The sequence below is a fragment of the Lactococcus sp. KTH0-1S genome (assembly GCF_052544945.1).
The window spans coordinates 1,211,100-1,326,442 of sequence record NZ_CP195165.1; the positions used below are offsets into that span (position 1 = coordinate 1,211,100).

At 33.9% G+C, this 115,343-nt stretch carries 102 protein-coding genes, 1 tRNA gene, 1 pseudogene, 3 riboswitches and 1 other annotated feature (2 of these 108 cut by a window edge); of the genes and pseudogenes, 12 read left to right on the forward strand and 92 right to left on the reverse strand.

Going from position 1 to position 115,343, the window contains the following annotated elements; all coding sequences use genetic code 11:
• The 11 genes from arsB to ACRYLU_RS06005 form a co-directional block, all read right to left on the reverse strand.
• On the reverse strand, nucleotides 1-993 hold the 5' portion of the coding sequence (arsB, locus tag ACRYLU_RS05955) for an ACR3 family arsenite efflux transporter (RefSeq protein WP_445080762.1). 60 nt of this gene lie to the left of the window's left edge; 993 of the gene's 1,053 nt are visible here — the first part of the coding sequence; its start codon is at nucleotides 991-993; its stop codon lies beyond the left edge, outside the window.
• Nucleotides 994-1,008: 15 nt separating this feature from the next.
• On the reverse strand, nucleotides 1,009-2,670 hold the full coding sequence (locus ACRYLU_RS05960) for an FAD-dependent oxidoreductase (protein ID WP_195228616.1): 1,662 nt from the start codon (nucleotides 2,668-2,670) through the stop codon (nucleotides 1,009-1,011).
• A 16-nt stretch (nucleotides 2,671-2,686) separates the two neighbouring features.
• Nucleotides 2,687-4,402 carry an arsenical pump-driving ATPase gene (arsA, locus tag ACRYLU_RS05965; protein WP_242327513.1) on the reverse strand — a complete coding sequence of 572 codons (1,716 nt, stop codon included), beginning with the start codon at nucleotides 4,400-4,402 and terminating at the stop codon, nucleotides 2,687-2,689.
• Between the two features lie 12 nt (nucleotides 4,403-4,414).
• Complete coding sequence (gene arsD / locus ACRYLU_RS05970; protein WP_023189248.1) at nucleotides 4,415-4,810, reverse strand: arsenite efflux transporter metallochaperone ArsD; 396 nt, start codon at nucleotides 4,808-4,810, stop codon at nucleotides 4,415-4,417.
• A gap of 14 nt (nucleotides 4,811-4,824) precedes the next feature.
• The gene (locus ACRYLU_RS05975; protein ID WP_021723433.1) at nucleotides 4,825-5,148 is read right to left on the reverse strand and encodes an ArsR/SmtB family transcription factor; all 324 of its coding nucleotides are present in this window, start codon (nucleotides 5,146-5,148) and stop codon (nucleotides 4,825-4,827) included.
• A gap of 866 nt (nucleotides 5,149-6,014) precedes the next feature.
• Entirely contained in the window at nucleotides 6,015-6,215 is a 201-nt protein-coding gene (locus ACRYLU_RS05980) for a cold-shock protein (protein WP_011835124.1), read from the reverse strand.
• Between the two features lie 278 nt (nucleotides 6,216-6,493).
• Complete coding sequence (locus tag ACRYLU_RS05985) at nucleotides 6,494-6,694, reverse strand: cold-shock protein (protein WP_012897093.1); 201 nt, start codon at nucleotides 6,692-6,694, stop codon at nucleotides 6,494-6,496.
• A gap of 130 nt (nucleotides 6,695-6,824) precedes the next feature.
• Nucleotides 6,825-7,025, reverse strand: a complete 201-nt coding sequence (locus tag ACRYLU_RS05990) for a hypothetical protein (RefSeq protein WP_029343959.1) — start codon at nucleotides 7,023-7,025, stop codon at nucleotides 6,825-6,827.
• A gap of 104 nt (nucleotides 7,026-7,129) precedes the next feature.
• Nucleotides 7,130-7,203 (reverse strand) — tRNA-Met (locus ACRYLU_RS05995).
• A gap of 571 nt (nucleotides 7,204-7,774) precedes the next feature.
• Complete coding sequence (locus tag ACRYLU_RS06000; RefSeq protein ID WP_195228612.1) at nucleotides 7,775-8,632, reverse strand: aldo/keto reductase; 858 nt, start codon at nucleotides 8,630-8,632, stop codon at nucleotides 7,775-7,777.
• A gap of 16 nt (nucleotides 8,633-8,648) precedes the next feature.
• Nucleotides 8,649-9,122, reverse strand: a complete 474-nt coding sequence (locus ACRYLU_RS06005; RefSeq protein ID WP_029343960.1) for a flavodoxin family protein — start codon at nucleotides 9,120-9,122, stop codon at nucleotides 8,649-8,651.
• A gap of 215 nt (nucleotides 9,123-9,337) precedes the next feature.
• Between ACRYLU_RS06005 and ACRYLU_RS06010 the strand changes: the two genes are divergently transcribed.
• On the forward strand, nucleotides 9,338-9,739 hold the full coding sequence (locus ACRYLU_RS06010; RefSeq protein WP_023189244.1) for a MerR family transcriptional regulator: 402 nt from the start codon (nucleotides 9,338-9,340) through the stop codon (nucleotides 9,737-9,739).
• 472 nt (nucleotides 9,740-10,211) lie between these two features.
• Here ACRYLU_RS06010 and ACRYLU_RS06015 read toward each other — a convergent pair whose 3' ends face one another.
• From ACRYLU_RS06015 to ACRYLU_RS06045, 7 genes are all read right to left on the reverse strand, one after another.
• A complete protein-coding gene (locus ACRYLU_RS06015) occupies nucleotides 10,212-11,141 on the reverse strand; it encodes a N(5)-(carboxyethyl)ornithine synthase (protein ID WP_445080763.1) in 930 nt (309 codons plus the stop codon).
• A gap of 38 nt (nucleotides 11,142-11,179) precedes the next feature.
• Nucleotides 11,180-11,578 carry a CorA family divalent cation transporter gene (locus tag ACRYLU_RS06020; protein ID WP_445080764.1) on the reverse strand — a complete coding sequence of 133 codons (399 nt, stop codon included), beginning with the start codon at nucleotides 11,576-11,578 and terminating at the stop codon, nucleotides 11,180-11,182.
• An 18-nt stretch (nucleotides 11,579-11,596) separates the two neighbouring features.
• Nucleotides 11,597-12,130: a hypothetical protein gene (locus tag ACRYLU_RS06025; RefSeq protein ID WP_445080765.1), complete on the reverse strand. Its 534-nt coding sequence runs from the start codon at nucleotides 12,128-12,130 to the stop codon at nucleotides 11,597-11,599.
• A 124-nt stretch (nucleotides 12,131-12,254) separates the two neighbouring features.
• On the reverse strand, nucleotides 12,255-12,806 hold the full coding sequence (locus ACRYLU_RS06030; protein WP_038600901.1) for an Asp23/Gls24 family envelope stress response protein: 552 nt from the start codon (nucleotides 12,804-12,806) through the stop codon (nucleotides 12,255-12,257).
• Between the two features lie 20 nt (nucleotides 12,807-12,826).
• Complete coding sequence (locus ACRYLU_RS06035; RefSeq protein WP_011835142.1) at nucleotides 12,827-13,015, reverse strand: DUF2273 domain-containing protein; 189 nt, start codon at nucleotides 13,013-13,015, stop codon at nucleotides 12,827-12,829.
• A 9-nt stretch (nucleotides 13,016-13,024) separates the two neighbouring features.
• Complete coding sequence (gene amaP / locus ACRYLU_RS06040) at nucleotides 13,025-13,585, reverse strand: alkaline shock response membrane anchor protein AmaP (protein WP_118263369.1); 561 nt, start codon at nucleotides 13,583-13,585, stop codon at nucleotides 13,025-13,027.
• 34 nt (nucleotides 13,586-13,619) lie between these two features.
• A complete protein-coding gene (locus ACRYLU_RS06045) occupies nucleotides 13,620-13,862 on the reverse strand; it encodes a GlsB/YeaQ/YmgE family stress response membrane protein (RefSeq protein ID WP_038600893.1) in 243 nt (80 codons plus the stop codon).
• Nucleotides 13,863-14,353: 491 nt separating this feature from the next.
• On the opposite strand from ACRYLU_RS06045, the gene ACRYLU_RS06050 reads away from it, so the two are divergent.
• The gene (locus tag ACRYLU_RS06050) at nucleotides 14,354-15,196 is read left to right on the forward strand and encodes an aldo/keto reductase (protein WP_038600890.1); all 843 of its coding nucleotides are present in this window, start codon (nucleotides 14,354-14,356) and stop codon (nucleotides 15,194-15,196) included.
• Nucleotides 15,197-15,668: 472 nt separating this feature from the next.
• Here ACRYLU_RS06050 and ACRYLU_RS06055 read toward each other — a convergent pair whose 3' ends face one another.
• The 7 genes from ACRYLU_RS06055 to ACRYLU_RS06085 form a co-directional block, all read right to left on the reverse strand.
• Nucleotides 15,669-16,406, reverse strand: coding sequence for an MIP/aquaporin family protein (locus ACRYLU_RS06055; RefSeq protein ID WP_038600887.1), 738 nt, complete (start codon nucleotides 16,404-16,406; stop codon nucleotides 15,669-15,671).
• 52 nt (nucleotides 16,407-16,458) lie between these two features.
• Nucleotides 16,459-18,288 carry a type 1 glycerol-3-phosphate oxidase gene (glpO, locus tag ACRYLU_RS06060; RefSeq protein ID WP_038600884.1) on the reverse strand — a complete coding sequence of 610 codons (1,830 nt, stop codon included), beginning with the start codon at nucleotides 18,286-18,288 and terminating at the stop codon, nucleotides 16,459-16,461.
• A gap of 35 nt (nucleotides 18,289-18,323) precedes the next feature.
• A complete protein-coding gene (gene glpK / locus ACRYLU_RS06065) occupies nucleotides 18,324-19,820 on the reverse strand; it encodes a glycerol kinase GlpK (protein WP_038600881.1) in 1,497 nt (498 codons plus the stop codon).
• 367 nt (nucleotides 19,821-20,187) lie between these two features.
• Complete coding sequence (locus tag ACRYLU_RS06070) at nucleotides 20,188-21,654, reverse strand: helix-turn-helix domain-containing protein (RefSeq protein WP_118263368.1); 1,467 nt, start codon at nucleotides 21,652-21,654, stop codon at nucleotides 20,188-20,190.
• Between the two features lie 269 nt (nucleotides 21,655-21,923).
• A complete protein-coding gene (locus ACRYLU_RS06075) occupies nucleotides 21,924-22,631 on the reverse strand; it encodes a hypothetical protein (RefSeq protein ID WP_038600875.1) in 708 nt (235 codons plus the stop codon).
• A gap of 329 nt (nucleotides 22,632-22,960) precedes the next feature.
• Nucleotides 22,961-24,910, reverse strand: a complete 1,950-nt coding sequence (locus ACRYLU_RS06080; RefSeq protein ID WP_038600873.1) for a cation:proton antiporter — start codon at nucleotides 24,908-24,910, stop codon at nucleotides 22,961-22,963.
• 215 nt (nucleotides 24,911-25,125) lie between these two features.
• Nucleotides 25,126-26,028 (reverse strand): hypothetical protein, encoded by a 903-nt coding sequence (locus tag ACRYLU_RS06085; RefSeq protein ID WP_058203089.1) that lies wholly within the window; start codon nucleotides 26,026-26,028, stop codon nucleotides 25,126-25,128.
• A gap of 237 nt (nucleotides 26,029-26,265) precedes the next feature.
• Between ACRYLU_RS06085 and ACRYLU_RS06090 the strand changes: the two genes are divergently transcribed.
• Nucleotides 26,266-27,741, forward strand: a complete 1,476-nt coding sequence (locus ACRYLU_RS06090; protein ID WP_038600867.1) for an alpha-amylase — start codon at nucleotides 26,266-26,268, stop codon at nucleotides 27,739-27,741.
• 60 nt (nucleotides 27,742-27,801) lie between these two features.
• Here the strand turns inward: ACRYLU_RS06090 and ACRYLU_RS06095 are convergent, their stop codons facing one another.
• The 16 genes from ACRYLU_RS06095 to wecB form a co-directional block, all read right to left on the reverse strand.
• The gene (locus tag ACRYLU_RS06095; RefSeq protein ID WP_181022848.1) at nucleotides 27,802-28,902 is read right to left on the reverse strand and encodes a lactate oxidase; all 1,101 of its coding nucleotides are present in this window, start codon (nucleotides 28,900-28,902) and stop codon (nucleotides 27,802-27,804) included.
• 285 nt (nucleotides 28,903-29,187) lie between these two features.
• Entirely contained in the window at nucleotides 29,188-30,210 is a 1,023-nt protein-coding gene (locus ACRYLU_RS06100; RefSeq protein ID WP_104141885.1) for a 3-deoxy-7-phosphoheptulonate synthase, read from the reverse strand.
• Nucleotides 30,211-30,568: 358 nt separating this feature from the next.
• The gene (metF, locus tag ACRYLU_RS06105) at nucleotides 30,569-31,420 is read right to left on the reverse strand and encodes a methylenetetrahydrofolate reductase [NAD(P)H] (protein WP_260310337.1); all 852 of its coding nucleotides are present in this window, start codon (nucleotides 31,418-31,420) and stop codon (nucleotides 30,569-30,571) included.
• 1 nt (nucleotide 31,421) lies between these two features.
• Complete coding sequence (gene metE, locus ACRYLU_RS06110; protein WP_445080766.1) at nucleotides 31,422-33,683, reverse strand: 5-methyltetrahydropteroyltriglutamate--homocysteine S-methyltransferase; 2,262 nt, start codon at nucleotides 33,681-33,683, stop codon at nucleotides 31,422-31,424.
• 154 nt (nucleotides 33,684-33,837) lie between these two features.
• Entirely contained in the window at nucleotides 33,838-34,491 is a 654-nt protein-coding gene (locus ACRYLU_RS06115) for a metal-dependent transcriptional regulator (protein ID WP_058205705.1), read from the reverse strand.
• A gap of 93 nt (nucleotides 34,492-34,584) precedes the next feature.
• Nucleotides 34,585-37,317 carry a magnesium-translocating P-type ATPase gene (gene mgtA / locus ACRYLU_RS06120; RefSeq protein WP_195927455.1) on the reverse strand — a complete coding sequence of 911 codons (2,733 nt, stop codon included), beginning with the start codon at nucleotides 37,315-37,317 and terminating at the stop codon, nucleotides 34,585-34,587.
• Between the two features lie 257 nt (nucleotides 37,318-37,574).
• Nucleotides 37,575-37,736, reverse strand: a riboswitch (M-box (ykoK) riboswitch).
• 61 nt (nucleotides 37,737-37,797) lie between these two features.
• Complete coding sequence (gene dltD, locus ACRYLU_RS06125; protein WP_260310339.1) at nucleotides 37,798-39,084, reverse strand: D-alanyl-lipoteichoic acid biosynthesis protein DltD; 1,287 nt, start codon at nucleotides 39,082-39,084, stop codon at nucleotides 37,798-37,800.
• Entirely contained in the window at nucleotides 39,074-39,313 is a 240-nt protein-coding gene (gene dltC, locus ACRYLU_RS06130) for a D-alanine--poly(phosphoribitol) ligase subunit DltC (RefSeq protein WP_003130226.1), read from the reverse strand. Before dltC ends, dltD begins: the two co-directional genes overlap by 11 nt.
• Nucleotides 39,314-39,355: 42 nt before the next feature.
• Nucleotides 39,356-40,579: a D-alanyl-lipoteichoic acid biosynthesis protein DltB gene (dltB, locus tag ACRYLU_RS06135; protein WP_038600841.1), complete on the reverse strand. Its 1,224-nt coding sequence runs from the start codon at nucleotides 40,577-40,579 to the stop codon at nucleotides 39,356-39,358.
• Complete coding sequence (gene dltA / locus ACRYLU_RS06140) at nucleotides 40,579-42,078, reverse strand: D-alanine--poly(phosphoribitol) ligase subunit DltA (protein WP_058205708.1); 1,500 nt, start codon at nucleotides 42,076-42,078, stop codon at nucleotides 40,579-40,581. The genes dltB and dltA overlap by 1 nt, the downstream gene beginning before the upstream one ends.
• Nucleotides 42,079-42,102: 24 nt before the next feature.
• Entirely contained in the window at nucleotides 42,103-42,234 is a 132-nt protein-coding gene (gene dltX / locus ACRYLU_RS06145; protein ID WP_003130223.1) for a teichoic acid D-Ala incorporation-associated protein DltX, read from the reverse strand.
• A 180-nt stretch (nucleotides 42,235-42,414) separates the two neighbouring features.
• Entirely contained in the window at nucleotides 42,415-43,071 is a 657-nt protein-coding gene (gene thiE, locus ACRYLU_RS06150) for a thiamine phosphate synthase (protein WP_311867163.1), read from the reverse strand.
• Nucleotides 43,061-43,864 carry a bifunctional hydroxymethylpyrimidine kinase/phosphomethylpyrimidine kinase gene (gene thiD / locus ACRYLU_RS06155; RefSeq protein ID WP_260310341.1) on the reverse strand — a complete coding sequence of 268 codons (804 nt, stop codon included), beginning with the start codon at nucleotides 43,862-43,864 and terminating at the stop codon, nucleotides 43,061-43,063. The genes thiE and thiD overlap by 11 nt, the downstream gene beginning before the upstream one ends.
• A 13-nt stretch (nucleotides 43,865-43,877) precedes the next feature.
• Entirely contained in the window at nucleotides 43,878-44,630 is a 753-nt protein-coding gene (gene thiM, locus ACRYLU_RS06160; protein ID WP_038600829.1) for a hydroxyethylthiazole kinase, read from the reverse strand.
• 80 nt (nucleotides 44,631-44,710) lie between these two features.
• Nucleotides 44,711-44,813: riboswitch (TPP riboswitch) on the reverse strand.
• A 101-nt stretch (nucleotides 44,814-44,914) separates the two neighbouring features.
• The gene (locus ACRYLU_RS06165) at nucleotides 44,915-47,389 is read right to left on the reverse strand and encodes a glycosyltransferase family protein (protein ID WP_445080767.1); all 2,475 of its coding nucleotides are present in this window, start codon (nucleotides 47,387-47,389) and stop codon (nucleotides 44,915-44,917) included.
• Entirely contained in the window at nucleotides 47,379-48,467 is a 1,089-nt protein-coding gene (wecB, locus tag ACRYLU_RS06170) for a non-hydrolyzing UDP-N-acetylglucosamine 2-epimerase (RefSeq protein WP_260310344.1), read from the reverse strand. Before wecB ends, ACRYLU_RS06165 begins: the two co-directional genes overlap by 11 nt.
• Before the next feature lie 525 nt (nucleotides 48,468-48,992).
• Between wecB and ACRYLU_RS06175 the strand changes: the two genes are divergently transcribed.
• Nucleotides 48,993-49,670, forward strand: coding sequence for a hypothetical protein (locus ACRYLU_RS06175; RefSeq protein WP_230315047.1), 678 nt, complete (start codon nucleotides 48,993-48,995; stop codon nucleotides 49,668-49,670).
• 112 nt (nucleotides 49,671-49,782) lie between these two features.
• On the opposite strand, the gene rplL is transcribed toward ACRYLU_RS06175, so the two are convergent.
• The 19 genes from rplL to gltB form a co-directional block, all read right to left on the reverse strand.
• The gene (gene rplL / locus ACRYLU_RS06180; RefSeq protein ID WP_003130214.1) at nucleotides 49,783-50,148 is read right to left on the reverse strand and encodes a 50S ribosomal protein L7/L12; all 366 of its coding nucleotides are present in this window, start codon (nucleotides 50,146-50,148) and stop codon (nucleotides 49,783-49,785) included.
• A gap of 69 nt (nucleotides 50,149-50,217) precedes the next feature.
• The gene (gene rplJ / locus ACRYLU_RS06185; RefSeq protein ID WP_003130213.1) at nucleotides 50,218-50,733 is read right to left on the reverse strand and encodes a 50S ribosomal protein L10; all 516 of its coding nucleotides are present in this window, start codon (nucleotides 50,731-50,733) and stop codon (nucleotides 50,218-50,220) included.
• Nucleotides 50,734-50,758: 25 nt separating this feature from the next.
• Nucleotides 50,759-50,884, reverse strand: a sequence feature (ribosomal protein L10 leader region).
• A 70-nt stretch (nucleotides 50,885-50,954) separates the two neighbouring features.
• Nucleotides 50,955-51,143: a hypothetical protein gene (locus tag ACRYLU_RS06190; protein ID WP_445080768.1), complete on the reverse strand. Its 189-nt coding sequence runs from the start codon at nucleotides 51,141-51,143 to the stop codon at nucleotides 50,955-50,957.
• 15 nt (nucleotides 51,144-51,158) lie between these two features.
• On the reverse strand, nucleotides 51,159-51,917 hold the full coding sequence (locus ACRYLU_RS06195; protein WP_038600812.1) for a helix-turn-helix domain-containing protein: 759 nt from the start codon (nucleotides 51,915-51,917) through the stop codon (nucleotides 51,159-51,161).
• A gap of 118 nt (nucleotides 51,918-52,035) precedes the next feature.
• Nucleotides 52,036-53,862 carry an ABC transporter ATP-binding protein gene (locus ACRYLU_RS06200; RefSeq protein ID WP_260310346.1) on the reverse strand — a complete coding sequence of 609 codons (1,827 nt, stop codon included), beginning with the start codon at nucleotides 53,860-53,862 and terminating at the stop codon, nucleotides 52,036-52,038.
• Entirely contained in the window at nucleotides 53,846-55,663 is a 1,818-nt protein-coding gene (locus ACRYLU_RS06205) for an ABC transporter ATP-binding protein (protein ID WP_445080769.1), read from the reverse strand. Before ACRYLU_RS06205 ends, ACRYLU_RS06200 begins: the two co-directional genes overlap by 17 nt.
• 148 nt (nucleotides 55,664-55,811) lie before the next feature.
• Nucleotides 55,812-56,432: an ECF transporter S component gene (locus tag ACRYLU_RS06210; protein ID WP_445080770.1), complete on the reverse strand. Its 621-nt coding sequence runs from the start codon at nucleotides 56,430-56,432 to the stop codon at nucleotides 55,812-55,814.
• 114 nt (nucleotides 56,433-56,546) lie between these two features.
• Nucleotides 56,547-56,683: riboswitch (FMN riboswitch) on the reverse strand.
• A gap of 97 nt (nucleotides 56,684-56,780) precedes the next feature.
• Nucleotides 56,781-57,500, reverse strand: a complete 720-nt coding sequence (locus ACRYLU_RS06215; RefSeq protein ID WP_003130202.1) for a pseudouridine synthase — start codon at nucleotides 57,498-57,500, stop codon at nucleotides 56,781-56,783.
• The gene (gene scpB, locus ACRYLU_RS06220; protein WP_445080771.1) at nucleotides 57,487-58,053 is read right to left on the reverse strand and encodes an SMC-Scp complex subunit ScpB; all 567 of its coding nucleotides are present in this window, start codon (nucleotides 58,051-58,053) and stop codon (nucleotides 57,487-57,489) included. The genes ACRYLU_RS06215 and scpB overlap by 14 nt, the downstream gene beginning before the upstream one ends.
• A complete protein-coding gene (locus ACRYLU_RS06225) occupies nucleotides 58,046-58,774 on the reverse strand; it encodes a segregation/condensation protein A (RefSeq protein ID WP_445080772.1) in 729 nt (242 codons plus the stop codon). Before ACRYLU_RS06225 ends, scpB begins: the two co-directional genes overlap by 8 nt.
• A 29-nt stretch (nucleotides 58,775-58,803) precedes the next feature.
• Nucleotides 58,804-59,520 (reverse strand): site-specific tyrosine recombinase XerD, encoded by a 717-nt coding sequence (gene xerD, locus ACRYLU_RS06230; RefSeq protein ID WP_038600794.1) that lies wholly within the window; start codon nucleotides 59,518-59,520, stop codon nucleotides 58,804-58,806.
• Complete coding sequence (gene cbpB / locus ACRYLU_RS06235) at nucleotides 59,498-59,959, reverse strand: cyclic-di-AMP-binding protein CbpB (protein ID WP_038600790.1); 462 nt, start codon at nucleotides 59,957-59,959, stop codon at nucleotides 59,498-59,500. Before cbpB ends, xerD begins: the two co-directional genes overlap by 23 nt.
• Before the next feature lie 30 nt (nucleotides 59,960-59,989).
• Complete coding sequence (locus tag ACRYLU_RS06240) at nucleotides 59,990-60,493, reverse strand: metallophosphoesterase (RefSeq protein WP_256293833.1); 504 nt, start codon at nucleotides 60,491-60,493, stop codon at nucleotides 59,990-59,992.
• 47 nt (nucleotides 60,494-60,540) lie between these two features.
• Nucleotides 60,541-61,146, reverse strand: coding sequence for a nucleoside-triphosphate diphosphatase (locus ACRYLU_RS06245; protein WP_038600785.1), 606 nt, complete (start codon nucleotides 61,144-61,146; stop codon nucleotides 60,541-60,543).
• Entirely contained in the window at nucleotides 61,147-61,962 is an 816-nt protein-coding gene (racE, locus tag ACRYLU_RS06250; protein ID WP_038600782.1) for a glutamate racemase, read from the reverse strand.
• A gap of 154 nt (nucleotides 61,963-62,116) precedes the next feature.
• Nucleotides 62,117-62,356 carry a YneF family protein gene (locus ACRYLU_RS06255; protein ID WP_003130191.1) on the reverse strand — a complete coding sequence of 80 codons (240 nt, stop codon included), beginning with the start codon at nucleotides 62,354-62,356 and terminating at the stop codon, nucleotides 62,117-62,119.
• A gap of 151 nt (nucleotides 62,357-62,507) precedes the next feature.
• The gene (lysA, locus tag ACRYLU_RS06260; RefSeq protein ID WP_260310352.1) at nucleotides 62,508-63,767 is read right to left on the reverse strand and encodes a diaminopimelate decarboxylase; all 1,260 of its coding nucleotides are present in this window, start codon (nucleotides 63,765-63,767) and stop codon (nucleotides 62,508-62,510) included.
• Nucleotides 63,768-63,882: 115 nt separating this feature from the next.
• Nucleotides 63,883-65,322 (reverse strand): glutamate synthase subunit beta, encoded by a 1,440-nt coding sequence (locus ACRYLU_RS06265; protein ID WP_260310353.1) that lies wholly within the window; start codon nucleotides 65,320-65,322, stop codon nucleotides 63,883-63,885.
• On the reverse strand, nucleotides 65,322-69,782 hold the full coding sequence (gltB, locus tag ACRYLU_RS06270) for a glutamate synthase large subunit (protein WP_311867181.1): 4,461 nt from the start codon (nucleotides 69,780-69,782) through the stop codon (nucleotides 65,322-65,324). Before gltB ends, ACRYLU_RS06265 begins: the two co-directional genes overlap by 1 nt.
• Before the next feature lie 168 nt (nucleotides 69,783-69,950).
• Between gltB and ACRYLU_RS06275 the strand changes: the two genes are divergently transcribed.
• On the forward strand, nucleotides 69,951-70,562 hold the full coding sequence (locus tag ACRYLU_RS06275; RefSeq protein WP_098393745.1) for a sugar O-acetyltransferase: 612 nt from the start codon (nucleotides 69,951-69,953) through the stop codon (nucleotides 70,560-70,562).
• Nucleotides 70,563-70,594: 32 nt separating this feature from the next.
• Here the strand turns inward: ACRYLU_RS06275 and ACRYLU_RS06280 are convergent, their stop codons facing one another.
• Nucleotides 70,595-71,617, reverse strand: coding sequence for a branched-chain amino acid aminotransferase (locus ACRYLU_RS06280; protein WP_058205724.1), 1,023 nt, complete (start codon nucleotides 71,615-71,617; stop codon nucleotides 70,595-70,597).
• 160 nt (nucleotides 71,618-71,777) lie between these two features.
• Between ACRYLU_RS06280 and ACRYLU_RS06285 the strand changes: the two genes are divergently transcribed.
• Entirely contained in the window at nucleotides 71,778-72,524 is a 747-nt protein-coding gene (locus ACRYLU_RS06285) for a mechanosensitive ion channel family protein (protein WP_038600768.1), read from the forward strand.
• A gap of 112 nt (nucleotides 72,525-72,636) precedes the next feature.
• Here ACRYLU_RS06285 and ACRYLU_RS06290 read toward each other — a convergent pair whose 3' ends face one another.
• The 4 genes from ACRYLU_RS06290 to ACRYLU_RS06305 form a co-directional block, all read right to left on the reverse strand.
• A complete protein-coding gene (locus ACRYLU_RS06290; RefSeq protein WP_260310357.1) occupies nucleotides 72,637-74,037 on the reverse strand; it encodes a glutamate decarboxylase in 1,401 nt (466 codons plus the stop codon).
• A gap of 19 nt (nucleotides 74,038-74,056) precedes the next feature.
• On the reverse strand, nucleotides 74,057-75,568 hold the full coding sequence (gene gadC / locus ACRYLU_RS06295) for a glutamate:gamma-aminobutyrate antiporter (RefSeq protein ID WP_260310358.1): 1,512 nt from the start codon (nucleotides 75,566-75,568) through the stop codon (nucleotides 74,057-74,059).
• A gap of 143 nt (nucleotides 75,569-75,711) precedes the next feature.
• Entirely contained in the window at nucleotides 75,712-76,542 is an 831-nt protein-coding gene (locus ACRYLU_RS06300) for an XRE/MutR family transcriptional regulator (RefSeq protein WP_038600759.1), read from the reverse strand.
• A 552-nt stretch (nucleotides 76,543-77,094) separates the two neighbouring features.
• A complete protein-coding gene (locus ACRYLU_RS06305; protein ID WP_445080773.1) occupies nucleotides 77,095-77,871 on the reverse strand; it encodes a ribonuclease HII in 777 nt (258 codons plus the stop codon).
• Here ACRYLU_RS06305 and ACRYLU_RS06310 point away from each other — a divergent pair.
• Entirely contained in the window at nucleotides 77,858-77,980 is a 123-nt protein-coding gene (locus tag ACRYLU_RS06310) for a hypothetical protein (protein WP_023189198.1), read from the forward strand. The genes ACRYLU_RS06305 and ACRYLU_RS06310 overlap by 14 nt on opposite strands.
• Nucleotides 77,981-77,982: 2 nt before the next feature.
• Here ACRYLU_RS06310 and ylqF read toward each other — a convergent pair whose 3' ends face one another.
• From ylqF to ACRYLU_RS06325, 3 genes are all read right to left on the reverse strand, one after another.
• Nucleotides 77,983-78,831, reverse strand: a complete 849-nt coding sequence (ylqF, locus tag ACRYLU_RS06315; protein WP_081037474.1) for a ribosome biogenesis GTPase YlqF — start codon at nucleotides 78,829-78,831, stop codon at nucleotides 77,983-77,985.
• Nucleotides 78,832-79,053: 222 nt separating this feature from the next.
• The gene (locus ACRYLU_RS06320) at nucleotides 79,054-79,599 is read right to left on the reverse strand and encodes a GNAT family N-acetyltransferase (protein ID WP_260310361.1); all 546 of its coding nucleotides are present in this window, start codon (nucleotides 79,597-79,599) and stop codon (nucleotides 79,054-79,056) included.
• A gap of 92 nt (nucleotides 79,600-79,691) precedes the next feature.
• A complete protein-coding gene (locus ACRYLU_RS06325) occupies nucleotides 79,692-80,423 on the reverse strand; it encodes an alpha/beta hydrolase (protein WP_445080774.1) in 732 nt (243 codons plus the stop codon).
• 195 nt (nucleotides 80,424-80,618) lie between these two features.
• Between ACRYLU_RS06325 and ACRYLU_RS06330 the strand changes: the two genes are divergently transcribed.
• Complete coding sequence (locus ACRYLU_RS06330; protein ID WP_058205728.1) at nucleotides 80,619-81,380, forward strand: DeoR/GlpR family DNA-binding transcription regulator; 762 nt, start codon at nucleotides 80,619-80,621, stop codon at nucleotides 81,378-81,380.
• Nucleotides 81,373-82,758 carry a M24 family metallopeptidase gene (locus tag ACRYLU_RS06335; protein ID WP_311866594.1) on the forward strand — a complete coding sequence of 462 codons (1,386 nt, stop codon included), beginning with the start codon at nucleotides 81,373-81,375 and terminating at the stop codon, nucleotides 82,756-82,758. The genes ACRYLU_RS06330 and ACRYLU_RS06335 overlap by 8 nt, the downstream gene beginning before the upstream one ends.
• 65 nt (nucleotides 82,759-82,823) lie before the next feature.
• Here ACRYLU_RS06335 and ACRYLU_RS06340 read toward each other — a convergent pair whose 3' ends face one another.
• The 12 genes from ACRYLU_RS06340 to ACRYLU_RS06395 form a co-directional block, all read right to left on the reverse strand.
• Complete coding sequence (locus tag ACRYLU_RS06340) at nucleotides 82,824-83,351, reverse strand: DUF805 domain-containing protein (protein ID WP_260310364.1); 528 nt, start codon at nucleotides 83,349-83,351, stop codon at nucleotides 82,824-82,826.
• 74 nt (nucleotides 83,352-83,425) lie between these two features.
• Entirely contained in the window at nucleotides 83,426-85,387 is a 1,962-nt protein-coding gene (locus ACRYLU_RS06345) for a MucBP domain-containing protein (protein WP_445080775.1), read from the reverse strand.
• A 299-nt stretch (nucleotides 85,388-85,686) separates the two neighbouring features.
• A complete protein-coding gene (locus tag ACRYLU_RS06350) occupies nucleotides 85,687-87,261 on the reverse strand; it encodes a metal ABC transporter solute-binding protein, Zn/Mn family (protein WP_445080776.1) in 1,575 nt (524 codons plus the stop codon).
• Between the two features lie 239 nt (nucleotides 87,262-87,500).
• On the reverse strand, nucleotides 87,501-87,899 hold the full coding sequence (locus ACRYLU_RS06355) for a hypothetical protein (protein WP_445080777.1): 399 nt from the start codon (nucleotides 87,897-87,899) through the stop codon (nucleotides 87,501-87,503).
• A gap of 22 nt (nucleotides 87,900-87,921) precedes the next feature.
• Nucleotides 87,922-89,670, reverse strand: a complete 1,749-nt coding sequence (locus tag ACRYLU_RS06360; protein WP_445080778.1) for a metallophosphoesterase — start codon at nucleotides 89,668-89,670, stop codon at nucleotides 87,922-87,924.
• Between the two features lie 204 nt (nucleotides 89,671-89,874).
• Nucleotides 89,875-91,869, reverse strand: a complete 1,995-nt coding sequence (locus tag ACRYLU_RS06365; protein WP_445080779.1) for an alpha-glucuronidase — start codon at nucleotides 91,867-91,869, stop codon at nucleotides 89,875-89,877.
• Nucleotides 91,870-91,896: 27 nt separating this feature from the next.
• Entirely contained in the window at nucleotides 91,897-92,523 is a 627-nt protein-coding gene (locus ACRYLU_RS06370; RefSeq protein ID WP_445080780.1) for a polysaccharide deacetylase family protein, read from the reverse strand.
• Between the two features lie 12 nt (nucleotides 92,524-92,535).
• A complete protein-coding gene (locus ACRYLU_RS06375) occupies nucleotides 92,536-93,669 on the reverse strand; it encodes a glycosyl hydrolase family 8 (protein WP_445080781.1) in 1,134 nt (377 codons plus the stop codon).
• A gap of 1 nt (nucleotide 93,670) precedes the next feature.
• Nucleotides 93,671-94,513, reverse strand: a complete 843-nt coding sequence (locus ACRYLU_RS06380) for a carbohydrate ABC transporter permease (RefSeq protein WP_445081378.1) — start codon at nucleotides 94,511-94,513, stop codon at nucleotides 93,671-93,673.
• A 14-nt stretch (nucleotides 94,514-94,527) separates the two neighbouring features.
• Nucleotides 94,528-95,472 (reverse strand): carbohydrate ABC transporter permease, encoded by a 945-nt coding sequence (locus ACRYLU_RS06385; protein ID WP_445080782.1) that lies wholly within the window; start codon nucleotides 95,470-95,472, stop codon nucleotides 94,528-94,530.
• A gap of 67 nt (nucleotides 95,473-95,539) precedes the next feature.
• Complete coding sequence (locus ACRYLU_RS06390; protein ID WP_445080783.1) at nucleotides 95,540-96,847, reverse strand: ABC transporter substrate-binding protein; 1,308 nt, start codon at nucleotides 96,845-96,847, stop codon at nucleotides 95,540-95,542.
• Nucleotides 96,848-96,873: 26 nt separating this feature from the next.
• Nucleotides 96,874-98,721, reverse strand: a complete 1,848-nt coding sequence (locus ACRYLU_RS06395; RefSeq protein WP_445080784.1) for a sialate O-acetylesterase — start codon at nucleotides 98,719-98,721, stop codon at nucleotides 96,874-96,876.
• A gap of 267 nt (nucleotides 98,722-98,988) precedes the next feature.
• On the opposite strand from ACRYLU_RS06395, the gene ACRYLU_RS06400 reads away from it, so the two are divergent.
• A complete protein-coding gene (locus ACRYLU_RS06400; RefSeq protein WP_445081379.1) occupies nucleotides 98,989-100,176 on the forward strand; it encodes a restriction endonuclease subunit S in 1,188 nt (395 codons plus the stop codon).
• Between the two features lie 27 nt (nucleotides 100,177-100,203).
• On the opposite strand, the gene ACRYLU_RS06405 is transcribed toward ACRYLU_RS06400, so the two are convergent.
• The 7 genes from ACRYLU_RS06405 to ACRYLU_RS06435 form a co-directional block, all read right to left on the reverse strand.
• The gene (locus ACRYLU_RS06405; protein WP_445080785.1) at nucleotides 100,204-101,133 is read right to left on the reverse strand and encodes a tyrosine-type recombinase/integrase; all 930 of its coding nucleotides are present in this window, start codon (nucleotides 101,131-101,133) and stop codon (nucleotides 100,204-100,206) included.
• An 86-nt stretch (nucleotides 101,134-101,219) separates the two neighbouring features.
• Nucleotides 101,220-102,503 (reverse strand): restriction endonuclease subunit S, encoded by a 1,284-nt coding sequence (locus ACRYLU_RS06410; RefSeq protein ID WP_445080786.1) that lies wholly within the window; start codon nucleotides 102,501-102,503, stop codon nucleotides 101,220-101,222.
• 1 nt (nucleotide 102,504) lies between these two features.
• Nucleotides 102,505-104,088, reverse strand: a complete 1,584-nt coding sequence (locus ACRYLU_RS06415; RefSeq protein ID WP_445080787.1) for a type I restriction-modification system subunit M — start codon at nucleotides 104,086-104,088, stop codon at nucleotides 102,505-102,507.
• A 149-nt stretch (nucleotides 104,089-104,237) separates the two neighbouring features.
• Entirely contained in the window at nucleotides 104,238-104,642 is a 405-nt protein-coding gene (locus tag ACRYLU_RS06420; protein ID WP_445080788.1) for a type II toxin-antitoxin system PemK/MazF family toxin, read from the reverse strand.
• A complete protein-coding gene (locus ACRYLU_RS06425; RefSeq protein ID WP_445080789.1) occupies nucleotides 104,639-105,232 on the reverse strand; it encodes a restriction endonuclease subunit S in 594 nt (197 codons plus the stop codon). Before ACRYLU_RS06425 ends, ACRYLU_RS06420 begins: the two co-directional genes overlap by 4 nt.
• 112 nt (nucleotides 105,233-105,344) lie before the next feature.
• The gene (locus ACRYLU_RS06430; protein WP_445080790.1) at nucleotides 105,345-108,416 is read right to left on the reverse strand and encodes a type I restriction endonuclease subunit R; all 3,072 of its coding nucleotides are present in this window, start codon (nucleotides 108,414-108,416) and stop codon (nucleotides 105,345-105,347) included.
• Nucleotides 108,417-108,587: 171 nt separating this feature from the next.
• Entirely contained in the window at nucleotides 108,588-109,010 is a 423-nt protein-coding gene (locus ACRYLU_RS06435) for a DUF3883 domain-containing protein (RefSeq protein ID WP_445081380.1), read from the reverse strand.
• A gap of 79 nt (nucleotides 109,011-109,089) precedes the next feature.
• Here ACRYLU_RS06435 and ACRYLU_RS06440 point away from each other — a divergent pair.
• A pseudogene (locus ACRYLU_RS06440) lies at nucleotides 109,090-110,247 on the forward strand (IS3 family transposase).
• Here the strand turns inward: ACRYLU_RS06440 and ACRYLU_RS06445 are convergent.
• On the reverse strand, nucleotides 110,244-110,855 hold the full coding sequence (locus ACRYLU_RS06445) for a hypothetical protein (RefSeq protein ID WP_445080791.1): 612 nt from the start codon (nucleotides 110,853-110,855) through the stop codon (nucleotides 110,244-110,246). The pseudogene ACRYLU_RS06440 and the gene ACRYLU_RS06445 sit on opposite strands and share 4 nt — an antisense overlap.
• Nucleotides 110,856-111,067: 212 nt before the next feature.
• Here ACRYLU_RS06445 and ACRYLU_RS06450 point away from each other — a divergent pair, with 212 nt between their 5' ends.
• Nucleotides 111,068-112,171: an SLC13 family permease gene (locus ACRYLU_RS06450; protein ID WP_260310368.1), complete on the forward strand. Its 1,104-nt coding sequence runs from the start codon at nucleotides 111,068-111,070 to the stop codon at nucleotides 112,169-112,171.
• Nucleotides 112,172-112,216: 45 nt separating this feature from the next.
• Here the strand turns inward: ACRYLU_RS06450 and ACRYLU_RS06455 are convergent, their stop codons facing one another.
• The 4 genes from ACRYLU_RS06455 to ACRYLU_RS06470 all read right to left on the reverse strand — a co-directional run.
• Entirely contained in the window at nucleotides 112,217-112,813 is a 597-nt protein-coding gene (locus tag ACRYLU_RS06455; RefSeq protein WP_260310369.1) for a histidine phosphatase family protein, read from the reverse strand.
• Nucleotides 112,814-113,013: 200 nt separating this feature from the next.
• Nucleotides 113,014-113,817, reverse strand: coding sequence for an HAD family hydrolase (locus tag ACRYLU_RS06460; protein WP_311866590.1), 804 nt, complete (start codon nucleotides 113,815-113,817; stop codon nucleotides 113,014-113,016).
• Between the two features lie 270 nt (nucleotides 113,818-114,087).
• Entirely contained in the window at nucleotides 114,088-114,894 is an 807-nt protein-coding gene (locus tag ACRYLU_RS06465) for a Cof-type HAD-IIB family hydrolase (protein WP_445080792.1), read from the reverse strand.
• Between the two features lie 37 nt (nucleotides 114,895-114,931).
• Nucleotides 114,932-115,343 carry the 3' portion of a sugar O-acetyltransferase gene (locus tag ACRYLU_RS06470; protein WP_032948019.1) on the reverse strand. Its footprint extends 188 nt past the window's final position, so the window shows 412 of its 600 coding nt (coding positions 189-600); its start codon lies beyond the right edge, outside the window; it ends in the stop codon at nucleotides 114,932-114,934.

A 115,343-nucleotide genomic window follows, 5' to 3' on the forward strand; every position in this document is an offset into this window, starting at 1 on the left:
AATCATAACAGGAACTTCCACTAACGGACCAATAACTGCCGCAAAGGCTTCTCCTGAATTAAATCCAAATACACCTACCGCAACTGCTATCGCAAGCTCAAAGTTATTGCTTCCTGCTGTAAATGATAAAGATGCTGTAACAGGATAACTTGTTCCTAATTTTTTAGAGAGAAAGAAGGAAACAAAGAACATCAATACGAAGTACAGAAGCAATGGAATTGCTATTCTAACTACGTCAAATGGAAGCTCTACTACCTTTTCACCCTTAACCGCAAACATGATAATGATTGTAAACAAGAGAGCGACCAATGTTATACGACTAATTTTTGGAATGAATTTTTCTTCAAACCATTCTTTACCTTTTAATTTAATCAAACCAAAATGAGAGATAATCCCTGCAATAAATGGAATTCCCAAATAGATGAATACTGAGGTAGCAATCTCACCAATTGTTATATGCACTGCAAAATTTCCTAAGCCTAACCATTTTGGAAGCAAGGTTACAAAGAAATAAGCAAAGATTGAGTAAAAGAATACTTGGAAAAGTGAGTTGAAGGCTACAAGTCCTGCTGTATACTCACTATCACCATGTGCTAAATCAGTCCAAACAATAACCATTGCAATACAACGTGCAAGCCCAATCATGATAAGCCCAATCATATAGCTTGGATAACCTTGTAAAAATACGACTGCAAGAATAAACATTAGTATCGGACCAATAATCCAGTTTTGAACTAATGAAAGCAACAAGACTTTCCAATCCTTAAATACTTTTCCCATTTCTCCATATTTTACTTTTGCTAATGGAGGATACATCATGAGAATTAGTCCAATGGCAATTGGAATTGATGTTGTTCCTACTGATAAGTCATTAATAGCGGTTGCAACACTAGGAACGAAGTACCCCAAAGCGACTCCAATTCCCATTGCTACAAATATCCAAAGCGTCAGATAACGGTCTAAAAACGACAGTTTCTTTGTGACTTGATTCATAATTGAGTTTTTCCCCTAATTTTTTTCTTGTTTTGCAATTTCTTGATAATTTTTATTTCCGCCTGATAAATTGTATACTTCTCTAAATCCTTCATTTCTCAAGACATTTTGAGAAGCATTACCAGTGACTCCCTTATTGCAGTAAACGATTGTCAATCTATCCTTATCAAGGATAGATGATTTTTCACGAAGTTCTGCCAGCGGAATATTAATTGCATTTGGTATATGTTTCTTTTCATAACTTGCTTTTGCACGTGTGTCAATAATTGTTATATCTGCACTATTTTTTTGAAGTTCCATCAAATCATGAGGCGTTATTAATGGCGCAGTAGTTAAGGCATTGGTTAGTGCCATTCCTGTATATGCGACAGGGTCTTTAGTTGTTGAAAATGGTGGGGCATAAGCTAAATCCATATGGAATAAATCTTCTGCAGTAACCCCTAATGTTATTGTTGAGGCAAAAACATCTATTCTTTTATCAACGCCTTGAGGACCAATAATTTGAACTCCAAGAATTCGATGTGATAACTTATCTGCGACTGCCTTGATAACCATTTCTTTACCATGCATGTAATCAGGTTTGTCTGGTTTAATATTGAATAATACTGCTATTTCGTAACCTTCTTCAATCGCTTCTTTTTCAGTTAATCCTGTTTGAGCAATGGTTAAATCAAAGAAGCGTAAGATTCCAGTCCCAAGCACACCTTGAAAACGAAGTGGTCCACCAGTCATTGCATCTCCTGCAATTCTCCCCATCTTGTTTGCAGTTGATGCCAAAGGTCGGTATGTCGCTTTCCCAGTAATCACATGGAAACTTTCCGCGACATCCCCAACGGCATAGACACCTTCAATATTAGTTTCCATCGTTGTATCTGTAGCAATCGCTCCAGTTTCACCTAGTTTCACACCGATTGATTCTGCGAGTTGAGTATTTGGTCGAACACCAGTAGCCAATATATACAAATCAGCGCTAAGGACATTGCCTTTACTTGTTGTGACACTTTTTAGTGTTTGTTCTCCCTTTGTTTCAGTGATTACTTCCTCAGATAGAAAATGAACATTTTGCTTTTCCATTTCATCTTCAATGCGAATAGACATATCCCAATCTAGGTGTGCCATTGGGTGTTTTCCACGTTGAAGCACAGTAACATCAAGTCCTCGTTCTTTGAGTTGTTCGGCAACTTCAAGACCAATATAGCCTGCTCCTACAACAATTGCTGTTTTTGGTTTTTTATCATCCAAGAAAGATTTAATGTTTTTACCACTATTAATATTTCTTACTTGAAATACATTATCGAATGATTTACCTTGAAAAACTTCGGGTCTATGATAAGTTGCTCCAGTTGCAAAAACAAGGATATCATAAGAATCATCAAATATTTCACCAGTCAAAAGGTTCTTAACTTTGAGAGATTTTGTTGAATGATTAATATCTAAAACTTCATGAGAAGTATGAATATCAACATTGTAACGTTTTTTAAACCATCGAGCATCACGAGGAGTTAACTCATCAAAATCATCAATTTCCCCACCAATAGCATATGGAATACCACATACTGCGTAAGAAATATCAGTGTCTTTATCATAAAGAGTAATCTCTGCACTCTCTGTATTTCTACGTGCCTTAGCAGCAACACTTGTTCCTGAAGCGACAGAACCAATTATAATAATTTTCATAGGATAATCATTTCCTTTATTTTTCAAAGTCAGCTTGCCATTTAGCTACTGCATAGTGTTGATTAGAAAGTTTGGCAACTTTATTAATCCATTCTACTTCATTTGATGCACGTGCTTTCAAAACTTCGTTCGAGGTATGAGTTGCACTCATACTTTGGTTTACTAACCACCAAGTATGTACAATATTTGCTCTATCTAAATCATCTGCTAATCGCATTGATTCATAAACTGGAGTGGTTTCTGGTAGAGTCACCATCAAAACTTCTGTTTCATCAGAGTTTTGTAATCTTGGTAAAAGTTTTTGAATTGATTTTGGAACTTCACCACTTGTCCGTTCAACTTCTTTCGCATAGCTTTGAGTTGATTCAAGTAATAAGAGGGTATGACCAGTTGGCGCAGTATCAATTACTACAATCTCATCATCTGCTTTTTCAACAATTTCAGCGAAAGCACGAAAGACTGCAATTTCTTGCGTACATGGTGATTCCAAGTCTTCTTTAACATAGTCAAAATCATCGCCTGACATAGTTTCTCTTGCTTTGCTTAAAACTTCTTCTTTATATTCTCGAAGTTCCTTTTCTTCATCAATATGACTTAATGAGAGCCCAGAAGTATCTCCCAAGTAGAAATTAAGATGGTCCGCAGGGTCTGTGGTAGCCAGATGAACTTTTTTACCTTGCTTTTGCAAAGCTTGAGCAACTTTAATCGCTACAGTAGTTTTTCCAACTCCACCTTTACCCATTGTAAAGACAATTTTTTTACCTGTTTTGACAAAATTATCAATCACAGTTGAGAGTTCTGGATATTCTCTCATTTCTGAATCAATCTCAGGTAATTCGGGTTGAACTGTATCTAAAAGGATGCGAAGTTTATCTAACCCAGTCACATTATAGGGTCTGAGTGGAATAAAGAATAGTTCATACTTACTGAGAGAGTTAGGCAAATGCTCTAAATCATCTTCTTGTTGATTGGCAATAATCTTTGATACTTCATCATCAGCTTGAGTTAAAAGTCCATTAATAATTAATTTTTGATTATTTATTCCAAGTTCCGCAAGTTCACCAGAAGCTCTATTGGCTTCCTCAATTGATGCTTTTTGAGGACGTGTTACTAACATAAGCGTTGTTAATTCACCGTTAGCTAATGTTTCTACTGCTCGTTCGTAACTTTCCTTTTTATCTCCCAGTCCTGAAAGTTGACCTAAGCACGAAACACCAGTATCATTTTCATCCAGGTAGTTAGACCATGCGGAAGGAAGAGCAAGCATTCTGAGGGTATGTCCAGTTGGTGCGGTATCAAAAATGACATAGTCAAATTCATTTTCAACATCCTTATTTGTTAGGAAACCTGCAAATTCATTAAAAGAAGCAATTTCAACGGTACACGAACCTGAAAGTTGTTCTTCCATATTTTCTACAGCTGAGTCTGGCAGAATTCCTCGATATGGACCAACAATGCTTTCTTTATAATCATTTGCCGCAGATACTGGGTCAAAATTTGCGACTTTTAAATTAGGAATTTCTGGAATTTCTTTTGGTTTATTGGTTAATTCTGTTTGAAATACATCTTGTAAATTAGAAGCAGGGTCAGTACTGACAAGAATCACTTTATGACCTGAATCCGCAAGACTTACTGCAGTTGCACAAGCAGAGGTTGTTTTGCCAACCCCACCTTTTCCTGTAAAGAACAGGTATTTAGTCAATTCTAATTTTTTTGGATCGTAAGCTTTCATCATTTCTCCCTATTAACAACAACCAGTATTCCCACCACAACATGAAGCATTTGCCTCTACTTTGACTTCTTCTTGAGAATTTGAGCAACAAGCTCCTTTTTCAGAATTAATATTGCTTAGTCCGAGTTCTTCAGAAGTTGGATAGCTTTCGGTTTTGAGAATTTCTCCATCAATTAATGTGATTGGCAAAATATCATTTCCTTGATTTTGTATGAGATTCAGAACTTTTTCGTTAACCACAAACGCTTGAGGATTACTTGTAAGATTATAACGATAAGCTTTCACCTCCTCGTTCTCTTTCAACGTATCAAATAGGTTTGTAATACGAAGTAACTCTGAATCAACTGATGGACCACAAACTCCAGTAGAGCAACACATCGCAGCTTCAAAAATTTCAATTTTTTTCATTATAGTTCCCTTTCTTAATTAGAACAATTACATTTTTTATCAGTACCACAAACACAAGTTTCTTCATTATGTGAGAATAGAGTCATACACATGCTTTGGAATTCTTTAGCAAAATCATCACTTAAAGTGTAATAATTCCAAGTCCCTTTTTTCTCAACAGTGATAATTTCTGCTTTTTCTAAAACCTTCATGTGATGGGACAATGCAGGTTGTGAAAAATCAAAATGCTCTAATAGGTCGCAAGCACATTTTGTTCCACATGACAGCAGGTCGACAATTTTTAAACGATTTGGCTCAGCTAATGCCTTCAAACTCATTGCAATTTTTTCGTAATTCATAAAATCCTTTCTCAAACATAAACATACGTTTATATATAATATAAACAAATGCTTATGTATTGTCAAACATAAACGACTATTTATGTTTTGATTTTTATTGTAAATTATAGTTTATGTGTCAACAGAAGCCTTTAATCAGATAAAAAGAAGTTGTAGGTTAAGACAACTTCTTTTTTATCTTTAATTATAATTAAAAAATTGGAGTGACTTTCTAGTTAAAGTTTTTAGTGTTTCAAAGATGGTTTGGTGTTTTTTCTACAGGCAAGTAAGGCTAATTAACGATATGAGAGTAATAGTACTGACAATTTTTTAGCTTCTTCATGTTACATAAAAATAGTCTTGGAGGATAAATTAATGATAAAAGCAATACTTATATCTGGTACTTAAAACGCAGGAAAAACAACAGCAATTAATAATCTTTATGATTACTATACATCAAAAGAGGGGCGAAAAGCTTACGATATAAAATATATAATTTATTGATAAAATTAAAAAGCCAGCAAACGCTGGCACTTATGTTTAAGGTATTCCATTATAACATATCTCTCTATTTTTGACCTTAAGACTATCTATATGATATTATTAATTTGTATGTTTTAAATATTAACTTCTTAATCTATGAACATGCATCAAAAAACTACCTATCATTATGTGCTGTGATAGGTGTTTTTTTATAAATCTTTTAAATATTAATTTTAATTAACAGATATTGAAAAAACCACTCTATATTAGAGTGGTCCTAATTTATGCATGGGAAGTGTGAGTTTCCTCTTGCTGGCTAAGTATATCATACCCTCTCATAATTGCAACTGAATATAAAAAAACTGAAGTAATGACTCCAGTTTTTGCACGATTTTCAGATATAATTATGCTTTTGTGATGTTAACTGCTTGAGGTCCACGTTGACCTTCTTCAACATCAAATTCAACTTTTTGACCTTCGTCAAGTGATTTGAATCCATCAGATTGGATTGCTGAGAAGTGAGCGAACAAATCTTGACCATCTTCAGAGGTAATAAAACCAAATCCTTTAGTAGCGTTAAACCATTTTACTGTTCCATTTGCCATAATATATTTATTTCCTTTCGACAAAATTGTAAATCTTATTTTGCGAAAAGTGAATCTATAAAACATTTTACTCATGACAAAATCTACTTCTTCATAGTAACACTAATTATACTCAATGTCAAACTACTCTCTCATTAATAAAATCCATATCGTAATGACATGGATTTTATGAACTGTAGGGAAAGCAACTAATCTTTCCCTCACTCAGTATAACATTTTAATTCATTTTTGCAATAGCAATAAATAAAAAGCACAGGACATCCCATGCTTTAAATCATTTATCTTTTATGTACGTTTGAAGCATAACGCCCACGAGACGTCATTTTGATATCAAAGGTAACCTTTTGACCTTCATCGTATTTTTTAAAATCATTTCCTTGAATAGACAAGAGGTAAGCAAACACATCTTGCCTATCATCTGCCATAATAAAACCATAGCCTTTGTCAGCGTTAAACCAATTTATTGTTCCTTTATTCATATAATACATCCTTTCGCATCATCTGTAAATCCTATTTTGCGAAAAAGTGCATTCCTAAAACATTTAAACTCGAGACAAAACCTACCTTTTAATAGTAACACCTATCTATACTAAAGTCAAATTGGTCTATTTAAAACTTTTTAATTTTCTTATGATTCCCCAGATTTTCATGCGGATTTGCTTTAGCAAGTGTCAATGTTTCTCTATCCACAACCCTGACATCATGGTTTTCTAATTCTACAATTAGTGCATTCTTATAGAGATTAATGTCTCCAGAAACGACGATTGCTTGTTCCCCATTTGATAATGTAATTTTATCTCCTGTTTTCATTTTTCACTTCCATTCTAGGCGCTGCCTATTTCACGAAAAAATTTTACTACTTAAGGGTGAGATCTATATAAGAAAAATAAGGGCTCCCTAAAGCCCTTAAAATATTGCGGGAATAGGATTTGAACCTATGACCTTCGGGTTATGAGCCCGACGAGCTACCTAACTGCTCCATCCCGCTTCGCAAGTATAACACTAATATCAGTTAAAGTCAATTTAACCCTTAAACTTCGATAATTATTTAACTAAAAAGTGTTTTTGTGAACATAACTCAAAATTTTTCTCACATCAGAAAACTTATTACTAGATATATAACTAATATACTTACTACAAACCCAAAAAATAGTAAGCTTATAATCGCTTTTTTCTCTTTATTCTTATTCGTTAGACGTTCCTCGCTCCTTATTACCGACTTAATTCATTATCACTGCACATTATTTTAAAAAAGCTACTCACAATTGAGCAGCTAATGATGAAGGTGTGGTGCTTTCGCTAAACCACCCATGAGCTAAGTATATCACTTTAATTCGAAATTACAATAGTAATCAAAAATAGAAACCAATTTTGGTTTCTATTCTACAACAGAGACTGTGATCTCATAAAATTAAGTATAGCACCATATAAAAGTTAATACTAACTATTAGTTTATTAATGAGTACAACTACAAGACTAACTCCTGCAATAATATTGGAGACAATGCTTCCAATAAGTTCGATGAGTGTAAAAAATATATTTTTATATTGATTTATATATCAAATTTCTCGTTCTTTAACAAGTTTTTCAAAAAAGTCTACAGTCTTGGGATCATCATGATCAAAGAACTGGCTACCAGATGTTTGTAAAGTACCAATTTGTTCCTTATCTTCTGATGTTAAGCTGAAATTAAAGATATCAATATTTTGTTTCATGCGATCTTTCTTTACTGATTTAGCAAGACTGACAATCCCTCGTTCATATAACCAACGTAAAATGACTTGTGCGGGACTTTTGCCGTATTTTTTGCCAACAGCTAATAAAATTTCATTTTTAAAAATGCCATTTTTCCCCTCTGCAAATGGTGCCCATGCCTCTAATTGTACATTCCCACGTGATAAAGCGTTTTGCAAATCCTCCTCTCTTTGATGAAACGGATTGATTTCAATTTGATTTATCTGTGGTACAGTATCTTGAAAAGCAATAATATCTGCTAAACGTAGTTCATTAAAATTAGATACACCAATAGCTCGTATTTTACCTTCTTTTTGCAAATCTACAAGTGCTTTATAGCTCACAAATACATCCCCAAAAGGTTGATGAAGTAATACTAAATCAAGATAATCAAGTTTCATTTTTTCTAGTGATATTTTAATAGAAGTTTTCGTATTCTCATATCCATAGTTACTGAGCCATACTTTAGTGGTGATAAATAAGTCTTCTCGAGGAACAATGGTTTCGGCAATAGCATCACCAACTTCTTCTTCATTAAAATAAGATTGAGCTGTATCAATGTGTCTATAACCTACCTCAATTGCATCTAATACAGCTTGTTTCGTTTGTTCCTGTGGAATTTGGAAGACTCCAAAACCCAATACAGGAATTTCTACCCCATTGTTTAATTTAAATGTTTTCATTTTTTATCTCACTTTCTTAAATTCTGTTATTTTTTTCAAATTTGACTTTTAATAGATGCAATTCTCTCTCATTAGTAGCTGCACCTTCCCAAATCATTTCTGTTTGAGTTGCAAATCTTCCCATAGTGTAGAGGATTAATTCCTTTGAAAGTTCAGTCGGAGCTGAACCTTGGAGGAAAAAGTATAGATGTTTCCCTTTGAAGGGATTTTCCAGACTGCTTTCAGAACTTCTATCTATGAACGTTTTTAATGCACCACTCATATAGTGCCAATAAACTGGAGTTCCAATGATTAGTACTTTACTATTTTTAATTTCAGTAAATATCTTGTCTAACTCATCATTATTATCACTTTGCCCTAAAAATCCGACTTTATAATTTATTAAGCTCAAAGTTTTGTAATCATATTTTTTTAGAAGTCTCATCCCCATCTGGACTGTATTTCCGTTCAGGTGCTGACTTGAATTAATAAACAATATTTGATTATTCACATCGCCCTCCGTTCATTTTGATTGACCTAATATAGCAAGCCACTTTACTTAATGTACCCAAGCTGATGAGGTCATTATAATTAAAATACCTAATAATATAAATAAGTGTATATCACATCTCCTTGTTTATATTATTAATTTCTGGTACTATTTAAGTATACTACTCGTGTGTAACACCCGGTCAAGTAATAAATATTATTTTAGGAGATTTTTTTATGTATACTATGAAAGAAGTTTGTGATTTATGTGATATGACATATGATACACTCAAATTTTATTGCAACAAAGGATTGATTCCTAATGTTAAAAGAGATAAAAATAATTATAGAGTTTTTAGTAAGCATGATGTAGATTGGATTAATAGTCTTTCATGTTTAAAACAGTGCGGAATGTCAATTATAGAAATGCAACAATACTTGGAATACTGCCTTAAGGGACAAGATACAATTAATGAACGAAAAATTATGTTGGCTAAGAAAAAACAAGAGCTTTTGGCTAAACTTAAAACAGTTGAGGATTCAATAGAATATATTGATAATAAGCAAAAGTTCTATAATGATGTACTTAATGGTACTATAAGATATGAGAGCAATCTCATAGCCGAAAGTAAAGAGTAAAAAATTATATTTAAAAAAATGACTACAATTATGCAGTCATTTTTTAGTATTTTAAATTATTTAGATTTGTTGAATTTAATAAAAAATATAAATAGATTTTCTCTAAGTAGTTCTTTAAAGTACCAAAGATAGATTGGGACTTTCCGAGTACTTCCTTGATACGAAAGATTCTTATCTTATTTTTAACGATTAAAATAATAACGCTCTCTCATTTTTTGGTATATCTTTCCGAAAAAGTTTGCTTTTTCTTATTGAACGACCAATGAATGGCTAATAATTTTTTTAAATACAATACTGACCTCAATACCAGATTTTAATACTTAAAAAAGCCATTATAATAGTGGATTTTTTAAGTTAAGTTCAAGCTAAAATAGTTGAAAGACCATTCTCTGATAGTATTAGCTAGTATATTTTTTGCTACTATTACTGCTGCGGCAATGGAATTCTTACTCATAAAAATATAATTGTTTCTTCAAGATTTAATACTTAAAAATCGTGAGCAATCTTCACTAAAGATATTCTCACTCAAAATCTTACTTAATTCTTGACTCACATTTCGATAGATGAGTGATGGAGTATTAGGAACAACATAATAGTATTTTCCATCATTTTCATAGATGGGGTCATCCATACTAGTAAAATGCGTTCCTTCAATTGTATTTCCGGCATCAGCTGCTACATCAATAATAAATGTCCCTTTTTTCAATGATTTTTGTTCTGATAAACTTAAAATTGGGTCATCATCTTTCCCAATTTCAATTCCATTGATAATGATGTCGTACTTTGTATAATTTTCTTTGAAAATTGACATTGTTTTTCGATAATACATTCGGATGTTTGAGGAATATTTTGAAATACTACTAAAGGCACCCTGCGCAATATTTCCAGAACCTAAAATAGCTATTTTTGTCTCTTCAGTTGGAATAAATCCATATTGCAACAAAGCGTCTATAACCCCTGCATAGCCTGCGTAAAAACTATTTTTATATAATAGACCCTTCGGAATACCTGATTCAAATATCTCATTTTCATAATAAATGCAAGGTGAGTTACTATCTAAGTCTACTACAATTAATTTTTTAGGCAGAGCTTGGTCTTTCATGAACGATTGCCCTGAACCAAAAGGGTGTGTCCAGCCTATAATCATCTGTCCCTCTCTAAGATAGGAATAATCAGTAGGCTGGATGAGTTTTAGCGAGAAGATTGCTTCTGATTCCGCAAAAACTTCAGCTCTTGATAAAATATGACAGCCTTTATCAATGTAATCTTGATCATCAATATCTAAAAATTTACCAAACCCCTCCTCTACCAATATTTCATTTTTAAAATCTTTAATGTCTTTTGGTAAGAGTGGAACTCGTCTTTCTCCAGGGAAGTTTGCTTTTACTAGGCCAATTTTCATAGTTTTTCCTTCTTTTCTTTATAATTTTATAAATTTTTCTAAAGAGATTTTTTCTTTTTTAACCAGTACCAAACTAATACACTGATTAGAAGTGAAATAACAATTACAAGTAACGAACCATAAGGGACGCCTTGAAAAGGCAACTTGAGATTTATTCCCCAAAACCCATAAGTAATTGTTGGTATTGTTAAGACAACTGTAAGCTCAGTTAACGTTTTCATGATATTGTTCAACTGAAAGGAACTATTATTATTTATAATTGTATCCAAGCTAGAAAGGTACTTATTATAAGCTCTTACCAAAGAGTCTAAGGTGTCCATCCTCTCTTCAAGAAGAGTTACTTCAGTTTGCATATTAATTTCTTTAATATTTTCCATTTGTTCTCTTTTTATAAAGCTTAATATTTTTCTATCGGAATCAATGATAAAATCTAACAAGATAAGATATTTTTTCAGTCACAAAATTTCATTAAATATTGTCTCTGAAGGTCCTAAACTTTGTATTTGTGTTTCCAACAAACTAATTTCTTCTCTTTTCTCTTTAACATCTTCAATCACTTTTTGGATGCTCACATTCAAAAGCTGGATAAAATTCACCTCACTTCTTTCAACACCTTCTCCTGTATTTTTAAAAAAATCAGAAATGAAATCTTCTTTCTTACTCGTTACAATAATGAGCTTTTTCTCTAGTTTTAAGATAATTAAAGCCTTTATTTTCCGATTCAAATCATTTTTCAAGTTTTGGTGAGGTAAAATAAAAAGTATCTTTAATTCTTTTTTACCTGTCTTTGTATCAGATATCTCGTGTATCACTTCCTCCTCTTCATACAAAAGGTTTTCCAAATCAAGCTGATACTCTTCTTTAAAAAAATCGTAGATTTTATCTTTAGGGTTAAAAAGATATACCACTGAGTGTAAAGAATTACTGTTTGAACAGTTAAGCTCCTTTAAATTACTATTTTCCCCGTCCACTTCAATATAATCTATCATGAAAGATCTCCTTATACTTATTTGACTCGATACTTCTATCTAAATAAAAAACTATATAATTGAAGTCACTTACTAAAAAAGCCTCATAATAGAGGCTTTTATTTCTCACGATTTATCTAGAAATTTATTTAACTCTAGCTTCTTTATCTGTATTGTCTTCTACTTTGTCTTTTACTTTATCAACTTGATCAGAGGTGAATTTTCCAGTTGTTTGAGCCGCACTAGTCACTCGATCTTGAATACTTACATCATCTTCTTTTTGTTGTTCTTTCGTTTTAATATCTGTGACTGTTACGTTAACTTCAACAACTTCTAATTCTGTCATTGCCGCAACCTCTTTACGAATGACTTCTTTAATTTTTTCATAAATATCAGGCACATTCTTACGATATTCTGTAACTACTTTCAAGTCTACTGCAACTTGTGTTTTCCCAACTTCTACGTCAACACCTGTTGTAACATCATCAGTATTAATAAGTTTTCCTGTTAGATTTGAGAAGAATCCGCCTTCTACGGAAAGAAGTCCATCCACTGATTCTAATGCTAGTCCTACAATCTTTTGCACAACTTTATCTTCATAAGTTAAAGCACCCTTAATTTCTGGTTGGGTTTCCTTTGTTTTAGGAGTTTCTTTTTCTGCCATTGTTCCAAATGCTTTCATGTTTTCTTGTACCATAATATTCTCCTTTTATAATGTTATTTACGATCTATAAATTGATCAATGATTCCTGATTTTTTTAAGAATAGACCAATATAAATTCCTAATCCTATTAAAAATAAAACCAAAATCATTTTCCAAAATCCAATAGTGAAGATACACACAGCAATGAGTGCACCTACGATTCCCCCTATAATCGGGTATCGATTTTTTTCGAAATAATCCATTGATCCCTCCTACATAACACGTTGTCGTTTAGGGTTATCGTCTTTACTTAATGTGTTGACTTTTACTTTAAGTTTAACCGTATGTTCCAACCCAAAGAAGTTTTTTAACCCTTCAATGATTTCCTGTTCCAGAACTTGGGCTTTTTGGGCCACTTCAACTCGAGGAACAATCTCACCTTTTATATCAATTTTTATCTTATTTTTAAAAAGTGAAACAGTAATTTTTGAGTTTTTAAGGTAATCATTTTCTTCTACTTTTTCACCTACAAAACCCTCAATGGCAGACTTTTTTAAAGTTAAATCTCCATTATTTGAAGTGAGTTGTACATCCATATAGGTTCGAGGGTAAAAAAGAATTACAATCAAGGCGAGAATTAATATGACTGTTAAAACGATGTTCCCCCAAAACAAATAGTCTGTCATATATTTTCCTATGAACGGAATGTTACTAGAGGTCGTTGTCATCCAATCATATTCCATGAAATTGTAATAATCCCAAGTCATTGGTAAAACAAGCGTAAGTAAAACGAGATCAAGGATAATTAATATTATTTTCTTTCCAGTTGCCAAAATTCCTCCTTTCTTGATCTTAAGATATTAAGACCTACTGATTCATTCTAGATAAGAAGAAAGAAACTACAGCAACCACAATTACTGCACCAACAATTGATGGTATTAATGCCATGCCAGCAAGCGATGGCCCCCAGGTCCCAAGTAAAGCTTGACCTACGAAAGACCCAACTAACCCTGCTAAGATATTAGCAATCCATCCCATTGAACTTCCCTTATTTGTAATCGCACCAGCGATTAATCCGATTAATGCACCAACAATTAATGACCAAATCATATGTCACCTCTTTCTTTAGAATACAATTTATGATCTAAACCTAATCTAACACAATTAGAAAGCGCATTCAAATGATATGACTCATTTTATAATTTATTAATACTATATGTACCTTCAACTATCTCAGAAAGACTATTAAAGAACTAAATAATGTCCTTTACTTAACCCAATTTTTATTATATCTCTCATTTTTTGAGCACAATAATATTATATGCTACCATCAAATTGCATGTTTTAAAGATCATTTTTTAATATCTAAATTTGCATCCAAGATTTGCTCCTGGTATGATAAAACTTATACAATAGAGGTAAAGCCTATTGGAAAAACAATTATAAACATATTATTTCACAATTGAGTATAGTTACGTTAAACTTTGTACTATACAGTTAATGGTTAGATATTCTGTTAACTTGAAAGCCTGCAAAGGTTTAGTATTATTGACATAATATTCATAAACTTAAACGACCAGAAAGGAAAATAGAACAAGAAAATGATTGAACAAGAAAAACACACGCTTAATGATGGACATTTGATTCCTAAAATAGGGTTAGGAACATTTCAGATTCGTGGATATGAAGGGGTGGAGCAAATTTTAACGGCTATACAAAGCGGTTATCGTTTACTTGATACCTCAACTAATTATGATAGCGAAGGAGCAGTTGGAGAAGCAATTCGTCGTTCTGGCATACCTCGGTCAAATTTTTTTGTGACAACTAAGCTACCTGGTAAATATCACCATTTTGAAGATGCTTTGAAGATGATTGAAGAGTCTTTATTACGAACAGGATTGAGCTATTTTGATCTTTACTTGATCCACTGGCCATTACCAAAGCGAGATAATTATGTTGAAGCTTGGAAAGCACTAATTGCAGCAAAAAAACGGGGTCTTGTAAGATCAATTGGGGTATCCAATTTTGAGGAAGATCATCTCGATAAAATAATTCAAGAAACTGGTGTTATACCAGCAATTAATCAAAATGAGATTCACCCTTACTGGCCTCAAGAAAAGCTTTTGAAAATTAATAAAAAGTATGGCATTTTAACTGAGGCATGGAGCCCTTTAGGCCGAGGTAGTAAAGAGCTTGAGGAAAGCCTGATTCAAAACATAGCTCAAAAATATGGTAAGGATACTGGGCAAATCATTTTAAGATGGCAAGTTGAAAGAGGTATTATACCTGTTGTTAAAGCAACTTCTCCAGAACACCAAAGAAGAAATATAGATATTTTTGATTTTTCACTTTCTTCTGAGGAGATTAATAAAATCACAAGCTTAAAACGAGAAGATGGCAGGGTAGATAATCAAGATCCCAATGAGTATGAAGAATTTGTTTAATTGTATTACTATGCTCTTGAATAATTAATTTCAATTGAATATAGGAAGAATTGCTTCCAAAAAAAACCACTAAAATTTTCAAGTGGTTTTTTGCTTCTATAATGAATTATTTTAAAGGAATCTAACAATATTCCCATATTCGAAATAAAAAATATATGACATGCACAACTAAACAATATCTCCCCTTACAGAACATTTATAGTGTCATCATCAAACATCTCTATGGAATGGCCTTAGATGACTACCGATACCAAAATGTATAATCTAACAACAGAAATCAAGTACAAGTAGGAAACACTTGAACATGCTGGACAGGCTTTCCATCATCATCAAGAATTATATTTGAATTAAATTTTTTCTCAATTGATTATGTGACTTTGATTATAGAAAATTTTTTCTTATGGCTCATTTATTTAAAAAAAAAAAAAGAGTTAGTACTGTTTCTAACTCTTTTTTTGTATATTATTTTAGTTTATTTACTTGCAAATTGAATAACCATATTAAAGAGAAGGGCACCTAAGCTACCGCCAATGATTGGACCTAAAACAGGTATCCATGCGTAAGACCAGTCTGAATCTCCTTTACCTTTGATAGGTAAGATGGCATGCATGATGCGAGGACCTAAGTCACGTGCGGGATTTAGAGAGTAACCTGTCGTTGCACCAAGTGATAAACCAATGGCTGTGATAATGGCACCTACTAAAAGGGGGGAGACACCCGAAGTTTGCGTAATAGCGTATTGACCGAAGGCGAGAATTCCTGTCGTCAATACTGCAGTACCTACAATTTCACTAATCAAATTTGAGCTTGTCTGACGAAGAGCAGGACCTGTAGAAAAAGTGCCCAAGATATCTGCTGGATTTTTTGTTTCAGCATAGTGAGGGTAAAACATTAGGTAGAGGATAATGCTAGCGACCATTGCACCAAGCATTTGCGCAATAATATAAGGAATAACCAAACTCCAGCTAAAGCTCCCAATCATTGCCATTGCAATTGTTACTGCTGGATTCAAGTGGGCAGGCGACATAAATCCAGAAATGTAAACCCCCATCATTACTGCAAATCCCCAACCGAGAGTGATAGCAACCCAACCCGCTCCTGTTGCTTTCGTTTTGTTCAGGACAACGCCTGAAACGACCCCGTTACCAAGAAGTATTAAGATAAATGTTCCTAAAAATTCACCAAGTAGCTGTACCATTTCTGAGTGCATATTGACTCCTTATTTCTATTTTTTATTTGTTTCAATTATCTTCGAACTCTTTTTATTTCTTCAAGTCTGACAAGTCAGATTCACGAAGCGCTTTTTCCAAAGCTTTTTCTTGTTCTGCTTTTTCTTCTACAGACCAACCGAGGAAGTCCGCAATGACATTGACGACATGAACTTTGATTGTATCTATACTTTCACGCATAAATAAAATATGGTTAGTGCGACGAAGCAAGTAGTCTACCGGTGTCAAGATCATTTCATCCTCAAGCGCATAGCGCAGACGGGCTGATTCTGCTAAAGATAAGCCTTCATAAGGTTTCATTTCAGAAGCATAGGCAAAAACTTGGAGTGAGTTCATTCCATAAAAGTCCGCTATGTATTTCGCTTCCTCTTCTGTAAGACCTGCAACAACACCGATTTTCATGTTTTCAGCAACAACTTCTTCAACCTTAGTTGGATCAAATTCACCACCAGAGATCTGGTATTTTTTAGAGTCGATTGGTTCATATTTCAAATCAAAGTCCTCAACAAGTAGTTGACAAATAAGCTCCATCGCACCTGCTGCCATTTTACGGTAGTCAGTGATTTTTCCACCAGCTAAAGTAATCAAACCATCGCTCTCACGTTCAAGTGAACTCCCACGAGAAACGGAAGATGGTGCATCTGCTTTCTCTGAAAGACTTGATTCCATATTGCTCAATAAATGCTCTACTTCAGCTTTAGTTGCTGTTTTATTTTTATAGCGAAGCACAGCCTCTACGACAGCGTTAAAGCTAGTCTCAGAAACTGCACCGTTATCACCTCCGTTATAGTCTGAACCCGAATTCCCGCCTAGCAATGGACGCAATCCAGCCCATGAAGCTTCAATATCATTAATCGTGATATTTGCTCCAGGATAACGGAAATTGATGACATCTAAAAGGTAGTCCACATCTTCTTGAGTAACCTTTGGATCGTTAAAGTCACCATGATAATCCGTATCTGTCGTACCAAAATACGTTTTACTTTCACGTGGAATGGCAAAAACCATACGTTTATCATGTTTTCCTGTATCAAAATATGTTGGTTGAGGCACAGGTAATTTGGCAGCATCAACCACGAGATGGACTCCTTTTGTCGGACGCATTTTTGGCACAATCGGACGAGTGAAGTTCAAGTAACGTATCTTATCTACCCAAGGACCACTTGTGTTAATCACAAGTTTAGATTTTACTTCAATGACTTCATCTGTCAATAAGTCACGCGCCCGAACACCAGAGATTTGTCCATCAGTATAGATAAAATCAATCACTTTCATCTTGCTGATGGCTTTTGCGCCGTCTTCTACAGCTTTTTTAATATTGTCAATCACCAAACGTGAATCATTGTTACGGTAGTCAAGATAAACCCCTGCACCTTGCAAACCTTTTTTCTTGATCAGTGGCTCACGGCGTAGCACTTCTTCTGGTGAGATGGTATAGTTGGCATATGGAGAACCTTCATCAATACCTGCCAACCGATCATACAAATCCATGGCGATTTTCACAGAAAACATATCAAAAGTCGTTTTGCCTTCATCATTGTAAATAGGAAGTAACATCGGGTCTGGCTTAGGAATATGTGGCGCAATACTTTGAACAACAGAACGTTCTGAAACAGTGTCGGAAACGACTTCGACATCAAAGTTTTTTAGATAACGGATACCCCCATGCACGAGTTTCGTTGAACGTGACGATGTTCCTTCTGAAAAGTCCTGCATTTCAAGCACAGCAACTTTCATGCCAGTGGCTGCCGCTTGTAAAGTCAATCCAGCACCAGTAATACCACCTCCGATAATGAGTAAATCCATTTCTTCATTCTGTACTTTGGTGATTGCTTCTTGTCTTGTTTTTTTAGAAAAAGCCATTTCTATTCTCCTTTATGTTACTGTCTAATTGATTATTATTTGAAAGCGCGTGTTGCATTCACAGCTTTTTTCCAACCGGCATAGAGTTCTTCTCTACGTTCTTCTTGCATCTGCGTTTGGAAAATTTTGCCAGGCTCATAAGATTCTTTGAGTTCTTCTAAATCTTTCCAAAAACCAACTGCAAGACCTGCTAGGAAGGCTGCACCGAGCGCTGTCGTTTCCAAATCTCCCGCACGTTGAATAGGGATATTCAAGATATCGGCTTGGAACTGCATCAAGTATTCGTTATTTGCTGCGCCACCATCTACTTTGAGTACAGACATATCGATTCCTGTATCTTCTTTCATGGTGCTTACTACATCACGGACTTGATAAGCTATCCCTTGTAAGGTTGCTTTCACAATATCTTCTTTTGTTGTTCCACGTGTTAAACCAAACATTGCACCACGTGCTTCTTGGTCCCAATATGGTGCGCCAAGGCCGACAAAAGCTGGAACCACATAAACTTCATCTTGACTCATAGACTGGAGTGCAACTTCTTCAGAATCACTGGCACGATCCAACATCTTCAAACCATCACGTAACCATTGGATTGATGAACCTGCAACAAAGATACTTCCTTCTAAGGCATAATAAACTTTTCCGTTAATACCGTAGCCAATTGTTGTGAGCATGTTATTTTTGGAAATATGTGGTTTCTCACCCGTATTCATCACGATAAATGAACCTGTACCATAAGTATTTTTAATCATCCCTGGTTCAAAGGCCATTTGACCAAATAATGCGGCTTGCTGGTCACCAGCCATACCTGAGATTGGTACTTCAGATCCGAAGAAATGAAATCCTTTTGTCACACCATAAACTTCTGAGTTAGATTTAACCTCTGGAAGCATTGAAGCCGGGATATTCAGAATTTTCAGGATTTCTTCATCCCATTTTAACTCGTGAATGTTGTAGAGCATAGTACGACTGGCATTAGAGTAATCTGTATAATGTACATCGCCATCTGTCAACTTCCATAAAAGCCATGTATCAATTGTTCCAAAGAGCAGCTCGCCTCGTTCCGCCCGCTCTTGTGCTCCTTCAACATGGTCAAGAATCCAACGAATTTTTGTAGCTGAAAAGTATGAGTCGACAATGAGTCCTGTCTTTTTGTGGAAGAGTTCATCATGCCCTGCATCTTTAAGACCATTTGCAATATTGGAAGATTGACGTGATTGCCAAACGATAGCATGGTAGATTGGTATACCTGTTTTTTTATCCCAGATAATGGTTGTTTCACGTTGGTTAGTAATACCAATACCAGCAACCTGCACAGGCTTAATACCAGATTCGATAAATGCTCCTGCGATAACAGATTGAACAGAGTTCCAAATTTCGTTGGCATCATGTTCCACCCAACCTTCTTTAGGAAAGTACTGTGTAAATTCCTTTTGGGAGCTGCCGATATGTTTACCATGTTTATCAAATATAATAGCTCTTGAGCTTGTTGTACCTTGGTCAATTGCCATAATGTAAGAAGTTTCTGTCATGTTGTTTCTCCTTTGTAAACGCTTTCTATGATTTATATTATAGCATTTTAAAACGAATAGAAACTTTCATTTTTTATCAAATTCAAAAAAAAATTGGCAGTCGAAAATAAACAACAGATTCGAATAGAAAAATTACTTGAATTTGGGCAGTTTGTGCTTACTAAGAAATAATGAGAGAGGGAGTCTCTACCCCAATTTAATTTTAACCTTATTTGAGTTGCTATTCTTAATTCTTCATCTATTCTTTAATAAATTCAGTGAGAAAATGCTAAATAATGGGAACGCAGTAATATATTCATAAATGTAAAATAATATTCACGTGAAAACATAAAAAAAGAGGAGAGCACCCCTCTTTCGTGTTTCATTCTTAATTCAAAATTGCTTTTTTTTGAAATTTTTCTTTTTTTAAGCTTTCAATACGCGACAATAATTCTTCAAAATCATAATCACTGGAAAACTCGGAAAGTATATAGACAAGCTTTCGACTATCATTTCTTTTACTTGAGATAAGCAGATCATAGTTCTGGCTTTCTTGGTAATGCTCCAATTTTATCTTTTCAACAGATCTGAGGTGATTTTTCAGATATTGTTCCATCGGGATTTGATAAGCAGGTGTATCAGACAAATCATAAGCCACCGTCAATTGTTGAGCAGATAAGAGCTCCAGCAACATCAAGGCATTGCGATAACCAAAAATGAGTTCTGGCAAATCTTGCTCTTTGGGTATATAACTTAAAGCAATATCTTTGAGGTTATCGAGTAAATCTTGAAAACTCTTATCGACCCAGTTTTGTTTATGTAGCATCAAATCTTCTTGAATTTTGGTAAAGAGGCTACCTTGGAAAAAGGTGAATTTATTGTTTACTTGAGCTAACTGATAACTGATGGATTTCTCCTCTTCGAAACCTAAACGATGGGGACGATAGTGGTTTAACATTCGCTCTCTTAAAGAAATATTCAAGAGAACAGTTGGAATTTTTTTACTGCGGTAAATATCAAAACGGTAATAACTTTCTTTATCTAGAATGAAAAAAGATTGGAGAAAACTGTAGAAAAAAATTGTTTCACAGTTATCTTTGCTTTGATTGTCATAAATATGTTGATAAAAAAGAGAATCCAATAGTTGATAGAGATGATCATCTTGGTATATTTTCTTCATTTCCAAAGATTTAGTAATTTGAATATCTGTAATTTTCCGCCTTTTTTCTGTGATTGCGAACCACCGATAAAGTTTATCTTTGCTACTTTCGGAAAAATTTACTTTTAATGTTTCTTCAAGTTGCCGTACAAATTCAACCTGAAATTTAGTGACTTGCAGCAAATCTGGTCGAAATTTAGGATGAAGCGAATCAAATAGCAGATAGTAAAAATAGCGAATTTGACTTTCTTCTCCAATCAATTTATTATTTTTGATTTGAATATCAAATTCCAATAAAAGTTTATTGAGTTCTTTGATTTTGCGAAACAAAGTAGATTCACTGAGTAGCAAGAGTTCTGCTAATTCAAAAATCATGTAATTTTTTTGTTCTAAAAATAAGAGAATCAGGCGATATTTGATACTATCTTGGATTAAAAAACTGATGACTTCATCTAAGGTTTGTGATTCCGACATGTTTAGAACGAGTTTATTGTTCTGACGAATAACTTCCATGGGTTTCCCAATCATCCGTCCTATATAAGATATATCCTCCAAATAACTCTGAACCGAAGGTCGAGAGAGGTTTACCCAATCACACAGTTCCTGCGCAGTTAGTTTATCATGTTTGAGGAACAACTGACGTAAAATCTTAACCTGTATTTGTTCTTTCTTTTCAAGTAAAACTTCAATATTCACAGCTGTTCCTCTTTTTCTAAATTAATATTTTTTGTAGGAGTTTTCATATTCTCATTCTATTTTATCACTCCCCTATATTTTGTTATTAAAAATTGCTCAGTATGAACATAGTAAATTGGACACTAAAAAGAATATGACCAAAAGCCTTATTCTTCTTTTAAACTTCTATATTTTGCGACTAAACTATAAAAGTGATTAGATAAACTTAGATTATAATCTGTTTATCAAACACTAAACATGTTTTATATTAATTCACGATAATATATAAACTAATATAACCAAATCCCTTTTAGTAAATATACCAATGAATCAATAAAAAAATAAATACCAATACCTAATATAAATAATGATATTATTATTCTAGTGACATTACTTAATTTTTTTCTTCGGTTATTTTTATCTAAATACCTACTTGCTATTTTAATCAATTTTTCATAGACATTAAATATTAATGATACTACTAAAGTATATAAAGGAATCTGTCCTAACAACATCCAAATTGTTAAACATAATGTTGTTAATAGTATATTCCCCTCTTTTGCACTTAGTGCAACCACTGCCCAAAAAGTCGGATCTGACATAGCCCAAAACCCAAAAATAAAACCTGCAAGTGGCATACTTCTCTTTGCAAATTTCATAAATTTCGATTCTTTCTGATCATCTACTCTTTCTTTATTTCCTTTTAGTAAGGTAGATCTTATAAACCAAGCTACACATACAATGGATATCAAAAAACCGGTAAATACATAAGCCATATCTGGAATATGATTCATTATATTTATAAAATAATTCAAGCTTATACTAGTACCGTATGAAAATATTAATCCGAAAACGACCGTGGAAAGTAGAGCCATTAAAGAAAATAAATATACTTGTTTTTTCTTTGTTCCATTTGCTAGTGCAGCCATTATAAGCACTGCTCCCACTGGATCAAATCCACCGAATCCTAACAAAATTGATGATAGTATTAATTTCATCTATCATTACCTCCATGTATCAATTTCTCTAGCAACAATCTTTTAAATTTTTGTAAATTCATTAGGCATCCATTACTAGTTACAGACTGATTTTATTATTATCAATGAAATAATAAAGACACTCCAACATCATAAGCTCTTGTCCAACACAAGCATATTCTAGCAAATAGAATTGATAATTACCAGTAATCAACTGAGTTCTAATAAAGGGGGTAACGATCCAACGGCTGTTTGTTGGAACATAATCGTTTATCGTTGCTATGAACCATGCGAATCAACTTTATTGGTAATATATTTAGTTACTTTAGAAAAAAGCCTCAATAGGCTTTTTATTGTTTCTGTAATTGTAAAACTTGAGCATTATTTATCTCTTTAAAAAGTTTATTACTTGTTTCTTTAGAAATTACATCAGTTTTTACCTGGTTCAATACAAATTGATATTCAAGTTGAAAAGCCTCTATGAGTAATTCGTTTGGAATAATTGTATCTTCTTGAATTTCGTTGCGAATACGATAATGTCTGTTTTCCAAAATATGTTTTACTTCTTCTATATCACTAAAGTCAGTTATCTTATTTTCTAATCGCTCTTTTTCAAGAGAACTTAATTTTTCGATTGTTTGTTGATATAAACTACTTTCTAGTCGGCTTATATCAGTTCTTATTGTCGCAAATTCTTGCATTTCTACTGAGTCTATTCTTCTGCCACGTCGTCTTTTAGAGAATAATCGTCTTATTTTCTTACTAGTTGAATGTTTACTACTGTTTTCTAGATAAATTCTAAAATAGTCAATAACTTTAGATGAAAATTGTGCTTTTATAGTTGTTGTATCAAGTAATGTTTCCTGCCAACTTATTATCTCGTCCATTAATTTACTACTCTTAGTGTGGTCAGGGATTTGTAATCCTTTTTGTGATTGTAGTTGTTTGGTAAGACTACTACGAACTTTACTATCCTCAATTTCTTCTACCATATGAAGAATCGCATAATCAACCATATCGTTACGAACCTGATTGATATTATCAGTACTTTCACCTCCAAGTGCCGGTAATAATTTTGGCAGAATCAGTGTTGGTACAATAAGACTTAAAAGAATAACAATAGCGGCCATTGTAATAATAATTTCCCTATTCTCGTTGCTCAAAATACTAGTATTCAAAGGTAAAGAGAAAGCCATTGCTAATGTCATTGTTCCATGGGCTCCTGACAAAGCAAAAATTGTTGAATCACTATTACGCTCTTCTTTTACATCAGAGAAGAAGTGTTCGATTGATCTATTTCCTTTTCTATTAGTCCAAAATTTTCTTATAAATAACATTAGCAAATAAACTAAAACGCTTATCAAAAATAGTACAATTGATTCTTTCCAACCAAGTGATTTAAAAATGTCCAAAATTCCAAATAGACTTACACCCAAGAGAATGAAAACAAAGTTATTCAGAATATCGCTTAAAATCTCCCAGATTGTATTATTCGTTAATTGAACATTTGTTGAAGTCAGTTTGAGCATATCTCCTTCAAAATTATGAATCAACCCAGCAGCAACTACAGATAGAACACCGGAAGTTCCAAAATGTTCTGCTAACAAATAAATAAAGAAGGGGGTTAGAATTGAAATAGGAATTATGGTAGCTTCTGGCCGAGTTGCTCTGAGATTGATTGCCGTCCTAATTCGTACCAGTAGAGCACCGACAACTAAACCAATTATAATTCCACCAATTGAGACAAATATAAAGCGACCAAGTCCTTCCCAAATACTGAAATGCCCACTCTCTAAAACAGATAATCCTAAGCTCAATAAAACTAGCCCTGTTGCATCATTAAATAAAGATTCAAATTCAACGGCTTCATTAACCCCTTCGGGCATTTTCTTTCCAGAAATTATTGATTTTACAGCAACAGCATCTGTTGGCGTTACAATTGCTGCAAAACAGATAGCTAAAGGAAAAATCCAACTCCCCATTATATTATTCGTAAGCACTGCTACTAAAAGTACAGTCACCACTGCTAAAGTAATTGATAGAAAAAATATTCCTCTAAAATTTTTTCGTACTTTTTTTAATGAAGTTTTACTTCCCTCATAAAACATTAATGGAGCAATGATTAACATCATAAAAAACTCTGGCTCCAATTCAAAATTTTGAAATTCTGGTAGGAAACTCAAAATAAGGCCCACACCAATCAAGATAAAAGTTTCTGAAATTTGTGGAAAAAACTCTTTGATTATATTTGCCCCGATAACACCAATCATCATCACAGCAATAAAACTAATAGCTGACATAAAACACCATTCCTAATTTTTATACTCTTACAGTATAACATGTTCAAGATTGGGTTTCCAAGACTAGTATTAAAATTTATGAAATATACAAGACGATTTGTCATTTTCATAGTATATAAAAGTGATTTAGATTATTAATATAATGATAAAAAGACATCTATTTTGACGTCTTTTTATTTATTTTGATTTGGTCATTAGTAATTTTGCTGAACATTTTAACCATCCAGTAAACTATCACGATATTCAATATTCAGTAATTCTTTTTCAGGAAATAAGAATCTGTCAAACCAGTTTTGGCTTTCAAAAAAATTGATTTTATCATGTTCTAGCGGATGATAGTCTTTTTCCAAAAAATTAGATAAGTTCTCTATTGAGTCCTCTCCTAAAATAAAAATATTATCAGGATGATAAAATAGGTAATGCTTGATGGCTTTATTTGTTGTAACTAATTTTTTCTTAAAGAAAATAGCCTCCATTGTTCTCAAGGTCAAACCTGTCTGGTTTTCTTGCATAATTTCAAGAATACCATTACTATTAATTAAGAACTCTAAAAATTTTGGATAGGGTAAATATCCTTTATTTTTAAAACCTTTTTCTCCATTAATGATATAAAGTAATATTGAAATATCTAAACTGGCACATTTATCTAAAATAACATGTGCAAGTTGAGTTCTTCCTTTATCATTTCCTCCAAAAAACAAATCATAATCTGGTATTTGAAGAGGTAAATTTATACAAGGAGTATAAAAAGTAGAATTATGATAGAGCCCATATTTTTTTGCTTCAATAGGGTCAAAACTATAGTAGGAATCAATTACTCCTATTTCTCTAGAGGTGTGTAGCAAATCAATATATTTTTGAGTCAAATGATTCCAAAAAAATAGAATCATCTTTGCCTCGGTAAAATCCTTTATAATATTAGGATAGTTAGCTTTAAAACCAGAATCTAAAAATATAATAAGCTGATAACGGGCAAGCCGGTGCTTTCCTAAATCACTTTTTATAAAATGGACTAATCGGCGTCCTGAAATTACATCAATATTATTTAAGGAATCGAAAAAATAAAGATGTGCATTTTTAGCTACTAAGAGTATTTTGCTGTAAGAAATTTCTTTCATGTTCTAACTCCTTTCAATTCAGTATAAATTCATTGTATGATTAAATTTCAGAATATTCAAAAATATCGTCTTACAAAAAATACATTCACCAATGATGATAGTATTATATTTTTGAATATTCTAATTAATTCTAAAACATTCTGCTGTCCTTCAGATTCCTTTTTGTGTATACTAATTATTAATAGCGCTAGTTTTTAGAAAAGAATTGTATCAATTTTAAAAAGGAGAAATGATTTTATGAAAACAATCCTTCAAGCTTTTGAATGGTATTTACCCTCAGATTCTCAGCACTGGAATAATATAAAAGAGAATATTCCTGACTTAGGAAAGTTAGGATTTTCAGGATTGTGGTTACCTCCAGCTTCCAAGGCAGCTTCTGGAGTTGAAGATGTTGGTTATGGGACCTATGATTTATTCGACTTAGGGGAATTTGATCAAAAAGGGACAATTCCTACAAAATATGGGACTAAAGATGAATATCTTGATTTAATTAATACACTACACCACAACAATATTGAAGTGTATGCGGATATCGTTTTTAATCACATGATGGGTGCTGATGAAACAGAAACTATTGAAGCTGATATTAAAGCAGAAGATAATCATCTTCATAACATCGAAAATAATAAAACTGTTGAAGTTTGGACCAAATTTACATTTCCAGGAAGACAAGGAAAATACGACAATTATATATGGACCTGGCACAACTTTACGGGAATTGATTATGATGAAAGGAAAAATCAAGAAGAAATTCTTGAATTTGAAGGACATGAATGGGATGAGAATGTAGATTCAGAGAATAATAATTTTGATTATTTAATGGGGGCTGATCTTGATTTTAGTGTTTCGGAAACGGTAGAACAGCTTGAAAAATGGGGACATTGGTTTTCAGAAATGACAAAAATTGATGGTTTTCGATTAGATGCAATTAAACATATTGATTTCAAATATTTTGATAAATGGCTTGAACAGAGAGCAAAGCAATTGGATAAAAAACTTTTTATTGTTGGCGAGTACTGGTCTGATGATCTTGGCAAATTAGAGTATTATCTAGAACAATCCGGTGATAGAATACAATTATTTGATGTACCACTACATTTTAATATGAAAGAAGCCTCTTCAACCAATGGAGAATTTGATATGCGTACTCTTTTTGATCACACACTCACTGCCAGCCAGCCAGAACTCTCGGTCACTTTTGTTGACAACCATGATACTCAAGAAGGACAGGCTCTTCAATCTTGGATTCCAGCTTGGTTTAAAGAGCACGCTTATAGCTTAATTTTACTTCGAAAAAAAGGAACTCCTACTGTCTTTTGGGGAGATTTATATGGAATACCCTCACATAATGTTAATCCTGTAGGTGATAACTTAAGAACTATGATAGTATTACGTAAGGACTCTGAGTTTTTAAGGGAAAATGATTATTTTGATCATCCTGATATTATTGGATGGACAAATATTTTAAAAATAGATAATAAGGAATATGGATTATCATGTATTTTAACTAATAAAAATGGTGGCTCAAAATATATGATAATTGATAAGGCGTATGCAGGTAAAGTTTATATAGATTTATTTGGAAGACATGAAATACCTATTACGCTGGATCAAAATGGTGGAGCTGAATTTTACGTCAATGATGGAAGTGTTTCGGTTTGGGTAGATAAGGAAATTGTTTCAAAAATTGATCAAATGAACTTTCAAAACTAACTACTTTATCAAATAGGATAAAAAAAGTATCTCTAATAAGGTACTTTTTTATTTGAACTATTAGTCAATCAATGAGGTATGTTTGATTTCTTCAATATTTTTTGTTCCAGCAAGTTGCATAGTAATACTTAGCTCTTTGTTTAAGTGTTCAAAAACAGATTGAACGCCTTTGGCTCCCCCTAAATTCAAACCATAAAGAACTGGACGACCTACCGCAACAACATCTGCTCCTTGTGCTAAAGCTTTGAAGACATGTTCCCCACGTCTAACTCCACTGTCAAAAACAATAGGAACTCGATGATTAACACTTTTAGCGATGAGGGGTAGGACATCAATTGAAGCAGGTCCTCCATCTAATTGTCGTCCCCCATGATTTGAAACCCAGATACCGTCTGCCCCAGCGTTAATGGCATCATCTGCATCAATAGGAGATTGGACCCCCTTAACAATTACAGGAAGATTAGTTATTTTTTTAATTTTTTGAATATCTTCTAAAACAAGACCTTGTTTTGCTGCTGCATAAATTTCGCTGATTCCCTTGCCAGTTCCATCACTTTCTGAAAAAGCAGCTAAATTAGGCATTGGTAGAGGAAATTGAAAGTGATTGATAACGTCTTCTTCTCGATAGCCACCTAGTGTTGAATCAGCGGTTAAAATAATCGCCTTAACTCCAGCTGATACAGCTTTTTTCAAAAGAAATTCATTAAATTTGTCATCTTTACTCATGTATAATTGGAAAAATTGCGGTGCACCTGGTGCTGCTTTTGCGGCGTCTTCCACTGATGTACTTCCGTAAGTACTAATTGAAAAGATTGAGCCAACTTCAGCCATCGCTTTAGCAGTTGCAACTTCTCCTTCTTCATGAGCAAGGCCTTGGGCGGCAACTGGTGCTTGGATTATCGGTGTTTTTAGCTTTATACCAAAGAGTGAGGTACTTAAATCTGCAGAATCAACTCCTCTTAATACTCGAGGCATAATTTGTTTTTTGTTAAATGCTGATGTATTTTCATTCAGTGTCCACTCATCTTCAGAGCCACCACGAATGTAGCCAAAGGCACCTTTATTTCCCGCAGCCTCCATACTTTGTTTCACTTTACCTTCAAGTGATTTAACATTTACAATTTCTAACGCTTTGTTTTCAGTACTAGTTTTATAAGTCATCTTAGTTCTCCTATTTTTTGTAAAGTTTACATCTGTAGATGATAAATACATTATACATCTTATTTTTAAAAAATACACAAATGAAAGATTTATTTTTTTATAAACTAAAACTTATATAAAAAGATAAATTAAAAAAGTAGCAAAACTACTCTTTTATATTATTATTTTAAAAGGTGGTACGATAAGGTTTGGTTCTTTACTTTTGATAGAAAAATTCATTTTCTATCTGAACAGAATATGAAAATATTCTATTAAGTTTCTCACTCATCCCTTATCATTTTACAATCACGAATTATAAATTTCATTAATAAGTTCTTCTGTTTTATCCCAACCCAAACATGGGTCAGTGATTGATTTTCCAAATACTTCTGGTTTGTCTTGACGACCGTCTTCAAGATATGATTCAATCATAAATCCTCTGACGTATTTATGAATTTGTTCATCCCAATTACGATTGACTAATGTTTGACGAACAATTCTTATTTGTTCCATATACTTCTTCCCAGAGTTATCATGATTAGTGTCAATAACAATAAACGGATTTTTTAAGCCCATTTTTTCGTATATTTCAATACTTTCAAGAAGATTATCTGTATAGTAATTTGGATGGTTTTTACCATTTTCATCTTGTCCACCACGAAGGATGGCATGAGCTAATGGATTTCCTGATGTTTCTACTTCAGCATTCCCAAATAGAAAATCTTGAGATTGTTGGGCTGCATACATTCCATTAAACATAACTTTTAAATTCCCTGATGTCGGGTTTTTCATTCCTGTTGGGGCATCTATTCCTGAGGCAACAAAGCGATGTTGTTGATTTTCAACTGAGCGTGCGCCAACCGCATAGTAACTTACTAAGTCATCAACTAATGGTAGATTTTCTGGGTATAGCATCTCATCAGCCGTAGTCAGACCAGTTTCAGTAATTACTTTATAGTGAAGGTCGCGAACCATTTTTATCCCATTGATAAGATCTGTGTGTCCATCTGCATCAGGTTCATGAATGAGACCTTTATAGCCATCTCCGTTAGTCCGTGGTTTTGCAGTGTAAACACGCATCACAATAAAAATTTTATCTTCTACTTCTTTTTGAAGTTTTGACAATCTGTGAGCATATTCTAAAACTGCAGCTTCATTATCTGACGAGCAGGGACCGATGACTAAGAGGACTCTATCGTCTTCACCCTTAATTATCGCTTCAAGTTCCTTGTCACGTTTTTCTTTCTTTTCTCGTTGCTCATCATTTAAATGATTTAGCTCTTTTACATCTTTAATGTTAATTTTGTTACTGAGTTCTTTAAAAGTCATCTTTTACCTTTTTTCTATAGTTTTTTTGTAAAAATACCTAATAATATTTTACTGCAATAAATTTTTTTTTTACTTTTTATGTGCCTCCTTTATAATAAAAAAAGACGTCCCAAGGGACGTCTTCTTTATCCCCTAGATGATTAACGAACATCAAAGAGGACCCACATTTTATTAGCCAAAAAACTAATGTGGATCATTCATAAAGAAAAAATAAAATTTTTTAAAGTTGTTAATCATTTTGGAACCTCGATATTTAATATTACTAGTTAGTATAATTAAAATTTTTTGATTTGTCAATTATTTATCTATTTTTTCTTAATTTTATTTTAAAATTTTTTTACATAATTTTTATTATGTATTAAATGGTGAATAAAGAGGAAATTGATGAATGAATGGAGTGTGCTGTATTTGCATTATTCATCGTATAGAGGTGAATTCCAGCAACATCCTCTGTTACTAAATCAACAATTTGGTCGATGGCAAAAGCAATTCCAGCATCCCTTAAAGCGATAGGGTTATGTTCATATTTTTCGAGTATTCTAATAAATTTTGCTGGTAATGGTGTATTACAATTTTTTAATAGACGAAGAATTTGATTTCGATTGATTACTGGCATTATTCCAGCGAATATTGGAGTATTTATCTCAGCAATTGCGCAACGTTCTTGAAAATCATAAAAACTATCATTATCAAAAAATAGTTGCGTGATTAATCTGTCACAACCAGCATCTACTTTTTCTTTCAAATAATGAAAATCACTCACTCGATTTTCTGATTCGGGATGAATATCGGGATAGCAAGCACCCAAAACTTCAAAACTATCATCATAATCTTTGATGAACTTAACTAAATCACTTGCAAATCTAAAATCTTCTTTCCTAGATTCATCGCTGATATCACCTCTTAAAGCAAGAATTTTTTTGATTTGTTTATCTTTTAACCGTTTCAAAATTTCGATCACTTGAGCTTTATCTAAATATGCGGCAGGTAAATGAGCAACTGCTGGAATATCTAGTGTATTGTTTACATAATCAGCAAACTTTATAGTTGTATCTCCAATATTATCATAATTATTGTTACTACAAGTTACACTGATAAAATCTGGCGAAAGAGTTCTTAGGCTATCCAATGTCTTTACCAAGTTGCTACTTCCAATTTGAGTTGTAGGTGGAAAAACTTCAAAAGAAAGAATTTTGGAATTACTTGTCATATTAAACCTTTTCCTTTCTTGACTCCTTTGTTGCCTCAACTAAGTGTCTTAAACTTGGAATGGTTTCGGAATTACCACGTGTTTTAAGACCACAATCAGGATTTACCCAAACTTGTTCAATTGGTAATTTTCCCAATATTTTTTTTAATTGATTTTGTATTTCTTTTACGCTAGGTATTCTTGGAGAATGAATATCATAAACTCCAGGACCAACCAAAGTTTGAAAATGGTGAGCTTTTAATGCATCGATAATTGATAGCTCACTTCTACTTGCTTCAAAAGAAATTACATCAGCATCCATTGCGTCAATGGATGAAATAATATCTTCAAATTCAGAATAACACATATGCGTATGAATTTGTGTTTCCGGTTTTACTTTAGAGTGAACTAAACGAAAGGCAGGAATTGCCCAATCTAGATATTCTTTATACCAATCACTTTTGCGCAGAGGTAACTTTTCTCTCAATGCTGCCTCATCAATTTGAATAATCTTAATGCCAGCTTTCTCCAAGTCAAGAACTTCTTCTTGAACAGCTAATGCCAATTGTAAAGTACTTGCTTTTAACGAAATATCTTCTCGCGGAAAAGACCAATTTAGAATCGTTACAGGACCTGTCAGCATTCCTTTTACTGGTTTAGATGTTTGAGATTGAGCATAGGCTGACCAACGGACGGTCATAGCTTCTGGTCTAGTGACATCAGCCCACACGATTGGAGGTTTTACACAACGTGTCCCGTAAGATTGAACCCATGCTTTTTGAGTAAAAACATAACCTTCTAACTTTTCTCCAAAATACTCTACCATGTCATTTCGTTCAAATTCACCATGGACTAAAACGTCTAATCCAATATCTTCTTGGAGTTTAAGACATTCTTTTATTTTTTCTTCTAAGAATGCATCATAATCTGCTTGGCTTAATTCTCCTCGCTTATTTTGTAGCCGAACTTTTCTCACCTCCGCCGTTTGAGGAAATGAACCGATGGTTGTGGTTGGTAAAAGCGGTAAATTAAGCGATTGAGATTGACTTACTCGTCTTTCGACTAGTGACGGTTGCCTAGTGAAGTCTTTTTCTGTTAAATGATCAAGTTTTTGCTTAAGTAGAGAATTTTCACGAACTCTTTCATTTTCAAAAAGTTCGATATTCTTCTTCAAAAAAGAAGTGTTTTTATTAAAATAAATATCGGAAATTTCATCAATTTCATTTAATTTTTCTGTGGCAAATGAAAAGTGTTTAAGAATTTCTTTTGATAATTTAGTTTCATTTTTAACTGTTACTGGAACGTGTTGTAAAGAGCAGCTTGTGTTAATTACGATATCTGCTACATCATCTAAAGAGGCCAGCAGCTCAAGTGTCTTTTGATAATTATTACGCCAAATATTCTTTCCATTTACTAGTCCTGCAAAAAGTATTTTCTCTTTGGGAAAACCATATTTTTGAATAAGAGCTAAAGAATCTCTTCCTTCTATAAAATCAAGACCAATACCATCAAAATCAAGCTTTACTATTTCTTTATAGCTATCACGAACATCTCCAAAATATGTTTGAAGAAGTATCTTAAGGTTGTTTTTACTCTTAAGTAGTTCTTCATAAATTGTCACAAATAAATTTTTTTCTTCTTCAGTTTGGTCTAAAACAAGTGCTGGTTCTTCAATCTGTAACCATTCTACTCCTAGTTGATTAAGTTCTTTTAGTAGTTTTTGAAAAGCTACAATAACATCAGATAATACTGTATCTTTCGTGGCTCCTGACTTGTAATCTGCTAAAACTAAAAAGGTATATGGGCCAATAATTGTTGGTCTGGTTTCAAATCCAGCAGATTTTGCTTCCTTATATTCATTTAATAATTTTGAAAAATTTGCTTTAATAAACGTATCTTTGTTAATTTCTGGAACTAAATAATGATAGTTTGTATTAAACCATTTTTTCATTGGTCTTGCTTTTACGTCATTTTGCTCATCTTGGAAACCACGCGCTAATGCAAATAAAGTATCTAGTTCATTTAATTCTAAATTTTTATAAGACTCTGGAATTGCACCAAGAGCAATTGATAGATCTAAGGTTTGGTCATAGAAAGAAAAGTCATTGGAAATAGGTGTGTCAATTCCAGCCTCTTTTTGACTTTTCCAATTTTCCAAACGAATTTCTTTAGCCACTGTTTGTAATTCTTCTTCTGTAATTTCTTTACGAAAATATTTTTCAAGAGCAAATTTTAATTCACGGTTTGAACCGATACGTGGGAAAGCAATAATTGATTTTTTCATAGTCATAGTCTCCAATTTTTAATAGGTCTATCTTATCAAATTTAATAAAACTTTAATAATACATTTTTAATATGATGACCTATAGTTTAAAACTATAGGTCAATCAGAAAATAATAAAAAGTCCAAGTAAATTTCTTGGACTTTTTGCATTTCATTATCTTCTTTGCATTAAGTGAATTTTATCCTGTAAAAATGGTGGGATAACAATTGAACTTTCTCTATCTTCTTTAATAATTATTGATTTATCTTCTAATATATCGATTACTTTAATAAGATGTGGAAGAGAAATTTCTAATTTTTTGAAAAAGTTTTTTCCTTCTTCTTCTATTGCAGTAACATGGTAGGTTTGCTCAACTTGTGTCTCATCAAGAGTCAGTTCCACTTCATTTTTCAGCCAAAATGATTCTGTAGGAATTTCTGAGCCGTGAGGGTCAGTTGCTGGATAGCCCATTAAGACATATAGAGATTCTATCAATCTAGGCGATGAAGCATGTTCTAAATTTTCGGCTTCATCGTGCACTTCCTCCATTGTGTATCCAACCTTCTCAAAAAGAAAAGTTTCCCAAACTCGATGACTTTTTAAAATAAATCGTGCTTCGTGATTTCCTAAGTCTGTAAGTGATACCCCATAATAAGGTTTATGAATAACAAGTTCTTTTTTAGCTAACCGTTTAATCATTTCAGTAGCGCTTGGAGATGATACTGATAATTTTTGGGCAATGGCATTGATACTAACAGATCCATTGTCTTCATTTTTCAGGCTATATATAGCCTTTAGATAGTCTTGTTCATTTTTTGATGTTTTCATTTTTTTACCTTACTTTTCTTGATTTAATTATAGCATAGACTATACCAAAGTAAAATAAAAGTGGGATAAATTATCACCACTTTTATTTTTTATTTAAAGTAATTCACCGTATTTTGCAACAAATATTTTTTTAAATATGGTAACAAGAATCATATACATCACTACTGTTAAAAATAGCCATGGAAAAAAGTTAATTGGTAAAGCCATTAAACCAATTGATTCTCCAAAGCTTGTGAATGGAATGATTGTGAGTCCAATGATTCCCATGAAAGTTAAGATTGTTAGTGGAGCCGAAGCACGACTTTGTAAAAATGGAATTTTAGGAGTCCGAATCATATGGATAACCAAGGTTTGAGTCCACATTGATTCAACAAACCAGCCAGTATGGAAGAGCGCAATAAATCCAATATATGCTGCACTTCCAGGAACAAGAGAGCTAAATGGTCCAAATGTCGCTGGACAAATCACAAAGAACATTAGAAGATAAGTTGTAATATCGAATACGGAACTTGTTGGGCCAATCCATAACATGAATTTACTTACAGAACTTGCATCCCATTTTCTTGGAACAACCAAATATTCTTCATCGACATTATCCCAAGGAATAGCGGTACAAGAGAAATCATAAATTAAATTAAGTAAGAGAATATGAATAGATAGCATTGGGATAAATGGTAAAAATGCACTAGCGATTAGAACCGAGAACATATTACCAAAGTTAGAACTTGCTGTCATTTTGATATACTTAATCATGTTAGCATAGGTTTTTCTTCCTTCAATAATTCCTTTTTCAAGAACCATTAAATCTTTTTCTAACAAAATAACATCAGCTGACTCTTTGGCAATATCTACAGCACTATCTACTGAAATTCCAACGTCAGATGATTTCATTGCTGCTGCGTCATTAATACCATCTCCCATATAGCCGACACTATTGCCTGAATTTCTAAGTGTTGTTACTATTCTAGCTTTTTGTTGAGGTGATAACTTTGCAAAAACAGAAGCTTCCTTAGCAACCATTGCCAATTCATTATCATCTAATTGGTCGATATCAGAACCTAAAATAGTTTTATCAACTGGAAGTCCTACTTGTTTGCAAACTGAACGAGTAACTTTATCGTTATCACCAGTCAAGATTTTAACTGAAACACCATATTTATTAAGTGCTTTGATTGCTTTTGCTGTAGATTCTTTGGGTGGATCAAGAAAGGCAAGATAACCCATTAACACCATTTCAGATTCATCTTGAACCGAGAATGTATCTACTGGTGAAGGATTTGTTTTTTGAGCGACTAAAATCACGCGCATTCCTTCTTCGTTAAGTTCATCAACTTTTTTCAGAATGTATGCTCTGAGTTCAGGAGTTACAGGAACAACATTTCCCTTATCTTCGACTAAAGTACAGATGTCTAACATTTCTTCAGCTGCACCTTTAGTAATCATTTGCGTTTTTGAAGTCGCTCCATTAGTATTGCTTTTTACTACGACACTCATCCGCCGTCTTTCAAAATCAAAAGGAATTTCATCAACTTTTGTATATTTACTACTTAGACCACCCAGTTCAGGATTTTTATCTTGCTTGGCTTCGGCTCCTTCGATAATTGCCAAATCCATTAAATTCTTTAAACCAGTTTGGTAGTAACTATTCAAAAATCCATGTCTTAATACTCGAATATTTTCTTGCCCATGAATATCTAAATGACGCATTAATACTACTTTATCTTGTGTTAATGTTCCAGTTTTATCAGTGCAGAGAATATTCATTGAACCTAGATTTTGAATAGAATTTAGGTTCTTGATGATTGTTTTTTCTTTTGACATTGTGACTGCACCTTTTGCTAGGCAAGTTGTCACAATCATTGGTAACATTTCTGGTGTTAAACCAACAGCAACTGCTAAAGCAAATAGTGCGGCTTCCATCCAATCACCTTTAGTGAAACCATTGATCAATAAGACAAATGGAACCATAACTAACATAAAGCGAATGAGGACCCATGAAACTGAGTTAACGCCTTTTTCAAAAGTTGTTTGAGTTGAGTCTTCGGTTACACTTTTTGCCATTTCACCAAAAATGGTCGCATCTCCAGTTGCAATTACAATTCCATAAGCACTACCAGAAATGACATTTGAACCCATGAAGGCTAAGTTTACTGACTCTGTGATTGAATCATCTTTTTCATCAGTAGCTAAATCTAATTTTTCTACTGGTTCGCTTTCACCAGTTAAAGAGGCTTGGCTGATAAATAAATCTTTTGCTTGAATAATCCTAAGGTCTGCTGGAACCATGTCTCCAGCTGATAGATGGATAATATCGCCTACGAGAACTTCTTCAATAGGAATCTCTTGACTTCCTGATTCTAATCTATGAACGTTTGTCGTCGTCGTAATCATTTTTAAGAGATTCTCAGCAGCATTTCCACTTCTAGTCTCTTGAACGAAACGCAGAATTCCTGAGATTAAAACCATTGTAGTAATGATAATGAGTCCTTGTGGATTTTTCTCACCAGGGGCTGCTAAGATAATATCTGTAAAAGCTGAAACTAATGCTAAAACAAATAATATAACGGTAAAAGGATTGATAAACGCTTGATAAAGCCGTTTTATGAGTGAAGTTTTTTTACCACGCGTAATCGTATTATTTCCATATTGTTCACGAGAGATTTCTACTTGTTCTTCACTTAATCCTTTATTTGATGTTTTAAATTTTTGAAATAGCTCTTCTTTTGTAGACTTTTTTGCAAATTCTAATCTTGCTTTTATTTCGTTGTTATCTACAAATGTTGTGGCTCTTTTTGTATTTTCGAGTGTTTTTCTAATTTTTTTCATTGGTCTGTACCTCATATTCTATAATATTTTTGTGTGTACAGTCCCAAACTTTAGGCGCTTTAAAGAAGGTGATAAAAACGGAAAACTGCTCTTATCACGTTAATTATCTTCGGCCTATCAGGCTCGGGACTATTAATGGTCTGGGATTCCATTTCCGTTTTCACCTCCTTTTTAAATATAAAAAAACCTTGCCTACAAAACTTAAACGTAGGCAAGGGAATAATTCCAAAAAAGATACCACTACTATAGAGTGAATCAGTTACAAGCTATCGTTCAAGCTTTAGCTCCGCAGGGCAATGTTGTTGCACTATTTCACGCCTTGTTTGTCGACGTGAACTGTTAGCCCTCTCATCGTGTCTCCACGACTCTGCGGCAGCAACCCGTATCCCTTGCGGTAGCCTCACCTACCGACGATTATGTCATTGACATAACCTTTATTATTATAACTGACATATTCTTTTTTGTCAATCTTTTTTATTTTTAATTTACTATAGACTCTGTTGCACCATTCATTGCCCAATCTTTTGATAAAAATAACGAATTATCAATATGATAGTTGACCTTACTTGGTGTCTTCATGAATTTTTCAATCGCTTTGTCTGTAGCTAGCCAACCTTTAGTACCAAAGTGGACAGTATCACCAGAGGCATAAGGCGTATTATACATATCTGTTAAGTCAGCAATTTGATAAAAGCCTTGACTACGCAATTGTGTTTTAATTTTAGAGCTGAAATTTTCGAGTGTTGCTTTTGATACTCCAGTGTAAGATGACCATGACCCATTTACTGGTTGAATAACAAATAAAACATCATTATTATTTTTGGCAAACACATTTAAGAGCTGTTGGAAATCCTGATACTCTGGACTTTCTAAATAAGAAACATGTTTTTTGAAATTTTCAAGATGTTTGTATTTAGATTTTATTTTCTTATCCCAAACTTGGTTATTGATTTGGAAAGGATTGTTATTTGAACTATCTTTTCCTTGGTCAATCGCCAATTTTTCTAAGTTTTCAGAGGTTGGATCATTGGGTAATTCTTTAGCAAACTTATTAATTTTTGGTGTAAGTCCAAGAGGTTGTGCTGTGAATTGTGAAACACTTGAGAAGAGTAAATCTTCTTTTCGCCAAAATTGAAGATTGGTCGCCACAGTCATTTTTTGTAGAGTGGTCAATGGTTTTTTATCTGCTAAACGTTCAAGAGAATTATAAATCGTCTCTTCAGATTTAAGCGATCTAAATCTTAATAAATGTTTTGCAAGTTGAGTGGTTGTATCTGCTTTAGGGTCTACTTCTTTTAACCAACCGTAAATCTCACCTTTGGATACAAAGTTTTTCAATTCACTTTCAACAATTCCTTGTTTTGAAAACCATTGTGGACTAATGACAAAAACAATTTTACGATTTTTTAACTCATTTGCCACAGAGTTCATATAGAAAAAGTGGGTTAAAGTAGTTGTTCCTGGTTGTCCTACTAAGAATGGCGTAAAACCAGAATTGTATTTTTTGAAATAGGCACTTGGGTGAAAAGAATCCACATGTTCCATTTCTGATGAACCAAGCACTGGTAAAAACTCGGGGTCTGAATAGGCTTGTTTTTTAATTGAATAGCCTGTAAAGCTTGGAGTATTTAGTGGTGATTGAGCAAATTTAACAAGTTGGTCTTTTGAGTATTTCATACCAACATTTATTGGAAGAAATATCAGTAAGCCAACAAGGGCTAAAGCTGCTATTAATGGGCCAATGGCTCTAAAAATTTTAATTTTCATCCTTTTTTTCCTGAACGCGTGCTGCTATTTTATTTGCTGTATTCCAATCTTCACGGTCCATTTCTGATGGTGGAAGACTGATATCAAAAGCGCCTTCTAATTCAACAATGAGCATGATGGCTCTCATTGAATCAAGAATTCCTTCTTCAAATAAATCCATGTCTAAGTCTTCACGGAATTCGTCTGTGCCTGATACGGTTTCGATAATATCAAAAATTTGTTCTTTCATTTTGTTTCTCCTAATGTTTTTTTATGATATGCCTAACGCCTTTTAGAAGTTAGGAAGTGGGAAATGTGGATCTATGCAGTGCATAATGATGTGATTTGGTATTCCTGAGAAAATAAGGAAACTGATAAATACTAGATTAAATGTAATGAAAATACTTATGGCACTTGTCCATTTATTATCTGGAATTTTCCAGTTTTTACGTTTCTTCAGACGTTTCCATGCGTCATACCCAATCATTAACATGGCGTGGTAGAAACCATAAAGGATGTAATACCAAGTTAAACCATGCCAGAATCCCATGAGTAACATATTTGCGAGGTAACCAATATTTGAGATGGTTACCATATTTTTAGACCATTTTTTAACCATGAATGTTTTCACTAATCTCATGAATACAAAGTCACGGAACCAAAAACTCAAGGTCATGTGCCATCTTTGCCAAAAATCATGAATATTTTTTGCTAAGAAGGGTTTGTTAAAGTTATGTGGGAGGTCATATCCCATTAAATTGCTGACACCAATGGCAAAGAGCGAGTAGCCAGCAAAATCAAAGAATAGATAGAGTCCGTAAGCATACATTGATGATGAAACATTCAAAAAGCTTGGGTGTATCGTTGCAGAGATTGCAATACCATGTAGCCAATATTGGTCAATCAAGTATCCGATGATAAATTTATAAAGGAAACCTTGGAAAATTCTAAAGACTCCTTTATTTAATAAATCAAGGTATTTTTCAGTGACAACTGGCGCTTTTAGTTCTTTAACAAAACGTCGGAAGCGGTCAATTGGTCCTGATGAAATCGTTGGATAAAAATAGAGGAAATATAGAAATTCTTTAAGAGGAACGGCTTTAATAAGTCCGTCTCGTATTTCCATAATCATGGCTACTGTCTTAAAACTGATGTAAGAGATTCCTAAGAATCCAAGAATTGAACCTGGTCCAGGTCCTGGATTGAACAGAGGATGCACTTTGACAATCACTAATGGCAAAATAGAGAGCAGAACGATGAGGTAGAAAACAAAACTCTGATTCTTATTTTGTTTTACTCGATACCACTCATAGAATTTTACAATGATAGTCTGGAAGACTCCGAAGCCGATTAATGCCCAAATTGTCACTGTTCCCGAAAATGTCAGCCAAAGAAAAGCGATGGTCAATAGGACTTGATACCACATGAGCTTTTTGCCCAGAAGCTGGGCAATAACGATAGGAATTAAAGCAAGTCCTAAAATCACGAAGTAAAAGGGTGTGGAATAGGGTTGCACTAGTTGTCACCTCGCTCTTTTTGGGCGAGTGCCTTACGGTCAACTTTGCCATTTTGATTCAATGGGAACTTTTTAAGATAAACAAACTTAGTTGGCATCATGTAATCCATAATTGTTTTTGAAAGTTCAGCTTTGAGTTCTTTTGTGAAGGCGCGTTCGGCTGCACGGTCTTCAAATGTTTTTTCTGTTTCTAAATAAGCGATTAATGCGGTGACTTTATGCTGGTCATTCGTTTTCGGTAAGACTACCGCTTTTTCAATCTCTCTTAAGTTCTGAATATTGGCTTCAATATCTTGAAGTTCAATACGGAATCCGTTAAATTTAACTTGAAAATCAATTCGCCCTTGGTAACGAAGCATTCCGTCAGTGGCAATTGAACCGGCATCTCCTGTATGATAAGCGGGTTTTCCGTCCACTGTGAAAAAGGCTTGCTCAGTTTTTTCTGGATTTTCAAAGTAACCTTTGGCTACCGAATCACCAACAATGATGATTTCCTTATCCATAATTTTTAAGTCAACACCTGGTTTGGCAAAACCAATTGGGACACGGTCATTTTCTGTCAGTAATTCTTTCGTGATTTTTACTGACGAAATAGCTCCAGTCGCTTCTGTTGGACCATAGGTATTGTATATATTTGCTGACGGAAAAGCTGTCAGTAATTTTTCTGCTGTTTTCTTTGTTAATTCTTCACCGCAGAAAATAAATTGAACTAATTGAGGGTGTTCTTTCTCAGTGAACGAAGGGTCCAATAAGCAAATATCAACAAATGATGGTGTTGAAATCCAAGTATTAATGACCGTTTTGTTCAAACGTTCAAAAAGTAATTTGAAGTTGGTTGTTTCATCACGTGAGAGTGAAATTAATGTTCCGCCAGTTGTAAGACTTGGGTACAAACTGAAAATTGATAAATCAAAGCTGTAAAGGGCTTGTGACAAGATCTGATTATTTTCAATTTTCATAAAATCATTGTTCATCCAATTGGTGAAAGTCACAAGATTATCATGACTGACTTCAACACCTTTTGGTACTCCTGTTGTTCCAGAAGTATAAATAATATAATTGCTGTCATCTCCAGAAACTGCTTTAGAAAAATCAAGTGCTGGAAGTTTGTCAGTCAAAATCTGGTCAGTAAGTTCAAGAGAAATTCTGTCAGTAAAAAGTGCTTCAAAATCTGCTGACAGCTCAACTGTTGTGAGTACCGCCGCTGGTTTTGCCGCTGATTTAATCATTTCTGTCCGCTCAAATGGTGTGTGAGCATCAACAGGAATATAAGCGTGACCAGTTAAATTTGTCGCAAGCATGGCTGCTAAAGTGATAAAATCGTTTTTACCGAAAATCAAGATTGGACGCTGATTCAAATTACGTTCATTGATTTGTTCTGAAATATGTGAAACCGCGGTAAATAATTGACGGTAAGTAAATTTCTGCTCACGCTCGGCAAGTACGATAAGGTCTGGTTCATTTTTTGCAATTTCAAAAATTTGTTCTAATAATTTCATAATTAACTCCTTTGATAATTCTCTCTAAAATTCGTTATAGATAAAGTGCGCTCCGCCAGTATGACTGTAGGAATAAAGATAGAGCAGAATTAAAATAATTATAAAGTAAAATACTGTTTTAGCCAAAAATAGACGAATTTCTTTTTTCTTGTCCATTGGAACTCCTTTTAAATATAAAATAATAAGAGATTTTTAGAATGCTCAGTTAATCTCATATCATTTACGACTCTGATTATAACATTAATTGAACAAAAAAAACTTACATTTCTGTAAGTTTAAACTTTGTTTAGAAAAGAAAACGGGTTCATTTTTTATTTGTGTATTTTTAAGGGTACGTCAGTCTTTTTGCATAATTTTTTGCTTAATAATTTTAACCACTTTTTCAGGGTTTTCGGCCTCTGTCAACAAAGAAATTACTGCAACACCACCAAGTTTAGTTTCTGATAATTCTGTCAGTAAACTTTGAGTAATTCCACCAATTCCAACAGTGGGTAATTGATTATGCTCAAGCATTTTTCTTAAATGGTTAATCCCAATTGGTTCTGCTGCGTCGGACTTGCTATTCGTTGGATAAATTGGACCAATTCCCAAATAGTCAGCCCCACTCTTTTGTGCCCTTTCTAATTCCATGTCATTACTGACAGAAAGTCCTACCCACATTTCTTGGCCAATCAGCTCACGAATTTTACTGACAGAATCATCGTCTTGCCCGACATGAATCCCGTCAGCTGACAATTCGCATGCCAATTCAACATCATCATTCACAATAAAAGAAACAACCGCTTTCTGAGCTACTTCTTGTAGTCTTTTCGCTACTTCTAATCGTTGATTTTTATTTTTATAAATTGTTCCCTTATCACGAAATTGATAAACCGTTACTCCACTTTTTATGATTACAGAAATTTTATTGACTGAATCATCAATTGAAAGTTTTGGAAAATCTTGTGGGCCAGCAATAAAATACGCTCTCAGGTCTAAAATTTTATTTTTCATTAATTGTCACCCAATGGTTCAACGGTCCATGACCGTGACCAACATTAATTGTTTGTGAAATAGCTTCAGTAATAAATAATTTAGCTTTTGGCATCACTTCTTTTAAATCATCTCCTAAAGCTAAATGAGCTGTAATATAAGAAGAAAGTGTATCTCCGGTTCCGTGTGTCCTTTCTGTCAGTAATCTTTTAGAGTCATAAGTACTGACAGAACCATCTGTCATCAATAAATAATCTCTGACCAGTTCTCCATTACCATGTCCCCCTTTAATCAGCACATTTTTAGCACCTAACTTTTGAATATCATGAAGGGCTTTTAAAATTTCCTTTTCGTCAGTAATTTTATAGCCACACATAACCTCTGCCTCTTCCAAATTGGGAGTGACCAATTCTGCTAAAGGTAACAATTCATTTTTTATCAAATCAATGGCTTCTCTTGTCAAAAGAATTGCCCCGCCTTTAGCCACCATTACCGGATCAACCAGCAAATGCTTCGGTTTATATTTTTTCAAGCCTTGAATTACCGCTTCAACTTGAGCAGTATCAAAAAGTGCCCCCGTTTTAGCTGCCGAAATTTCCAAATCAGAAAATACTGAGTCAAATTGAGCCAAAATAAAAGCCTTATTTGTCGGTAAAATTTCTTGTACCCCATAGGTATTTTGCGCTGTCAACCCTGTCACAATCGTTGCCGAATATACTTTTTGATTATGAAAAGTTTTCAGGTCGGCATTTATACCAGCCCCACCAGAAGAATCAATTCCAGCGATTGTCACAACTTGAGAAACATCAATCATTTCTTTTTCTCCCTTACATAACCTCTTGCGTCGCTTGATAAATTTTATCAAGAAGACGATTCACAAAATTTCCTGGTAGATTTTCTACTTGCTCAGTAGCTTTCACACCAGATTCACCGAAGAATTCTGTCGCTTCATGAGCGGCCTTAAATAAATCATCAGATACGGCCGCAAAAGTTCCAACAATTGCTGACAACATATCCCCACAGCCAACATTAATTTTGAAAAATGGACTATCAGTTTCAACAAATAATTCCTCAAACCCATTAGAAATAACATCAACTTTTCCAGTTTGAACAATGACTGCACCTGTTTTTTGAGCAGCAACTCGCGCGTGCTCAACTCCTAAATTTGACTCAAGTGCATCAATTCCTTTGTTCAAGCTCTCTTTATCAGCAAACCAAGCAATTTCTGCTGAATTCCCACGAATGATATCAAATTTCACCTCTTGCATTAATCTTTTGACAAAATTTGCTCTAAAAGGGACATTGACAGCAACTGGGTCCAAAATTAAGGGTTTGTGCTTTTGATTTGCTAACTGACAAATAGTCAGAAAAAGCGGATAATCCTTTTCTGAAATGGTACCAATATTAACCACTACAGCATCTGCAATTTCAACTAAAGTTTCACTTTCTGAAATTTCTGCAGTCATTAATGGTGAACCACCAGCAAAACTAATCGCATCTGCAACTCTTTGTGGAGTTACAAAATTCGCTAAATTTAAGATAAGTGGTTGTTTTTCTTGAATCTTTTCTAAAATTGGCATCAAAAAACTCCTTTATAGACACAAGGAGGGCTCTAGTATGATAAGAAAGTAAGCTAAAAGATTTTCATAAAGAAAATACAATTAAAACTCGGACACATTCTTACGCAGGTCTTAACCTGTTCAAGTCTGATGGTCTTTCTCAACCGGTAATTTTAGTTTTTACCAGTACCCATTGTGTGATAGATTTATTTTTAAAACTACAACTACTCTAACATATTTAAACTAAAAAAACTAATTTCGCAAATCTACAAAAGAAAAAACCTAGCCCAAAAGGCAGGTTTTTCTTATTTTTTATGCTCATCAATATGAGGGTCAACACTTTCTTCTTGACGATTAGTTTTTACCCAATCATTTTTAGAGTTGAAATATCGAATGGCTGACTGCGGATAAATTTGAGTTAAAATAAGTAGAAATTTCGTCAGATTAACCGTATCTTTCACTAGATCCCACACCCTTGTTTTTTCTTGAGATTTTCCTTTGTTATAAAGAATAGCCCATACAAAATTCACAAAGATAATATAAATTGACATCACGATAAAAAGCACAACAACAATTTTAAGTGATTGAGTAATCCCTGATAGGATAGCAGAATTAACAATCATAATCAGTGTATAAATTACAATGATATATTCAATTCCCATTAGCCAAGGTTTCAGTAGGGTCATCAATAATTCAAACTTCTGTTTATTCTGCAATTTTTTTGACCGAATCGTCGGCAAAATATATTTTGAAGATTGAATATTTCCCTGTGCCCACCGCACTCGTTGTTTAACCAAAGCCTCATTATCATTGATAATCCCTGTTTGTTCAATGTAAATATCATCGAATTGAGCATTTTTAACTTCAATATCTGACAGAAAGAGACGAGTTGATAAATCAAAATCTTCAACAAGTGAATCTGTCCAAGGCTCTTCATTCAATGCCTGAAGAGTACTTAATTTACAGAACTGCCCATTTCCACCAAAAGCAACTGTATTGGTCAAAGTCCGAAACATCTGTGTCGCATTGATAATTTCAGAAAATTCCAAGTCTTGTGAAGCATCTTTAAGCAAATTGGCAACACGAACCTTGGATTGTAAACCAGTAAGCTTAGCATCATGATTGAAAGCCATATTTACTTTTTCAAAATAATTGTTATCAAGTTTTGTATCGGCATCAATTATCGCAATAAGAACATCCTCCGGAGCAATTCCAGCTTCTTGAATTTGCTCACTAATTTGATAATAAGCCCAATTCAAAGCCGTCCCTTTTCCTTTTTGCGCATTAGGTTTAATACGTCTTAGAACATTCAATCGAGAATCTTGAATTTCAGAAATTTTTTCTAAGGTCCGATCATCACTTGCATCATCAATAACAGTCACTACCAAATTCTCATAATTATTTTTCAAAATACTTTTCAAAGTCGTTTGAATAACCGATTCTTCATTCAAACACGGAATCAAAACATAAATATGAAATTGTTTTTTTATTTTCTCATCTTTGAAATCTAATGCCGTTATCTTTTGTCTTTTATTGTATGAATACCATAAAATAACGACTTCTACCGTATAGTAAAGAAATACGAAAACTGAAAAAATAAAGAAAATATAATTGATACGGTCAAAAATATCAAAAACCAAATAACTTTGTTTCCAATAATGATATCTTACAATATATAAATAGAGGAAAGGCAAGCTTGAACCAATATATAGCAATATCTTGGTTCTTGGTCTGATAAATTTTTTCAAACCTGTATAGATTGTCAAAAGCATAATCACAACAACTTCAAAAATTTGTAGTGCAAAATAACTATTGAAGATTTTGTTATTAAAATGAATAAAATTAGTCGGTGGATTAAGAAGGAAAAGATAAGCATAAACTCCCAGAACAACCAGTATTAATACATAAATTGGTTTTAATGACAGTATCTTTTTCTTTGATTTTTCTCCCTTATATCCAATAACTAAAGCAAAAGCAATAATTGGTAGGACGAATTGAGAAAATACAGTCAATCCTTCTATCCAGTGAGCCAAAAAGACATTATAATTAAGCTCAATACTATTAAAGAAACCTTCTTGAGCAAAATTAAAGGTAATATTTACTTGAGTTCCTGAATAAACGATTAATGCAACGATGTAGACAACTAAGAGCACATAAACCGTGTATTTGATATTCTTTCCTAATTGTTTGGCATCAATCCCACTAAATTTACAAAAACTCAAATACATGATTGGCATAAATGGTACGATAAGATACCTGATATCCATATTACTGACAATCGAGAAATCAAACCCCTGATGTTCAACCAAGAATTTAATAATGAATTGAATCGTTATAATTGGCAATGTAAGAAACCACAAAGAAGCAATCAATGTTGCTAATTTATAAATTAACCTCTTCTTTGTTGAAACATAATAAGCTAAAGCACAACAAAGTAAAATGAAGAAAGCAATCAAAAATCGGAAGGAAAATAACTGCGGAACAGCATGTTCCCCACCTATGAGGTAAGTTAAGGAAACGATTAAGCGATTGGAACCATACATCAGGAAACCAAAGACACCGAGAATACTCAAATTTCTGACTGAATTCGGAATTTTTTCGCTATCCATAATGATAAAAAATGAGCTAAGCATCAATGGAGCCACAAAAAATAGAATGGTATAGAATTTTTCTCTAGATGTAAAATTTGATAAGCGAAAAATGAACTCAAAATTAAAAAGAAAGATAAAAATGAGACAAACAGACTGGAAAGACTTTAGATTAATTTTTTTATTTTTCATTTAGGATATTAATAATCTGTAAGGAAGTCGTACCATCACCATAAGGATTCTTACTCCCTGACATCCTTTCATATTTAGTCTTGTCTGTCAGTAAAGTCCGAGTCTCATTAACAATATTTTCTTTTGAAGTCCCCACAAGTTTTAAAGTACAAGCCAGTATACCTTCGGGTCTTTCAGTTGTATCACGTAAAACAAGCACTGGAATTCCTAAGAAAGCCGCTTCTTCTTGAATTCCACCAGAGTCAGTTAAAATCAACTCGGCATGACGCATCACATTATGAAAGTTAATTGTATCCAGCGGGTCAATGATTTTAATATTACTATGTTGCAGTAATTTTTGCGCTTTTTCACGAATGATTGGATTCATATGAATTGGATAAATGATTTTATGTGTTTCTTTAAATTCATCAGCAATCTCTGCAATTCCCTCAAAAATTTCTTCTAAATCACTCAAATTTTCACGACGGTGAGCTGTCACTAAAATCATTTTCTTGTCGGCTTGCCATGATAAAGCTTCATTCGTATAATCACCCTTTAAAGTATACTGAAACATATCTATAGCACTGTTCCCAACTACAAAAATCTGATTTTTTGGCTTACCTTCTTTTAAAAGATTTTCTTTCGTCATTTTTGTTGGTGTAAAATGATAATCAGCCATCAAACCAACAATTTGACGATTCATTTCTTCAGGAAATGGTGAAAATTTATTGTAAGTTCGCAAACCTGCTTCAATATGTGCCAACTTTATCTGATTAAAATAAGCAACCAAACTTCCAGCCAAAGTAGCTGCAGTATCACCATGAACTAAGATAACATCTGGTTGTTCCTTTTTAATAATTGGGTCAAGACCGCTAATTGATCCTGCCACAATTTCTGATAAACCAGAATATTTTTCCATGATTTTTAAATCGTAATCAACTTCCACAGAAAATTCATCTAAAAGTTCATTGAGCATTTCTTTGTGCTGCCCTGTGTTAACCAGAACAATTGGATTCCCTTGTCTTTTCGCTTCTTGAATTACCGGATAAACTTTAATAAATTCTGGTCTAGTTCCAAAAATAAATAGTAATTTTTTCATCTCCACCTCACTCATATATTATTATTAATTTTATTACCTATATGTAATATATCCATTAAATGTACATTATATACTACTTCATTTATATTCTAATAAATATTAGACTCAAGAGCAAATATATTGTATGAAATAAGATTAATTTAGAAACTATTAGCATACTAACCTATTATAAAAATACCAAAATCAAATAAATTTTGTAATTATTTGCTGACATTTATTGATTATATCTGACAAAAAATTTTTATTAGTACTTAATTCATCTTTTGTAGACAGTCATTGTCAAAAAAAAAAGAGATAAATTCTCTTTCTTTAAAATATATTCAATTGAAATTTTGTGAGTTTTGATTTATTTTTAAGTCTGAAAATACAAGATATTCTTTAATCTCAAAAAAAATTAACAATGAGCTCTTCACTTTAAAGATACACAAATCATTATCGATTATAATAAAAATATTATAAAATAAGATTATAGTTATATATCATGGTTTACTTTTTAATTTTTTAATGATGAGAAAGGAGTCTCCTATGAATACAAACAAGCAATCAACAACTTTTAACTATTATTTCAACATCACTGATAAAATGAAAAACTTTATTAAAAATAGTGGCACTAATCCATTTGTCGAGTTTGAAAATAGACAAGATTATCAGCCTATTTTCGATAATAAGCGACAAGTCGGATTGACAATCAATTCAGACACTAGTCAAACAGAACATGAAATTGCTAATTTTTCACTCACCTTACCAGGTTACCACTTTGAAGGTTGGAAAATTGTTCGCGATAGTCATTATGTGATCCCGCATAATATCTCCCGCGAGCAAGCTGCACTCTACGCTGGTGAAAATTCTGCCTTGCACAAAACAGGAATAAGCCCCGATTTCCTTTGGACTGCAGGTGATTATCTTCAAAATGTTGGTAAAGAATATGATATATATGCCCAGTGGACTCCTTTAGAATACGAAGTTCGCTATTCTTCTCGTACAATAAACAAGGTCGAACTCTCCTGGACCCACCCCTCAGATGTACGAACAGTTGAAAAAAATTTGATTCCCTATCTAAAACCCGAGTTGCGTGGCTACGACTTTGCCGGCTGGACAAGCATCATCGATTCCACTGAACAAACAATTTTTGAACCCTATACGATTATTCCTGCTGGTATTGGGCCAGTAAAACTTATTGCTCTATTTGAAGAAGTATTTTGAAAATTTGAGACTCATAGATAGCAAAAAAAAATACTACCAAGAAAAGACTTGGTAGTATTTTTAATAGAAAATCGATAATATTCGATTTTCTTTTCAAACAAGAATAAAATTCTTATTTAAGTGTGATTGAAGCACCAGCTGCTTCAAGTTTTTCTTTAACTTCGTTAGCTTCTGATTCAGAAAGACCTTCTTTGATCATTGTTGGTGCACCATCAACGAGTTCTTTAGCTTCTTTAAGTCCAAGACCAGTGATTCCACGTACTTCTTTGATTACTGCAACTTTTTTGTCGCCAGCTGATGTCAATTCAACGTCGAATGAATCTTTAGCTGCTGCTGCATCACCAGCACCTGCTGCTGCTGCAACTGGAGCTGCTGCTGTTACGTCAAATTTTTCTTCGATTGCTTTTACAAGTTCAGAAAGTTCAAGGATTGTTGCGTTTTCAAGTTCAGCAACGATGTTTTCAATGTTCAATGCCATTTTAATATTCTCCTATTAATTTTTTAGTTTGTTGCGTAAATCCGCCGATATAAGTAATGTTGCTTATAATTAAGCAGCTGATTCTTCTTTTTCTGCAACAGCTTTGACTGCAAGAGCCACGTTGCGGACAGGTGCTTGAAGCACTGAAAGAAGCATAGAAAGAAGTCCATCGCGGCTTGGAAGAGACGCAATAGCTTGGATTTCTTCTTTAGAAGAAACTTTACCTTCGATAACACCAGCTTTGATTTCAAGATTTTCAGCATCTTTTGCAAAGTCAGCCAAAACTTTTGCTGGTGCTACAACATCTTCGTTAGAAAATGCTACTGCTGATGGGCCAGAGAATGCTTCTGACAAACCTTCAAGACCAGCTTTTTCAGCTGCACGACGCAAAACTGAGTTTTTAACGACTTTGAATTCAACGCCTGCTTCACGAAGTTGTTTACGAAGTTGAGTATCTTGATCAACTGACAAACCACGTGAATCTGCAACAACGATAGATGCTGCTTCAGTCATTTTTTGTGCGTAAACATCAACCAATTCTGCTTTCTTAGCAATTGTTGCTTCATTTACTTTGTAATCGCTCATTTTTTTACCTCCATTTTATTTTGGTTGTAGAAATAAAAAATCTCTACACACAAAAGACATAGAGAGTTCAATTATCATTTTGATATTTGTCCTCGGTAGGAAGTTTATGACTTTCGTCCCCTACTGTCTTCGGTCAGTTCTTTTAGAACCGTAAATAAGTATATCAAAATTTTTCTTAAATTGCAAGACTAAACTTATTCTTTTTTCTTTTTTATTTTAGTTCATGCAATATTCTTTTGGTTTTTTGAAAGATGAAAAAATTTGACATTAACAATCTTTTTTTCATTTTTTATTTTCTCTTTGCTATCATTTTCTATCAATTTCTGTGAAAGCCATAAAACTAATTCATAAGTAATTGCAAAAATTGATCCAATTCCCAGTATTGGTAAAATTTCTCTTATCCAATTCATTTTTAAGCCCTCATTTTAATCTATAATCTGTGATTCTTCAATTTCTTCAAAATTATCAACCACTGGTCCAATAATTCGGAAATTATCTTCCTGTCCTAAATAAAAATCCTTGTATTGTGGATCTGGATTGAGTGAATGAATTCTAAACTGTCCATCTTCTTCTTCAAATACTTGTTTGATATACAAACGTTCTTCGCCCAAATCTCCTTCAGCAATGGCGTAAATATCACCACTCCGACCAAAACCAGTGTGTAAGAATGTTGCAATAGAAAAATTAGGGAATTCAGGTTCCATCGATTCCCCTTTTACTCTGGCTGCACCATCATATCGACCAAGAGTTTCAGAGGTGTAAGCTTTGTAGTGGCCACCTGTATTGCTTTGAGATTGACCAAAACCTGCCGATAATTCTTCATCTTCAACAATGGCGTAATCTAAAGAAGAACGTCTGTAAGTCTTCAAATTAATAAGCTCTGTTTTATTTTGTTCAATGAGAAAATCCGTAAAATTAATAACTGATTCTTGTTGTTCTCCTGTCAGTGAACGATAATTATCGATTAATTGTTTTTCTGCATTATTATCAGTTTCTTTGATTAATTCTTGAATAGGTAAATCATAGATATCTGCTAGTTTTTCTAATAATTCTAACGTTGGGTTGGTTGATTTTTGTTCCCAAAGGACATAAGCATTTTGCTTCATTCCTAGCTTTTCTGCTAATTGACTCTGTGTCAATTTTGCATTTTTTCTTAATTTTTTTAAGTTCTGACCAAAATTCATAAACTCTCCCTCCCGATCCTTATCAATCTTTCTTATATTATATCGCTTATTTTATTTTTTGTCAATATTTTTTATCAGGAAAACTGATAAACAAAAAACCGCTGCTATCAGTGGTTTTTCATAGTTCTTTTTGTAAAGTTTGAATTCGATACATGTCTGCATAATAACCATTAAGTGCTAAAAGTTGGTCATGATTTCCTCGCTCAATAATTTCTCCCTTGTTCAAGACTAAAATTTGGTCAGCATCTTTAATCGTTGATAAACGGTGAGCAATTGCCATTGTCGTTCGATTTTGTCGCATATTTGTCAGACCTTCTTGAATAAGCGCTTCAGTTTCAGTATCAATATTGGCTGTTGCTTCGTCTAATAAGAGAATTTTCGGATTACGCACAATCGTTCGAGCAAAGTTAATTAATTGACGTTCACCGGCCGAGAAGGCAGCCCCGCCTTCAATTACTTTGGTATCGTAACCATTTTCCAAATCCTTGATGAATTTGTCAGCTTGGACAAATCGAGCCGCTTCTTTAGCTGCTTGGTCAGTAATCTGTGGATTCATCATTTTGATATTGTCAGTAACTGACGCAACAAACATAAAGGAATCTTGCAATACTAAACCAATTTTTTTCCGAAGTTCTTCTTTTGAATAACTTCTAATGTCCTGATCATCAATCAACACTTGACCTTCTGTGAATTCATAGAATCGCATAAAGACATTGATAATACTCGATTTTCCTGAACCTGTATGACCTACAAAAGCAAGCGTTTCTCCAGGATTCACAATGAATGAGATATTTTTCAAAACTTGATGTTCTCCGTCGTATGAAAAACTGACATTGCGAAATTCAATTTTTCCTTCTTGAATGATTGGAGAATTGCTGACAGATTTTCTGTCAGTAAATTTTTCATCAACATTTTTACTGACAGAAGTTGAAATTCCTTGTTGTGGCGCAAATTCTTTTTCTTCCATGATTGTCTTGATGCGACTAGAGGCCACCAATCCATTTGAAAAGTTTGATAAAGAATCCATCAATCCTGAAATAGGATTAAAGTAAATTTGTACATTACTGATAAAAGCATAAATTAAACCAGCCTCAACCACTGCATGTAGACTACGATTAGAATACATCAACAAGACAACAACAATTGAGGTGGCCATCAAAAAATTAACCAAAGGGCTCAACAAAATCCCATTAATCTGAATCACTCGTTTTCGATAACCATAATATTCATCATTTGTTCTTTCAAATTCATTGCCTAGTCTGCTCTCTTGACGAAATTGTTGAATAATTCTCATCCCAGAAATGTATTCATTTAATTTCGTATTCAATTCTGAACGCTTAGCAAGCATGGCTTGATAAACTTTTGTACTCACTTTTTGATAAATCAGTACTGCCAAAATCAAGAGGGGAAGAATCAACAACATCACAAGCGCAATTTGGTGGTCAATAATAAACAAAGCAATGAAGGCAATGATAATAGAAAGCAAACTTGTTAATGCATTAAACAAAGTCTGCCAGAAATCAAATAAATCAGTGTCATTTGTGATTCTGGTGATTAACCAACCCGTCGGTTTTTGGTCAAAATATCGCATGCCTAGCTGATGAATTTTTCGATAAACTTTCTTACGAATGTATTGATTAACAAAAATTGAACCATTTTGCAGATAATTCCATTTGAAAAAGAAAGCAATTGAATTGATTATTGCTAAAATCAAATAAAGACTTGCAAAATAGAAAATAATCTGGTCAGTCGCTTTCATGGGTGTCAAATAAGAATCCATAAAAACGGACAAAACAAAAGGCATAAGTGAAGCCAGAGCAGTTGTAATTACACTAAAAACAAAAGCCCAAATAAAATACTTTTTGAAAGGTAATAAGAATTTGAAAATAAATTTAAAAACTTGCCAACTTTCTCTGACAGACATTTTGTCAGTAGATTTCTCCATTTTCTTCTCCTCCCCGATTTACTGACGAACCTGTCAGTAAATTCTCATCTTTATCATTCTCTGCCAAATGACTTTCAATCTGTTGCATTTGCCACATTTGAGCATACCAACCTCCAGATTTAATCAAAGCTTCATGCAAGCCACGCTCAATCACTTTTCCTTCGTCTAGCACGAGAATTTCATTAGCTTCCATTACTGATGACAATCTGTGACTGACAACTAACGTTGAACTTTCATGACGTAAAGCCTTCAGATTTGACAAAATTAACTGTTCAGTCTTGGCATCAACAGCTGACAGCGCATCATCTAAAATCAATAATTTAGGCTGAATAAGTAGCGCCCTCGCAATAGATAACCTTTGCTTTTGTCCACCAGAAAGTGAAACGCCACGCTCGCCAACCAAAGTATCATAACCTTCAGGAAAAGCAATAATATCATCATGAATTCCAGCTGCTTTAGCTGCAATTTCAACTTCTTCTTGACTCGCTGACATCTTAGCAAAGCGAATATTATCTCTGACAGACATCGAAAATAGAAAATGCTCTTGCGGAACATAACCAATCGCTGGCAAATATTCATCTAATTGATAATCCATAATATCATGGTCAGCAAAAGTAATATGTCCTTTGTAATGGTCAAACTCTCGCATTAAAAGTTTAATAATCGTTGATTTTCCTGCACCTGTTCGTCCAACCAAACCTAAAACATGACCTTCTTTTAAATCAAATTGAACTTTCTCCAGATTGCGCCCTTCATTCTCATTTGGATAAGTAAAACTTTCAATGTCAAAAAGGAGTTGACCTTCTTTTGGCATTTTCAAAGTACCTTCAGAAATTTTTGATTCCGCTTTTTGAGCTAATAATTTTTCTACTCGACTGTATGAAGCTCTTCCACGTTCAATAACATTAAAAAGAACACCAATAGCAAACATCGGCCAGACCAAATTCCCGATATAAGTCATAAAAGCAACCAACTGACCAATCGTTAAAACATGGTGAACAACATAGTAACCCCCTAAAAGAATGGTTAAAGTATAAGATAAACCAACAATTAAAGTGATTAAAGGATCGTACATTGAGTCAATCCAATTGACCCTGATAAAGGCTTTATCAATATTATCTAGCTTAACTTGGAAATCAGCCATATCCTGTTCTTCTTCACCAAAAGATTTGATTGCTTTCATTCCTGTAATCGATTCTTGGACCTTCTCATTCATTTCAGAGAAGGTTTCTTGGGCATGTTCAAAACTCACGTGAATTTTATCCCCTAAAATTTTAGATACTAGCGCGAGTAAAGGCAAAGGAAGGAAAGCAATAATCGTCAGGCGCCAGTCGATAAATAAGAGCATAGCAATGATTGTCATCCCGCCCGTCATTAAAGAATCTGCCCAAGTCAAAACACCAAGTCCAGCAACACTCTGTATCGCTTGCAAGTCATTAGTTGCATGAGCCATCAAATCGCCAGTCCGATTTCTCTGATAAAAAAGGGTATCCATTCGCAAAAAATGCCTAAAAAGCCGACTACGGATCATTTTTTCTAGTTTAAAAGCTTCACCCCAAATATTTGTCGACCAAAGAAAACGAAAGCCGTATTCAACGAATGCAGTAACCAATAAAATACCAGAAAAACTCAAAATTAAGGGTAAAGTCAAGTTACGCTTAACAATATGGTCAATAATTTTTCCGATAATTAAAGGCGGAATCAAGTGAGTTAACGAAACAATAAAAAGGGCTAATAGACCAACGCCATAACCTTTTTTCTCTGCCTTAAAAAACCACCATAAATCTTTAAAAATTTTCATACAGTCTATTCCATTTTATTTTATAATATTCTAAACATTAGTATACCATAAAGAAAGCGTTTAAAACAGACTATATGAAGTGAGATTCCCACTTATTTACTATTTAAATAAAAAAAGAAACTTCAAATCAATGAAATTTCTTTTTTTATTAAGCATTATAAAATTTTACGACTTTGTTTTTCTTGAACACTGCAACAATCAATCCAAATACCAGAGCAAAGATGATGTACTGCAAAGCATTAAAAGGTAAAACTACTGTTAAAAGATAAGTTGGATTCATAGTAACTGATAGAGAACCCATATTAAAAAGATGAGTTGCTCCAACAAAAATCTTATCAACATCGAAGCCAGCAGCTAAACGATAGAGAGGGAGTGCGTAGAAAACATTCAATACCATCATCACAAGAACTGATGCGATGGCTGCTAAAACCACACCAACTGTATAGTTTTTGATTGAGAATTTTTTCTTTGTAAAGAACCAAACAATTGCCATGAAGATTCCCAAAGCAACGAAGTTCATCGGCACACCAATCCAAGTTGATGGCCCTTGATTAAATAGGAGATACCATAAGATAGAGCGAATAAAGAGGATAATAAATCCATCACCCAATCCCAAAGTAAAGACTCCAATAAGTACTGGAATGATTGAGAGTTCAACTTTCATAAAATCAATTCCAGGCAATAGCGGAAACTGCAAAATCGGCAATAATAAGATTGTTGATAATGCAGCAAGCATGGCAATTAATACCATCCGACGTGTTTTAGACATAAAAAAACCTCCAAATATGAGAAAATAATTCTTCAAATTTCGAGGAAGTTGATAGACATTTTTGGTTTGGCTAAAAACAGTAATCCAACCGAAGTTGATTACACTACAAAAATTGTTCATCTTCTTCCATCCAGACTTTACTGTCGCTAGCAGATTCTCACTGCTTCAATCGCCGTAGCGAATCGCGGAGTCATAAGGTCAAAGCCCTATTTACCGCCGGTCCCGAATTACACGGTGCCCTGAAGATATTTTTATTATAGCACAAAAATAGTTTGCTTATCAAGAATAATATTTGCTTAAGAAATAAAAAAACAACTCTTTACAGAATTGTCTTTTATAGTAATCAAATTAATTTCCTTGGGCTGCATTAATCAATTGAGAAACTTCTTTTTTACTCAAACGACGAAATTGTCCTGTTGGAAGTCCATCTAATGTAAGAGTACCATATTGAATACGACTCAATTTTTGTACTGGAAGTCCTGCAGCTGCAAACATTTTTTTAACTTGATGATTTTGCCCTTCATGGATAGTTAAACTAACAATCGAATGATTTTTTGTTTTCTCTTGTTTAATAATCTCATAACGGGCGGGACTAACTTTTTTACCTTCAATAGTCATACCTAAAGTTAAAGGACGCAAGTTTTCTTTGTTCGCTTGGCCTTCTACCTTAGCAACATAGACCTTATCAACACCATGACGTGGGTGAGTCATCATATTCGTAAACTCACCGTCGTTTGTAAGCAAAAGCAAACCGCTTGTGTCCCAGTCCAAACGTCCCACAGGGTATATCCGTTCTTTAACTTGAGGCATTAAATCCATTACCGTTTGACGTCCTTTGTCATCGCTAACTGAAGAAATATAGCCTCTTGGTTTATTTAGAAGATAATAAACGGGTTCTTCGTTATAAACTGCTACTCCATTAACTTCAACGATATCTCCAGTTGAAACTTGATACCCCAAGTTTGTCATTGGAACATTATTTACCGTTACTTTTCCCGCTAAAATTAGTTCTTCTGCTTTACGTCTGCTTGCCACACCTGCATGGGCCAAATATTTATTGATTCTCATTTTCTTCACTTTCGTTAAATAAGGTTTGTTCTTCTCCGATAAATCTTGATTCATCTATTTCAGGTAATTCATCTAAATGATTAATCCCAATATAGTCTAAGAAAAATTCAGTTGTTGCATAAAGACTTGGACGTCCTGGTGCTTCAACTTGCCCGACCTTTTCAACCAAATCAAAAGCACGAAGTGTTGAGAGAACACCTGAGGAATTCACTCCACGGAGCTGATCGATTTCGAGTCGAGTTAAAGGTTGCTTATAAGCAATAATTGATAAAACTTCAAGAGCTGATTTTGACAACGATTGATTAAGAGGAGTTTTGGCATAGTTTTTGAGAATTTCTGCAAACTCTTCTTTTGTAGCCATACGATATTTACCTGCAGTTTCAATAATCGTTAAAGCAGATTCTTCATCAGAATGATATTTTTCTTTTAAATAATCAATTTGTTGCTGACAAGCTTGTTTAGACATTTCTGTCAATGCTGACAATTCTGCCAAAGTTAAACCAGCTTCGCCAGATACAAAAAGTAAGAGTTCACAACTTGCTGTCTTATTCACTAGTTTCTTTTCTTTCTAAAATAATTTCTCCAAAAAGCTCTCCTTGAGAAAAAGAAATCTGTTGATTTTTGATTAATTCTAAAAGAGCCATAAGAGTGGTGACGAGTTCATCTTTATTAGTAGAGCTAGAAAACAAATCTGAAAATTTACATATTTTTTGTTCTGTAAACCTTGTGCTTAATTCTAAAATCTTATCAGCAATTGTAAATTTCTCAGCTGCTATTTTTGTATTTTCATCTTGAAAATGTTGTCTTTGCAACTCAAGAATTTTGGTAAAAGCTAGAAATAAATCTAAAGCAGATTTATCCTGCAAAAGTACAGTTTCATCAGTGATAATTTCTGTCTTAGCTTTTGAATAAAAGTGACTACGCTCCTGATGAAGTTCATCTAAATCATGTGACAACATTTTATATTTCCGATATTCATCAATTTGAGCCAACAAATCATACTCAAGTTGTTCTGTATCTTCAATAAAAGTTTCGGTAACTGTCGGTAAAAGTCTTCTTGATTTAATTAACATCAGTTGACTTGCCATTAACATGTACTCTCCAGCTACTTCCAATTCAAGTTCTTTCATGGTTTGAATATAGATAAGATATTGCTCAATAACTGGTACCAATGGAACTTCAAAAATATCCATTTCATACTGACTTACCAAATGCAATAAAAGGTCGAGAGGGCCCTCGAAGTTTTTAATTTTTATATTGATTTCTTTAATCATATTTTACATAATAAAAATGGTGTAAATTCCTATCTATAATATTTTTCAAGCGTTGTAATGGTTGTTAAACCAAGTAGAGTTGCCAATTCATAAATTGACTTCCCTGTTTTAACTTGATGCAAGATATACTGTTCTCTAATTTCTTTGGAAGAATAGTTCGTAAATTTTTTCAATTCAGTATAAAGAAATTGACGAGATTTTGCGAATAATTCATCAGCATTATTTATAGCTTTAACTCTTATGGCAAATTTTTCTCTAATTGGCAAAACACGTTTTATTCCAGCTTTTTCAATCGTGAGATATTTAAAGTTCCAATTAAAATTTTCCCATTTCAATTTTTGTATCTCAGCAAAATTTAAACCAAATTCTAAAATTAATAAAGCTAAAAATTGTCCTGGACAGGTCAAAGGACCATAGAACTCAGGAAATTCCTTAATCATTGGATGATAACTTTGATCCGTCTGTGATTTTTTTTGAACGACTTGTTTAATTTTAAAGTACTGATCAACTTTTTGTCTTTGATATAGGAAAAGCAAATATTGATTTGCACTCGAAATCTTCCTCCGTTGTGCTGCTGGCGAAAGATTACTAATTTGAATTTTGTAAAGTTCTAAGTTTTCTGTTGTGAGTGACTTATCTTCAAAGAAAGCCTGCAAAGAAACTAAATCATAATGGTAATTTGAACGAGTATTCTCTGAAAAATTTCTGCTTGCTAAATACCCGTCAATCTCGTTTGGTAATTTCATAATATTTTGTAAAGTCGTGAGCAAAGGCACTAAAGGCCTTTAATATTTCTTGCCTAACAACAATCCCCATAAATTCCTGTCTTTTGACTACTGGGAGAAATGGCTCCTTAATTAATTTGTGCATCATTTCTTCCAAAGTTACTGATGGTCCAATTGTTTGAACCTCTTTATTAACTATTTCCGAAATTGATGTATTATGTAATTTTTCAAAAAAGAAATTCTGTTCCATTTCAAATTCAACGATTTCTGTTAAACCCAAAACACCAACGTATTCCTTTTTTTCATTTAAAACTGGAACTCGTGAATACTTATACTGACTAAGCATCAGTTTTGCATGAGCAATATTATGCTCAGCATAAAGTACAGCAACATTTGAGGCAGGAATCATAAAGGTTTCACTTTGATTCAAGATAAAATCCTCAATCTTTTTATCAATCATGCAAATTACTCCTTAAAGAGCTTTGTAGACTTAGAGTCTGAACTGTAGTTCCGGGATAGGTTCATGTTGCAGATTTCGATAAGAAACATTGAACTCTTCTCCTTCAATCTCAATTATAGCATACATTTTGATATCATACTTCCCTCTAGGTTGTGCAACTGAACCTGGATTTACATAAAGTATATTATTTATTTTTTGTGCTACTGGTTGATGGATATGTCCAAAAAGCGCGATATCTGCGTTCTTTTCCTCAGCAAAATAAGAATAACGGTCTAATCCTAAACCAACATAAAAAAGATGACCATGTGTAATTAATACCTTTTTTCCTTCAACTTCTTGAGTAAGAAAATCATGATATCCACTATCATAATCACAGTTCCCAGCAACAACAGTTATTCCTTGCCAAATTTCATCAGAACTAGAAAGTTCAGAATCTCCACAATGAAAGATAGCAGTTGCTTCATTCAAATATTTTGATTTTATGGATTCAACCACATCGCGATCATAATGTGAATCAGACATTACTACAAACATAAGCATCCCTCTTTTACATAATTATAGTTATGTTAATTTATTTAAACTTATTTGTCAAGCCACTCAGGAAGTTCAGCCATCAATTTTCTCAAGGCCTGTCCGCGATGAGAGACTTGATTTTTTTCTTTTTCTGATAATTCTGCAGCTGTTCTAAAGGCATCAACCATGAAAATAGGATCATAGCCAAAACCATTTTCTCCTTTAGGAGCGAGAGCAATATAGCCATTCCAATCTGCTTCTACAACTAAACTCTCACGGTCTGGTTTTGCCGCCACAAGCGTAGTATGAAAATGTGCGCTTCTACGTTCTGGAGTAATTGCCGTTGGAGCCAGTTCGTGCAAAAGTTTTGCGATATTTTTCTCATCAGTAGGATCTGGAGCTGAGAAACGATGCGACCAAATGCCAGGCAAACCACCAAGGACATCAACACAAAGTCCTGAATCATCGCCAATAACTACTTGCCCAGTAATTTCAGCGATTTGTTCTGCTTTTAAACGAGCATTTTCTTCAAAAGTGGTTCCAGTTTCTTCAATTTCAGGAAGTTCTGGATAATCTGTTAAATCTTTGATTTCATAACCGAAATCAGCAAATAATTTTTTAAATTCTTTTGTTTTTCCTGAATTTCTTGTTGCGATAATAAGTGTTTTTTCCATTTATTTTTCCTTATTGAAATTCTCTATTTCAGTATGTTCAATCTGAAGTTGTCCGATGTTTAACCATTTTTCTGCAATTTCTCGAAATGAATTAACGCCCGCAGTAGTATAGAAACGATGCTCTAATGATTGACGTTCTTGTCCATTTATTGAAAAATAATTGAGCAAAACAGAGATGTCTCGTACAGCTTCTGCTCCAGAATCAATCAAACGCACCTCTTTTCCCATTGTTTCTTGGATTAAGGAACGTAAGAGAGGATAGTGAGTACATCCGAGAATTAAGGTATCTACTTTTCCAATTAGTGGAACAAGACTTTCTGATACAACTTTTCTAGCAATTTCAGATTCCATTTCATTTGACTCAACAATTGAAACAAATTTTGGACATGCTAGGCTATATACTTCTACTGCTGATGATTTACGAGCAATTGTTTTATGATATTCATCTGAACGAATCGAAGCTTGAGTGGCGATTACACCAATTTTATTTGTTTTTGTTTTTTGAATTGCTGAGCTTGCTCCGGGTAGGATGACACCAATCACCGGTATATCTAGTTTTTCTTTTACAATTTCTAAGGCCATCGCTGTTGCTGTATTACAGGCCATTACAATCATTTTCACATCTTTTGATAGTAAAAAATTAACCATGTCCCAAGTGAACGCTATGATCTGTTCACGACTACGCGGACCATAAGGAGCTCTTCTTGTATCTCCTATGTAGACAATTTCTTCATTTGGGAGTTGTCTAAGGAGTTCGCGAGCAACAGTCAGTCCACCAACACCAGAATCTAAGAGGCCGATTGGTCGATTGTCCATTTTTCTTCACCTTTTTAAATATCTAATTCAAATTCTTTCTTATCCAAAATCTGTATTTTTTAATATAATGGATACTTTATTTATGATGATAAAAGCAAACGCTGAGAGAGTTTAGAACTTGTGTTCTACTGCTTCGCTCAGCGTATATAATAGCTTATTTTTTGTTTGTGTCTGATTGCTTTGCAGCAGCACGAATTTGGCGAAGAACTTGTTGGACTTGAACTTCACTTGGTTTACGTCCCATAGATCCCATCATAAGACGAACAGCATCTTCATTAAGGGGTGGGTTATCCATAAGTAATTTTTTTGTTTGGCGTTGTGAGAACCATGTTCCCAAGAAAAAACCTGCCAAAAGGCATACAACCATAAGCAAAATTGCTAAGATTAAATTCATTTTGAATCTCCTAATTTTGGCGAAACGCTTTCGCCATTGATGACATCTTATTATATCAAATTTTAGTCCTTTTGTCAGCACTTTATATTACTGATAGAAAGGATAAATGAGGCAAAAGTTACTGACGGAGCTGTCAGTAACTTTTTATTTCTCAAATTGTAAAATCAAAACCATCTAATGTTGCAAAATAATCAGCTGGCTTCTCTGCTCGACGAATTAAACGAGTCTTTCCATCTTCTTGAAGCATAACTTCGGCACTTCTTAATTTAGCATTATACTGGTAACCCATTGAGAATCCGTGCGCACCAGTATCATGAATCACTAATAAATCTCCTATTTCTATTTGAGGAAAGGCTCTTTCTTTTGCAAATTTATCATTATTCTCACATAAAGAACCTGTAATATCATAAATTTCAGTCGCTTCATCATTTTCTTTTCCAGCAACTGTGATGTGGTGGTAAGCACCATAAAAGGCTGGACGCATTAAGTTAACTGCTGATGCATCAACGCCAACATATTTTCGATAAGTTTCTTTAAGATGCAAAACTTTTGTAATCAAATGACCGTGTGGAGCAAGCATAAAACGTCCCAATTCGGTATAAATTTTTAGATTTTCTATTCCATTAGCGCTCAAAACTTCATCATAAGCTTCATGAACACCTTGTCCGATTTTTGCAATATCATTTGCCTCCTCATCAGGACGATAATTCACACCAATTCCACCTGATAAGTTAATGAAATCAAGGGTAATTCCGGTTTCTTCTCTAATTTCTAAAGCAAGCTTAAAGAGCTTGCGGGCAAGTTCTGGGTAATAATCATTGGTTACTGTATTTGAAGCCAAAAAACTATGCATTCCAAATTTTTTCACGCCTAATTTTTGCAAATCTTTAATTCCTTGGATGAGTTGGGCTTTTGTCATTCCGAATTTAGATTCTTCTGGATTATCCATAATTTTTGTTCCCATAGCAAAAACTCCACCGGGATTGTATCTCAAACTCATTGTTTCCGGAAAAATAAAATCTGTCAGATTTTTCAAAAATTCAATGTCTTCATAAGCATCAAGATTGATTGTCGCACCCAATTGATTAGCAAATTGAAATTCTTCAGCTGGAGTATCGTTTGATGAAAACATCATCTCAGAGCCGTCAAACCCACATTTTTCGGAAAGTAACAATTCGACATAAGAGGCGCAATCAACTCCACACCCCTCTTCATGAAGAATTTTTAAAATAGCTGGTGTGGGTGTCGCTTTCACAGCAAAAAATTCTTTAAATCCTTTATTCCAAGCAAAGGCTTTGTGAAGGTCACGCGCTTTTTGACGAATTCCTTTTTCATCATAAAGATGAAATGGTGTTGGAAATTCCTTTGTGATTTGTTCTAATTGTTCTTTTGTTACAAATGGTGTCTTCATCTCTCACCTCATTTTTAGATTATTTATAAGTATAGCATATCATCAAAAGCTTGGACACAAAAAAGTTCCTGCCATTTTTACTGACAGAAACTTTTTTTACTGACAGAATGATAATTTATGCTGTAGCCACTTTTATTAATTGTTCATCGACAATTTCAGCTGTTTTTCTTCCTTCACGGATTGCCCAAATAACCAAAGACGGACCTCGTCTGGCATCGCCTGCGACTAGAACTTTGTCATTATTTGTTCGATAATCATCATAGATTTCCTGAACACCAAATTTATCCAATAAGCCTGTGTCAGTGCCAACAAATCCCATAGCAAGTAAGACTAAGTCCGCTTCAATTACTTGTTCTGTCCCTTCTACTGCCTTGAAGTCAGGTCCAACTTTGGCTACTTTTAAACCTGTAAGTTGACCTTCAGCATTTGTTTGAAAAGCTGTTGCAGTCATTTGATAGGTTGTCAAATCAGTATTTCCCACAAATTCTGCTTCTTTTTGACCATAACCTGATCTCAAGGTCATTGGCCACTCAGGCCAAGGGTTATTATCTAAACGATTAGTGGGTAAACTTGGTGTGATTTCTAATTGAGAAACCAAAGCTGCTCCTAAACGAACTGCCGTTCCGATACAATCGTTCCCTGTATCTCCGCCACCAATGACTACTACTTTTTTTCCTTTTAATGATTGACTAATATTATCTTCGCCCTCTTCAAGGACAGTTTTAGTCGTTTCGGTCAGAAAATCAATGGCAAATCGAATTCCAACTGCTTCACGACCTGAAATATTTAAATCACGTGGAATCCCTGCGCCAATCGCCAAAATAATTCTATCAAAATTTACTGACAGGTCTTCGTAACTGATTGTCTTTCCAATCTCAGTATTCGTGACAAAAGTCACACCAAGTTCTGTCATTAAATCAATCCGTTTTTGAACGACTTTTTTATCCAATTTCATATTTGGAATGCCGTACATCAATAAGCCGCCCAAACGATCTGATTTTTCAAAAACAGTAACGCTATGTCCCAATTGATTAAGACGCCAAGCAGCTGACAGACCGGCAGGTCCAGACCCAATAATCGCTATTTTATAACCTGTCGGCTCCGCCGCTTTGCCAATTTCAGCCACCCATCCTTCATCATTTCCTAAATCACCCAAGAAACGTTCATTATCTTTAATGGTTACTCCTGCACCGTTTAAGGCCTCGGCACAAGATTTTTCACAAGGAGCAGGACAGACTCTGCCAGTAAATTCTGGAAAAGGATTGGTTAAAATCAAACGTTCATAGGCTTTTCTTTGTAGTCCTCGATAAATCAAATCATTCCACTCTGGAATATGATTATCATTTGGACAACCTGAGACAGCCCGTTTGCCCCCATAAAATATCCCTTGATGGCAAAAAGGAACATCACAATGCATACAACGTGCCGCTTGTTTTTGTCGTTCTTCAGTAGATAAGGGAACTTGCAGTTCAGCAAAATCCTTTATCCGCTCCGCTAATTCACGGTAAGGATTATCATTTCTTGGATAATTTAAAAATCCATTTGGATCAGCCATTAGCTTACCTCCGTTACTTTTTTAAAGGTTGTCATCGTAAGTGCTTCGCCTGACAATCCCGTTTTAACCAAATCTTCTTCAACATTTTTAATGTGATGATATTCTCTTGGATAAACTTTGACAAATTTTTCGCGTTCTGTTTGCCAATGTTCTAAAATGAATTTTGCTTTCGCTGAATCAGTATAATTCAAATGTTTCTTCAATAATTCTTCTAAAACTTCATCACCTGAAGTTTCATCTAAAGCATAAAGATCTACCATTTCCCGATTCACTTTATTTTCAAAATTGCCAGCGACATCATAAACATAGGCGATACCGCCAGACATCCCAGCCGCAAAATTACGACCTGTTGTACCAAGAACAACAGCGATACCACCAGTCATGTATTCACAACCATGGTCACCCGTTCCTTCCACAACAAAATGTGCTCCTGAATTTCGGACACCACAGCGCTCACCTGCACGACCTCGGAAATAAGCTTCGCCACCGATAGCCCCAAAGAGCGAAACATTCCCAACAATAGAAGTATTTTCAATATCATAAGCGGCATCTAGAGGTGGTTTTACAATCAAACGCCCACCTGACAATGATTTTCCAATATAATCATTGGCTTCGCCAATCAGAGTAACCTCCATACCAGCGGTTGCGTAAGAGCCAAAGGACTGGCCAGCAACCCCTTCGTATTCATAGCAAACAGAAGCATCTTTTAGACCAAAATTACCATAACGTTCAGCAATCCAACCTGCCATCCGCGCGGTCGTTGTTCGATTAATATTTTTAATCGTGCCATGAACCGTTGCCTGAGAACCATTATCAAGTGTAGCCTCCGTGAATTGGTCTAACTCTTTCCAAGCACGGGGATTAGCAAAAGGATCACTATGTCTTGTTGCAATCGGTAAGGCATGACCAAGCATACGGCTAAAGTCCAAACCTCGCATTTTAGCCGGTAAATCTTCTTTAGCTTGCAAGAGCTCGGCATGACCTACCAATTCATTGATTGTTCTAAAACCAAGTTCGGCTAAAAGTTCTCGAACTTCCTCAGCCATAAATTCCATTAAACGCACAATGTGCTCTGGTTTTCCAGCAAAGTTTGCTCTTAATCTAGGATTTTGTGTGGCAATACCTACGGGACAAGTATTTAAATGACAATTTCTTGTCATGATACATCCAATCGCAACCAAAGCTAAACTACCAAATGAATATTCTTCAGCACCTAGCATTGCAGCAATCGCAATATCTCGACCTGTGACTACTTTACCATCAGTTTCCAAAATCATTCGGTCACGTAAATTGTTCAAACTAAGCGTTTGGTGTGCTTCTGCCAGTCCCATTTCCCAAGGGAGACCTGCATCTCTTGTTGAGTTTCTAGGACTTGCTCCAGTTCCACCATCATAACCAGAAATAACAACTTTATCAGCTCCGGCTTTAACACATCCTGTAGCAATTGTTCCAACACCAGTCGATGAAACCAACTTAACGTTGATTTTTGCATAAGGATTGAGTTTTTTCAAGTCAAAAATAAGTTGCGACAAATCTTCAATGGAATAAATATCATGGTGAGGCGGCGGTGAAATTAAACTTACCCCAGGAGTTGAGTTTCGAACTTCTGCCACCCAAGGAAAAGCTTTTTTACCTGGCAATTGCCCCCCTTCACCTGGTTTAGCACCTTGTGAAATTTTAATTTGAATTTCTTCGGCAGACATTAAATAAGCAGCTGACACACCAAATCGGCCAGAGGCGACTTGTTTAATTTTAGAATTATTGATTGTGCCATAACGTTTTGCATTTTCACCACCTTCACCCGAATTGGATTTTGCACCAATAGAGTTCATGGCTTGAGCAATACATTCGTGAGCCTCTTGTGATAATGAACCAAATGACATGGCCCCAATTTTGAAACGTTTAACAATTTCACGAGCTGGTTCTACTTCGCTCATCTGAATGGACTTTCGATCAGATTTGATTTTCCAAGTGTGACGTAAGCTTGTCGGCGTTTTTAGAGCAATGTCATTTAGATACTGACTATATATTTTATATTTTTCAAAATCATTTTGACGGACAGCATTTTGAATTTGGTAAATCATTTGTGGGTCATAGATATGATGTTCTCCCTCATCCGCCCGGTATTGGAAAGAACCGCCTGTTTCCAATAAATCCTGTGCCCGATGTCCATAAGCTTTCTCATATCGTAAACGATATTCGTCCTCGATTTGGGCAAGAGAAAGTCCACCAATTCTTGTACTCGTACCTGTGAAGTACTTGTCAACGACTTCTTTGGATAAACCAATTGCTTCAAAAAGTTGAGCCCCTTTATAACCGACAATTGTTGAAATTCCCATCCGGCTCATGACCTTAACAATACCTTTTTCTGCCGCATGACGGAAATTTTCAAGTTGTTCAGGTGCTCCCATACCCCAGTCTGAAAGGGTTGCGTATGCACCATAAGGATGAATTCCTGAAACGCCATAACCTACAAGCGCTGCAAATTGATGAACTTCACAGACCTCAGCTGTATCTACAATAATTGCAAATTTAGACGCATTATGACGTCCTAACATATAATGATAAAGTCCTGACAAAGCAAGTAAAATAGGCATTGGTACTTTATTTTCAGCAAAGTCACGGTCAGAAAGCACGATAATAGTTGTTCCTTGATTAATCAAACTTTCTGCCTTATAAAAGAGTTTGTTCAATGCATTTTCTAAAAGGTCATCCTTATCATATAGGGTGGAAATCACTTCTGTATGATAATGTTCTTCCTTCAATGCTAAGATTTTTTCAAAGTCAGCCGTTGAAAGGACTGGACTGTCTAATTTTAACTTACGGACATTTTCACCTGTAATTTTTGCTGGATTCCCATCTTCTCCCAAATAGGTTTCTGTTCCAATGACAATTTGTTCCCTAATCGCATCAATTGGTGGATTGGTCACTTGAGCAAATTGTTGTTTGAAGAAATTATAAAGTGATTGAGCTTGGTCAGATAAAACTGCCAAAGGAGCATCAAAACCCATTGAAATTGTAGGTTCATTGGCTGATTCCGCCATTGGTAAAAGCACTGTCCGAATGACTTCGTCAGTATAACCAAATAATTTCCATAGGGTATTCATTTTTACTGACGGAATTGGATTTGTTTTTTCACTTTCTGTCAGTGCTGACAGTTTCTTCAAACCTGCTGACAGAAATTCTTGGTAGGGATATTTATTAGCATAATAACTCTTAACTTCTTCATTACGAATAATTTTTCCTTCGTCAGTATTTACTAACAACATGTTACCAGGTCCAAGAACTGATTTTTCAATGATTTCATCGGCTGGAATATCAACCACACCAGATTCGCTTGACAGAATGATAAAATTATCCTTTGTCACAAGATAACGACTCGGTCTTAAACCATTCCGATCAAGTCTTGCCCCAACGGTTTTTCCGTCAGTAAATACTAAAGCTGCCGGTCCATCCCAAGGCGCAATATGAGCAGTTGAATATTCGTAAAAAGCTTTTAATTCTGGGCTTAAGCCAGTTTGTTCTCCCCAAGCCTCAGGAATCATGGTCAGTAAACTTTCTGGAAGTTCTCGACCATTTCGATAGAAATACTCCATACAATTTTCTAATTTGGCGGAATCAGAATTTTCTTCATTGTACATTTCAATATCGTTGACTTTCATCCAGTTTTCAGCTCCACGAAGCGTGTTAATTTCGCCATTATGTGCTAGAAAACGAAAAGGTTGAGCCCGATTCCAAGAGGGAAAAGTATTGGTAGAAAAACGGCTATGTGTCAGTGCAATATGACTTTTGAAATCTTCATCAGACAAATCAGGATAAAAGAGTTTTACTTGATAAGCATGAAGCATTCCCTTATAAACGACCGTCTGACTAGATAATGAACAAATATATAATTCCTCTTCGTCAAAACGTTTTTCAAGATTTCGTCTGATAATAAATAAATCATTTTCAAAATTAGAAATTTCGCTGACAGCTTTTTCAGATGATTTTTTCTCAATAAAAACTTGAACAAAAGACGGCATAATTCCTTGAGCCGTTGCTCCACATGCTTCAAAATTAAAAGGAACTGTGCGCGTGAATAAGACTTCATATCCTTGAGCCTTAACAGCTGCCTTAATCGCTTCTAATTCTTGATGTTTTTTATTTTCCTTACGCGATAAGAAAAATTGCCCTACGGCATAATCACCAAGTTTTGGTAGTTCTACATCATGTTCTTTTGCAATCTTACGAAAGAATTCGTCAGGCAAAGCAAGTAAAATACCTGCCCCATCACCAGTTTCTGGTTCAGCACCCGTTCCACCACGATGATTCATCCTTGTTAACATGGTCAGCGCTCTCTCAACTAAAAGGTGACTAGCTTTACCGTCAATTTGGGCAATGAAGCCCATTCCACAAGCATCCGATTCAAAATCAGGCTGCCAAAGTGTCGTTTTCATGGCTTGTTTAGCTTTTTTATTCATAACACAACCTCTTTTATTTTACAATTTGGTTCTTTTATTCTACTAAAATTTCGATGAAATATCAATATATTCTGACAATTATATATAAATGTAATCTTTAGTAGCTTTATCAAAATTATAAAACCCCTTACAATTGACAAAAAGAAACTAAAATCATAAGATAAAAGAATGAATAAGAAACAATTAAAGGCACTAATTAATTCAGGAAAAACATACGATGACGCCGATTTAGACTTATCTGAATATCGTAACCATGCCCTTTTTGAAAGCCGCCGTTATAATCAAAAAATTAATAACAATGAGGGTTATCATCCAGAAATCTTAGAGAATCTTTTTGAACATTTAGGTAAAAATCCTTATATTGAATCTAATTTTCGCTGTGAATTTGGCTTCAATATAAGAATTGGCGATAATGTCCTCATTAATCATGATATGATTATTTTAGACTGTAATCAGGTCACGATTGGCAATAATGTTTACTTTGGCCCCCGCTGTGGTTTATTTGCTGCCAATCATTCGGAAGATCCAAGTTTAAGAACTGCTGGTGGGGTCTATTCAAAGCCAATTACGGTCGGGAACCAAGTTTGGCTGGGGGCAAATGTCAGCCTTCTTCCTGGTGTAAGCATTGGTGACAATAGTATTATTGGTGCAGGAAGCGTCGTTACCAAGGATATTCCAGAAAATGTGATTGCTGCTGGTAATCCTTGCCAAGTGATTCGTCCAATTCGAACAGAGGATCAAGAATGGATTAAAAAAGATAAATTATTTATTTCAAAATAAAAAAGCTAAAGAGTATTCTTTAGCTTTTTAAATTAATCAATTTTAACAATCCAGCCTTCTGGTGCTTCAACATCACCAAACTGAATGCCAACCAATTCATCATATAAACGTTTAACCGTTGGTCCTACTTCTGTTTCTGAATGGAAAATGTAAGAATCTTCTCCATCGTCAATACGACCAATTGGAGAGATAATTGCTGCTGTCCCACAAGCTCCTGCTTCAACAAATTTACCTAAATCTTTGGCATAAACTTCACCCTCAATCGCTTTGAGTCCCAAACGATGTTCAGCTAAATAAAGAAGAGAATATTTAGTAATTGAAGGTAAGATTGATGGACTCAATGGTGTGATAAATTCATTATCGGCTGTAATTCCAAAGAAATTTGCTGCCCCGACTTCTTCAATTTTAGTATGTGTACTTGGGTCAAGATAAATTGCATCTGCATAGCCTGAAGCTTTGGCACCAACTTCTGCTTGTAAAGAAGCTGCATAATTTCCTCCAACTTTGGCACCACCTGTACCAAGTGGAGCTGCCCTATCATAATCTCTTGAAATTACAAATTTTGAAGGAGCCAATCCGCCTTTAAAATAAGAACCAACCGGCATAGCAAAAACGGTGAAAATATATTCATCAGCAGGTTTCACACCAATAACATCACCAACCCCAATCAAAAGTGGACGGAGATAGAGCGTTGCACCCGTCCCATAAGGAGGCACAAAATCTTCGTTGGCTTTCACCACTTGTTTAACTGCATCAATAAACATTTCAGTTGGAACTTCTGCCATGCAAAGTCGACGCGCCGTGTTTTGCAAACGAGCAGCATTTTGGTCAGGACGGAAAAGTTGGATTGAACCATCCTTTGTTCGATAGGCTTTTAATCCTTCAAAACCTTGTTGACCATAATGCAAAGCAGGTGATGATTCACTAATATGAAGTTGATTATCTCCTGTTAGTTCTCCAGCACTCCATTTTCCATCTTTAAAACGAGCAATATAACGAAAAGGTAAGTTCCGATAGCTGAATCCTAAATTTTCCCAGTCTAAATTAATTGCCATAACATCCTCCAAATTTTTTTGTTATAATAGATTATATTATTTTCTGTAACATAAAACAAGAAAATATTCATGAAATTCAGTAAAAGTTCAAACAATTTTTTCAAATATAGTCAATTTCTCTATAAATGAATTTATAAAATTACTGAACAAAGGAGCAAAAATGAACTTTTTAAAAACAAACTGGGAAGACTTTGGTTTATTTTTATTAGATAAAGCAATTACAATTTTATTAATTAGTATTCTTTTTTTTATTCTCTATCAAGCCGGCTCTCGTATCGTTAAACGTTTATTTAAAAATTATAGTGAGCAAAAATGGACAGATACTTCGAGAATTTTAACCCTCTCTCGACTGACAACCAGTGCCATCCATTATCTTACAGTTTTTCTTTATATCTATACTGTCCTAGGAGTCATCGGAATTCCTGTTGCAAATATCCTTGCTGGTGCTGGTATTCTCGGAGTTGCTCTAGGTTTTGCTGGGCGAGATTTAGTCGCTGATATTATCAATGGCTTCTTTATCATCGTTGAACATCAAATCAACGTTGGAGATACTGTGGCTTTTGCTGGCCTTGACATCGAAGGGGTAGTAAAAACTGTAGGAATTCGTTCAATTACAGTAATTGGCGCTGATGGCGCAACGACTTTTATTCCTAATCGAAATATTGCTGCCCTCAAAAACTACTCATACAAAGAAAGAACTGTTAATCTTGATGTGCCAGTAACAAGTGAAAATCTGATTGAAAGAAAAAATCAGATTATGGAAGTTAATGCAAATTATCCTCAACTTAAATATTTAGGAATTATCAACATTGAAGACAAACTCTTCTTAAGAACAAGTTTAACAGCCCCATTATCTAAAATTACTCCTTTAAAAATGGAGATTTTAGATAAATATTATGAAAAATAATCACTGACAAACTTATGACTAAATAGAAAAAAACAAAATTTATCATCAAAATAAAAGCGATATAGATTAACGATATCGCTTTTGATTTTTCTTAAGATGAATATCGGTTTTTTTAGTGAGTAAAGCCATATGTTTTATTTTCAGGTTCTTCATGATATAGAATATGAGCCTTATTTAAAGCATCAATTGCTTCTTGCATATCTTGAACATAGTTAAATGCCATATTCATCCCAAAATCTGCTCGAATCACTAAACGTTGAATGATTTCATTTTCCAAATTTTGGGGAAGTGGATAAGCAGGCACTTGCCATCCCTTCATTAATAAACGGTCCGCCAAATCATAAAGATTCCAACCTCGATTTGAATCTTCTTTTAATTTATAGCAGACAATTGGCAATTGTGAGCCATCGTTCATAATTTCAAACATTCCAGTTTTTTCAATTTCTTTTGCTAAAAACATGGCTACTTTATGTGTTCTCTCATGAATAGCTTTATATCCATCAAATCCATAACGTACAAAATTATAATATTGACCAATTAATTGAGAGGCACTATGAGAAAAATTAATGGCCATCGTTGGTAGTTCTCCTCCAAGATAACTTACTTTAAAAATTAATTCTTCTGGTAAATATTTTTTGTCACGCCACAAAACCCAACCTACACCAGGATAAACTAAACCATATTTATGGCCTGAGGTATTGATTGAAATGACATTTTTCAAACGGAAGTCCCACTCAAGTTCTGGCTCAACAAAGGGAGCATAAAGCCCTCCTGAAGCAGCATCTACGTGAATATAAACTTTGTAATCTGTCTGTTTATTATATTCTTCAATTAAATTATCCAAAGCTTTGATATCATCATAACGACCAGTATAAGTAATCCCCATAATACCAACTACACCAATCGTGTACTCATCAACATAATCCATCACTTTATCCAAATTGATTGACATATGTTCTCTATCCATTGGCACTTCTCGCATTTCAATATCCCAATAAACACAGAATTTTTCCCAGCAAACTTGATAACCAGATGAAATAACTAAGTTTGGCTTTTTCGCATTAATGTCTAATCCTAATTTTTCTGCTCGCTTGCGCCAAGAAAACTTCATGGCCATTCCACCAAGCATACAAGCTTCTGAAGAACCAATTGTTGAAGTCCCCATAAATTTTTCTTTTTCACTCGCATTCCAAAGGTCAGCGATCATGTTGACGCAACGGTTTTCAATTTCAGTTGTTCTTGGATATTCCGATTTATCAATCGCATTTTTCTCCAAGGTCTGACTCATTAGTTTGACTGCTTCAGGTTCCATATAAGTTTGACAGAATGTGGCTAAATTTAAACGAGCATTCCCTTCATCTAACATTTCATCTTGGACTAACTGATAGGCCACTCGAGGCTCAATTGATTTTTGAGCTAATTTATATTTAGGCAAATCCACTTGTTCACTTTCTGAACCAAAAATTGGTTCCAAGAACTCTGCTTCATCGCGATTTTCTTTTCCGTATAACATAGGTACATCCTCCAATTTTTTAATGTTTTAAGATATGTTCTTCTTTTTTAATAATATGATGCTCACCACGAGCTGCTGGATAAATCGCGGGGTTCACATCTCTTGCTTTAAAGTGCCTTGGTTCTTCAATAGTATCATGTCCCCTTTTATCATGCAATTCATAAACAATAAATGGCAAGATAGCGGTCACAACAAAACTTATAAGAAGTATCATTTGGTAAGTATGAGTCTCATTTTTCGCAATTGATGCTGGAGGAACAAAGGAAATAAATAGAGCAAAAATTGATAATAAAAATCCAATTCCCGCAATGATTGTTTTTCCAACTCTTTTACCTGGGACATTATAAGTACGCTTTAAATTTTGTTTTTTATAGATTAAAACAAAGTAACCAATAAAGAATAAGAGATAACCTACCAAATAGATCACTACTGTCAGTGAAATGGCAACTAAGAAAGATAAATTATTTCCTCCTCCTCCAAAAGTTAATACAGCGCCCCAAAGTGTAACAATGATTCCTTGAATCATAACTAAAGGAACAGGGACTTCATGCGTATTTGTTTTACGTAAAAATTTTGGTAATAAGCCTCTTTGTGCTGCTGCAAACATCCCTCTAGAAGGGCCAACAACCCATGAACTCACTTCTCCCATAACCCCAAAGGCAATCATTAGTGCAATTACTTTAACTAACCATCCCAAATGATGATTAAAATGTAAGATTAACGTTTGAAAAGTTTGAATTACCCCTGCACTTAATGATAAGTCTTTTTGAGGAATAACCGCTGCTACAGAAAATCCACCTATGGCATCTAAAGAAATAGCTAAAATTACTAATAAAATCATTGCTAAGGGATAATTTCTCTTTGGGTTTTCAAGTTCATTAATGTGCGAAGCTGAAGCTTCTACCCCCATATAAGCAAGAATAAAAGAAACAAAAACTACTAAAGTTGATACTTGTGAAAAATCTGGTACAAAAGCATGCTTATTAATTGGTATCTCTATAGGGTTACCTCCGATAAAATATGCCGCTGCTAATCCAAACAAGACAATCGATGGAATCACTATTCCAACTATGAAACCTGCTTTTACTAATTTAGCAGTCCTTTGCGTCCCACCTAACTGAGAAAATGTCAATCCCCAAAAAATGATTAGTAAACCAATAAATTTAATCAATGGATCTGTATTAAGTGCCTGAAAATTTAACACATAAGAGAGGGCCCCTAAAATGAAATAGATCATAGTGACAAATCCAACTGTAATTTGGAACCACTGAAAAAATATGGCTGCAAAACCAAAGCGCTCCCCTAAAGTTTGGCTTACCCAACTAAAAATTCCACCATTTTTCCAACCTTCAACCGTCGCCATTTCTGCTGCACAGAGCGCTACGGGCAAAAACCAGAGTAGTCCTCCGAGAAGTAAAAAGAACACCAAATGTAATTTTGACGTGGCAAAAGTTGGATACTCATAGACAGTCAAAACCATTGAAGCGGTTAATGCAAAAAAACCGAATAATGATAATTTTTTTTGATTCATCATACCTCCTTATATTTATGATTGAATTTTTTAAAAGACTTGTTATATAGCCTCATACAACTCATCTTCATTTTCTAGTATATGCTCCAGAATAAAAAAAATCTCTTTTAAACTGTTGCTTTAAAGCAACAGCTCAAAAGAGACTAAATTGACTTTTTCAAATACTTTTCCATTTTTTTCTGATAGAATTCTTTTATCTTCATTCCTCCAAATTCTTCCAAAGTTTCAAGCGCATAATTTATTTTTTCTTCTCCCGCTTCTGCATTTTCAAAATTAAAAATAATGATACCTCTGGCAAGATGTCTTAATACTTCAGAATATAAATCGACACCTACAGTTCGATATTTTTTAGTCATTTCTAAAATATTTTCGGCTTTTGTTCTTTCTCCATTAGCCGCGTATATCGCAACGCTTTTATAGGCTATTTGCAATAGTCTCCTTCTATATTTTAAAACTCTACAGTAGTTTTCACATCTTTTGTCAAAGTTAAAGAGCAACAATTCCAATTGATTGACACTGAGATAATCAGATACAAAATAGAATAAAGTTAGTTCAAAATATCCCCACTCTTCAATATTACAAAGATAAGTTTCAATTTCCTTAACTTCTGTCTGACTAATAGTCCCAAGCTTCGTTTTAACGGTAATCGTCAGTAAATGATTCCCTGTTTCTTTAACCTCAGAATATAACTCTTTTATTTTATCTCGATTTTGACTAAATTCAGCTTTTTCCAATTCTAATATAAAAAATTCTTGAAAATTCGGCATATAATTATTTACTATCAATTCGTACTCAGCTAATGGAACTTGCATTTCTTCTAACATCAAATCTATGCGCTCAAAACTCATCATACACTTTCCATGTTCAAATCTAGATATATTTGAACGGTCTATTCCTAGTTTACTAAAGTATGATAATCCTAAATTCTTTTGGTTTCGTAACTTTTTAAAACAATCTCCATATTTTTTATACAATCTCAACATCCCCCAAACTATTATTTTTATTGTTTTTCAAGATTTATAACAGTTCATTAGCTATACTCTTTAATCAGTATATCAATGTAGCTGTTATTTCTGGATTTAAGAAATTACGCAATTGAGATTATAACTTATTTAAGACTTAATCGTCAAATTTATACCCGTTCATACAACAAGTATATCTTACATAATTTATAATAAAAAACATTTATATTACTTTATATTTCTCTTAGGATATTAAAGAAAATAGTGTGAAAGCTTATACTTGACTCATCATCTGCTCTGCCAGAATTTTAATATAAGTCTTTTGTTAAAATAATTATTATTAAAAAATATTGGAAATTATAACAGATGTAACTATACCAATTTCGAATATTTTATTAGTAACTAATTCTATAAAAAACTCTCTTTATTTATTATGTCATTTAGGTTAATATAAAATTAGTTTTTTATTAAAAAAGGAATAGTCTAAATAATTACTGACAGACCTGTCAGCAAAAAAACGTGAACAGATAACGTTCACGTTTTACATATTTTTACTGACAGAATCTACGATTTAAAATTGACCATTGTTTTAATCGGCTCATAGGACTTGCGATGAATTCTTGTGATACCATACTTTGTTAGAGCTTCAAGATGTTTTGCAGTTCCATAACCTGCATTATGTTCAAAATCATACTCAGGAAATTCACGAGCAAACTCTTTCATCATTTCATCACGGGTTACTTTAGCAACAATTGAAGCCGCCGCAATCGAGGCTGAGCGAGCATCTCCGTGAATAATTTTTGTCTGTGCAATAGGTAAATCCAAAACCATAGCATCAATTAAGAGGTGTTCTGGTTTAACAGATAATTTTAATACTGCCTGAATCATTGCAATTTTTGTTGCTTCATAAATATTTACTTCATCAATTTTTTCCGCATCAACAATCCCAATTCCTATTGCTAAAGCTTTTTCTTGAATTTCAGATAGGATAGCATGATGTTTTGATTTTGGCACTTTTTTACTATCATTTAAACCCCGAATTTTACAATTTTTAGGTAAAATGACTGCCGCAGTCACTACAGGACCTGCAAGTGGTCCACGACCAACTTCATCAATACCTGCAATTAACTGAATTCCTTGACCGTAAAGTTCTTTCTCAAATTCCAACATTTGTTCCAAACGAGCCGCTTCTGCTAACTCTGCTAAAATTTGTTTTTTCCTACTTTTAAGTGCTGCTTGAACCCCAGCCCGTTCATCAGCTTCATATTCCAAGAATTCTTTTGCTGACAAGTCTGTCAGTTTGGCTAAGGTCGCTTTAATTTCTTTAATGGTTTGTCCCATTTTACTCACCAACTCTCAAAAATTACTGACAGCTTTTCTGTCAGTAATTTTACATAATATTATTTATGTTATTGATACTGAAAATCTGTCAGTAATCACACAATCATAAAATCAAAGTCCGTCAACTCCGACTTCGTCCAAACAGAACAAGCCCAGTTTTCCATCTCGAACATCTTTGACAAACATATTATAGAAACGATCATAATCATCACGGAAACCAAATCTTGCAGTCAACTCCATAATTAAGTCTGGAATTTCAAGCTCCAAATCTTCTTCTGTCATTCGATATCGTTTCATTGTGACTGTTCGATAGTTCTTCAAAAAATAATTTAATCCAAAAATTGTTACCTCATCCATTGGCAATAAATCATCCTTAATTGCCCCAGTCAAAGCTAATTTTAAACCAACAAGTTGATCTTCAAATTTTGGCCAAAGAATACCTGGTGTGTCCAATAATTCTAATTCTTTATTGGTTCGAATCCATTGTTGACCCTTAGTTACCCCTGGACGGTTTCCAGTCACTGCAACTTTTTTACCTGCTAAGCGATTCATCAAAGTTGACTTCCCTGCATTCGGAATTCCGATAATCATTGTTCGCAAAGTAGTATGAGCAATGCCGCGCTCCTTATCATGAGCGACCTTATCAGCCATCAATTTTTTAGCAGCAACAGTTAATCTTTTTGCTGTATATTCTTCTTTAGAATTAATGGCTAAAGTTATAAAACCTTGTTCATCAAAATATTCAATCCATTGTGCTACCGCATTAGAATCAGCTAAATCAGCTTTATTTAAAGCAATAATTCTTGGTTTATCCCCAATAATTTGCCCCAACATCGGATTACGTGAAGAAATAGGGAGACGAGCATCAACCAATTCAATCACAAAATCAACATATTTTAAATTTTCTTGCACCTGACGACGTGCTTTGGACATATGCCCAGGAAACCATTGTATCACCATATTAATACTCCTCAAATCAACTGTAATCTCTACAGCTTTTATATATTTATAATTTCACATTCAGATAAGAATCAAGACTTAGCTGAGTTTTTATTCTACTAAAAGAATACAAATTTGAATTCTAATTTTTGCCCTCTTTTAAACCCAAAAGAATATAAAAAATGGACAAAGATTACCTTATCCATTTTAGCATTTTTCAACTTTTTTTGTAATCCTCAATTTTCAGGATTCAGATTTTCCGATTTTTAATAAATCAAGACCCAAAGTTAATTCTCTTAAGACCTTTTTAAAAACCTCTACAGAGAAAGAGGGTGATGTTGTCAAAGTTAAGAAAGTTTCTCCCCGATCAGTAATCGTGTAGTCTGTATCATAAAAACCATTCTTTTTATAGAATTTTAGACGTTTTACTCTCTGTTCATAATTATCTGCACTCGGATCAAGTCTCTCAATGTTTAAAGTAATATTTGTACCTGAGAATTTTTCTTTTAAAGTCTCTAAAATCGCTGAACCATAACCTTTAGACTGAACCTGATTATTAACTGCTAAATATAAAACAAAAGTCATCTCTTCATGACTCACAAGGTAAGAAATACCACAAAATTCATCATTTTGATAGTAAGCCCAGAAATGTACATTTTTCTTCAAGGCCCAAAGTTTTAGCAGACAAATTGGATATTGTTCTTCTTTAGGAAAAGAATTTTTAACTAAATCTATGGCTTGACGATATTCCGGTAAAGTTTTAGATACATTTTTTATTTCTAAATTCATCATTTCTCCTCTACTTTAAGGGTAATATATCGATTATATCAAAAAAGATTTAGAGGTCATAATGAAGTCCTTTTACTATTAGTATAAAATATCTAATCTAGTCTTATAAGCCAATTATTTAATGTTTGAAAGATGGCTTCTTGCTGTTGAAGATTAGAAATTGACGACTTTTTATCTCCTTTTTGAAAACCATAGCTCCCAAATCCACTATGGTTTCCACCTTCTATAGTAATATATTTCGTTTGTTGTGGAAGATATTGTTTCGCCTTTTGATATGATGACCAGTTTAGGACCCCATCTTGAGAACCAACTATAGATAATATTCCTCCATTAAAATTAGTTAGACTTCCTTTTTTATCAGGATAACTAGCTAAAAAGAAAACTCCTTTTAATGATGAATCAGATGTTCTTTTTTCTGCAAACCGACTTGCAATTACCCCACCTAATGAATGGCCACCGACCACATAATCATTGATTTTATTTGCTTTAATAATTGAGGAAGCTTTATCTGGATTAAACACTGCTAAATTTAAAGGTTCTTTTATTAGATAAACCGTATATCCTGATTTAGCAAGTTTATTTGCCCAAATACTATAACTCTTATTATCTACTAGAGCCCCCTGATAAAAGATAATGCTTGTTTTGTTAGGATTTCCTTTAAATACAAGGGTATCATTCTGAACTTCAGCTTTTTGTGAAATTTTTAAAGCTTCAGAAGTGGGATAGTAGCTATTCGTCTTAAGGTAAAAAAATATAAAAGTAGCAATTATCAGTATTACCACTCCCGAAAAACCTAAAATTTTCTTTAACTTACTTTTTTTCATTCTTACTTCATTCTCCATATTGATATTATAATTATTATAACATGACAACAAAAACTAAAACGATTATATATTTACAATAATAAGATAAATAAACATTTTGCATTAATTTGCATTTTTGGCATATTTTTGATTAAACAATTGCAACTTATTGCTTAATTTCATGCGCTATGTTATGATAGTTAAAAAGGAGAGAGAATGTTATTAGAAGAAAGACTATCCAAAATTAGCCAAATCGTTGATAAAGAAGGTAGTGCCACAATTGATTTTCTAGCTCAAAAACTTGAAGTTTCAAAAGATACAATTAGGAGAGATTTAATAAAGTTAGAATCCAGAAAAAAATTGCATCGAGTTCACGGTGGAGCAATTCCAATCGGCAAAGAGGCTGAGATTTTGAATTATGAAGAACGCTCAAATATTTCCAGCAGTTTAAAGAAAAAAATAGCAAGTAAAATAAAAAATCTCATAAAAGATCATAGCACTCTTATTTTTGATTCATCAACAACCGTCGAAGCTGCTATAAAACAACTTGATAACTTCTCTATCTCAACCATCACAAACTCCCTCACCAATGCAATATTACTTTCGAAGTATGAGAAGGCAACTGTACAACTTCTTCCCGGAAAATTAAACAAGAATCAACTATTCTTGTACGGCGCGGAAACCGTTGAAAAACTCTCTCAATATCAAGTTGATTTTACAATTTTAGGCGTTTTCGCTCTTTCTAATAATGGTTTGTTTATCCATACTGAAGAGGAAGGCCTCGTCAAAAGAAAAATGATTCAACAAGGAAAGCAAGTCATAGCCTTAGCAGATCATACCAAACTTAATAAAGAAGGATTCTTTAAAATTTGTGATTTAAAAGAAATAGACTATCTCATCACTGATGAAAAAATTGAAGGTGAATTGATGAATAATTTAAATGATAATAATGTGAAAGTGGTGACTATAAATGAATAAAGAAATTGTTTACGAAAAAATAAACGAACCAAAGCTCTTTAATAATGTTCCACCGGTTACACTAACGGACAAAACATTAAAGGACCGAAAAGAAAAGCTTTTAACAATAATGGCTAAAGAACAATACGATGCATTAATTATCTATGCAGACAAAGAACATGGCAGCAATTTTGAATACTTTACTGGATTTATTCCACGTTTTGAGGAAGGATTACTCATTATTGATAAAAATGATAAAGCCACGCTTGTTTTGGGTAATGAGAATTTAAAAATGTCTAAACACTCAAGAATTGAAGCTAACCTTATTCATTACCCTCAATTTTCTTTGCCAAATCAACCCATGGATAACGAAAAAAGTCTAACTCAGATTTTTAAGGAGTTAGAACTTTATAAAAACAAAAAAATCGGCTTGATTGGCTGGAAGATGTTTACCACACAAAATGAAGAGCCTTCAGAATTATTTGATCTTCCCTACTTTATCGTAGACGCAGTAAAGAATTCACTCTCAACAGATACAATTGTAACTAACGCTGCTCACCTCCTCATTGGTCCAAAAGGAATTCGGACGATAAACAATGCAAACGAACTCGCGCATTATGAATATGGAGCTAATCTTGCCTCTCGTTGCATTCTAAATGCCATGAATCAGCTTAAAATAGGAGTGAAAGAAAGTGAAATTGGCGCAATACTCTCGGACGAAGGGCAAGCCCATTCTGTAATTACAATTGCAGCTTCTGGAGAAAGATTTAAAAAGGCCAACTTCTATCCCACTTATAAAGAAATAGACTTTGGAGAACCAATTTCAATGACAACAGGTTTCAAAGGAGGCTTGTCTAGTCGAACTGGTTTTTTAATTAATGAAGAAAAAGAATTGCCAGATAATCAAAAACATTATCTTACTGATCTTGTCATTCCTTATTATAAAGGAGTCGTTTCTTGGCTAGAAAATATTTCCATCGGAATGTTGGGAAATGATTTCTATAAAATGATTGATGAAAATTTGCCAAAAGCAAAGTATAATTGGCATTTAAATCCAGGGCACTATGTCGCTGATGAAGAATGGATGGCCTCTCCTTTCTATCAAAATTCAAAAGTGAAAATTGCTAGTGGAATGATTTTTCAAATTGATATTATTCCATCTGTAGAAGGTTTAGCAGGCGTAAGTGCTGAAGAATGCGTAGCTATTGCTGATCAGTCACTTAAAAATGAGCTTAAAAATGAATATCCCGAACTATGGCAAAGAATTATAACACGAAGAAACTACCTCATAAATGAGTTAAACATCAATTTAAGTCCAGATGTGCTTCCTTTATCAAATACAGTGGGCTACCTAAGACCTTTCCTCTTAGAAAAGTCGAAAGCCTTGAAAGTCAAATAAAGTTAATACTTATAAAAAAGAAGAATTCTATTCGGTAGAATTCTTCTTTTTTTCTTCACATAAAACTATCTTTCATTTTTTGAGCAAAGAAAGAATTGACTAATCCTATTTTTAGAATTAGTACAACATATTTGGGAAGGCATTAAAGTAATCAAAAACATCGCTGAACTTATAACGATAAGAAAATCAATAATTATATTTTGTTTCAGATGAATTATAAAACCTAGAATCATAATCAGTACCAATAAACAGAATATCAAAATTATGCCACTTGCTCTTAACCCGACATCACGCCATCTTCTAACAGTCATCGTAATAACTGGGACAAGTAAAAACAAATAGATGATTCCAATAATAAAGATTGGTATATTAAGAAATGTACTCTCCATTATTTCTTGAACATTTCCTCCACCTGAAATATTCATTAAAGAACCAAAAATTAAGTAAGATAAAATGACTGTTGGAATGATCGAAAGTATTAATAAACTTAATATGACATACCAAAAATCCAGCCGACTCGTTTTACCTTTAAAATTAAAATATTCTCTAAAAAATTTTTTATAGGCATTGACTAAAACAACTTCTCCAACCATTGCCCCTCCTTTTTTATCAATATTAATTAAAAAAGAGCTAAGAAAACAAAGCTCTTATAAAATAATTGTTATAATTAATCTACTTTTCTAAATCGAATAAATAGCACAAGTGAACCAAGTATAAGTAAGAAAGAACCAAACAAAGTAATTTTTTTCATTCCTTGTTCTTTATCACCTGTTTCAGGTAGATTCTTTTCTTTAGAAGTTACAACTGATTCTTTATCTTTAACAGTCTTAGACCCTTTCGTTGTTTCATTCTCCCTAGAGTCTGGATTTACATTATTTTTACCACTAGAATCTGTAATAACTTCTTCTGGTTTATTAGGATTAGCATTTTTCTCATAAACGTAAGTTACTGTTTGAGGGCTATTAGTATATTGGCCTGAGGCATTACCAATTATATTCTTGAAAGTATAACCAGTTAGTTCTTTCTTTTCTGTATGATAAGTTTCACCAATATTCCCTGTCTGAATAACATCACCGAAAAGTGATTTACCATCTGTATCTATATACTTGACCGTCACTTGACCAAGTATCTTAGCATCTTTCTGATAAATATAAGTTATTGTTTGAGGACTATCCGTAAATTTACCGGTTGCATCACCATCCACTTTAATTAAAGAGTATCCTTGGAAACTTAGTTCTTTTGAATTATAAGTTGCTCCTACATAACCATTTAAAACCTCTGACGGTGCTAGTTCTTGACCATTTTCATCTTGATACTTAACCGTGACTGGTGCTCCATCATCAACGACATCAAATTGATGTAAATAAGTACCTGAGGATATTGCATAAAACGTATAGCCATCGGGAACTGCATACGTTCCTGCTGGGTTATTTAAACGAGCATTATACTCAAAAGATTTTATCCCTTGATATTCTTCAGGACTAACTGAATTGATAGTGATTCCATTGTCATCTATTTGCAAACGACTGGCTGGAAGTTGAGTTCCATTAAAATCAAAATAAGTATTACTGGCAGAGTTTGAAGTTGAAAAAGGTGGAATATAACCATCAAAATTCGTCATTCGATTAGGCATCATTGAAAATGGAATATAAACACTTTGCTCAGCTTCATTATATTTCAAGCTCGATCTTGTCACCGTAGTTGGAGGATCATTTCTTCCAGTATTTTGACCAAATGCTGCCAAGTCAGACATTATTGGAAAATCTTTAATGACAGTAAAATCTGTGATCCCACAAAATTGAACACTAAGACTCTTTAGGTTTGGAAGAACTTTTAATGGCTCAATGGTTGTAATATTCATATTACTATCCATATAAAGTCTTACTAAAGCTTTTAAATTAACAATTTTTGCTAATACAGAATTATCCACGCTAGTTCCACCAATTGACAAATTTGTCAAACCCTGACTTGCTGTAAGATTTGGAAAGTTATCACTGGTTAATGAACTAGTCTGTAGGGTAACAAATGTCAGTTTGGTTAATGATTCTAATGGTGTAAAATCTGTGATTTTGTTATTGACGTTAATATAAATTGATGAAAGATTGGTTGCATGTTCAAGTCCAACTAGGCTATAAATATCTACTGAATTTAAAGTTAAATTCGTTAATTTATCCATATCTGTCTGAGTCAGTTCAGCAGTCGTTGCAAGCCCTAAAGTTGATAAAATTGTTTGTTTTAAATTTGGGTCTGGCACAGAGATTGTGGCACTTACTGCTGCTTTTGGTTCAGCAAACGTTGTTGAAGCAACTACTTCCTCTTTTTGCGCCAATTTTTTTGAATCAGAAGTCAGACTTTCAGAAGGCGCTAAGCTAGTAGTAGAAGAACTTTCTGGTAAAGAAATCGTTGAATTGCTTTGGTTTTGATCATTAGTAGAGGATTCCACCGTTTGACTTTCAGATGTAGTTTCAGAAGCATCTTTTTGACTTGTTGGTGCTGTTTGTTCAGATTCTGTTTCTGTTTCAGTTGCCGAGACACTTAAGGGTGTTAAGGCCAATGGTAAAGACAAACAAAACAGCATAAGATAAAGACTACTCTTATGTTTCCATTTATTTAAATGTATCTTTTTCATAATAACTCCTTGTGTAATGTTTAAGTTACAGCTTATCACACAAGCGTTTTCATGTCAATGCATTTCAAAACTGTTAAAACATATATATTTCAATACTATTTTAGACTATTCATTACATTTAGTGCTTATGCCGTCATTAACTTTATCTATTGTTCACTTTACCCCTTTTATTCTTAATGGTAAACAAATTAATTAATTTATTGCAATTTCTAATTTGTAGTAAAAAAAAGTTTCTCAGTTTGCTCTGAAAAACTTTTTTACGATTTAACAACATTTAATTATCATTATATTACACGCTACTAATGTGCAAGCATTTCTTGAGCAATCTCAAAGCCCGTCAACTTTTTCGGATAATAAGTTGGCCAATTTTCTAATTCAGATAAAACTTTTTCTTGGCTCTCTCCACCATGGAAAATATGAAAATGACTTGTCTTTACGGGGCTAATATTATGATCACTAAATTGAACATATTTAAATTCACCAGCTTTGGGATCATTTGATTCAAATAAATATCGAACCCCTCGGTTTCCTTTACTATAGTTTAGAATTTTGAAGCCTTTATATTGATATGTATAGCTCTCTTTTACCCCATTTTTAACGAAACTCATCGTTTTATCATCTATTAAAATTTGGTCAACATCCGTTTTATAACCCTTTGTGTAATAATCCTTATAGTCAGCAGCTGACATATCTTTATTAATCTTTGATTTAAGCTCAAACACTTGGTCTAATGTTCCATTTTCCAAGAGAGGATAGACTGATTGCCAATTTCCACTATAATCACTTAAGGAACGGTTTTTCACATCAGCATCAGAAAAATAACCATTGGCAACCGTTTTTACTTCTTTACTTTTCTCTTCTGCTTGAATGTCTTTTCCCTCAGTATCTGTTGTTTTCTTCAGGGCTATTAAATTTTGTTCCATAACTTTGATATAATTCCCGCCTTCTGAAAGTTCTTTCTTCGTCAAACTTTCTAATGGATTAAGCACCTCAACGTTTACTTTTGCTTCTTTGGCGAGTGTTTTGGCAAATTTATCATTAGCATTTTTTTCAAAATAAATATACTGAATACTGTTAGCTTCAACATATTTTTTTAATTCCCCCAATCTTTTAGCTGAAGGCTCTTTGTCAGGATTTAAACCTGCAATAGACACTTGATTAAGACCATAGTCCAATGCTAAATAGCGGAAAGCAGCATGTTGAGTCACAAAATTTTTCTGCTTAGCATCTTTTAGTTCTTCGCTGTATTTTTGATCAAGTTTACTTAATTTTTTAACATATTTTTCAGCATTTTCACTGAAAAGATTAGCTTGTTTAGGATAGAGTTTTTTTAATTGAGCTTCAATTATCTTTACTTCTTTAATCGCCATCTTTGGTGAAAGCCAAGTATGTGGATCATACTCATGATGATGATCACTTTCGTTTTCTGAGTGTTCATGCTCATCATCAGAACCTGGAAGTAAAACAATTTCTCTTGTTCCTTCGATGATCTTGGGCGATTTTTCTCCCAAAGTATTTTTCAACTTTCCTACCCAAGTTTCCATATTATCATTATGATAAACAAAAAGATCTGATTGATTAATTTTCAACATATCTTTTGCTGAAGGCTCATAATCATGAGGCTCTGTACCTGCTGGTACTAATAGTGATACTTCTCCAGCCTCACCCACAACATTCTTTGTGAATTCATAAACGGGATAAAAAGTGGTAACAACTGATAGTTTTGAACTGGCGTTTTTTTCATTTTCTTTTGAATTTGTATTCTGACAAGCAGCTAAAAATATTAAAGCCACTAATCCTAAACATACACTAATAATCCATTTTTTCTTATACTTGATTAAGTTCACTCTTAAAATCCTCCTAAAAATAATCATCTTTACTCATTTACTCTAGAGATAAATATCAAACCAGTTAGTAGTTGATTAACCGGTTAACTTTATAGTCAAAAAAATATTTAATTTCTATTAAATTTCACTTTTCAAAAGACACCTCCTTATATAGTTAACCAGTTAAGTATATCTAAAGTTTTATAATTTGTCAACCGGTTAAGTAATTTAAGTTTACAAAAAAAGACTTAATTACAAAGTCTTTTTAGATTATTCATTTAATTTCTTCATTGACCTGAAAGCACCTTTTTCAAATTTTCATTGATAACAGAGGTATCTTCAGGATGTTGATTGACTAATTCATTAGATTTAAAGATTGCGGCAGATTCAGGTGATTGAACTGCCTGTTTGATATGCGGATCACTTATCGAATTAATGTAATCTAATTCATCCTGCCACGCTTTTTTTAATTGAACATAGTATATATTTTCTGAGCTTTGTTGCCTACTACTGCTACTCAGTTCTGTTGAACTAGCTTGTTTTGTTTGATTCTCTTTGGAAGACTCTCTTATCAATTTTGTCGTACTTTGACTGCTATCTTTTGATGAACTATTGGTCTTACTGCAAGCCGTAACTGTAAAAGTATGAGTAGTGAAAGTATCCCAATAAAAAATTTTTTCATTCATCCTTCTCCTAATAAATATTTTATTAATTTTTATCTTCCTTAAACCCTAAAAGTTTCTCCATATTCGTATCAGTTAACAATTTTGCGAGCTCAAATCCTGTATTAATTTTTGAATAAATAGAACAAACTACAAAGATATTTTTGTTAGAAAATTTGACCATTTTTGATTGACCTGATGAGGCTGGAATGTGATGGTGACCATGAATGTCTCCAATAATATTAAAATCTTCGAATAAATCCAATATGCCTCTATGAGCACATTTATAAGATTTGTTATAGGAGCTGCTCTTTGGTGAAAGCATACTTAATTCATTAAATAATGGCGCATGAGAAACAATTACTGTTGGAATTTGTTTATCTTGAGCAAGAAGTCTTTTCAGTTCAATAGCAATAAAATTTTGCAGTTCTTTCTTTCGCTTTACAAGAGCCACTGGTATGGTTAAGCCAATATAACGTACTCCCTCATAAATCACCATTTCATTATTTAATATCTTCATTTTGGGATAATTTTGCGCTAACTCCTCTTTTATGAGTTCATAAAAGGAATTATCCCCTATTGGTAATTTTGGCCATGCCTGATCTGGGTCTAAAACTAAATCCTTAAACCATTCTTTTTCTCTAAAATCATCCCATTGACTTTTAGAAAAAATCTTTTGGTCTGAAAGAATATCTGATAGCTCATGATTTCCAATAACATAAATACCTTGTATTTCTGAATCCAAAACTACAGAATCAGAAATATTTCCTACTAAAATATTGAAGTTAGGATTAGAGAAAGGAAGTTTTCCATCCTGACTATCGATATCTGAAATAACATTAATTTTATTATTGTTTTCAGTGGAATGGACATTTTCAAAGTACTGCTCAAGGTCTTTAGGATTTTGACTATGTGCAACATAATTTTTCCGTAAATTCCTCAATTGATTACCCACATTTGATTTCAATAATGGTTTGGTCACCACTTCTTTAATAGGTTCAGCAATTTGAATGTTTTGAATTTCTACTTTAAGTGGGGCAGGAAGATTTTCTAAACCAACTTCCAAATCTGACTGACTTGAAAGTGCTAAATTCTTGCTTTGGTCAAGATAAACATTTTCTTTCGGTTCTTCATGATCAGAATCAAGCAAATGAACATTTTTACCATCCGTTGAAATCGGTAAATTTTGTGTCACTTCAACAACAAATTTCAAGTATTCTGCTAAATAAGGCGAGATTCCGGTTTTTCTATTTTCACTATGTAAGAATTTACCTGCCAAATTAGCAGAAAGAGGACCCGTTTCGTCATGTTGCATCATCCTTCCCAAGACTTGCATTTCAAACAAAGGGTCCGCAAAAATTTGTTGATAAGCCCGCTCAACTTCATTGGAATCAAGTGCAACTCTTTGTCCTGTTAATTGAAAAATAGATAAAGCCAAATATTTTTTTAGATTATTTTCATGACTTTCAATATATTTTCTTGTTTCATTCGGATGCAAAATTGCTTGAATGGAGGCTTTTTGAATATAATTTCTTCCCGTATCATAAGGAATTGCAGAGTAGATTAAATCCCCCTTACTCTCAATTGCTAAAGATTTGTGATTTAGATTATAAACTAATTGAAAATACTGGCTCTGATAAATAACTTTATTGACTGAACGACGACGATTTTCTGGATAAAGTTCAAATCGACCTTCTAATAAATTTTGACTGATTTCAAGATTATTTTGTTTGATTTCTATCGCAGTTTCTACGGTTTCTTTTCGCTCTTTAGAAATTTCATTTTTAGCCTTCAAGTCATCTAAACCCTTCTATTTTTTTAACTAACCTTAATAAATTTAACTCTTTAACATCAGTAAAATTTTATTAGATTTAATTAAAGATTATGTCCTGTTTTTATCTAAATCCATTATATCAAATAAACTATTTAAAAATGCTTGTAAAATCAATCGTATAAACTAAAAAATAGCTAGTATATCATACTAGCTATTTTTCTAAAATCATTGATAAATTTCCCGACCTTTTTCATCTGGAATACCAGACATTCGATAAAAATAAGTATTAACTTGATCTCGCCAATTTCTGGCATTTTCCAATTGTAGATTTAAGCGTTCGAGCACATTATTATAAGTTGGCTCATCAATTTCTCCAATCAATGTCTGCCAACTTTTAAGATAAGACTCTACTCGCTCAAAGCCTTCAAAATGCTGGTCATAAATGGTCTGAATCAATGTTTTTCCACTTTTTAAAAGTTGTAAATATTCGACATAATGGAAAAAGAGTAAAATTTCATCTGGAGTTTTACTTTTATCTTCAAAAATCTTGGCCACTTCCGAGGCATAAAGACTCGCATAGCCAGTTCCTGTCGCACTTGTTCGGTCAATACCAAGACCATTGCGATCTGCAAAATGATAGGCTCCCCAACGATCATACTCATAACCATTGACGGAAGGGCCATAGTGATAATGAGGAACCATCATTGAACCCACACCAAGTGGCGCATTGTAGAGTTCATATGTCCGATTAGAATCAATCATGAGCTCAAAAATCTCTTTTCCTACTTCTTCTTTTACTTCTGGAAAAGTCAATGCAATCCATTCTTGCAAAATCTCAGCTGCTGTCAAATCATTGGCCCAACACATTCGACCAAAACCATAAAAATTTGCTTGGGCTAGCTTGTTTCCACACCAATTTTCATCCATTCCCACGTTACCAATGGCTACAAAACCTGAGTTTGTCGCTATAGGAGAATTTACTCTGATTGTGTCCTTTGGCTGACCATAGTTATCAAAATGAATCATTTCTAACCATTGAGGAAGGACATAATTCAGATCAATTTGATGTCCTAAATACTCGGCCGTGATTTGAAATTCTATTAATTGATTAGTCTTTTTAAGTGCACCAAACAAGGGCATCAAAGGTTCCCTCACTCCAAAATCAATAGGACCAAATTTAATCTGTAAAATCACATTGTTTGCAAAATTACCATCAAGGGGCATAAAGTTTTCATAAGCTGCCTTAGCTCGGTCATTCTTACGATTCCGCCAGTCCGTTTGCGAATTATATACAAAAGTTCGCCAAATGACAAGTCCTCCATATTTTTCAAAAGGCTTAGCAAGCATATTGGCTCCGTCCGCATGATTTCGGCCATATTGATAAGGACCAGGTTCACCCTCAGAGTCTGCTTTAACAACAAAACCACCAAAATCAGGAATGACATTATAGATATGGTCAATAGTTTGTTGCCACCATTCAGACACTTTTTCATCCAAGGGATCTGACGTTTTTAGCCCACCAATCAATTTTGGTGCTGCCCAATTAATAGCTAAGAATGTCTTGAGACCAAAAGTCGCAAAAAGACTAGCAATCTCACCTACTTTTTCAATGTAAGGCGAGATAATCAGATTTGTTCCCAAAGCTCTAACATTCACATTATTTAGTGAAATTGCGTTAATTCCAATGGAAGCAAGAAAACGAGCGTACATTTCTAAGCGCGTGAAATCATTACGAAAAATATCTGTTCCAATATCTTTGACAGCAAAGGATCCTGTGTCTGTGTTATCATTTGAACCAAAGCGACCAAAGAAAATAGACTCACCAGCATAACCACGCTCAATAGTACCATCCACTTGGTCCCAGTGATTTATCATCCTCAAAGCTTGATTAGGTGCTGATTTTTCAGATAATTTGGCCCCTGTTAGTTTTAAACGCAAATAAGCATAAAATCCATAAAGCAAACCAACTGACGAAGCTCCAATAATCTCATTTTCTCTGATTTCATAAGCTTCTAAATTATCATCCAGATCACTTTTTACTGACAAGACCACTCTTGCTTTTGACTTTTCGCCTGTCAGTTGAAAGCCTAACCATTCACTGATTTCTGAGCGCAAACGAGGCGTGATTTTATCTTCAAATGCCATATCAACATAAAAAATCTCCTCGGTCAGCCGTTCTTTCAAGACTGAAGACTTCAGCCACATTTCATCAATCGTCATTTTCTCCCTTTCTTTCTAAACTTACGGTCAAATATCTTTAAAACCGACTTTTGCTCGTTTATCCCTTGAGTAATAGATATAAGCTTCATCATTAAGTTGAGTCCCCAAAAGCTCAGGAATCGATTTAAAAGTAAACTCCTCTTCTTGTAGGTAATCTAAAATAGCAGACAGAGCAAAAACATCAGCTTCTTGAAAATCATGCATCAAGACAATATCGCCGTCTTTAGCATTATGGATAGCTTCAAGACATTTAGCAGGATCACCATGATTCCAACTCATTGTATCCAAAGACCAACAGATTATCGGACGGTTAATGAGAGATAAAGTATGAGCATCACAATCCCCAAATGGCGGACGAACAGAATCAAAAGTCATACCTGTCAGTCGATAAAAGAGGTCATCAGTCTTTTTAAGCTCAGACAAAACTTCTTCTTCCGATAAGTCAGTCAAATGAGGATGACTATATGTGTGATTTCCAAAAGTAAAAAGATCATTTTCTACCGCTGCTTTCATAATTTCAGGATATTCTGCCATATGCTCACCCCAAATCATGAAAGTTGCTGGAATTTGTCGTTTAATGAGTTCATCATGCACCCAAAGCGTTCTTGCTCCCCAAGGTCCATCATCAAAAGTTAAGGCAATTTCTTTTGTCACTCTCTTCTCCTTTCATGACCATTCTTTTTGATAATTTCCAGATAAAGCAAGAAGAGCAAAAAGGTAAAGCAGATTATCATAGTAACGATACTTCCCTCTTCTAAGTTTCAAATTCCAGAAGTATTTGAGGTATTTCAAAGCTAAAGTGGAATCAAAATCATTGGTGACAAGCGAGGCTTGAGCTAAAGTTGACCAAAGACCAATCGGATGATGAACTTTTAGCGGTGGAAAGCCTTCCGCGGTCTGTTCTTCTTTCCTTAAAGGCTGACCATCAATTTTAAAAACAGGAATTTCTTCATCATTTTCAAGATAAGGCTCAAAGAATTTTTGGATATTTACGGCAATCTGACTTTGTCCAATCTCTTCGTGCTCCCAAAGCCAATCTAAGCCAATATTGGCAACTGTCCGATAAGCATCACTAAAGAAGGTCCAATGGCCATCAATATCATAAGGTTGTCCTTCATAATCTGCATATTCTGGTGTAAGTCCGGTCTTAGCATTTGCTGATTTAAGCCAAAACTTACGAGCTTCCTCTTCAGCTTTGAGAAAGAAATTCGAGTCTTCTGGATTGCCATATTTGGCATAAAGTTGATAGAAATGAGGTAAATGATAGGAAGGGTCAGTCATATGAAGATGAGCCACAAACTTAATATAAGTATTTTCCGATTCAAACATAGGATAGCCATCGTTATTTTCCCCTTTATGAACCATCGCATGGAGTAAAGCTCTCGCTTCATCCCCATATTCTTTGATTCTCCATCTCTTTTCAGCCAGTAATAATGCTGCCGCAAAATATTCTTCCCCATCTGGAGCCGGGCCGTCACTATTAGCTTGACCATTAGGTGCACAAGACCAGATAAAATATCCCTCGTTTTCATGACCCTTAGGCACTGTCATATAGGTTTTTACCCACTTCCATAACCGAGAAAACATTTCTGGTTTGTCCAACTGCAAAGCAATCATCATCCCATAAGACATTCCTTCCGTTCTGACATCATCATTGCCCGTATCAACAATATATGCCATATCCCCTACTTCAAAATAAATACGTTCAGGAGAATCTTGTCCAAAGAGTGTTTCAAAGACATTTTCCAATTTTTTATCTATTTCTTCTTTTGGTGCAACTTTTAGTAATAAGTTTTTCATGTTACCCCTTAACACCTCCGGCATTTCCACCACCTATAATAAAGCGTGAAAGGAGCAAGTAAGCGAGAATAGTAGGCGCAATTGCAATCGAAACGCCGACATATACTGCTCCCCATTCTACGACGTGACCACCACCACCATTTGCGGTTAATACCTGTATTTGCATCGGTAAGGTATATAGTTTTTGATTAGTAATCAAAATTAATGGCATCATAAAGTTATTCCAAGAGAAAATAAATCCAAAAATACCCATTGTTGCTAAACCCGGTTTCATCATTGGAAGCATAATTCTATGGAAGATTTTCAACTCGCTGGCACCATCTAATCTGGCTGAATCAGTATAATCTTTGTTATAAACTGTACTCATATATTCACAAAGGAAAAAGATGGATGCTGGCGCACATATTGCAGGTAAAATTAATGGAATATAATTATCAAGTAAATTTAACTGAATCATGAATTTATAAAAACCAATCATTGAAACTTGCCCCGGTATCATAATCAAAGCAATTATAAAACCATAGATTATTTTCTTTCCTTTAAAATCATAAGCCGTTAGTGCATAAGCTGATAAAGCTGAAAAATAAACAGAAATAGCTGTGGACGTAATGGAAATAAAAGCTGAATTTCCCATTCCTTGCCACATATTCATCCCATAACCTTTTAATATTTGTAAATTATGAGCCAAAGAACTTCCAGGTAAAAGCGATACACCTGAGGTAATTTGAACTAGAGAGCGCGTGGAATTCACTAACATATAAATAAATGGAATTAAACTTAATAAAGTCAGGATTCCAAAAAAGATATAAATCAATGTTCGACGCGCTCTTAATTGCTTACTCATACTTTTAGGTTCCATTATTCTTCACCTCCAATATTTACTCTTTCTCTAAATCCACGGAACATAAGAATAGAAACAACAGCGGAAATAATCAATAAAAGTACAGAGGCTGCTGAAGCCAAACCATAGTTACGATAAGCAAAGGCTTGATTATAAATAAAGATGGACAGAGTATAAACTCCATTTTGTGGGCCACCTTGGGTCATAATAAAAGGAATATCAAAGACCTGCAAACCACCAATAAAGCTGGTAACAAAGGTATAAAGTACAATTGGTCTCAGCAAAGGCAAAGTAATTCGTCTAAATATTTGAACATCACTAGCTCCATCAATACGAGCTGCCTCAAAGAGCCCTTCATCTATTGATGTAATCCCTGCAATATAAACAATCGAGGTTTGACCATACCACATCCAAAATTGAATGAAGATTACAATCCCTCTTGTCCCCCAAACCGATTGAAAGAAATTAAAAGGATGATTAATGAGATGCAGATTTTGTAAGAGTAGATTTGCAAGACCTGTTGGATAGCCAAATATCCCACCAAATAAGGCTGCAATAGAAGCTGCCATTATCATGTTTGGTAAATAAAATACTGTTTTAAAAAAGCCACTTCCTTTTAAATTTAGTTTTCTATTCGTCCACCAAGCTGCTAAAATTAAAGCTAAAAGCACTTGCGGAATAAAAGTAAAAATCCAAAGCATTACTGAATTACCGAGTGCTTTCATAAAAAGCGGAGTGCTTGTCAGTAATGTTATAAAGTTCTGTAAGCCAACATTAGTCGCATCTGAAAAAGATTGCCAACCATTCATACTGGTAAAACTAATCGCAATTGAATAAATCATTGGATAAAGTGTAAAAAGTAAAAATCCCACAAAAAATGGAATTAAGAAATAATAACCAAAACGATTATATTTCTCGAAATTTGATTTTTTCTTTCGAACACTCTTTTTAGTGTTTTCCATTTTATCTCCTTACTATAAAAAGAGAAGCAAACATAGTCCTTGCTTCTCTTATGTTTTCTAAATGTACTTATTTCACTTCAATATTAGGATAGGCAGACTTAACATCTGACTTGAATGTATCGAGTGCTTTAGATTTAGTGACTTTTCCTGTAGCATAAGGATTAACAACATCATTAATCCAAATTGATTGAATACTTTGGTCGTATTGTGTTTGATTTTTACCATTAATGGTATCTGCAACTTTTGACCAAACAGGATAAGGATTTTGTCCACCAATCAAACTGACCTTGGCATCTTTACCTTGTTCTTTATTGATTGCTTTCACTGAGCCAAAGTCATTTTGTGTTTTGACATCCCATGTTTGGAATTCTTTGTTTGTTCCCATATAAACAGCGAGTGCTGAAGCTGCATCAGCATTTTTAGAACCTTGAACTCCTGCAAGCCAAGTTCCACCCCACGAATAAGACACTGGCCCTTCTGTCACGCGCCATGCTCCAGCTGTATCTTTAGCATAGTTTTTTAACCAATAAAAGAGGCCCCAAGATGGCATTGCATAAGCCCCAATCTTGTTAGATGAAATTCCACCATACCAGTCAGGAGTTTGAGGAGTTGTATTTTGACACCAACCTTCTGAAACAGCTTCTTTCATCAAATCTAATGAATCAGTCATTGAACTATCAATTTTAAGTTTATTATCAATCACCCAACCATCTTTTCTTGCACCAATAACTGGATTATAAATTTCTTCAAGTGAGCTAAAAAGATAAGCTTGTCCACCAGATTTTTCTTTGATTGTTTCGCCAGTCTTCTTAATTGCATCCCAACTAGACAAAGCTTTCTGAGCAGAAGCTACGTCATTTGGAGCAATACCTAAATATTCTTGGAAAACATTAGTATTATAGTAGTAAGCCCCCGGAGCTGCTTGGTAAGAAACTGCTACTTGTTTTCCTTTGCTATCTTTCCCCATATCAAGCGTATATTGGTAATTCCCCTTGGCGGCTGAAGCAACTCCGTAATCTCCAAGATTTGTTAATTTACCTGATTGAACATATTTTTCAACAAAACCTGCATCTAACGCCACCATATCTGGCGCTTTATCTGTTCCCAAAACAGAGTCTAGTTTTGTTTGAAAGTTAGCATAGGGAACAACAACTTGTTTGATGGTAAGGTTTGGTTTTTCCTTTTTTAATTCATCAATCTGTGGTTGCATCGTAGTAAATGACCATAATGTAATAGTCTGTTTTTTGTTCAAATCAGCATTGCCAGCAGATTTTTTCGAACTACTTGTACTTGTACCACAAGCAACTAGGGTTACAGTTGCAAGTAAAGCAACAGAGCCAAGGCAAAGCTTTTTCCAATTTTTTGTGAGATTCATTTTGTTTTTCTCCTATTATGAGTTTTTTATTGAATATTTAATTCGAAGGGAGAAGCTGGATATCCCTCTTCATTCCAAATAAATGCTTGCGGAGCATTGCTCCAGTTGTACCTGATTTTCACATCAGGTTGAAGTGATAAGGTTGCAGGAAGCTCTAAAATAATTTGTTCCTCAACTTGACGATAGTCTCTTACTTTATAACTATGCCCTCCTTGAAAAAGTTCAAAATCCTTATTTTTCTCAACGTTAAATTTTTTTCCAAAAGTTTCAAATGAAAGGATAATGACATTCTTTTTCGCTTGTATAGCTTCTTTAGCAAGAGGACCTATACAATAACCATTTGGGAATAATTTAACATTATGATAAGCGTTTAATAGTTTATGAGCGACATCTTTTTTATTTAAAGGGTGGAGATCATCATCTTCTCCATCTCTGATTGTCACGACCATGGCTGTTCGTGATATTTTTAGCCCCTCTTTTTGTTCTTCACGAAGTCTTGCCCAATCTGCCTCTTTTTCAGTATCACAATTTGGTAATTGGACATAAAGAAAAGGTAAAGTTGGTTGCTTAAAGAGTTTTCGCCAACTTTCGATTAATTCGCGAAAACGTGGGCCATAATTTTGCGGACTACCTGCATCACTTTCACCTTGATACCAGAGAATAGCTGCAAACTTTAACTTTTGTAAAGGTGCAATCATACCATTATATAAACCAGTTGGTTCATAATTAATAAAGTATTCCTTATAACGTTCGGGTAATGTACTGCTTCGCCTAATTTTCCAGCCATGATTTAAATCTAAATGATTCTCTCCAACTAAGAGAATATGAGGCTTACTATGAGTAATTCCACCAGGAGCATTATAAATTTTAAGACGAATTGCAATCGTAAAACTTTTTGTTAACTTAGATATTTTGTAATTTCTAGGTGGATACTTGTAGTCAGTATTGCCTATTTTCTTTCCATTGACATAGATAACATCAGCATCAGTCATTATTCCAAAGCGTAGCTCTCCCATTTTTCCAATAAATTCGTCTGAAATTTGAAGTTTTTTTCTTAACCAAAGTGTACCTGGAAAAGTATATTTTTCAATCCAAGTCTCATTCAATGAAATTTCAGCCCAATTCCTATCATCAAAGTTAGGGTCTTGCCAAGATTGATGTAAACCTTCATCTGTTTCTTCGCAAAGTTTCTGATAATTGTCTTGATAGAACTTATCAAGATTTTGAATTTCTTTTAGATATTCTTTATTTTTTAAAGCATTATAGGATGGTGGAAGAGAATTAAATTTGGTTAAAGACTCTTCACTCAACCAAGCATTAAGCGGTGTCCCACCTGCTGCTGTAGCAATCAAGCCTATTGGTACACCATCTTCTAAAAATTTTTCTTTAGCAAAAAAATAACCTATCCCTGACAAATTCTTTAAATCTTCGCCAACTGCTCTTTTCCATCGTCCTGAGGTTAATTCTGTTTTAATGTTATTGAAAGAAGGTTCTTGTGGTACCTCAAAATAACGAAGCAAAGGATTTCTGGCTTGTTCTATCTCATCAGGATAGCGCGTTTTGAGACGTTCCATCCAAAGTTGCATATTTGATTGACCACCAAGTAGGAACACATCGCCAAAACAAATATCTTTGAGAACAATTTCTGCATCAACAGTTGAAACTTTAAAGTCAATGCTCTCACTTACTTCGTGTGCTGGAAGAATAATATCGAAATAACCTTTTTCATCAGATTTAGTTTTTAAAATTATCTCTTCATACGACAATATGACTTCCTGTTCTGAACCCGTATATCCCCAGAAACGGTTCTCTTGATTTCTTTGTAAGATTGCGCCATCTCTTAGAAGATATGGAATAAAGATAGATGATTTCATGGTTTATCTCTTTCGTTTGTTACAAAACTTATATACAAGTTTTTATCTAAAAATAAATATAGCGCTCTCATGGTTTGGTTTTCTGATTTTTCTTGCGATGTGAACTGGGAAATGTTGTGTTTAAGTTTGTTAGTAATGAAACATTAAAAACAAAAAGCAAGATAACTCTCGCTTCTTTTATTTTATTAGCATCTCTACCTTTAAATTAATGCTTGGGAACAGCGTAAGTTTCAATGGTTAATTGATCAAAATATTATAGATTCACCGATAGACGGTAATCACGGTGAAAAACATCCAAAATCAAGTGATTATGTAGAATCAGGGATTCCATTTTTAATGGCAAAAGATATCAAAAATAACAAGGTTGATATAAAAAATTGTACTTTTATTTCTAAAGAAACTGCTGGGGCTTTGGATAAAGGATTTGCTAAAAATGGTGATATTTTGCTTACTCATAAAGCTACAATCGGTGAAGTAGGGATTTTAGAGGGGGTAAATACAGAATATGCCATGTTAACTCCACAAATAACTTATTATCGTATTCTAGACTTTTCAAGATTAGATAGAAATTTTTTTTCATCTGTATTAAGATCTTCAGTATTTCAAAAAAATATACACAAAATAGCTAAGCAATCTACTAGACCTTATGTAGGAATTACCGAACAACGTAAATTAACAATATATTTTCCTATAAAAATAGAAGAACAACAAAAAATCGGGTCATTCTTCAAACAGATAGATGAGACTATCGCTCTTCATCAACGTAAGTTAGACAAACTTAAACGGCTCAAACAGGGTTATTTACAACGATTGTTTCCTCAAAATGGTGAAAAAGTGCCAAGGCTCAGATTTACTAACTTTGAGAGAGATTGGAAATTGTGTGAAGTTGGAAATTCTGCATTTTTACGTGGAAGAATTGGTTTCCGTGGTTATAAAAGAACTGATCTGGTTCCACCACATCAAGGAGCTATAACATTTAGTCCTTCTGACATTGATAATGATGGCAATCTTACTATTGATGATAATGATTATATCTCGCTTGATAAATATTATGAATCTCCTGAGATCAAAGTTAAATCGGGTGATATTTTATTTACAAAAACAGCTTCAATTGGTAAGATAGCCTATGTTCATGAACTTAAGGAAAAAGCAACTATTAATCCACAGTTTGCTCTATTGACACCAAATAAAACAGTTGATAACTACTTTCTATTTCAATCTTTAAGACACCCAGATTTTTTAAAAAAAGTTAAAGGTATAACTGGAGGATCCAGTGTACAAACAATGTCTCAGGAAAAACTTAAAGATTTGGTGTTCTTTGTACCAGCTTTAGATGAGCAAATAAAAGTTTCTGATTTGCTACTCAATTTAAATAGGCGTATTCTTCTTCAACAGTCTAAAATTGCTAACTTAAAATCTATAAAACAAGCATTGTTACAAAAAATGTTCATTTAAAAAGGCGTATTATGGCGCCTTTTTATTTTAAGCTATAATTGACAAATGTCTCATAATTTTATCATTATCTTGATTTTCAAGCTCTTGAATAATATGAAGATAAGTTTCCTGGGTGGTTGACATACTTGAATGACCTAATCTTCTAGCCACACTGGCAATAGAAACGTCAGCAAATAAAAGAAGTGACGCATGCGTGTGTCTTAATCCATGGATTGAAATAGAGGGAATATTTGCTTTTGTGCATAAAACTTGAAGTCTATTGTTTACAGTAGAATTAAATATTCGTCCTTTTACAAAAATCGGTTCTTCGTTTGGAAAATTTTTGATTAATTGTGAAAATTGCATAGCGGTTTGCCAATCTAACTGTATCTTTCGCTTAGATGACTTGTTTTTAGTTGGTTGAAATTTTCCAACGGAAGACTTGTAATCCCAAGTTTTATCAATTGTTAATTTTTGATTTGAGAAATCAAAATCATCTGGTGTAATAGCTAATGCCTCAGAAAAACGTATTCCTGTTTTTAAAATCAAGAGTATAAACCAATCCCAATTAATTTCACTCGTAAGATTCATTTGTTTAACTAGTGCTTGAACTTCATATAAATTCAAAAATTTTGGTCTTTTTTTCCTCGGAGTTTTTCCTTTTATGATAATTTTTCTTGTTGGGTTTTGCATAATTAAACCATCATCTACTGCATCTAATATTGCTCCTTTAAGGTGGTGATGAAAGTCCATTGTTGTTTGTTTTTCGTGTGAAAGAGCGTAATCGTTCAATAGTTTTTGATAACTTCTACGAGTAACATCACAAACTTGTAAGTCAGGTACAAGTTTTTCCAAGTGTTGCTTACTAATATAGTATTTTTTCAATGTGATAGGGCGCACTGCACCAACTTTATAAAGCTCAATCCATTCCTCAAAATACTCCGAAAATAATTGCTTTGCTTTTTTGTTTTTTACCAAAATAAAAAATCTCCTTGATTAAATAGTTTAGAAAGCTAACTTTCCATACCTATTCTATCAAGGAGATTTTATGTTCTCAATAATTATTATATAAACATTTTTTGGAGAAGGGATTGTTTTATTGATTTTAATTTGTCAAGTTTAGACTGATGAAGAGCGATGCTGTCGTTTAGTTGTTCAAAGAATTCACCAATCTTTTGTTGTTCTTCAAAACAAGGATAGTCTACAAAAAATTCCTTCATCTCTGAAGATAAAATATGTTTTATAGTGTTACCTGTCGTTATTGTATCTAGCTTTCTTTTAGATTTATGTGTTTGGAACTGATAATTTAAGAAAAATGGATCAGTGTCCTCTTTATAATCTGTAAACATAATAAGAGCATGCGCAGCAGTTCCATCAAGCTCTGACGGGATTACTGCTGTATGGCCAACATGACCTGACTGAACCATTACAATATCTCCGGTATGCAGTAATTTATCAGCCTGTTTATTGTAAAATTCATCATTAATAAACACTTCAGTATCTCTATTAATTTCACCATTTTTAACATTATTTGATTCTAAATAGAAGTGACCACTATCAATATAATAAGGAGTAGCAGTTCCAACAAATGCATTTCTAATTTTTTTAAATACGTTACCTAACTTACGCAGTTCCCATTCATGCTCAAAGTTAGTAAATCTAACTCTTGGGACTTTTTCATCATTTTTTGGGAATAATTGCTGTAAGTATCCTTGTTTAAGCAATTTCAGTTTGTCTAACTTACGTTGATGAAGAGCGATAGTATCATCTAATTGTTTAAAGAACACACCTATTTTTTGTTGCTCTTCTAAACTTTTAGATATTACTAGTTCAGTTTTAAAAAAATCAGTTGCTGCGATATTTAATAGCCCATGATTTCTTGCACCTTCAGCAGCATGTTTTGAAACCTCTTTATACCAATTAGTGGTATCATAATATTTCTCTAAAAAATCAGTATCTATATTCGTAGGTTTGAATACAATATACAAAGTGGATAATACTCCTATGTTATAACGATTCAATCGTTTCACAGCTCCCCATGGGTAACCGTTTGAATAGGATTTGTTATAAGCAAATTCTCCATTTTTAATAAGATAATATCCGCTAACATCTCTACTAGCAACCGTTTTATTGAAAAACTCATTTTGATCTATCAATCCCTCTTGGGCTGAAATAGTAAGAGGCAATGTGGATTCTAAGTTTTTATTTTTACGTATGACTCTTTTTGTTACATCACTTAACTTACGCAGTTCCCAAGCATCTATAAACCCTTGAAATCTAAGCTCAGGAACATTTTTAGAGACATCTACTTTATTTTTTTCGACATTTAAATTATTATCACTTGTCATATCATTCTCCAAAAATTCGTTTAGTAGCTTCAATAATCTCACGACTATCATCTGTTACCGCAAGTTGATTTAACATTGAGAGGAATTCTTGTTCTGTATTACTAATCTCTTGATTAATGTCTACAATTTCTTGACTTAGCGCAATAATATCAATAGGTTCTTCTTCTTCAAAAGTATCAACATAGCGTGGAATATTAAGATTGAAATCATTTGATTCTATCTCTTCAAAACTTGCTAAATGGGCATATTTTTCAACATTCTCACGTGATTTATAAGTTCTAATAATTTTTTCAATATCACTATCTCTAAGTATGTTTTGATTTTTTTGTTTTTCAAAATCATTTGAAGCATCAATAAACAAAACGTCACGATTATCACGATTTTTCTTTAAGATAATTACTGTTGTTGGTATGCTTGTTCCATAAAAAATATTTGCAGGTAAGCCGATAACCGCATCGATTGCACTCATTTCAAGCAAGGCTTTACGAATCACACCTTCTGCTGCTCCCCGGAATAATACACCATGGGGTAAAACAATTCCCATTGTCCCAGTATCTTTCAAGTGATAGAATCCATGAAGTAAGAAAGCGAAGTCTGCTTTCGATTTAGGTGCTAATTTTCCATAACGTTCAAAACGTGCATCAGAGAGGAACTTTTCAGCCGCAGACCATTTTGCTGAGTAAGGGGGATTCATGACGACAGCATCAAACTGATGAGGCTCTTCTGTTGGCCAGTCACTATCTAGAGTATCCCCGTTTTTAAGACGCATTCTTCCTTTGTCAACACCGTGCAAAATAAGATTCATTCGTGCTAAGTTGAAAGTTGTTGTATTCAACTCTTGACCATGATAATGAATTTTATCTTTATCATGAATGTAATTACGAATATTCAACATGAGTGACCCAGACCCCATCGTTGGGTCATAGATATGAAAAGGTGCTCTACTTTCTTGACCAATTGAAGTGATTTCTGAAATAATGCGAGAAACAGCTTGAGGAGTATAAAATTCACCAGCTTTTTTTCCTGCTCCTGCTGCAAACTGACCAATCAGATACTCATAAGCATCACCTATTACGTCACCATTATGTTCGAAAAGATCTATTTCATCAAGCGCTTTAATCACTTCAGTAATCGTAACATTTCTTTGTTGGTCATTAGAGCCAAGTTTTGTTGAATTTAAATCAATATCTGCAAAGAGGTTACTGAACTGGTCCCCTTGTCGCTCCAAGCCGTTAAAGCCTGATTGCAAGTCGACCAATCTAAACTCATAAGCATCTGCCTTTTGGCGAAAATGATAAAAAAGCTGTTCGGGAGCAATGAAATAACCCCTTTGTAGACGCATAATTTCTTCAAGATCATCTTTATCTTCGTCATACCAATCTTTCAAGATTTTGAACTGTTCCTCACGCTCTGGGAACTCTGTTGTCTGACCATTTTCTTGTTCATAAACTTCACGTAGTTCAACATCTGATAGATATTTATAGAAAATTAAACCTAAGAGATAGTTTTTATACTCGCTAGCATCCATCTTTCCACGGAGAATATCCGCTGATGCCCAAAGTTGATTATTTAGTGTTGTTGACATTAAATTTCTTCTTTCTATAGTTGTAAATTTTTGATATAAGGATAAAAACTTGACTTATATACCCAATTTGATATAATTAAAGTATTAAGGCTGAGGCGTAAGCCAAGATTGCCACTTGAGGCTCGAGATTATTCTCGAGCCGATTTTTTTTACTCAGGAAACTGGTTTCTAAAGCAAGTTATAATCTTAACAAAGTTATCATTCGACATTTTATATTTGAATCTTCTTCTAAATCTGTGAATATCAATTGCCCGTGCTTGAGAAATTGCAGCAGACCGTTTTTTTCCATTGATTTCATACGTTACAAAGCGTTCATCATTTTCTCTAATCGTACTCGTTAAGGGAACTACAAAGGCGGAAATTGCGCTAATTTTTTTAATGACCAACACTGGACGTTCAAAATACTCATGTTTACCATCAATCTCACTCCCAATATTTACACCAATTGACGCCCACCATATATCCCGTTTCTTAAAAAAAATCCGTCGCTTACTTGAATTAAGTTGCTTTTGCACTTCATTCCAAGTATCAAAATTTTTAATATATTCGCTCATAACTTTTCACCTTCTATTAACTGCTGGTTAATTCCTTTTAAGAGAGCTACTTGTAATTTTTGTTTTCTTTTAAGTTGTTCCACAAGCATCAGAGAATTAATATATCCTGTACCTATTAGCTTTTGCTGTGTTAGATTAGGTAGAGAAATCGTCAATTCCTTCAAGCTATTAGTTGATAATTTAATAACTGTTGTCCCTTGCTTCATTTCAAAAATTTGCTTTCTTGATTCAAAAAGTTCATTGAACCAAAATACAAAGTATGCTCTATCAAGTTTTTCTTCGTCTGGTAATACTTTTACATAATTTGGAGAAAGAAGTAAAGGGGTTCCATGGTTTCTTACAATTGTAGCCAACTGTGTTACAGGAGAGATGACAATATCTCCCGTTAGGACACTGATGAATTTTTGTGGGAATTCTATATATCTTTCATCACCTTTTGCGTCTCCCCCCAAATACCTATCATACTCAAAGACAGCAGGACTATAAAGATAGCACAATTCTTTTTTGAGTTCCCCATCGTTGAGAGATGTGTCTTTTGGGAAAACATTACCATTTTCCATTGATACTAAATCACGAAGTTTTTTGAACATCACTCCTCCTTTTCAATAAATAGAAACCTATTGATTAATATCTTACAATAAAAAAAAGGAACTGTCAAGAAAAAAACATAAATAGACATCTATTTATGTTTTTTTCTTATTTCTATATTTCTTCTTTTAATTTTTGTAGCTCTGTAAAGACGTCTTTGAGACGACTTCCCATAACTTTTGTTCTACTTCTATATTTTTTACCAGTTTTCTCTTCAAAATCACTTTTAGATAAAGACATATTATCAACTATATTAGCTAAATATGGAATTTCTGATTTTTCTGGTCGATATTCATTAAATGCTGATTTGACAGAATCCTCTGGAAGAGCGTAGTTGCGCACCTCTTCTTGAATACGATTACTAATTTCATTTGTAAACATTTTAGCTTTAATTTCCGAGATGTCTATGTCTTCAATTGAATTTTGAATCTGACGTTTTATCTCATGATAAATAGGTTGAACCATTGGATCTTTTGACTTTATTTCTTCATCAAATTTTTCTTCAGCGCCTTCTATTTTTTCTTTAAGATTTTTTAGTAACTGATTAATGTAAAAACTGTCTACCTTATCCTGATGTATCGCATTTAACTCTGAAGAAAATTCAACATCTTGTAAGAGTTCATCAATATCTGGCTTATCGCCTTCATCAGGTTCTAGCTCAGACTTGATTTCCCCACGTAAGTTTTCTGCATCTCCACGATAATCATCTAAGTTTTTTTCAAAGCTTGTGTAACTCTCTGCTTCTTCTTCATACTCATCATAGCTTTTTAAGGCTTTATAAACCTTATCCATCTTCTGGAAGGCCTGCAGTTTATTAATCTTAGTTTTTAAATCATTAGGGCTTTCTTCCAGTTGTTTTTTTGCCGTTTCATAAGCTTTCTTCAAGTCTTTAAAGTTATTTTTTACCGCTTTATATTCAGGAGGAAGTAATTCAATCCAATCTTGAGCCTCATTTGAGAAAAGCTCAAAAGTGTCAGCAACATTTTGTTTCATTATTTCAGGTTTTCTGAAAGTAACAATCATCCCGTTATCTTTTCCCGGATAGAGACGATTAGTACGTGAAAAAGCCTGTAGAAGTTTTTGGTAGTTCATTTCTCTATCAACATATAGGGTTTGAATAGTTGGTGCATCAAAACCTGTTAAAAGTCGATCAACAACGATAACCAAATCAAGCCATTGTCCATTTTTTTGATATTGAGCTTCTTTTCTTGCTAAACGTTTATTGATATTTTGATTATAGAGCTTTTCATCTGTATAAGCAGTTTGTTGATACATTTCGCTATACTCTTTCATAATATCTAAAAGTTCATCATCTTGTTGATTCTTTTCAAGTTGATCTGGATTTGTTGAGAATGTAATTGCTACCCGAGGAAAATCTTCGTCAATAAGTCTTCTTTTTTCATCGTAATCTTTTCCAGAGAACAGAGATCCATCTTTCTTCATTTGCATTAACTTATGATAAATATTCTTTGCCTGTGCGATAGAATGCGTTGTTAAAATCGCCGACATTGTTGGGTAGCCATTTTGGACATTAAATTTTTTAACTAAACTACGTCGATTAAAAATCTTATGAAGCATTGCCTCAATGTGTTTATCTGATTGATAAACTTCATTATTTAAAAGTTTTTCCTGTTCTATAGGTTCACTTGGAACTTGTTCTGCCAATTTTTCAAGAAACGCTTCTTGCTCATCGGAAGATAATAATGAGTGGTATTCAACTTGAAAATTAAGTACTGCTTTGTCATCCATTGCATTTTTTGTTGTATAGGCATGCAAGAGATTGCCATATTGTTGTTCAGTTGTTCTCGCAAAAGTTCCATTTTCTTGTTTTTTATTTTTATCAAAAATAGGAGTTCCTGTGAGTCCAAACCAAGTTGAATTTGGAAATAATTTTCTTATTTTCTTCATTTCCTCATCACTAACAGCTCTATGCGCTTCATCAACAATAAAGACAATATGTTCACCACGTAATTTGGCAAAACGTTCTGTTCCATCCTTTTCTGTCTCTGCTTTAGCTGCTCTCATAGCCGCAGATAATTTTTGAATCGTAGTGACCAAAATTGTATTATTATTTTTCTTCGAAAGGAGACTTCTCGTTAATTGATGTTGGTTTTTTATTCCAACAATCAACGTATTAGATTTTGCAGTTCCACTTGTTTGACCAGTATGAAATTCTGATGCAAATTTTGTAAACTCATCTTGTGTTTGAGCATCAAGATCCGTTCGGTCTACTACCATGATTGTACGATCTACCCCAGTTGCATTTTGTGCCAATAACTTTGTTGCTACGAAGCTTGTAATTGTTTTCCCGGAACCAGTAGCATGCCAAATAAATCCACCTTTATGGTTTGAAGCATTTTTACGAATCTCTTTAATCGCATGGATCTGATATGGACGTAAAACCATTAAAAATTTCTGACTTTTTTGATCATCTACCAAAACAGTATATTGACTAATCAATTCATGAGCTGCTGGAATACGCAACACCTGACGAGTAAAATCAAAAAGATTATCTACTGCATCATTATCAGAAGTTCTCCAGTTAAAAAGAAACTTCTCCATTCTTCTATAGGCTTTTTCCGTATTCTCGCTTGGTCTAGCAAAATACTTTGTTTGAACCTTATTAGAGACAATAAAAATTTGTGTAGTAGCATATATCCCATCAAAAAAGCCATCTAGGGCATAGCGTTCTATTTGGCGATAAGCTTGCATATAACCATCTTTTGCAACCTCATTTTTTAGCTCAACATGGATGATGGGCAATCCATTAATCAAAAGAGTTACATCTCCTCGCGTCATTCGATCAGAATCTGGAACGATTTGATTAACAACCTCATAAGAAGAAATTCCTCCAGCCACATCCTTATTTCTGAAAAACTCTAAAGTAATTTTAGAATTATCTTCGCGTTCCAGTGTAATTTGAGCCACACCATTCTCCCCTCTTAACCATTGGGAAGCCTGAAAAGGTGTTGCAGTTAAACGGCCAAATTCCACTCTTATACGTTCAAATTCTGTATTCGTCAATTGAGTTCCAGAAAGTTGTGCCTGGTTTATTCGATTCAAGTGAACTCTAAGATTTTGCCAAAGCGCTTCTTCTGTGCGTATATCATTACGATAACGCCACTGATTTTCAGCCTCACTTAAAATATGAATAAACTGATCTTCTATTTCTTTTTCTGCAGTCATAAGTCACTCCTACCTGATTTTAACTACTTTAATTATAGCAAAATGTTCATAATAAATAATAAATTGAAAAAATATTAACTCTACTAATTTGGAACAAATCTAAATGTAGAATAAAAATGGCAAAGAGTAAAACACTAGCCGTTATAATATTATTTTTTTATAAAATACTTTTCATTTTTGGTAAACCTTATAGGAAGTAGCTTCCAAATTAAATGTCTCACTACTCACTGGACCTTCAAATATTTTAATTTTACATTCTCTTGTTTTTATATTTAAATCATAAACTCTATAAATAAAATAATTTGCATTTTTCGAAGTTGATGCTTTTATTTCGTTTCTGGACATCTCAAATCCATCTGAAAATTTACTTGTAGAAGTTTTCACTTCTATGTAACACTCTTCTCCAAGCTCATTCCAACACCGAATATCATAACCTAATCCATCTCCTTCAACTTTAGATACGTGAATCGGTAGTTTATTATTATTTTTTTGTGCCTTTTTAATAAGAAGTTCAAATACAATTGCTTCTCCGAGTGCGCCTATTTTTTGTCTTTGCTTTTGAATACTTCCAAAGTCAATTGGTTTTGCAATAATTTGGAGCTATACTATAAAAGTGGACAGAAAATTGTGTGTTATAATCTGTCTATTAAGACACAAAAATGAAAGGACTTTTATGTCAGGTTTTAAACGTTACGACGAGGATTTCAAACAATCGCTCGTTAATCTCTATCAAACTGGTAAAACACAAACTGAACTCTGTAAAGATTATGGGGTATCTTCTTCTGCACTTGCAAAATGGATTAAGCAGTACTCTCAAGTGCGTCTTGAAGATAATACGGTGTTGACTGCTAAACAGATTCAAGAATTACAAAAAAGGAATGCCCAACTAGAGGAAGAAAATCTGATCTTAAAAAAAGCGAGTGCCATATTCATGCAAAACTCCAAATGAGATTAAAAGCCGTCTATCGACTCCGATTTGAACACACGACAGTTATGCTCTGTCGTGTTTTACATGTCAATCGTTCCACCTACTATAACTTCATAAACAAGAGGCCTTCGAAGCGTGAAGTAGAAAATCAACGCTTGAGAAAATTACTCCTTGAAATTTATATGAAAGCCAAGAAAAGAATTGGAACGAGAGCTTTTAAAATCATTCTTCTGCGTGATTATGGCGTTAATATTTCTGAAGGCCGTATCTTAAGACTTCTCAAGTCTATGACACTCCCTAAAATGTCAACCATCAAACCTCGTTTTAAATCAAATAAATCTCCTGTATTTTCTTCTGGTAATCTGCTTAAACAAGAATTTAACCCGAACTCCCCGAATCAAGTTTGGACAACTGATTTCACTTATATCTCTATAGGACCTAAGCGACATGTTTATCTCTGTGCTATCCTTGACCTCTACTCAAGGAAATGTATCGCGTGGAAAGTAAGTGATAGGATTGATGCCAAACTCGCCTGTGACACCTTAGAAACAGCTATAAATAAGAGGAAGCCTAAGGAACCAATTATCTTTCATTCGGATCAAGGAAGCCAATTTAAATCAGCTTCCTTTAGAAAGTTATTAGATGAGCATCAATTGCTTGCTTCTTACTCCAAGCCTGGATATCCTTATGATAATGCCGTCACCGAGGTCTTTTTCAAGTATCTTAAACAACGAGAAATTAATCGCAGAACTTATCACTCCATTCAAGAAGTTCAACTCTCTTGCTTTGAATACATCGAACAATTTTATAACAATTATAATCCTCATTCCGCCAACAATGGTTTAACTCCAAATCAGAAAGAAGAAAATTATTTTAAGAAAATATAGCTCATTTTGTGTCTAAATATTTGACATTAGTCCAAATTTAGTTGTTTTTTTTCTTTTAGAGTGGGTTGTGTTATCTTCTTCATAGGAAATTGTAAAACCTTTTTCGACAAAAGTTTTAATTTCTTCTTCAGATATTTTTTCGTCTTCAGAGGCAGTACTTTCAGCAGGAACGCATTGGACAGCATTTACTAATTTTTCGAATTCATCAATTTTTATTTCATTCATTTCATACTGATTCCAGAAATTCGCCCAATTGTTCGATTTTTTCTTTTTACTACTCCATTTAAAACTTTCTATAAAATCGTCCCCTTGTTTTATGGGTGGTTCAATATTAAAGGAATGTGTTATCAATGCCCTTACATTTCCATCTTCATCTGGTTTAGAAATCTGTTCGACATACCCTCCAGCGTAAATCTCAAACTTCTTATCTTTCGATAGTTTACTTGGATGACGATTAAGAACAAAAGCTCCCTCTTTTAGACGATTATAACGTTTGATGTTCCAGCCATAACTTGTTTGATCATCAGCATATTTTAATTTTCCTTCTTCGATTTTACCATGATCGAGAATAAAGGCTTGTTGTTTCTCTTGCTTTTTTGGAAGAATTTTATCAATTTCAGTCATCACATCCCTTTCAAATTCATCAAAAGATTAATTTTTTGTTAGTCAGTACTATATAAATATCATTATATCAAATAAATAAACATTTTTTGTGAGATTCATAACAAATATAATCTTTTTATTAAAACAGTTAAATCTTGTAGTTTTAAAAATGATAGCAGATGTTAGTTTTATGCTAAAATTAATTAAAAATAACTTCCTGATGGGGAACTTTCATGGCTACTACTCTAAAACGTATTTTTTCTGATAAAACCTTTTTATTTACTTTCGTTCTGGCGATTCTTTCTTTAATTTTTGGAACGGTCAGAGCTTCTGATATTGATTTGAAAACCATTTTGGCTCTTTTGAGCTTGATTATTCTTATTTCTATTTTTGAAATTCTTGGTATTTTAAAATATTTTGCGGCCTTTATTATTGATAAATGTCAAAACTTGAGACAAGTGGCTTTAGTGGTGCTACTCTTGTCTTTCTTTGGTTCGATGTTTTTTACGAATGATGTGGCGATTTTAACTTTGGTGCCGATTGTTTTTAATATCAACCGAAAGGTGAAGTTACCTAAAATTGGCTTGATTAGTTTGATGACCATTTATGCCAACTTAGGTAGTGCGATTACACCTATTGGAAATCCTCAAAATTTGTATTTGGTCTCTTATTATCATTTAAAACTTTTAGACTTTTTCAAACTCTCCATACCTTTAGGATTGGTCAGTTTATTGACTTTATTTTTATGTGCCTTATTATTTTCAAAGAGAGCTGTCAGCCAGATAGAAAACAAGGCATTTTCTATCAAAAAACGAGACCTTTACTTGTTAGGATTCACGACCTTAATTGTACTTTTGGGTGTATTAGCTCTGATTCCTGTTTGGATTTCTTTAATGGCAAGCTTGGTCTGTGCTTATCTTATCGAGAAAAAAGTTTATCAAGAAGTGGATTATGGAATCATCTTAACTTTTATTAACTTCTTTATTATTGTTGGCGCGCTTGGACGCATTCCTTTGATTCATGACTGGCTTCATCAGCTAATGAATAATGACCTCACTATTTTCTTTACCTCTATCTTATCTAGTCAGGTCATCAGCAATGTTCCTGCTGCTGTCTTACTATCAAAATTTACCGGGCAACTTTCTCCTTTATACTTGGGAGTGACAATCGGTGGTTTAGGAACTCTAGTGGCTTCTTTGGCTAACTTGCTAGCCTTAAGGCAATATCAATTGAATGTTAAAGACAAATCTACCTTGAAATTTTTCGGTCTTTTTACGCTTTTAAATTTTCTTTATCTACTTGTTTTTATCGGAATTGGGATTTTATTTCTTCGATAATATTGATAAAAAAATCAAATCAGGAAATGATTTGATTTTTTATTATTAATAGTGTGCTGTAGAGTTTAAGAGCTTTAATTTTGCTTTTTTATTTTCTACTTCTATAATGCTTAATGATGTCGAGCTAAGGTCCATCTCACCATAAAGTTCTTTGTTGTTTAATAAGAGAGAAATCAGCATTCTAATCGTTATTCGATGAGAAACGATTGCGATTTTGCCTGAACGCTCCCTAAGTCCTTCTTCTTTGATAAAAACTTTTAGTCGAGCTTCTAGTTGAGCAAATGATTCACCATCTTTAGAGGGAAAGTAATTAAAGGGATGATTAAAGAAATTATTCCATTCTAGAGGGGCGAGTTTTTCAATTTCTTGATAAGTTTTTCCTTCCCACGCGCCCATAGCGATTTCACCTAGCAAATCTGATGAAGTTTTCTTTTCATCACCAAATATTATTCGAGAAGTTTCCAGAGCTCTAGGACTCGTACTTGAGTAAATATGATCAAAATAGTATTTATTAAGTTCTTTACCTAATGATGCTGCTTGCTCAACTCCTTCAACTGTCAAGTCAGAATTGAGTGAACCTTGCATTTTCTTTTCGAGATTCCACTTTGTTTGTCCATGTTGTATTAAATAAATTTCTAGCATTTTTTCACCTCAAAAATTATTTTAGTAAAATAAATAGCTTTTTTAAAATACATTTTAATTAAGCAGATATAAGTAAAAGTTATGAGTCTTGCTATCAAAAGTAATGTAGTAGATAATCTTTAATAATAAAACATAAAAAAGGACAATAGGTATTATTGTCCTTTGCATTTTAATCAGTTAACTTAGACCTATGATTCCTTTCATTTTTGTAAAAGTAACAACTTTTCAATTGTTTGAAGGACGCCACTCTCTTTATTTGATTTTGTTATGAAATCAGCTTTTTCTTTTACGATGTCAAAAGCATTATTAACGGCAAAGCTACAGCCAGCGGCTTCTAATAGTTCAATATCATTGAGTCCATCGCCGAAGGCAATTGTTTCTTCTTTCGTTACTCCAAGAATATGTTGTAGTGCTTGAACGGTGGTTCCTTTGTGGACATTATAGTTGGAAATATCAATCCATGCTGCTTCTGAGGCCACGATATAGGCTTGCGCTTCAAATTCGGACAGCTCTTTAACATTTTCAAATGCTCTCAGTTTTTGATCAAAAACGGTTATTTTTACAAAGTCTTCCTCAATATTTTGTAAATCTTCCTGCTTTTTGACAACAGCATATGACTTTCTTATTTTTTGAGCATCCTCTTCAGAGACCGTTGACTTGATATAGGCAGCGGTTGGGGTACAAGCGATAATAATATGATCTGATGCAATATTTTCTAGTTTTTCAATGATTTGAAGTCCTAACTTGTTTGGTAATAAGGATTCATAAATATATTTACCTTCATGTTTAATTCGTGTTGCACTATCGCCCAATATCCAGATATTTTTAGAAATATCGGTATCAAAGAGTTCTTCAACCCGTTCACATTGTTTACCAGTACAGGGGGCAAAAATAACATTATTCTGATCCATTATTGTCTTAACTTTCTCATAGTAAGACTGATCAAAACTACCGCTTTTGTTTAAGAAAGTACCATCTAAATCTGTAAGTACAAGTTTAATCATATTATTATCTTTCTTTTATTAGTATTTCTTTGTTCAGGAATCTGAGTTAAGAACTAGCCACTTCATTTTAAGACAGTAAATCAAATTGAAGACAAGATTTATTGCTACTTAGATCATTATAATGTGCCTTGTGCTTGGTGAGAGCTCTACAATCATGTTTCTATAGGAGGTCAAAATTATTGTTGTTCATTATAATATCAATTATTTACTCTTGAGTTTACTGCCTTAGAATGAAGTGGTTTTTACTTGTTCCTTCCACTTCATAAAGTTTTAGCCTAATTTATCAAATAAAGCATTGATAGTAGAAATTACTCCATTCTCATTATTTGATGGTGCTTGATATTTTGCTACTCGGGCCACTTGTTCACTTGCATTAGCCATAGAATAACTATAGCCTGCGAGCTCTAACATTTCTAAATCATTATTGCTATCACCAAAGGCTAGAAATTGTTCGGGCTTGATTTCCCATTGATTCAATAATTGCTTAAGTGTGTTCCCTTTGTTTACTTCGTTTGCAATCAAATCAACACTCCCATGTCCACTATATACGGCTTTTAGTTGAGAATTATTCTTTTCATTCATTAAATTAATAATCGAAAAAGCATTTTTATCCTCTAATTGAAGGGCAATTTTTACCCATTCATCATCTGGAAGGTCTTGAAATGAATCGATTTCTTTGAGTGCAAAATAGTATTTTGCTGCTTCCTTTTTCAAATCAGTGTTTTCGCTCTTGAGGATATAGGCAGATTGTACACCACAAAGAATAATTCCAACTTTGTAGGAAGTCTTTTCTAAAAGAGTCAAAGTATCCTGAATAATTGGTTTGGCAATGGTCTTTTTTATTAATAAATTTCCCTTTTCAAATACGAGTCCGCCATTTTCTGAGACAAATGTTATTTCTCGCCAAATTTCTGGGAAAAAAGAACTTATTTGAGCGTACTGATTTCCACTTGCTACCACAAACCTCACTTCTTTCGCTTTTAATTTTTTAAAGAGCTCAAGGAATGCTTCTCTGTCGTAGTCATTATTTGAATTAAGAAAGGTCCCATCCATATCCACGGCGATTGCTTTAATCATATATTATCTCCAATTTAAAAAATATATTGATTTATTTCTATTTTTCTTTTAATCTTGATTGATATTCTTCTTTTTTCTTGTTCCAATAGCGCTTGTCCTCTTCATTGATTGCTCGGATAAGCTGAGCTGGATTTCCTCCGACAATTGTATTGGCTGCAACATCTTTCGTAACTACTGCGCCCGCAGCAATGATTGAGTTTTTACCAATGGTCACTCCTGGAAGGATAGTGGCACTCCCACCAATCCATACATTATCTTCAACCGTGATAGGCAATCCAAATTCAAGTTCTTCTATTCTAATTTGAGGATCTATTGGATGACCTGCCGTATAAAAACTGACACGTGGACCCACCATAACATTATTGCCAATCTTTATTTTATTAACATCTAAGAAAATACAATCCATATTTGCATAGAAATTATTTCCAATTTCTACGTGTCGGCCATAA

Bases quoted from the DNA above. Each gene is read 5' to 3' on its own strand.
- ACRYLU_RS06455 (WP_260310369.1), bottom strand. From the start codon at position 112,813: ATGCTAGAAATTTATTTAATACAACATGGACAAACAAAGTGGAATCTC.
- metF (WP_260310337.1), bottom strand. From the start codon at position 31,420: ATGACAAGTAATTCCAAAATTCTTTCTTTTGAAGTTTTTCCACCTACA.
- ACRYLU_RS06210 (WP_445080770.1), bottom strand. From the start codon at position 56,432: ATGTCTAAAACACGTCGGATGGTATTAATTGCCATGCTTGCTGCATTA.
- ACRYLU_RS06115 (WP_058205705.1), bottom strand. From the start codon at position 34,491: ATGAAAACATCAAAAAATGAACAAGACTATCTAAAGGCTATATATAGC.
- ACRYLU_RS06095 (WP_181022848.1), bottom strand. From the start codon at position 28,902: ATGACTTATAAAACTAGTACTGAAAACAAAGCGTTAGAAATTGTAAAT.
- ACRYLU_RS06285 (WP_038600768.1), top strand. From the start codon at position 71,778: ATGAACTTTTTAAAAACAAACTGGGAAGACTTTGGTTTATTTTTATTA.
- dltX (WP_003130223.1), bottom strand. From the start codon at position 42,234: ATGGACAAGAAAAAAGAAATTCGTCTATTTTTGGCTAAAACAGTATTT.
- ACRYLU_RS06245 (WP_038600785.1), bottom strand. From the start codon at position 61,146: ATGGAAAAAACACTTATTATCGCAACAAGAAATTCAGGAAAAACAAAA.
- thiE (WP_311867163.1), bottom strand. From the start codon at position 43,071: ATGAAAAATAAAATTTTAGACCTGAGAGCGTATTTTATTGCTGGCCCA.
- rplL (WP_003130214.1), bottom strand. From the start codon at position 50,148: ATGGCATTGAACATTGAAAACATCGTTGCTGAACTTGAAAACGCAACA.
- ACRYLU_RS06225 (WP_445080772.1), bottom strand. From the start codon at position 58,774: ATGATTAAAGAAATCAATATAAAAATTAAAAACTTCGAGGGCCCTCTC.
- ACRYLU_RS06000 (WP_195228612.1), bottom strand. From the start codon at position 8,632: ATGAAAACATTTAAATTAAACAATGGGGTAGAAATTCCTGTATTGGGT.
- ACRYLU_RS06015 (WP_445080763.1), bottom strand. From the start codon at position 11,141: ATGAAAATTGGCCTAGTAAAAGCAAACTTCCCTGGAGAAAGACGAGTT.
- ACRYLU_RS06430 (WP_445080790.1), bottom strand. From the start codon at position 108,416: ATGACTGCAGAAAAAGAAATAGAAGATCAGTTTATTCATATTTTAAGT.
- cbpB (WP_038600790.1), bottom strand. From the start codon at position 59,959: ATGATTGATAAAAAGATTGAGGATTTTATCTTGAATCAAAGTGAAACC.
- arsD (WP_023189248.1), bottom strand. From the start codon at position 4,810: ATGAAAAAAATTGAAATTTTTGAAGCTGCGATGTGTTGCTCTACTGGA.
- wecB (WP_260310344.1), bottom strand. From the start codon at position 48,467: ATGAAAAAATTACTATTTATTTTTGGAACTAGACCAGAATTTATTAAA.
- ACRYLU_RS06200 (WP_260310346.1), bottom strand. From the start codon at position 53,862: ATGGAGAAATCTACTGACAAAATGTCTGTCAGAGAAAGTTGGCAAGTT.
- metE (WP_445080766.1), bottom strand. From the start codon at position 33,683: ATGAAAAAATCAATTATTGCTTTCCCACGTATCGGTTCAAACCGTGAA.
- ACRYLU_RS06100 (WP_104141885.1), bottom strand. From the start codon at position 30,210: ATGACTTTTAAAGAACTCAGTAACAAAATTAACATTAAAGATGTAAAA.
- ACRYLU_RS06275 (WP_098393745.1), top strand. From the start codon at position 69,951: ATGAATAAGAAACAATTAAAGGCACTAATTAATTCAGGAAAAACATAC.
- ACRYLU_RS06175 (WP_230315047.1), top strand. From the start codon at position 48,993: ATGAATACAAACAAGCAATCAACAACTTTTAACTATTATTTCAACATC.
- ACRYLU_RS06085 (WP_058203089.1), bottom strand. From the start codon at position 26,028: ATGAAAGAAATTTCTTACAGCAAAATACTCTTAGTAGCTAAAAATGCA.
- arsA (WP_242327513.1), bottom strand. From the start codon at position 4,402: ATGAAAGCTTACGATCCAAAAAAATTAGAATTGACTAAATACCTGTTC.
- ACRYLU_RS06415 (WP_445080787.1), bottom strand. From the start codon at position 104,088: ATGTCAACAACACTAAATAATCAACTTTGGGCATCAGCGGATATTCTC.
- ACRYLU_RS06320 (WP_260310361.1), bottom strand. From the start codon at position 79,599: ATGAATTTAGAAATAAAAAATGTATCTAAAACTTTACCGGAATATCGT.
- ACRYLU_RS06445 (WP_445080791.1), bottom strand. From the start codon at position 110,855: ATGACTGAAATTGATAAAATTCTTCCAAAAAAGCAAGAGAAACAACAA.
- rplJ (WP_003130213.1), bottom strand. From the start codon at position 50,733: ATGAGCGATTACAAAGTAAATGAAGCAACAATTGCTAAGAAAGCAGAA.
- ACRYLU_RS06345 (WP_445080775.1), bottom strand. From the start codon at position 85,387: ATGAAAAAGATACATTTAAATAAATGGAAACATAAGAGTAGTCTTTAT.
- ACRYLU_RS06390 (WP_445080783.1), bottom strand. From the start codon at position 96,847: ATGAATCTCACAAAAAATTGGAAAAAGCTTTGCCTTGGCTCTGTTGCT.
- ACRYLU_RS06365 (WP_445080779.1), bottom strand. From the start codon at position 91,869: ATGACGATTGATGAAATGTGGCTGAAGTCTTCAGTCTTGAAAGAACGG.
- ACRYLU_RS06265 (WP_260310353.1), bottom strand. From the start codon at position 65,322: ATGGCTGATCCAAATGGATTTTTAAATTATCCAAGAAATGATAATCCT.
- ACRYLU_RS05990 (WP_029343959.1), bottom strand. From the start codon at position 7,025: ATGAAAACAGGAGATAAAATTACATTATCAAATGGGGAACAAGCAATC.
- ACRYLU_RS06205 (WP_445080769.1), bottom strand. From the start codon at position 55,663: ATGAAAATTTTTAAAGATTTATGGTGGTTTTTTAAGGCAGAGAAAAAA.
- thiD (WP_260310341.1), bottom strand. From the start codon at position 43,864: ATGATTGATGTTTCTCAAGTTGTGACAATCGCTGGAATTGATTCTTCT.
- gltB (WP_311867181.1), bottom strand. From the start codon at position 69,782: ATGAATAAAAAAGCTAAACAAGCCATGAAAACGACACTTTGGCAGCCT.
- ACRYLU_RS06090 (WP_038600867.1), top strand. From the start codon at position 26,266: ATGAAAACAATCCTTCAAGCTTTTGAATGGTATTTACCCTCAGATTCT.
- ACRYLU_RS06375 (WP_445080781.1), bottom strand. From the start codon at position 93,669: ATGAAAAACTTATTACTAAAAGTTGCACCAAAAGAAGAAATAGATAAA.
- glpK (WP_038600881.1), bottom strand. From the start codon at position 19,820: ATGACAGAAACTTCTTACATTATGGCAATTGACCAAGGTACAACAAGC.
- ACRYLU_RS06050 (WP_038600890.1), top strand. From the start codon at position 14,354: ATGATTGAACAAGAAAAACACACGCTTAATGATGGACATTTGATTCCT.
- gadC (WP_260310358.1), bottom strand. From the start codon at position 75,568: ATGAATCAAAAAAAATTATCATTATTCGGTTTTTTTGCATTAACCGCT.
- ACRYLU_RS06190 (WP_445080768.1), bottom strand. From the start codon at position 51,143: ATGAATTGGATAAGAGAAATTTTACCAATACTGGGAATTGGATCAATT.
- ACRYLU_RS06240 (WP_256293833.1), bottom strand. From the start codon at position 60,493: ATGTTTGTAGTAATGTCTGATTCACATTATGATCGCGATGTGGTTGAA.
- ACRYLU_RS06045 (WP_038600893.1), bottom strand. From the start codon at position 13,862: ATGATTTGGTCATTAATTGTTGGTGCATTAATCGGATTAATCGCTGGT.
- mgtA (WP_195927455.1), bottom strand. From the start codon at position 37,317: ATGAAAAAAATTAGAAAAACACTCGAAAATACAAAAAGAGCCACAACA.
- dltD (WP_260310339.1), bottom strand. From the start codon at position 39,084: ATGAAAATTAAAATTTTTAGAGCCATTGGCCCATTAATAGCAGCTTTA.
- racE (WP_038600782.1), bottom strand. From the start codon at position 61,962: ATGGACAATCGACCAATCGGCCTCTTAGATTCTGGTGTTGGTGGACTG.
- ACRYLU_RS06290 (WP_260310357.1), bottom strand. From the start codon at position 74,037: ATGTTATACGGAAAAGAAAATCGCGATGAAGCAGAGTTCTTGGAACCA.
- thiM (WP_038600829.1), bottom strand. From the start codon at position 44,630: ATGCCAATTTTAGAAAAGATTCAAGAAAAACAACCACTTATCTTAAAT.
- ACRYLU_RS06385 (WP_445080782.1), bottom strand. From the start codon at position 95,472: ATGGAAAACACTAAAAAGAGTGTTCGAAAGAAAAAATCAAATTTCGAG.
- ACRYLU_RS06355 (WP_445080777.1), bottom strand. From the start codon at position 87,899: ATGAATGAAAAAATTTTTTATTGGGATACTTTCACTACTCATACTTTT.
- ACRYLU_RS06340 (WP_260310364.1), bottom strand. From the start codon at position 83,351: ATGGTTGGAGAAGTTGTTTTAGTCAATGCCTATAAAAAATTTTTTAGA.
- ACRYLU_RS06075 (WP_038600875.1), bottom strand. From the start codon at position 22,631: ATGAAATTAATACTATCATCAATTTTGTTAGGATTCGGTGGATTTGAT.
- ACRYLU_RS06410 (WP_445080786.1), bottom strand. From the start codon at position 102,503: ATGACAAGTGATAATAATTTAAATGTCGAAAAAAATAAAGTAGATGTC.
- ACRYLU_RS06035 (WP_011835142.1), bottom strand. From the start codon at position 13,015: ATGGATTATTTCGAAAAAAATCGATACCCGATTATAGGGGGAATCGTA.
- ACRYLU_RS06025 (WP_445080765.1), bottom strand. From the start codon at position 12,130: ATGATAGATTATATTGAAGTGGACGGGGAAAATAGTAATTTAAAGGAG.
- ACRYLU_RS06350 (WP_445080776.1), bottom strand. From the start codon at position 87,261: ATGATTATTTTTAGGAGGATTTTAAGAGTGAACTTAATCAAGTATAAG.
- dltC (WP_003130226.1), bottom strand. From the start codon at position 39,313: ATGAAAGAACAAATTTTTGATATTATCGAAACCGTATCAGGCACAGAC.
- ACRYLU_RS06195 (WP_038600812.1), bottom strand. From the start codon at position 51,917: ATGAATTTTGGTCAGAACTTAAAAAAATTAAGAAAAAATGCAAAATTG.
- ACRYLU_RS06395 (WP_445080784.1), bottom strand. From the start codon at position 98,721: ATGAAATCATCTATCTTTATTCCATATCTTCTAAGAGATGGCGCAATC.
- ACRYLU_RS06165 (WP_445080767.1), bottom strand. From the start codon at position 47,389: ATGAAAAATAAAAAAATTAATCTAAAGTCTTTCCAGTCTGTTTGTCTC.
- ACRYLU_RS06215 (WP_003130202.1), bottom strand. From the start codon at position 57,500: ATGAGAATCAATAAATATTTGGCCCATGCAGGTGTGGCAAGCAGACGT.
- ACRYLU_RS06255 (WP_003130191.1), bottom strand. From the start codon at position 62,356: ATGAATTTAATCTTAGCAATTTTGCTTATGGTTGTATGCCTTTTGGCA.
- ACRYLU_RS06080 (WP_038600873.1), bottom strand. From the start codon at position 24,910: ATGTCAGCTATTAGTTTTATTGCTGTGATGATGATTGGTGTTATCGGG.
- ACRYLU_RS06055 (WP_038600887.1), bottom strand. From the start codon at position 16,406: ATGCACTCAGAAATGGTACAGCTACTTGGTGAATTTTTAGGAACATTT.
- ACRYLU_RS06280 (WP_058205724.1), bottom strand. From the start codon at position 71,617: ATGGCAATTAATTTAGACTGGGAAAATTTAGGATTCAGCTATCGGAAC.
- ACRYLU_RS05980 (WP_011835124.1), bottom strand. From the start codon at position 6,215: ATGGCAAATGGAACAGTAAAATGGTTTAACGCTACTAAAGGATTTGGT.
- ACRYLU_RS06420 (WP_445080788.1), bottom strand. From the start codon at position 104,642: ATGAGCGAATATATTAAAAATTTTGATACTTGGAATGAAGTGCAAAAG.
- dltA (WP_058205708.1), bottom strand. From the start codon at position 42,078: ATGAAATTATTAGAACAAATTTTTGAAATTGCAAAAAATGAACCAGAC.
- ACRYLU_RS05985 (WP_012897093.1), bottom strand. From the start codon at position 6,694: ATGAATAAAGGAACAATAAATTGGTTTAACGCTGACAAAGGCTATGGT.
- glpO (WP_038600884.1), bottom strand. From the start codon at position 18,288: ATGGCTTTTTCTAAAAAAACAAGACAAGAAGCAATCACCAAAGTACAG.
- ACRYLU_RS06335 (WP_311866594.1), top strand. From the start codon at position 81,373: ATGAATAAAGAAATTGTTTACGAAAAAATAAACGAACCAAAGCTCTTT.
- lysA (WP_260310352.1), bottom strand. From the start codon at position 63,767: ATGAAGACACCATTTGTAACAAAAGAACAATTAGAACAAATCACAAAG.
- ACRYLU_RS06465 (WP_445080792.1), bottom strand. From the start codon at position 114,894: ATGATTAAAGCAATCGCCGTGGATATGGATGGGACCTTTCTTAATTCA.
- ACRYLU_RS06460 (WP_311866590.1), bottom strand. From the start codon at position 113,817: ATGATTAAACTTGTACTTACAGATTTAGATGGTACTTTCTTAAACAAA.
- ACRYLU_RS06380 (WP_445081378.1), bottom strand. From the start codon at position 94,513: ATGAGTAAGCAATTAAGAGCGCGTCGAACATTGATTTATATCTTTTTT.
- ACRYLU_RS05960 (WP_195228616.1), bottom strand. From the start codon at position 2,670: ATGAAAATTATTATAATTGGTTCTGTCGCTTCAGGAACAAGTGTTGCT.
- ACRYLU_RS05975 (WP_021723433.1), bottom strand. From the start codon at position 5,148: ATGAATTACGAAAAAATTGCAATGAGTTTGAAGGCATTAGCTGAGCCA.
- ACRYLU_RS06030 (WP_038600901.1), bottom strand. From the start codon at position 12,806: ATGGTACAAGAAAACATGAAAGCATTTGGAACAATGGCAGAAAAAGAA.
- ACRYLU_RS06450 (WP_260310368.1), top strand. From the start codon at position 111,068: ATGGCTACTACTCTAAAACGTATTTTTTCTGATAAAACCTTTTTATTT.
- ACRYLU_RS06305 (WP_445080773.1), bottom strand. From the start codon at position 77,871: ATGGGACAAACCATTAAAGAAATTAAAGCGACCTTAGCCAAACTGACA.
- xerD (WP_038600794.1), bottom strand. From the start codon at position 59,520: ATGAAATTACCAAACGAGATTGACGGGTATTTAGCAAGCAGAAATTTT.
- ACRYLU_RS06310 (WP_023189198.1), top strand. From the start codon at position 77,858: ATGGTTTGTCCCATTTTACTCACCAACTCTCAAAAATTACTGACAGCT.
- ylqF (WP_081037474.1), bottom strand. From the start codon at position 78,831: ATGGTGATACAATGGTTTCCTGGGCATATGTCCAAAGCACGTCGTCAG.
- ACRYLU_RS06325 (WP_445080774.1), bottom strand. From the start codon at position 80,423: ATGAAAAAAAGTAAGTTAAAGAAAATTTTAGGTTTTTCGGGAGTGGTA.
- ACRYLU_RS06330 (WP_058205728.1), top strand. From the start codon at position 80,619: ATGTTATTAGAAGAAAGACTATCCAAAATTAGCCAAATCGTTGATAAA.
- ACRYLU_RS06010 (WP_023189244.1), top strand. From the start codon at position 9,338: ATGTATACTATGAAAGAAGTTTGTGATTTATGTGATATGACATATGAT.
- ACRYLU_RS06425 (WP_445080789.1), bottom strand. From the start codon at position 105,232: ATGTTCAAAAAACTTCGTGATTTAGTATCAATGGAAAATGGTAATGTT.